General features: G+C 73.0%; 92 protein-coding genes and 1 riboswitch (1 of these 93 running past the window's edge). Of the genes, 47 read left to right on the top strand and 45 right to left on the bottom strand.

What is annotated here, in order from left to right; translation table 11 throughout:
- Positions 1 to 92: 92 nt before the first annotated feature.
- The 4 genes from AB0N17_RS24155 to AB0N17_RS24140 form a co-directional block, all read right to left on the bottom strand.
- Positions 93 to 611 carry a histidine phosphatase family protein gene (locus tag AB0N17_RS24155; RefSeq protein ID WP_366013524.1) on the bottom strand — a complete coding sequence of 173 codons (519 nt, stop codon included), beginning with the start codon at positions 609 to 611 and terminating at the stop codon, positions 93 to 95.
- Between the two features lie 78 nt (positions 612 to 689).
- The gene (locus AB0N17_RS24150) at positions 690 to 896 is read right to left on the bottom strand and encodes a hypothetical protein (protein WP_366013527.1); all 207 of its coding nucleotides are present in this window, start codon (positions 894 to 896) and stop codon (positions 690 to 692) included.
- A gap of 182 nt (positions 897 to 1,078) precedes the next feature.
- Complete coding sequence (locus tag AB0N17_RS24145; RefSeq protein WP_366013523.1) at positions 1,079 to 1,198, bottom strand: SGM_5486 family transporter-associated protein; 120 nt, start codon at positions 1,196 to 1,198, stop codon at positions 1,079 to 1,081.
- A gap of 107 nt (positions 1,199 to 1,305) precedes the next feature.
- Positions 1,306 to 2,649, bottom strand: a complete 1,344-nt coding sequence (locus tag AB0N17_RS24140; RefSeq protein ID WP_366013522.1) for a CynX/NimT family MFS transporter — start codon at positions 2,647 to 2,649, stop codon at positions 1,306 to 1,308.
- A 70-nt stretch (positions 2,650 to 2,719) separates the two neighbouring features.
- Here AB0N17_RS24140 and AB0N17_RS24135 point away from each other — a divergent pair, with 70 nt between their 5' ends.
- The gene (locus tag AB0N17_RS24135; RefSeq protein ID WP_366013521.1) at positions 2,720 to 3,403 is read left to right on the top strand and encodes a FadR/GntR family transcriptional regulator; all 684 of its coding nucleotides are present in this window, start codon (positions 2,720 to 2,722) and stop codon (positions 3,401 to 3,403) included.
- Here AB0N17_RS24135 and AB0N17_RS24130 read toward each other — a convergent pair.
- The 3 genes from AB0N17_RS24130 to fabG form a co-directional block, all read right to left on the bottom strand.
- On the bottom strand, positions 3,381 to 3,737 hold the full coding sequence (locus AB0N17_RS24130) for a hypothetical protein (RefSeq protein ID WP_366013520.1): 357 nt from the start codon (positions 3,735 to 3,737) through the stop codon (positions 3,381 to 3,383). The two genes, AB0N17_RS24135 and AB0N17_RS24130, sit on opposite strands and share 23 nt — an antisense overlap.
- Before the next feature lie 299 nt (positions 3,738 to 4,036).
- Positions 4,037 to 4,804 (bottom strand): enoyl-ACP reductase FabI, encoded by a 768-nt coding sequence (gene fabI / locus AB0N17_RS24125; protein WP_366013519.1) that lies wholly within the window; start codon positions 4,802 to 4,804, stop codon positions 4,037 to 4,039.
- 5 nt (positions 4,805 to 4,809) lie between these two features.
- Positions 4,810 to 5,514: a 3-oxoacyl-[acyl-carrier-protein] reductase gene (fabG, locus tag AB0N17_RS24120; RefSeq protein WP_366013518.1), complete on the bottom strand. Its 705-nt coding sequence runs from the start codon at positions 5,512 to 5,514 to the stop codon at positions 4,810 to 4,812.
- Between the two features lie 260 nt (positions 5,515 to 5,774).
- On the opposite strand from fabG, the gene AB0N17_RS24115 reads away from it, so the two are divergent.
- The 3 genes from AB0N17_RS24115 to tyrS all read left to right on the top strand — a co-directional run bounded on the left by AB0N17_RS24115 (position 5,775) and on the right by tyrS (position 10,024).
- Positions 5,775 to 7,298: a TldD/PmbA family protein gene (locus AB0N17_RS24115; protein WP_366013517.1), complete on the top strand. Its 1,524-nt coding sequence runs from the start codon at positions 5,775 to 5,777 to the stop codon at positions 7,296 to 7,298.
- Positions 7,295 to 8,689 carry a metallopeptidase TldD-related protein gene (locus AB0N17_RS24110; RefSeq protein WP_366013516.1) on the top strand — a complete coding sequence of 465 codons (1,395 nt, stop codon included), beginning with the start codon at positions 7,295 to 7,297 and terminating at the stop codon, positions 8,687 to 8,689. Before AB0N17_RS24115 ends, AB0N17_RS24110 begins: the two co-directional genes overlap by 4 nt.
- Before the next feature lie 66 nt (positions 8,690 to 8,755).
- Positions 8,756 to 10,024, top strand: coding sequence for a tyrosine--tRNA ligase (gene tyrS, locus AB0N17_RS24105; protein ID WP_366013515.1), 1,269 nt, complete (start codon positions 8,756 to 8,758; stop codon positions 10,022 to 10,024).
- Positions 10,025 to 10,121: 97 nt separating this feature from the next.
- Here tyrS and AB0N17_RS24100 read toward each other — a convergent pair whose 3' ends face one another.
- Positions 10,122 to 10,409, bottom strand: a complete 288-nt coding sequence (locus tag AB0N17_RS24100) for a GlsB/YeaQ/YmgE family stress response membrane protein (RefSeq protein WP_366013514.1) — start codon at positions 10,407 to 10,409, stop codon at positions 10,122 to 10,124.
- 244 nt (positions 10,410 to 10,653) lie between these two features.
- Between AB0N17_RS24100 and AB0N17_RS24095 the strand changes: the two genes are divergently transcribed.
- Positions 10,654 to 11,046, top strand: a complete 393-nt coding sequence (locus AB0N17_RS24095) for a DUF3099 domain-containing protein (RefSeq protein WP_366013513.1) — start codon at positions 10,654 to 10,656, stop codon at positions 11,044 to 11,046.
- A 222-nt stretch (positions 11,047 to 11,268) separates the two neighbouring features.
- Positions 11,269 to 11,487: a hypothetical protein gene (locus AB0N17_RS24090; protein ID WP_366013512.1), complete on the top strand. Its 219-nt coding sequence runs from the start codon at positions 11,269 to 11,271 to the stop codon at positions 11,485 to 11,487.
- On the opposite strand, the gene moaA is transcribed toward AB0N17_RS24090, so the two are convergent.
- The 3 genes from moaA to AB0N17_RS24075 form a co-directional block, all read right to left on the bottom strand.
- On the bottom strand, positions 11,484 to 12,473 hold the full coding sequence (moaA, locus tag AB0N17_RS24085) for a GTP 3',8-cyclase MoaA (protein WP_366013511.1): 990 nt from the start codon (positions 12,471 to 12,473) through the stop codon (positions 11,484 to 11,486). The two genes, AB0N17_RS24090 and moaA, sit on opposite strands and share 4 nt — an antisense overlap.
- A 166-nt stretch (positions 12,474 to 12,639) precedes the next feature.
- Positions 12,640 to 14,295, bottom strand: coding sequence for a cation acetate symporter (locus AB0N17_RS24080; RefSeq protein WP_366013510.1), 1,656 nt, complete (start codon positions 14,293 to 14,295; stop codon positions 12,640 to 12,642).
- The gene (locus tag AB0N17_RS24075) at positions 14,292 to 14,648 is read right to left on the bottom strand and encodes a DUF485 domain-containing protein (RefSeq protein ID WP_366013509.1); all 357 of its coding nucleotides are present in this window, start codon (positions 14,646 to 14,648) and stop codon (positions 14,292 to 14,294) included. Before AB0N17_RS24075 ends, AB0N17_RS24080 begins: the two co-directional genes overlap by 4 nt.
- Before the next feature lie 259 nt (positions 14,649 to 14,907).
- Between AB0N17_RS24075 and AB0N17_RS24070 the strand changes: the two genes are divergently transcribed.
- The 3 genes from AB0N17_RS24070 (at position 14,908) to AB0N17_RS24060 (ending at position 19,044) form a co-directional block, all read left to right on the top strand.
- Positions 14,908 to 16,434: a S8 family serine peptidase gene (locus AB0N17_RS24070; protein WP_366013508.1), complete on the top strand. Its 1,527-nt coding sequence runs from the start codon at positions 14,908 to 14,910 to the stop codon at positions 16,432 to 16,434.
- Positions 16,435 to 16,539: 105 nt separating this feature from the next.
- Entirely contained in the window at positions 16,540 to 17,916 is a 1,377-nt protein-coding gene (locus AB0N17_RS24065) for a CoA transferase (protein WP_366013507.1), read from the top strand.
- A 117-nt stretch (positions 17,917 to 18,033) separates the two neighbouring features.
- Entirely contained in the window at positions 18,034 to 19,044 is a 1,011-nt protein-coding gene (locus tag AB0N17_RS24060; protein ID WP_366013506.1) for a CopD family protein, read from the top strand.
- A gap of 14 nt (positions 19,045 to 19,058) precedes the next feature.
- Here AB0N17_RS24060 and AB0N17_RS24055 read toward each other — a convergent pair whose 3' ends face one another.
- From AB0N17_RS24055 to AB0N17_RS24030, 6 genes are all read right to left on the bottom strand, one after another.
- Positions 19,059 to 20,108, bottom strand: coding sequence for a zinc-dependent alcohol dehydrogenase family protein (locus tag AB0N17_RS24055; protein WP_366013505.1), 1,050 nt, complete (start codon positions 20,106 to 20,108; stop codon positions 19,059 to 19,061).
- Between the two features lie 219 nt (positions 20,109 to 20,327).
- Positions 20,328 to 21,038, bottom strand: coding sequence for a VIT family protein (locus AB0N17_RS24050; protein ID WP_366013504.1), 711 nt, complete (start codon positions 21,036 to 21,038; stop codon positions 20,328 to 20,330).
- 101 nt (positions 21,039 to 21,139) lie between these two features.
- Positions 21,140 to 22,396 (bottom strand): amidohydrolase family protein, encoded by a 1,257-nt coding sequence (locus AB0N17_RS24045; RefSeq protein ID WP_366013503.1) that lies wholly within the window; start codon positions 22,394 to 22,396, stop codon positions 21,140 to 21,142.
- Complete coding sequence (locus tag AB0N17_RS24040; protein ID WP_366013502.1) at positions 22,393 to 23,688, bottom strand: amidohydrolase family protein; 1,296 nt, start codon at positions 23,686 to 23,688, stop codon at positions 22,393 to 22,395. The genes AB0N17_RS24045 and AB0N17_RS24040 overlap by 4 nt, the downstream gene beginning before the upstream one ends.
- Before the next feature lie 13 nt (positions 23,689 to 23,701).
- Positions 23,702 to 24,586 (bottom strand): SDR family NAD(P)-dependent oxidoreductase, encoded by an 885-nt coding sequence (locus AB0N17_RS24035; RefSeq protein ID WP_366013501.1) that lies wholly within the window; start codon positions 24,584 to 24,586, stop codon positions 23,702 to 23,704.
- Positions 24,586 to 25,383, bottom strand: a complete 798-nt coding sequence (locus AB0N17_RS24030; RefSeq protein WP_366013500.1) for an acetoacetate decarboxylase family protein — start codon at positions 25,381 to 25,383, stop codon at positions 24,586 to 24,588. Before AB0N17_RS24030 ends, AB0N17_RS24035 begins: the two co-directional genes overlap by 1 nt.
- A gap of 103 nt (positions 25,384 to 25,486) precedes the next feature.
- Here AB0N17_RS24030 and AB0N17_RS24025 point away from each other — a divergent pair, with 103 nt between their 5' ends.
- From AB0N17_RS24025 to AB0N17_RS24000, 6 genes are all read left to right on the top strand, one after another.
- Positions 25,487 to 26,122: a TetR/AcrR family transcriptional regulator gene (locus AB0N17_RS24025; protein WP_366013499.1), complete on the top strand. Its 636-nt coding sequence runs from the start codon at positions 25,487 to 25,489 to the stop codon at positions 26,120 to 26,122.
- A gap of 93 nt (positions 26,123 to 26,215) precedes the next feature.
- Positions 26,216 to 27,199: a DEDDh family exonuclease gene (locus AB0N17_RS24020; protein WP_366013498.1), complete on the top strand. Its 984-nt coding sequence runs from the start codon at positions 26,216 to 26,218 to the stop codon at positions 27,197 to 27,199.
- Positions 27,200 to 27,330: 131 nt separating this feature from the next.
- A complete protein-coding gene (locus tag AB0N17_RS24015; RefSeq protein WP_366013497.1) occupies positions 27,331 to 27,564 on the top strand; it encodes a hypothetical protein in 234 nt (77 codons plus the stop codon).
- A gap of 16 nt (positions 27,565 to 27,580) precedes the next feature.
- Positions 27,581 to 28,411 (top strand): SURF1 family protein, encoded by an 831-nt coding sequence (locus tag AB0N17_RS24010; protein ID WP_366013496.1) that lies wholly within the window; start codon positions 27,581 to 27,583, stop codon positions 28,409 to 28,411.
- A gap of 46 nt (positions 28,412 to 28,457) precedes the next feature.
- Positions 28,458 to 30,260, top strand: a complete 1,803-nt coding sequence (locus AB0N17_RS24005) for a glycoside hydrolase family 15 protein (RefSeq protein ID WP_366013495.1) — start codon at positions 28,458 to 28,460, stop codon at positions 30,258 to 30,260.
- A 5-nt stretch (positions 30,261 to 30,265) separates the two neighbouring features.
- Positions 30,266 to 31,021 (top strand): SDR family oxidoreductase, encoded by a 756-nt coding sequence (locus AB0N17_RS24000; protein WP_366013494.1) that lies wholly within the window; start codon positions 30,266 to 30,268, stop codon positions 31,019 to 31,021.
- 31 nt (positions 31,022 to 31,052) lie between these two features.
- Here the strand turns inward: AB0N17_RS24000 and amaP are convergent, their stop codons facing one another.
- Genes amaP through AB0N17_RS23975 form a run of 5 tightly spaced genes read right to left on the bottom strand, consistent with a single transcriptional unit; the run spans position 31,053 to position 33,328 of the window.
- Positions 31,053 to 31,637: an alkaline shock response membrane anchor protein AmaP gene (gene amaP / locus AB0N17_RS23995; protein WP_366013493.1), complete on the bottom strand. Its 585-nt coding sequence runs from the start codon at positions 31,635 to 31,637 to the stop codon at positions 31,053 to 31,055.
- A 5-nt stretch (positions 31,638 to 31,642) separates the two neighbouring features.
- Positions 31,643 to 32,260, bottom strand: coding sequence for a DUF6286 domain-containing protein (locus AB0N17_RS23990; protein ID WP_366013492.1), 618 nt, complete (start codon positions 32,258 to 32,260; stop codon positions 31,643 to 31,645).
- On the bottom strand, positions 32,260 to 32,616 hold the full coding sequence (locus tag AB0N17_RS23985) for a hypothetical protein (protein ID WP_366013491.1): 357 nt from the start codon (positions 32,614 to 32,616) through the stop codon (positions 32,260 to 32,262). The genes AB0N17_RS23990 and AB0N17_RS23985 overlap by 1 nt, the downstream gene beginning before the upstream one ends.
- Positions 32,617 to 32,622: 6 nt before the next feature.
- A complete protein-coding gene (locus tag AB0N17_RS23980; RefSeq protein WP_366013490.1) occupies positions 32,623 to 32,814 on the bottom strand; it encodes a hypothetical protein in 192 nt (63 codons plus the stop codon).
- A gap of 46 nt (positions 32,815 to 32,860) precedes the next feature.
- Positions 32,861 to 33,328: an Asp23/Gls24 family envelope stress response protein gene (locus AB0N17_RS23975; RefSeq protein WP_366013489.1), complete on the bottom strand. Its 468-nt coding sequence runs from the start codon at positions 33,326 to 33,328 to the stop codon at positions 32,861 to 32,863.
- 88 nt (positions 33,329 to 33,416) lie between these two features.
- Here AB0N17_RS23975 and AB0N17_RS23970 point away from each other — a divergent pair, with 88 nt between their 5' ends.
- Positions 33,417 to 34,139: a nucleopolyhedrovirus P10 family protein gene (locus AB0N17_RS23970; protein WP_366013488.1), complete on the top strand. Its 723-nt coding sequence runs from the start codon at positions 33,417 to 33,419 to the stop codon at positions 34,137 to 34,139.
- A 338-nt stretch (positions 34,140 to 34,477) separates the two neighbouring features.
- On the opposite strand, the gene AB0N17_RS23965 is transcribed toward AB0N17_RS23970, so the two are convergent.
- The 3 genes from AB0N17_RS23965 to AB0N17_RS23955 all read right to left on the bottom strand — a co-directional run bounded on the left by AB0N17_RS23965 (position 34,478) and on the right by AB0N17_RS23955 (position 37,607).
- Positions 34,478 to 35,281, bottom strand: a complete 804-nt coding sequence (locus AB0N17_RS23965) for an enoyl-CoA hydratase/isomerase family protein (protein ID WP_366013487.1) — start codon at positions 35,279 to 35,281, stop codon at positions 34,478 to 34,480.
- 128 nt (positions 35,282 to 35,409) lie between these two features.
- Complete coding sequence (locus AB0N17_RS23960; RefSeq protein ID WP_010355597.1) at positions 35,410 to 35,631, bottom strand: helix-turn-helix domain-containing protein; 222 nt, start codon at positions 35,629 to 35,631, stop codon at positions 35,410 to 35,412.
- Between the two features lie 377 nt (positions 35,632 to 36,008).
- The gene (locus tag AB0N17_RS23955) at positions 36,009 to 37,607 is read right to left on the bottom strand and encodes an ABC-F family ATP-binding cassette domain-containing protein (protein WP_366013486.1); all 1,599 of its coding nucleotides are present in this window, start codon (positions 37,605 to 37,607) and stop codon (positions 36,009 to 36,011) included.
- A 220-nt stretch (positions 37,608 to 37,827) separates the two neighbouring features.
- Here AB0N17_RS23955 and AB0N17_RS23950 point away from each other — a divergent pair, with 220 nt between their 5' ends.
- Entirely contained in the window at positions 37,828 to 38,241 is a 414-nt protein-coding gene (locus tag AB0N17_RS23950) for a VOC family protein (RefSeq protein WP_366013485.1), read from the top strand.
- A gap of 16 nt (positions 38,242 to 38,257) precedes the next feature.
- On the opposite strand, the gene AB0N17_RS23945 is transcribed toward AB0N17_RS23950, so the two are convergent.
- From AB0N17_RS23945 to AB0N17_RS23935, 3 genes are all read right to left on the bottom strand, one after another.
- On the bottom strand, positions 38,258 to 39,520 hold the full coding sequence (locus AB0N17_RS23945) for a hypothetical protein (RefSeq protein WP_366013484.1): 1,263 nt from the start codon (positions 39,518 to 39,520) through the stop codon (positions 38,258 to 38,260).
- Between the two features lie 346 nt (positions 39,521 to 39,866).
- Positions 39,867 to 40,994, bottom strand: coding sequence for an alpha/beta fold hydrolase (locus AB0N17_RS23940; RefSeq protein ID WP_366013483.1), 1,128 nt, complete (start codon positions 40,992 to 40,994; stop codon positions 39,867 to 39,869).
- A 214-nt stretch (positions 40,995 to 41,208) separates the two neighbouring features.
- Positions 41,209 to 41,877 carry a class II aldolase/adducin family protein gene (locus tag AB0N17_RS23935; RefSeq protein WP_366013482.1) on the bottom strand — a complete coding sequence of 223 codons (669 nt, stop codon included), beginning with the start codon at positions 41,875 to 41,877 and terminating at the stop codon, positions 41,209 to 41,211.
- A 189-nt stretch (positions 41,878 to 42,066) separates the two neighbouring features.
- Here AB0N17_RS23935 and AB0N17_RS23930 point away from each other — a divergent pair, with 189 nt between their 5' ends.
- The 10 genes from AB0N17_RS23930 to cobI all read left to right on the top strand — a co-directional run bounded on the left by AB0N17_RS23930 (position 42,067) and on the right by cobI (position 55,774).
- Entirely contained in the window at positions 42,067 to 42,942 is an 876-nt protein-coding gene (locus AB0N17_RS23930) for a lysozyme (RefSeq protein WP_366013481.1), read from the top strand.
- 144 nt (positions 42,943 to 43,086) lie between these two features.
- Positions 43,087 to 44,337, top strand: a complete 1,251-nt coding sequence (locus tag AB0N17_RS23925) for an inorganic phosphate transporter (RefSeq protein ID WP_366013480.1) — start codon at positions 43,087 to 43,089, stop codon at positions 44,335 to 44,337.
- 35 nt (positions 44,338 to 44,372) lie between these two features.
- The gene (locus tag AB0N17_RS23920; protein WP_366013479.1) at positions 44,373 to 44,600 is read left to right on the top strand and encodes a hypothetical protein; all 228 of its coding nucleotides are present in this window, start codon (positions 44,373 to 44,375) and stop codon (positions 44,598 to 44,600) included.
- Positions 44,601 to 44,727: 127 nt separating this feature from the next.
- Positions 44,728 to 44,871, top strand: a riboswitch (cobalamin riboswitch).
- Positions 44,872 to 44,971: 100 nt separating this feature from the next.
- Positions 44,972 to 45,916, top strand: a complete 945-nt coding sequence (locus AB0N17_RS23915) for a cobalamin biosynthesis protein (protein WP_366013478.1) — start codon at positions 44,972 to 44,974, stop codon at positions 45,914 to 45,916.
- Positions 45,913 to 47,445 (top strand): cobyric acid synthase, encoded by a 1,533-nt coding sequence (locus AB0N17_RS23910; protein ID WP_366013477.1) that lies wholly within the window; start codon positions 45,913 to 45,915, stop codon positions 47,443 to 47,445. The genes AB0N17_RS23915 and AB0N17_RS23910 overlap by 4 nt, the downstream gene beginning before the upstream one ends.
- On the top strand, positions 47,442 to 51,095 hold the full coding sequence (gene cobN / locus AB0N17_RS23905; protein WP_366013476.1) for a cobaltochelatase subunit CobN: 3,654 nt from the start codon (positions 47,442 to 47,444) through the stop codon (positions 51,093 to 51,095). Before AB0N17_RS23910 ends, cobN begins: the two co-directional genes overlap by 4 nt.
- A complete protein-coding gene (locus AB0N17_RS23900; protein ID WP_366013475.1) occupies positions 51,092 to 53,083 on the top strand; it encodes a putative cobaltochelatase in 1,992 nt (663 codons plus the stop codon). The genes cobN and AB0N17_RS23900 overlap by 4 nt, the downstream gene beginning before the upstream one ends.
- Positions 53,083 to 53,682 carry a cob(I)yrinic acid a,c-diamide adenosyltransferase gene (cobO, locus tag AB0N17_RS23895; protein WP_366013474.1) on the top strand — a complete coding sequence of 200 codons (600 nt, stop codon included), beginning with the start codon at positions 53,083 to 53,085 and terminating at the stop codon, positions 53,680 to 53,682. The genes AB0N17_RS23900 and cobO overlap by 1 nt, the downstream gene beginning before the upstream one ends.
- Positions 53,679 to 55,028: a cobyrinate a,c-diamide synthase gene (locus AB0N17_RS23890; protein WP_366013473.1), complete on the top strand. Its 1,350-nt coding sequence runs from the start codon at positions 53,679 to 53,681 to the stop codon at positions 55,026 to 55,028. Before cobO ends, AB0N17_RS23890 begins: the two co-directional genes overlap by 4 nt.
- Positions 55,025 to 55,774 (top strand): precorrin-2 C(20)-methyltransferase, encoded by a 750-nt coding sequence (gene cobI / locus AB0N17_RS23885; protein ID WP_366013472.1) that lies wholly within the window; start codon positions 55,025 to 55,027, stop codon positions 55,772 to 55,774. The genes AB0N17_RS23890 and cobI overlap by 4 nt, the downstream gene beginning before the upstream one ends.
- A gap of 14 nt (positions 55,775 to 55,788) precedes the next feature.
- Here the strand turns inward: cobI and AB0N17_RS23880 are convergent, their stop codons facing one another.
- Positions 55,789 to 56,520, bottom strand: a complete 732-nt coding sequence (locus tag AB0N17_RS23880) for a ZIP family metal transporter (RefSeq protein WP_366013471.1) — start codon at positions 56,518 to 56,520, stop codon at positions 55,789 to 55,791.
- Between the two features lie 116 nt (positions 56,521 to 56,636).
- Between AB0N17_RS23880 and cobM the strand changes: the two genes are divergently transcribed.
- Genes cobM through cobC form a run of 6 tightly spaced genes read left to right on the top strand, consistent with a single transcriptional unit; the run spans position 56,637 to position 62,951 of the window.
- Positions 56,637 to 57,455 carry a precorrin-4 C(11)-methyltransferase gene (cobM, locus tag AB0N17_RS23875; protein WP_366013470.1) on the top strand — a complete coding sequence of 273 codons (819 nt, stop codon included), beginning with the start codon at positions 56,637 to 56,639 and terminating at the stop codon, positions 57,453 to 57,455.
- Positions 57,452 to 58,687 carry a precorrin-6y C5,15-methyltransferase (decarboxylating) subunit CbiE gene (gene cbiE, locus AB0N17_RS23870; RefSeq protein WP_366013469.1) on the top strand — a complete coding sequence of 412 codons (1,236 nt, stop codon included), beginning with the start codon at positions 57,452 to 57,454 and terminating at the stop codon, positions 58,685 to 58,687. Before cobM ends, cbiE begins: the two co-directional genes overlap by 4 nt.
- A complete protein-coding gene (cobJ, locus tag AB0N17_RS23865; protein WP_366013468.1) occupies positions 58,684 to 60,375 on the top strand; it encodes a precorrin-3B C(17)-methyltransferase in 1,692 nt (563 codons plus the stop codon). Before cbiE ends, cobJ begins: the two co-directional genes overlap by 4 nt.
- Positions 60,372 to 60,968: a precorrin-8X methylmutase gene (locus AB0N17_RS23860; protein WP_366013467.1), complete on the top strand. Its 597-nt coding sequence runs from the start codon at positions 60,372 to 60,374 to the stop codon at positions 60,966 to 60,968. The genes cobJ and AB0N17_RS23860 overlap by 4 nt, the downstream gene beginning before the upstream one ends.
- Entirely contained in the window at positions 60,965 to 61,882 is a 918-nt protein-coding gene (locus tag AB0N17_RS23855; RefSeq protein WP_366013466.1) for a sirohydrochlorin chelatase, read from the top strand. The genes AB0N17_RS23860 and AB0N17_RS23855 overlap by 4 nt, the downstream gene beginning before the upstream one ends.
- Positions 61,872 to 62,951, top strand: a complete 1,080-nt coding sequence (gene cobC, locus AB0N17_RS23850) for an Rv2231c family pyridoxal phosphate-dependent protein CobC (protein WP_366013465.1) — start codon at positions 61,872 to 61,874, stop codon at positions 62,949 to 62,951. Before AB0N17_RS23855 ends, cobC begins: the two co-directional genes overlap by 11 nt.
- Positions 62,952 to 62,986: 35 nt before the next feature.
- On the opposite strand, the gene AB0N17_RS23845 is transcribed toward cobC, so the two are convergent.
- The 5 genes from AB0N17_RS23845 to AB0N17_RS23825 all read right to left on the bottom strand — a co-directional run bounded on the left by AB0N17_RS23845 (position 62,987) and on the right by AB0N17_RS23825 (position 67,709).
- Positions 62,987 to 63,937: an SCO1860 family LAETG-anchored protein gene (locus AB0N17_RS23845; protein WP_366013464.1), complete on the bottom strand. Its 951-nt coding sequence runs from the start codon at positions 63,935 to 63,937 to the stop codon at positions 62,987 to 62,989.
- A gap of 181 nt (positions 63,938 to 64,118) precedes the next feature.
- Positions 64,119 to 65,210, bottom strand: a complete 1,092-nt coding sequence (locus AB0N17_RS23840; RefSeq protein ID WP_366013463.1) for an amidohydrolase family protein — start codon at positions 65,208 to 65,210, stop codon at positions 64,119 to 64,121.
- Between the two features lie 18 nt (positions 65,211 to 65,228).
- Positions 65,229 to 66,023, bottom strand: coding sequence for an amino acid ABC transporter ATP-binding protein (locus AB0N17_RS23835; RefSeq protein WP_366013462.1), 795 nt, complete (start codon positions 66,021 to 66,023; stop codon positions 65,229 to 65,231).
- Entirely contained in the window at positions 66,020 to 66,853 is an 834-nt protein-coding gene (locus AB0N17_RS23830) for an amino acid ABC transporter permease (RefSeq protein ID WP_366013461.1), read from the bottom strand. The genes AB0N17_RS23835 and AB0N17_RS23830 overlap by 4 nt, the downstream gene beginning before the upstream one ends.
- Before the next feature lie 4 nt (positions 66,854 to 66,857).
- Positions 66,858 to 67,709 (bottom strand): transporter substrate-binding domain-containing protein, encoded by an 852-nt coding sequence (locus AB0N17_RS23825; protein ID WP_366013460.1) that lies wholly within the window; start codon positions 67,707 to 67,709, stop codon positions 66,858 to 66,860.
- 157 nt (positions 67,710 to 67,866) lie between these two features.
- Between AB0N17_RS23825 and AB0N17_RS23820 the strand changes: the two genes are divergently transcribed.
- From AB0N17_RS23820 to thpD, 6 genes are all read left to right on the top strand, one after another.
- Positions 67,867 to 68,967 carry an aminotransferase class V-fold PLP-dependent enzyme gene (locus tag AB0N17_RS23820; protein ID WP_366013459.1) on the top strand — a complete coding sequence of 367 codons (1,101 nt, stop codon included), beginning with the start codon at positions 67,867 to 67,869 and terminating at the stop codon, positions 68,965 to 68,967.
- A 75-nt stretch (positions 68,968 to 69,042) separates the two neighbouring features.
- A complete protein-coding gene (locus AB0N17_RS23815) occupies positions 69,043 to 69,573 on the top strand; it encodes a DinB family protein (protein ID WP_366013457.1) in 531 nt (176 codons plus the stop codon).
- Positions 69,574 to 69,828: 255 nt separating this feature from the next.
- The gene (gene ectA / locus AB0N17_RS23810; RefSeq protein ID WP_366013456.1) at positions 69,829 to 70,347 is read left to right on the top strand and encodes a diaminobutyrate acetyltransferase; all 519 of its coding nucleotides are present in this window, start codon (positions 69,829 to 69,831) and stop codon (positions 70,345 to 70,347) included.
- A 13-nt stretch (positions 70,348 to 70,360) separates the two neighbouring features.
- Positions 70,361 to 71,632, top strand: coding sequence for a diaminobutyrate--2-oxoglutarate transaminase (gene ectB / locus AB0N17_RS23805; protein WP_366013455.1), 1,272 nt, complete (start codon positions 70,361 to 70,363; stop codon positions 71,630 to 71,632).
- A gap of 51 nt (positions 71,633 to 71,683) precedes the next feature.
- Entirely contained in the window at positions 71,684 to 72,088 is a 405-nt protein-coding gene (locus AB0N17_RS23800; protein WP_366013454.1) for an ectoine synthase, read from the top strand.
- A 6-nt stretch (positions 72,089 to 72,094) separates the two neighbouring features.
- The gene (gene thpD / locus AB0N17_RS23795) at positions 72,095 to 72,988 is read left to right on the top strand and encodes an ectoine hydroxylase (protein ID WP_366013453.1); all 894 of its coding nucleotides are present in this window, start codon (positions 72,095 to 72,097) and stop codon (positions 72,986 to 72,988) included.
- 62 nt (positions 72,989 to 73,050) lie between these two features.
- On the opposite strand, the gene AB0N17_RS23790 is transcribed toward thpD, so the two are convergent.
- From AB0N17_RS23790 to AB0N17_RS23770, 5 genes are all read right to left on the bottom strand, one after another.
- On the bottom strand, positions 73,051 to 74,061 hold the full coding sequence (locus tag AB0N17_RS23790; protein ID WP_366013452.1) for an aminotransferase class V-fold PLP-dependent enzyme: 1,011 nt from the start codon (positions 74,059 to 74,061) through the stop codon (positions 73,051 to 73,053).
- Positions 74,062 to 74,155: 94 nt separating this feature from the next.
- A complete protein-coding gene (locus AB0N17_RS23785) occupies positions 74,156 to 74,899 on the bottom strand; it encodes a DsbA family oxidoreductase (RefSeq protein WP_366013451.1) in 744 nt (247 codons plus the stop codon).
- Between the two features lie 78 nt (positions 74,900 to 74,977).
- Positions 74,978 to 75,484: a GNAT family N-acetyltransferase gene (locus tag AB0N17_RS23780; RefSeq protein ID WP_366013450.1), complete on the bottom strand. Its 507-nt coding sequence runs from the start codon at positions 75,482 to 75,484 to the stop codon at positions 74,978 to 74,980.
- Positions 75,485 to 75,579: 95 nt separating this feature from the next.
- Complete coding sequence (locus AB0N17_RS23775) at positions 75,580 to 76,188, bottom strand: DUF1349 domain-containing protein (RefSeq protein WP_366013449.1); 609 nt, start codon at positions 76,186 to 76,188, stop codon at positions 75,580 to 75,582.
- A 38-nt stretch (positions 76,189 to 76,226) separates the two neighbouring features.
- Entirely contained in the window at positions 76,227 to 77,756 is a 1,530-nt protein-coding gene (locus AB0N17_RS23770; RefSeq protein WP_366013447.1) for an aldehyde dehydrogenase (NADP(+)), read from the bottom strand.
- Between the two features lie 141 nt (positions 77,757 to 77,897).
- Between AB0N17_RS23770 and AB0N17_RS23765 the strand changes: the two genes are divergently transcribed.
- The 6 genes from AB0N17_RS23765 (at position 77,898) to AB0N17_RS23740 (ending at position 83,667) form a co-directional block, all read left to right on the top strand.
- Entirely contained in the window at positions 77,898 to 78,671 is a 774-nt protein-coding gene (locus tag AB0N17_RS23765) for an IclR family transcriptional regulator (protein WP_366013446.1), read from the top strand.
- A gap of 26 nt (positions 78,672 to 78,697) precedes the next feature.
- Entirely contained in the window at positions 78,698 to 79,168 is a 471-nt protein-coding gene (locus tag AB0N17_RS23760) for a GNAT family N-acetyltransferase (protein WP_366013445.1), read from the top strand.
- A gap of 85 nt (positions 79,169 to 79,253) precedes the next feature.
- Positions 79,254 to 80,210, top strand: coding sequence for a hypothetical protein (locus tag AB0N17_RS23755; RefSeq protein WP_366013444.1), 957 nt, complete (start codon positions 79,254 to 79,256; stop codon positions 80,208 to 80,210).
- 8 nt (positions 80,211 to 80,218) lie between these two features.
- On the top strand, positions 80,219 to 81,448 hold the full coding sequence (locus AB0N17_RS23750) for a histidine kinase (RefSeq protein WP_366013443.1): 1,230 nt from the start codon (positions 80,219 to 80,221) through the stop codon (positions 81,446 to 81,448).
- 39 nt (positions 81,449 to 81,487) lie between these two features.
- The gene (locus AB0N17_RS23745; RefSeq protein ID WP_366013442.1) at positions 81,488 to 82,147 is read left to right on the top strand and encodes a response regulator transcription factor; all 660 of its coding nucleotides are present in this window, start codon (positions 81,488 to 81,490) and stop codon (positions 82,145 to 82,147) included.
- A 65-nt stretch (positions 82,148 to 82,212) separates the two neighbouring features.
- A complete protein-coding gene (locus AB0N17_RS23740; RefSeq protein WP_366013441.1) occupies positions 82,213 to 83,667 on the top strand; it encodes a penicillin-binding transpeptidase domain-containing protein in 1,455 nt (484 codons plus the stop codon).
- Between the two features lie 22 nt (positions 83,668 to 83,689).
- Here AB0N17_RS23740 and AB0N17_RS23735 read toward each other — a convergent pair whose 3' ends face one another.
- From AB0N17_RS23735 to AB0N17_RS23725, 3 genes are all read right to left on the bottom strand, one after another.
- Complete coding sequence (locus AB0N17_RS23735) at positions 83,690 to 85,141, bottom strand: NCS2 family permease (RefSeq protein WP_366013440.1); 1,452 nt, start codon at positions 85,139 to 85,141, stop codon at positions 83,690 to 83,692.
- 139 nt (positions 85,142 to 85,280) lie between these two features.
- Positions 85,281 to 86,111, bottom strand: a complete 831-nt coding sequence (locus tag AB0N17_RS23730) for a DMT family transporter (RefSeq protein WP_366013439.1) — start codon at positions 86,109 to 86,111, stop codon at positions 85,281 to 85,283.
- 124 nt (positions 86,112 to 86,235) lie between these two features.
- A complete protein-coding gene (locus AB0N17_RS23725; protein ID WP_366013438.1) occupies positions 86,236 to 87,033 on the bottom strand; it encodes an HAD family acid phosphatase in 798 nt (265 codons plus the stop codon).
- Between the two features lie 443 nt (positions 87,034 to 87,476).
- Here AB0N17_RS23725 and AB0N17_RS23720 point away from each other — a divergent pair, with 443 nt between their 5' ends.
- Positions 87,477 to 87,884: a hypothetical protein gene (locus AB0N17_RS23720; protein WP_366013437.1), complete on the top strand. Its 408-nt coding sequence runs from the start codon at positions 87,477 to 87,479 to the stop codon at positions 87,882 to 87,884.
- A gap of 86 nt (positions 87,885 to 87,970) precedes the next feature.
- Positions 87,971 to 88,504: a hypothetical protein gene (locus AB0N17_RS23715; protein ID WP_366013436.1), complete on the top strand. Its 534-nt coding sequence runs from the start codon at positions 87,971 to 87,973 to the stop codon at positions 88,502 to 88,504.
- A gap of 37 nt (positions 88,505 to 88,541) precedes the next feature.
- On the opposite strand, the gene araD is transcribed toward AB0N17_RS23715, so the two are convergent.
- The 3 genes in view from araD to AB0N17_RS23700 are tightly spaced (each overlapping or abutting the next) and all read right to left on the bottom strand, a layout consistent with a single transcriptional unit that may run on beyond the window.
- Complete coding sequence (gene araD / locus AB0N17_RS23710) at positions 88,542 to 90,263, bottom strand: L-arabinonate dehydratase (RefSeq protein ID WP_366013435.1); 1,722 nt, start codon at positions 90,261 to 90,263, stop codon at positions 88,542 to 88,544.
- The gene (locus AB0N17_RS23705; RefSeq protein WP_366013434.1) at positions 90,251 to 91,162 is read right to left on the bottom strand and encodes a dihydrodipicolinate synthase family protein; all 912 of its coding nucleotides are present in this window, start codon (positions 91,160 to 91,162) and stop codon (positions 90,251 to 90,253) included. Before AB0N17_RS23705 ends, araD begins: the two co-directional genes overlap by 13 nt.
- Positions 91,159 to 91,333: the 3' end of a GntR family transcriptional regulator gene (locus AB0N17_RS23700; protein WP_366013433.1), read on the bottom strand. Its footprint extends 482 nt past the window's final position; the window shows 175 of its 657 coding nt (coding positions 483-657); its start codon lies beyond the right edge, outside the window — the gene reads right to left on this strand; it ends in the stop codon at positions 91,159 to 91,161. The genes AB0N17_RS23705 and AB0N17_RS23700 overlap by 4 nt, the downstream gene beginning before the upstream one ends.

Raw genomic sequence — 91,333 nt, 5'->3', positions numbered from 1 at the left:
AAGTACTGGCGGTCGGCGTCGAGGAAGAAGTTGACCCCGGCATAACAGCCACCGGTGGGTCAGGTGCCGGGCCCCCTGCCGTACGGGTGAGGTCACTCGGCGGGCGCCCAGTACTCCGTGAGCGTGGCCGCGCCCGGCTCCAGGCTCTTCCACGGGCCGTCGAAGGTCAGCAGGGCGAAGGCGGCGGCGGGGAAGCCCCGGCGGTTCATCCGCTCGCGCGCGTCACCCTCGGCCGCGCCGGCGAGGACCTCGGCCAGGCCGTGCACGCCCGGGTTGTGGCCGATCAGGATCACCTTGCGGGCGTCGTCCGGGAGCTCGTTGAGCACGGCGACGAGTTCGCCGGGCGAGGCCTCGTAGACCCGCTCCTCGTAGACGGTCTTCGGCCGGTGCGACAGCTCGTGGACGGCGAGCTTCCAGGTCTCGCGGGTCCGGGCCGCGGTGGAGCACAGGGCCAGGTCGAAGGTGATGCCGGTGTCGGCCAGCTTGCGTCCGGCGACCGGGGCGTCCTTGCGGCCCCGCTCGGCGAGCGGGCGCTCATGGTCGGACACCTGGGGCCAGTCGGCTTTCGCATGCCGGAAGAGGGCGATCGTGCGGGGTTCTGCGACGCTCATGGAACCCAGCTTCGCACGAAACAAGCCAGGCGGCGCAGGGAGTTGACATGCGGATTCACCGCGCGAGGGGGCTTCGGGTCAGCGCGCGAGGAGCTGCTGCACGCGCTCGACGAGGTGGCCGATCGCCGGGTCGCCGCTCGCCGCGTGCGCGTCCGACGGGTTCAGTATCAGCAGGAGCAGGGCGATGAAGGCCAGCGTGGGCAGGGCGAGGGCCCACCAGGGGAGCCCGATGTCGACGCCGCCCGTGGTCGCCGGGTGGGGCCGGGAAGGGGTGCGGGCCGGCATGATCGCCTCCGTGAGCGTCGAGCGGGGTGCGTGACCGCCCCGTGCGGTCACCTCTCGAAGCTACGGAATCCGGGGTCGCCAACCCATCCGGAGATCCACCCACTTGACCCTGACCCTTACCCCCTAGGGGATGGGGGGGCCTGCCCCACCATCCGGCCTTCGGGGCGGCCGGGCGACGGCCGTCACGGGGACGCGATGGTCGCGATGACGGCGATGACGACGAAGATGGCGAAGAACGCGCCGAAGACGAGCAGCATCTTCTTCTGGCCGTTCTTGGGGTTCGGGTCGAGCACAGGCTGCATGCCGCCAGTCTCGCACCCTCGCCGCCGATCGCTCGCACGGGGTCGTCCCTGCGTGGCGGCCGCGCGGGCCGGCGGTCAGCCCTGGCTGGTGCTCGCGGGGACGGCTGTCAGCCCCGCGCGGCCTCGTCCTCCACCGTGCGGTTCCGGCCCGCCAGCCAGCCGACCACCATCTGGGGCAGCATCAGGGCCGCCATGAGGGCGATGGGCAGCCCCCAGCCGCCGCTCTGCTGGTAGAGCACGCCGACCAGCAGCGGTCCGGGGATGGAGATGAGGTAGCCGGTGCTCTGCGCGAAGGCGGACAGCTGGACCACGCCCGGACCGCTCCTGGCCCGCATGCCGACCATCGTCAGCGCCAGCGGGAAGGCACAGTTGGAGACGCCGAGCAGCACGGCCCAGACCCAGGAGCCGCCGGCGGGGGCGAAGTACAGACCGGCGTATCCGGCGAGGCCGCAGACGCCCAGGACCAGCACGATCGGGCCCTGGTGGGGCAGTCGCGTGGCGACGCGCGGGATGACGAAGGCCAGCGGTACGCCCATCACCATGGTGACGGCGAGCAGCAGGCCCGCGGTGCCCGCCGGGACCCCGGCGTCCCGGAAGATCTGCGCCATCCAGCCCATGGTGATGTAGGCGGCGGTGGCCTGGAGGCCGAAGAAGACGGCGAGCGCCCAGGCGGTGCGGCTGCGGGTGATGCGCAGCGCGGCGGGCTGTTCCGCCGGCGCGGGCGCCGACGGCTGCCGGTCCTCGCGTCGCGGTGCCGGGGCGGTGCCGCGGTCGCGCACCAGCGGCAGCCAGGGCAGGACCGCGGCGGCGGCGACGGCCGCCCACACGGCGAGGCCGGACCGCCAGCTGCCGCCCATGGCGTCGGTCAGCGGGACGGTCACCGCGGCGGCGAGGGAGGTGCCGAGGGCGAGGGCCATCGAGTACAGGCCGGTCATGGAGCCGACCCGGTCGGGGAACCAGCGCTTGACGATGACCGGCATCAGGACGTTGCTGACGGCGATGCCCATCAGGGCGAGCGCGCTGGCGGCGAGGAAGCCGGCGGTGCCGCCGACGAAGGGCCGTATCAGCAGGCCCGTGGTGATGGCGGCCATGCCGGCGCACACCACGGCGGCGGGGCCGAAGCGGCGGGCCAGACGGGGCGCGGTGACGCCGAAGACCGCGAAGCAGAGCGGGGGCACGGAGGTGAGCAGCCCGGCCACGCTGCCGCTCATGCCGAGTCCGCCGCGGACCTCCTCCAGGAGCGCGCCGAGGCTCGTGATGGCCGGCCGGAGGTTCAGCGCGGAGAGCACGATGCCGACGACGACCAGGCGGGTCGTCCACGCGCGTGCGTGGGCTGCGCCCTTGCTCGTCTCGGGGGTGCGCGCCGTGGCGGCCCCGCCGGGTTCGGTCGGTGCCATCGCCGTACGGGTCTCCACTGTCCGGGTTTCCTCACTAGCCATGAGACACATCATAGAATCATGGGATGATTGGTTGTCCATTCCCGGTGCGGCTCCGCCCCGGTCCGACGTGCGAAGGTGGGCCATGCCACTGAGCCACCCGCGCCGTTCGGCGCTGTCCGAGCAGGTCATCGCCGAGCTGCGGAACCAGATCGCCACCGGCGAGTGGCCCGTCGGCTCACGCATCCCGACGGAGCCGGAACTGGTCGAGCAGCTCGGGGTCGCCCGCAACACCGTCCGCGAGGCCGTCCGCGCGCTCGCGCACAACGGCCTGCTGGACATCCGGCAGGGTTCCGGCACGTACGTCGTGGCGACGAGCGAGCTCGCCGGCGTGATGCACCGCCGGTTCGCCGGCGCCGACCCCCGGCACATCGCGGAGCTGCGCTCGACGCTGGAATCCGCCGCGGCCAAGCTCGCCGCCGAGCGGCGCACCGAGAAGGACCTCAAGCAGCTGGACGCGCTGCTGGCCCGGCGCGAGGAGGCCTGGGAGGCGGGCGAGGCAGAGGCGTTCGTGACCGCTGACGCCACGTTCCACCTGGCCGTCGTCGCCGCCTCGCACAACGACGTCATGACGGCGATGTACGCCGACCTGGGCGAGGTGCTGAGGGACTGGCTGCGCGCGGACGTCGGGGCGGAACTGACTCCGGAGACGCACATGGACCACGCGCGGCTGGTGGACGCGATCCGCACCGGGGACGCGGAGGCGGCGGCGGTGGAGGCGGCGAGCTATCCGTTCCTGTGCCGGTTCAGCGCACCTTCTGGTGACTGATCCACACCGAGCGGACCTCCTTCCAGCACCGCCCGGTGAGCCGCACGGTCAGGGCGGGCGCGGTGTCCGCCGGGGCGCTGTCGGTGTCGATGTCCCACCAGCGGGCGCACTCGATGTGCAGGCGCACCCGGTCGGTGTCGACATAGGGGTTGTGGCAGTACGCCGTCACGTGGGAGCCGTGGACGGTCGTACGGCAGGCGGCGCCGAACGGGTTCGGCGCGGCCGCCCGTCCGTCGCGCACGCGCGCGTGCGCGTGCGGCATCGCGTCGTACGGCAGGGACAGCACGAGGGCGAGGGCCACGGTCACCGGGGCCAGGCTGCGGGACAGGCGCACAAGGGGACCTCCTCGGCCGGGCTGCGGAGGGGCGCGTGAAGGACGCGTAATCCAGGGTGCGCCGTCCGCCCGGCGACGGCCCGGCCGGTGGGCCGAACGGGTGACGTTCCGCGTCCCGGGCCGCCCCGTCCGCCACTGCCGGCCGTTGCCGGCTTCCTGGCCTCGCCGTCGGCCGCTGTCCGCCGTGCCGGCCGCTTTCGGCTTCCCGGCCGCCGTAGAGCCGCTCCCGGGTACGGCGGAGGCCCGCACCCCGTCAGGGGCGCGGGCCTCGGCCGTCGGTCATGCCTCGGCGGCAGCGGTCACGCGCCGATCGCGTGCAGGCCGCCGTCGACGTGGATGATCTCGCCGGTGGTCTTCGGGAACCAGTCGCTCAGCAGGGCGACGATGCCGCGGCCGGCCGGCTCCGGGTCCTTCAGGTCCCACTCCAGCGGGGAGCGGCTGTCCCACACGGAGGCCAGCTCGCCGAAGCCCGGGATGGACTTGGCGGCCATGGAGCCGATGGGGCCCGCGGAGACGAGGTTGCAGCGGATGTTCTGCTTGCCCAGGTCGCGCGCCATGTAGCGGCTGGTGGCCTCCAGGGCGGCCTTGGCGGGGCCCATCCAGTCGTACTGCGGCCAGGCGAACTGGGCGTCGAAGGTGAGGCCGACGACCGAGCCGCCGTTCTGCATCAACGGCAGGCAGGCCATGGTCAGCGACTTCAGGGAGTACGCCGAGACGTGCATGGCGGTGGCCACGGACTCGAACGGCGTGTTGAGGAAGTTGCCGCCGAGCGCGTCCTGCGGCGCGAAGCCGATGGAGTGCACGACGCCGTCGAGGCCGCCCAGCTCCTCGCCGACGATGTCGGCCAGCCGGCCGAGGTGCTCGTCGTTGGTGACGTCCAGCTCGATGACCTTGGTCGGCTTCGGCAGCTTCTTGGCGATGCGCTCGGTCAGCGTGGGCCGCGGGAACGCGGTCAGGATGATCTCCGCGCCCTGCTCCTGGGCCAGCTTGGCCGCGTGGAAGGCGATGGAGGACTCCATCAGCACACCGGTGATCAGGACGCGCTTGCCCTCGAGGATTCCGCTCATGGTGATCAGTGACCCATTCCCAGTCCGCCGTCAACGGGAATGACGGCTCCAGTGATGTACGAGGCGTCGTCCGAGGCGAGGAACCGCACCGTCGCGGCGATCTCCTCCGGCTGCGCGTAACGGGCGAGCGGCACCTGAGACACGATGTTCTCGCGCTGCTCGTCGGTGAGCGCCTTGGTCATGTCGGTGTCCACGAAGCCGGGCGCGACGACGTTGAAGGTGATGTTGCGCGAGCCCAGCTCACGGGCGAGGGAGCGCGCGAAGCCGACCAGCGCGGCCTTGGAGGCGGCGTAGTTGGCCTGTCCCGCCGAGCCGAGCAGGCCGACCACGGACGAGATGAGGATGACGCGGCCCTTCTTGGCGCGCAGCATTCCTCGATTGGCGCGCTTGACGACGCGGAAGGTGCCGGTGAGGTTGGTGTCGATGACCGAGGTGAAGTCCTCCTCGGACATGCGCATCAGGAGCTGGTCCTTGGTGACACCGGCGTTGGCGATCAGTATCTCGACCGGGCCGTGCTGCTCCTCGATCTCCTTGTAGGCCTGCTCCACCTGCTCCGGGTCGGTGATGTCGCACTTGACGGCGAGGAAGCCGGTGGGCGGCTCACCCGAGCGGTACGTGATCGCGACCTTGTCGCCGGCGTCGGCGAAAGCGCGGGCGATGGCGAGGCCGATGCCCCGGTTTCCTCCGGTGACGAGAACCGAGCGGCTCAACGGATCACCCTTTCGATAGCGGTCTGCAGCGGTCCGACAACCCGCCCGAGCACCTCGACACAGGCGGCGATGACAGGCGGCTTCATCGAAAACCTATCGGTACGGCCGCGCCCGCGGGCATTCGGGCACCGACAGTGGCGCGGGGGTGTCGCTGTCGGGTCCCTACAGAATGCGCCGGTCCGGAACCGAAAGGTGTGGTCCGCCGGACCGCTCCCGCGACATGATCGGACCCGACAGGCCACGACAGCAGGGAGACCTCCGTGCCTCATTCCATCGACGAAGCCTTCACGGCGCTTCCCCTACGGGCCCTCGCCGACGCCGCGCTCGCACGCGCGCGTGCGCTCGGAGCCGAGCACGCGGACTTCCGGCTCGAGCGGGTGCGCAGCGCGTCCTGGCGGCTGCGGGACGCCAAGCCGGCCGGTTCGTCCGACACCACCGACCTCGGGTACGCGGTCCGGGTCGTGCACGGCGGTACGTGGGGCTTCGCGTCCGGGGTGGACCTGACGCTCGACGCCGCGGCCAGGGTCGCCTCCCAGGCGGTGGCCATGGCCAAGCTGTCCGCGCAGGTCATCAAGGCCGCGGGGTCCGACGAGCGGGTGGAGCTGGCCGGCGAGCCGGTGCATGCCGACAGGACGTGGGTGTCGTCGTACGAGATCGACCCGTTCTCGGTGCCGGACGAGGAGAAGGCGGGGCTGCTGGCGCAGTGGAGCGCGCGGCTGCTGGCCGCGAACGGCGTCGACCACGTCGACGCATCGCTGCTCACCGTCCACGAGAACAAGTTCTACGCGGACACGGCCGGCACCGTCACGACCCAGCAGCGCGTGCGTCTGCACCCGCAGCTGACGGCCGTGTCGGTGGACGAGTCGAGCGGCGAGTTCGACTCGATGCGCACCATCGCGCCGCCCGTCGGGCGGGGGTGGGAGTACCTCACCGGGACCGGCTGGGACTGGGACGGGGAGCTGGAGCGGATCCCGGAGCTGCTCGCCGAGAAGATGCGCGCGCCGAGCGTGGAGCCGGGACCGTACGACCTGGTCGTCGATCCGTCCAACCTGTGGCTGACCATCCACGAGTCCATCGGGCACGCCACCGAGCTGGACCGCGCCCTCGGCTACGAGGCCGCCTACGCCGGCACCTCGTTCGCCACCTTCGACCAGCTGGGCAAGCTGCGCTACGGCTCGGAGCTGATGAACGTCACCGGTGACCGCACCGCCGAGCACGGCCTCGCGACCGTCGGCTACGACGACGAGGGCGTCGAGGCGCAGTCCTGGGACCTGGTGAAGGACGGCACGCTGGTCGGGTACCAGCTGGACCGGCGGATCGCGCGGCTGACCGGGTTCGAGCGGTCCAACGGCTGCGCGTACGCCGACTCCCCCGCCCATGTGCCGGTGCAGCGCATGGCCAACGTGTCCCTGCTCCCGGACCCGGCCGGGCTGTCGACGGAGGACCTGATCGGCGGGGTCGACCGGGGCATCTACGTCGTCGGCGACCGGTCCTGGTCGATCGACATGCAGCGCTACAACTTCCAGTTCACCGGGCAGCGCTTCTTCAGGATCGAGAACGGGCGGATCACCGGGCAGCTCAAGGACGTCGCCTACCAGGCCACCACGACCGACTTCTGGGGGTCGATGGCCGCCGTCGGCGGTCCGCAGACCTATGTCCTCGGCGGTGCCTTCAACTGCGGCAAGGCCCAGCCCGGGCAGGTGGCCGCCGTGTCCCACGGGTGCCCGTCGGCTCTGTTCAGGGCTGTGAACATCCTCAACACCACTCAGGAGGCCGGTCGATGAGCGCCCGCAGCAACAAGCCGCACGAGACCGTCGAGCAGGCCCTCGCGCTGTCCCGGGCCGACGGGTGCGTCGTCATCGCCGACGAGCACTCGACCGCCAACCTCCGCTGGGCCGGCAACGCGCTGACCACGAACGGTGTGACCCGCGGTCGTACGCTCACCGTGATCGCGACCGTGGACGGCGCGGAGGGCACCGCCTCCGGTGTCGTGTCCCGGTCGGCGGTCACCGCTCAGGAGCTGGAGCCGCTGGTGCGGGCCGCCGAGGCCGCCGCGCGCGGGGCCGGGCCCGCCGAGGACGCGCAGCCGCTGGTCGGCGGGGTGCCTCAGGCCCCCGGCTTCACGGACGCGCCCGCCGAGACCTCCTCGGCCGTGTTCGCGGACTTCGCCCCGGCGCTCGGCGAGGCGTTCGCACGCGCGCGTGCGGGCGGCCGGGAGCTGTACGGCTTCGCCAACCACGAGATGGTGTCCACCTATGTGGGGACGTCCACGGGCCTGCGCCTGAGGCACGACCAGCCCACCGGCACCCTCGAGCTGAACGCGAAGTCACCGGACGGCACCCGCTCGGCGTGGGCCGGCCGGTCCACCCGGGACTTCAAGGACGTCGACCCGGGCGCGCTGGACGCGGAACTGGCCGTACGGCTGGGCTGGGCGGAGCGGCGCGTGGAACTGCCCGCCGGGCGCTACGAGACGCTGCTGCCGCCGACCGCGGTCGCGGACCTGCTGATCTACCAGCTGTGGTCGGCGTCGGGCCGGGACGCGGTCGAAGGGCGGACGGTGTTCTCCAAGCCGGGCGGGGGCACCCGGGTCGGCGAGAAGCTGAGCGCGCTGCCGCTGTCCCTGCGCAGCGACCCCCGCGAACCCGGTCTGGAGTGCCCGCCGTTCGTGGTCGCCCACTCCTCCGGCGGCGACCAGTCGGTCTTCGACAACGGGCTGCCGGCGCACGCCACCGAGTGGATCGGCGACGGGGTGCTGAAGCGCCTGACGACGACCCGGCACACCGCGGGCCTGACCGGGCTGCCGGTCGCCCCGGCGCTCGGCAACCTGATCCTGGACGGCGGGGACGACCGCTCCCTGGAGGAGATGGTCGCGGGCACGGAGCGCGGGCTGCTGCTGACCTGCCTGTGGTACATCCGCGAGGTGGACCCGGCCACCCTGCTGCTCACGGGCCTGACCCGGGACGGGGTCTACCTCGTGGAGAACGGCGAGGTGACCGGGCAGGTGAACAACTTCCGGTTCAACGAGTCGCCGGTGGACCTGCTGGGGCGGGCCACGGAGGCAGGGCGCACCGAGAGGACGCTGCCGCGCGAGTGGAGCGACTGGTTCACCCGGGCCGCGATGCCCGCGCTGCGCATCCCCGATTTCAACATGAGCTCTGTCAGTCAGGGCGTATAACCTCGTAGTCGTTCGTGGTCGGGCGTCACCCGGCCACCCGAAGATCATCGAGGAGACACGAGAACCGTGACGGACATCGTCGACGAGCTGAAGTGGCGGGGGCTGTTCGCCCTGTCCACCGACGAGGACGCTTTGCGCAAGGCGCTCGCGGACGGTCCCGTCACGTTCTATTGCGGCTTCGACCCGACCGCGCCGTCCCTGCACGTGGGGCATCTGGTGCAGGTGCTCACCGTGCGCCGGCTCCAGCAGGCCGGGCACCGGCCGCTGGCGCTGGTCGGCGGCGCCACGGGCCTGATCGGCGACCCGCGCCCGACCGCGGAGCGCACGCTGAACGACCCGGAGACGGTGGCCGGCTGGGTCGGCAGGCTGCGCGCCCAGATCGAGCCGTTCCTGTCCTTCGAGGGTGAGAACGCGGCCGTCATGGTCAACAACCTCGACTGGACCGCGAACCTCTCCGCGATCGAGTTCCTGCGGGACATCGGCAAGCACTTCCGCGTCAACAAGATGCTGACGAAGGACTCGGTGGCCCGCCGCCTGGAGTCGGACCAGGGCATCAGCTACACCGAGTTCAGCTACCAGATCCTGCAGGGCATGGACTTCCTGCAGCTGTACCGGCGGTACGGCTGCACGCTCCAGCAGGGCGGCAGCGACCAGTGGGGCAACCTCACGGCCGGGCTCGACCTGATCCACCGGCTGGAGCCGGGTGCCGAGGCGCACGCCCTGGCCACCCCGCTGATGACCAAGGCGGACGGCACCAAGTTCGGCAAGACCGAGGGCGGCGCCGTCTGGCTCGACCCGGAGATGACGACGCCGTACGCGTTCTACCAGTTCTGGCTGAACGTGGACGACCGGGACATCTCGACGTACATGCGGATCCTGTCCTTCAAGTCCCGCGAGGAGCTGGAGGAGCTGGAGAAGCAGACCGAGGAGCGGCCGCAGGCCCGGGCCGCCCAGCGGGCGCTCGCCGAGGAGCTGACGACGCTGGTGCACGGCGCCGGCCAGACGGCCGCGGTGATCGCCGCGAGCCGTGCCCTCTTCGGGCAGGGAGAGCTGGCGGAGCTGGACGGCGGGACGCTGGCGGCGGCGCTGTCGGAGCTGCCGCGCATCCAGGTCGCCGAGCTCGGTCCGGTGGTCGACCTGTTCGCCGAGGTCGGGCTCGTCGCCAGCAAGTCGGCCGCGCGGCGGACGGTGAAGGAGGGCGGCGCCTACGTGAACAACGTGAAGGTGGCGTCCGAGGACGCCGTGCCGGCGCAGGAGGACCTGCTGGACGGGCGGTGGCTGGTGCTGCGCCGCGGCAAGAAGAACCTGGCCGCGGTGGAGCTCCTCGCCAAGTGACGCCGTGGGGGCGTGGGGGGTCCGCGGAGCACGGCTTCGGCCGTGGCTCGTCACGCGGCCCCGCGCCCCTGACGCGGCGCCGCACCCGGGGTGTCTCTCAGACTCCGGCCCTCTGCTGTTTCCGCTTGCCCAGCGTCGCCATGTAGAGGGCGTCGACCGCGGCGACGATGATGATGGCGGCCACGAGCTGGAAGATGTGCCGGCTCCAGTCGATACCGCGGGTCTCCCCGACGCCGACGGCGCGGGCGACCGCGTTGCCCACGATGGCGCCCAGCATGCCGCAGATCGTGGTCAGCCACAGCGGGCTGTGCTGCTTGCCCGGGATGACCGCCTTGGCGATGACTCCCAGGACGAATCCCACGATGATCGCCCACAACCAGCCCATGGCTGCCTCCTCGTCCGGCTCCACGTGAGCATTACGGCCAGTCTGGGTCGGGGGGCCGTACGGCGCATGTCGGGTTCACCCGTACGCGGCGGGCCGAAGGCGACGGCGCAGGCAGGGGGCGACCCGGTCTCGTGGGCGGCGCGGGTGCGGCGTAACGTGGGAGATGTCCCGGTCCGGTTCCCCGCTGGGTGTGGACCAGGGTGCGGGCCGGGGAGTGTCCGATGCGGGCGGATGGTGGAATGTGATGCGGAAACAGCACGGCGGCAGCGGCCAGGTGTTCCGGATCACCGGAGCCCGGACGGGACTCGCCGAGGACGTACGGGGCCGGCAGCGGCGGTACGTCATCTCGATGTCGATCCGGACCCTGTCGGTCATCCTCGCGGCCTCGCTGTGGAACGTCGAGCGGTACGTCGCGATCGTCGCGCTGGTGCTCGGCGCGGTCCTCCCCTACGTCGCGGTGGTCATCGCGAACGCGGGCCGGGAGCGGCCGCCGTCGCTGCCCTCGACGTTCGTGATCGCGCCCACGCGTCCGATGATCACGCCGCCGCGCGCGGAGGAGGACCGGGCGGAATCGGTTCCCCGGGACGCGGCGGCCCCTCCGGCGGGGGCGACGGGCGAGCGGGCCGATCCGGCCTGATCGCGGGCGGCGCGCGGGACGCGCCCGCGTGGCAAGCTCAAGAAAAGCTCAGATGAATCTGCAGTTCCGGTGCCGGGCGGCGGGTGACCCATGACATACTGCGTACGCGCTCCGCATCCCCCGTCGGAGCGACGGACCGACGCCGGGCAGCTCCCCCCGTGGCTGCTCGGCGTCGCCTTGTCTGCGCCCCTTTTCGAAGACGATCCCGCGTGAGACGAACCTGTGAGTGACGAGACCCCCATCTGCTCCGCCAAGGGCTGCCACGCCGCCGCCGTGTGGGTGCTGGCCTGGAACAATCCGAAGATCCACACGCCGGAGCGGCGCAAGACGTGGCTGGCCTGCGAGGAGCACCGCGAGCATCTGTCGCAGTTCCTCGGGGTCCGGGGGTTCCTGAAGGACGTGGTGAAGTTCGCGGACTGGCAGGAGCCCGAGGGGGCCTAACCGCCGATCGCCGACATCGGCCGGTCCGGCTGGACGAACGACGGGTCGTCCAGGCCCGCCCCCGCCTTCTTGCCCCACATCGCCAGACGCCAGATGCGGGCGATCTCCTCGTCGGGCGCCCCGCTGCGCAGAGCCGCGCGCAGGTCGGTCTCCTCGGTCGCGAACAGGCAGGTGCGTATCTGGCCGTCGGCCGTGAGGCGGGTGCGGTCGCAGGCCGCGCAGAACGGGCGGGTGACCGAGGCGATGACGCCGACCCGGTGGGGGCCGCCGTCCACCAGCCAGCGTTCCGCCGGTGCGGAGCCGCGCTCGTCCTTGCCCTCGGGGGTCAGGTCGAAGCGGGTGCGCAGGGAGGTGAGGATGTCGCCGGCGGTGACCATGCCGTCGCGCTTCCAGCCGTGCTGGGCGTCCAGGGGCATCTGCTCGATGAAGCGCAGTTCGTAGTCGTGCTCGACGGCCCAGGCCAGCAGGTCGGGGGCCTCGTCCTCGTTCAGCCCCGGCATCAGGACCGTGTTGACCTTGACCGGGGTGAGGTCCGCCTCGCGGGCGGCTTCCAGGCCCGCGATGACGTCGTGGTGGCGGTCGCGGCGGGTGAGGGCCTTGAAGACGTCCGGGCGGAGGGTGTCCAGGGAGACGTTGACCCGGTCCAGGCCCGCGGCCTTCAGGGCGGTCGCGGTGCGCTTCAGGCCGATGCCGTTGGTGGTGAGGGACATCTGGGGGCGCGGGGCGAGGGCCGCCACGCGCTCGACGATGCCGACGAGGCCCGGGCGGAGCAGGGGCTCGCCGCCGGTGAAGCGGACCTCTTCTATGCCGAGCATGCGCACGGCGATGTCGATGAGGCGGACGATCTCGTCGTCCGTGAGCAGGTCGGGCTTGGACAGCCACTGCAGGCCTTCCTCGGGCATGCAGTAGGTGCAGCGCAGGTTGCACCGGTCCGTCAGCGAGACCCTCAGGTCGGTGGCCACTCGGCCGTAGGTGTCGATGAGCACGTGGGCCCCCTCCCTCGATCCGGAGCACTCATATTCCGTCACCTGTGAGCCTACGTGAGACCGCTGACAACGACAGCGGCCCGATCCCACGAGGTACGGCGCGGCCGCGTCGTAGGACCGTACAGTCCTGGACGACGCGGCCGTCCGTACGAAGGTCAGTGCGCTCTCAGTGCGCTCCGGTGCCGGTCAGGGACCGCACCTCCAGCTCGGCGTACTTGCCGCTGTCCGGGGTCTCCTTCGACAGCAGGGTGCCCAGGGCGCCGAGCAGGAATCCCACGGGGATCGAGATGATGCCGGGGTTCTCCAGCGGGAACCAGTGGAAGTCCACCTCGGGGAACATCGAGGTCGGCTTGCCGGAGACGACCGGCGAGAACAGCACCAGGCCGACGGCGGTGACCAGGCCGCCGTAGATCGACCACAGGGCGCCGGAGGTGGTGAACCGCTTCCAGAACAGGCTGTAGAGGATCGTCGGCAGGTTCGCCGAGGCCGCGACCGCGAAGGCGAGGGCGACGAGTCCGGCCACGTTCAGGTCGCGGGCGAGGGCGCCGAGGACGATCGAGACCGCGCCGATGCCGACGGTCGCCCAGCGGGCCGCGCCGACCTCCTGCTTCTCGGTGGCCTGTCCCTTCCTGATGACGTTCGCGTAGATGTCGTGGGCGAAGGAGGACGACGAGGCCAGGGTGAGGCCGGCGACGACCGCGAGGATCGTGGCGAAGGCGACCGCGGAGATGGTGGCGAGCAGGACCGCGCCCCAGGTGGAGTCGGTTCCGCCGAGGTGGAGGGCGAGCAGGGGGGCCGCGGTGTTGCCCGCCTTGTTGGAGGCGATGATCTCGTCCGGTTTGATCAGCGCGGCGGCACCGAAACCGAGGGCGAGGGTCATCAGGTAGAAGGCCCCGATCAGGCCGATCGCCCAGATGACCGACTTACGGGCCGCCTTGGCGGTCGGCACCGTGTAGAAGCGGATGAGGATGTGCGGCAGGCCCGCGGTGCCGAGGACCAGGGCGATGCCGAGGGAGATGAAGTCCAGCTTGGTGGTGCCGGTGGCGCCGTACTTCAGGCCCGGCTCCAGGAAGGCGGACCCCTTGCCGCTGTTGTCGGCGGCCTTGCCGAGCAGGTCCGAGATGTTGAAGTGGAACTTCAGCAGGACCAGGAAGGTCAGCAGTACGGCGCCGGCGATCAGCAGGACCGCCTTGACCATCTGGACCCAGGTGGTGCCCTTCATGCCGCCGATGGTGACGTAGACGATCATCAGGAGGCCGACCAGGGCGACGATGCCGATCTTGCCGCCGTCGCTGGTGATGCCCAGCAGGAGCGAGACGAGGACGCCGGCGCCCGCCATCTGGGCCAGCAGGTAGAAGATCGAGACGACGATCGTGGAGGTGCCGGCGGCCGTGCGGACGGGCCGCTGGCGCATCCGGTACGCCAGTACGTCGCCCATGGTGTAGCGGCCGGAGTTGCGCAGCGGCTCGGCGACCAGGAGCAGGGCGACCAGCCAGGCGACCAGGAAGCCGATGGAGTACAGGAAGCCGTCGTAGCCGAAGAGGGCGATGGCGCCGGCGATCCCCAGGAAGGAGGCCGCGGACATATAATCGCCCGAGACGGCGAGGCCGTTCTGGAAGCCGGTGAACTGGCGCCCGCCGGCGTAGAAGTCGGCGGCGTCCTTGGTCTGGCGGCCCGCCCAGATGGTGATGACGAGAGTCGCGGCGACGAACACCGCGAACAAGGTGATGATCAGCGTCCGGTGCTCGCTCGCCTCACCGGCGGCCAGCAGCGTGTGCGACGCCCGGCCCGTGGCCGACAGGGTGTGCTGCGCGGGGCTCATGCGCCGCCCTCCATCCGGGACTTGATGGCCTCGGCCCTGGGGTCGAGCTTGGCGGCCGCGTGCCGCGCGTACCACCAGGCGATGAGGAAGGTGGTGAGGAACTGGGCGAGACCCAGGACGAGCGCCACGTTGATGTTGCCGGCCACCTTGGTGCCCATGAAGCCGCCCGCGTAGTTGGAGAGCAGGACGTACAGCAGGTACCAGGCGGTGAAGGCGACGGTCAGCGGGAAGGCGAAGGAGCGGTGCGCACGGCGCAGTTCACCGAACTCCGCGCTCTGCTGCACCTCGGTGAACTCCTCGGTGGACGGAAGTGGTGGACCAGGTGTCGCGGGGGGCGGTGTCTCGGTGGCCACGAAGTCTCCTCGCGTGTGCGGCTGCCATGACGACGGGGGCTCGATGGTGCTAGCGCTCCCTGCCCAAGGTCCACGGCGCCACGCGAAGACCGGTTCAAGTCCTATGAGCACTTCCGCAAGCGGTCTTGGTGAGTCATTGCCAAGTCATTGCCGAGTGGTGAGCCGGGAGGATAGCTTCGGCCTGCACCACCCGTCATGTACCTGCCCGAACACCACCTGTGTCTCGGGCGGTTCCGTATCCGGATGATGTGGAGATCCCATGGCTCATCTGCGCTCCAGACGTCGGCTCGCGCTCGCGGTGCCGGTCGCGCTGTCCCTGACCGCCTCGCTCGGCTTCCTGCCCGGGGTGGCCTCGGCGGCGCCCACCGCGGCCCCGGCGGTGCGGGCGGCGGACGGCCCGAACCTCGCGTACGTGGTCAACACCCGGACGGACCGTCGCACGATCGAGTCGGTGCAGCGGGAGATCACGCGCAACGGCGGCACGGTCGTGGCCAGTTACGACCGGATCGGCGTGATCGTCGTCCACTCGGCGAACCCGGACTTCGGCGCCCGGATGCGTGCGGTGCGCGGGGTGGAGTCGGCGGGTGCCACGCGGACCGCGCCGCTGAGTGCGGCGGGGACGACGGACGAGGGCGCGGTGCAGGTCCTGTCGAAGGCGGAGGCCTCGAAGCTGGCCAGGAGCGCGTCGGCGGGCAAAGAGCCGCTGGAGGCCGACCAGTGGGACCTGCGGGCGATCGGCGCCGACAAGGCCGCGCGGATCGACCCGGGCAGCAGGAGCGTGACCGTCGGTGTCATCGACACGGGCGTCGACGACACGCACCCGGACATCGCCCCGAACTTCTCCGCCTCCCAGTCGGCGAACTGTGTGAGCGGCAAGGCGGACACGACGTACGGCGCGTGGCGGCCGGTGGACGCCGACCACTATCACGGCACCCATGTGGCCGGCGAGATAGCCGCGGCCCGCAACGGCATAGGTGTGGCGGGTGTGGCGCCCGGGGTGAAGGTCGCGAGCATCACCGTGGCCCAGCCGGACGCGACCTCGCTGTTCTACCCGGAGAGCGTGGTCTGCGCCTTCGTATTCGCCGCGGACCACGGCATAGAGATCACCAACAACAGCTACTACGTTGATCCGTGGCTGTACAACTGCATGGACGACCCCGATCAACGTGCCATCGTGGACGCGGTCAACAGGGCGCAGTCGTACGCCCAGCGCAAGGGCACGCTCAACGTGGCCTCGGCGGGCAACTCCAACGACGACCTGGACGCGGACGCGCTCACCGACGCCTCCAGCCCCGACGACTCGACGGCGGGGACCCGGACGGTCGACCCGCACGCGTGCTTCGACGTGCCGACCCAGCTGCCGGGTGTGGTCACGGTGAGCGCGGTGGGCGTGAAGGGCGCCAAGTCGTACTACTCCAGCTACGGCCAGGGTGTGATCGACGTGGCGGGGCCCGGCGGTGACAAGTACCAGATCCCGGACACCCCGTCGAAGAACGGCCGCATCCTGTCGACGCTGCCGAACGACCAGTACGGCTTCCTGCAGGGCACCTCGATGGCGTCGCCGCACGTGGCGGCCGTGGCCGCGCTGCTGAAGTCGGCGCATCCGCACGCCACTCCGGCCCAGTTGCAGGCCCTGCTGAAGGCGCAGGCGGACAACCCCGGCTGCCCGAGCGGCCCGTACGACGGTGACGGCGACGGAGTCGTGGACGCGACCTGCGCCGGCGGCCGGCACGTCAACGGCTTCTACGGCTTCGGAGTGGTCGACGCCCTGCGCGCGGTCAAGTAGCGCCCCCTGCCGGGCTGCCGGTTCGACCGGGCCGGCAGCCCGCGCACGACGCCCGCGTCACCCGGGGCACATATATTGATTGAATCAATAATGCATAGTGCAGTCATGACGGATATCGCGATCGCGTGGACTGCACTGGGCGGCGATCCCGCCCTCGTCTCCCGGGTGACGACGGTCGAGCGGCCTGACGCCCTCCCGGCGCGCCTTCCCGTACGGCAGCTCGCACGCGCGTGCGTGGGGGCGTGCGCGCTGGCCGCCGCGGAACTGGCGGCCCGCCGGACGGGCCGCTCCGAGGTACCCGGCGTCCTGGTCGACGACGGCGCCGTCGCGGCCGCCTTCCACAGCGAACGCCTGCTGCTGGTCGACGGGCGGGCGCCGGTCTCCTTCGCGCCGCTGTCCCGCTTCTGGCGGACCGCCGACGGCTGGGTGCGCACCCACGCCAACTACCCGCACCACCGGGACCGGCTGCTCGGCGCCCTGGGCCTGCCCGCCGACGCCTCGGCCGATGCGGTGGCCGGCCTGCTCGCCGAGCGCTCCGCGCTCGACGTCGAGGAGACGGTCCAGGACGCCGGCGGCCTCGCCGTGGCCCTGCGCACGCCCGAGGAATGGGCCGGGCACGAGCAGTCCGCCGCGCTGGCCGCCCGGCCACTGGTGGAGCGGGAGCGCCTCGACACCGCTCCCGCGCGCGTGCTCCCCCCGGCGGACCCCGCCGCCACTCCCCTGCTGCCCGCCGCCGGGCTGCGCGTGCTGGACCTGACCCGGGTCCTGGCGGGCCCGGTCGCCACCCGCACCCTGGCCCTGCTCGGCGCGGACGTCCTGCGCCTGGACGCCCCCTGGCTGCCCGAGCTCGCGGACCAGCACGCCGACACCGGCTTCGGCAAGCGGTCCGCCGCGCTCGACCTGGGCGCCGGCCGGGACACCTTCGAGGACCTGCTCGCCTCGGCCGATGTCGTCGTCACCGGGTACCGGCCCGGCACCCTGGACCGGTTCGGGCTCTCCCCGCGGGCACTGGCCGCGCGCCGGCCCGGCCTGGTCGTGGCGCAGGTCTCGGCATGGGGTGCGTACGGGCCCTGGGGCGCCCGGCGCGGCTTCGACAGCCTGGTGCAGGTGGCGACGGGTATCGCGGTGACCGAGGGGTCGGCCGGGCGGCCGGGCGCGCTGCCCGCGCAGGCCCTGGACCACGGCACCGGCTATCTGCTGGCGGCCGCCGTGCTGCGGGCGCTGACCGAGCAGTCGTACGACGGGGGCAGCCGGTGCGTACGGCTGGCCCTCGCCCGGACCGCGCACCGGCTGACGGACGAGATCCGGCCGTCCCCGGCCACGGGGGTGCCGTACGAGGGCCCGGAGCCCTGGCTCGGCGAGACGGACGGCCCGCTCGGGCGGCTGCGGCACGCCCTGCCGCCGGTGACCTTCGACGGCGGCCCGGCCGGCTGGGCGCGGCCTCCGGTGCCGTGGGGCACGGACCCGGCCGCCTGGCGGTGAGGGCGCGGGCGGCGGCGACGCACGCGTGGCCGGAACCAGGCATATGGACGGAATGATGTACCGCCAGTTGTTTTCGCCGACTTGCCCGGTTCTGCGACGGCTGGTGAAGATCATGGGATGACCCTCATACGACCGAGCGCCGACCCGGCCGACGCGTCCGGCCCCCGCCGGCGGCCCGGCATCGGCCGGGCCGTCGCCGTGCTGGCCCTGGTGCCGCTGGGCGTCCTGATCCCGCTGCTCGGGCCGTCGGCGGCGCTGCACGGCACGGGCGAGGCCGCCGCTCCGGGGGTGGGCGGCACGGCCCTGCTGCGCACGGTGCTGTTCGCCGCGCTGTGCGTGCCCCTCGGTGAGCTGTTCGTGCGGCGGCTCGCCCACGGGCTGCCCGGCGTGCCACCCGAACGGCCGCGCAGCTGGGCGCTGCCCGCGACCGCCGCCGGACTCGTCGCCGCGCTGGCGCTCGCCTCGGTGGTGTCCGCCGGCGATCTGGTCCCGCACCGCCTCGGCCAGATCGACGTCGGCGGGCTGTACGGCACCCGTGACGGCAAGCTGGCCCTGCTGGAGGTCAACGCGTTCCTGCTGGCGGCCCTGTGCGCCGTCACGGGACGCACGGCGGCGCGGCTGTGGCCGCCTGCGGCGGTCGTGGTCGCCGAGGCGCTGCGCGCCCATCCTCCGGCCGAGCAGAGCCCGCTGGTCGGTTCGGGGCTGACGCTGGTGCACCTGACCTGCGCGGCGCTGTGGACGGGCGGGCTGCTGCACACCGTGCGGACCCTGCGGCTGTGGCCGGGCTGCCCGGCCGGGACCGCGCTGCTCGGCCGCTACGCGCGCGTGGCGGCCGTGCTGCTCGCCGCCGTCACGGCGACCGGCGTGTGGAGCTCGCTGCGGCGCATGCCGCCGGCGACGATCCTGGACCAGCTGACGACGACGGCGTACGGACGGACCCTGCTGGCCAAGGTGGTCCTGGTGGCCGGCGTCGCCCTGCTCGCCCTGTGGGCGCGGATCCGGCTGGGCCGCGCGGCGGACCCGCTGACCGCGTGCGCGCCCGCGCGGGCCGAGGTGATCGCGCTGGGCGCGGTCGTCGCGGTCTCGGGTCTGCTGAGCGCGCTGCCGCTGCCGGTCCGCTGGTCGTGACCGGCCGGGACGGCCTACCGGTCGTTGGTGACGAGCACCTTGAGGGCGGTGCGCTCGTCCATGGCCTTGTAGCCGTCGGGGACGCCCTCGATGCCGACGGTCATGTCGAACACCGGCGACGGGTCGATCGTGCCGTCGAGGACGTCGGGCAGCAGGTCGGGGATGTAGGCGCGGACCGGCGCCACACCGCCGCGCAGGGCGATGTTCCGGTCGAACATGACGCCGAGGTCCAGGCCGGTGCCGCTGCCGTGGGGCACGCCGACGAAGCCGATCGCGCCGCCGTCCCGGGTGACGTCGACGGCCGTCCGCATGGACTGCTCGGTGCCGACCGCCTCGACGACGGCGTGTGCGCCTTGGCCGCGGGTGAGTTCCCGGACGGCCTCGACGGCCGCGTCGCCGCGCTCGGCGACGACGTCGGTGGCGCCGAAGCGGCGCGCGATGTCGGTTCGGACGGTGTGCCGGCCCAGCGCGATGATCCGCTCCGCGCCGAGCCGCTTGGCGGCCAGCACCGCGCACAGGCCGACCGCGCCGTCCCCGACCACGGCGACCGTGGCACCGGGGCGGGCGCCCGCACCGAGCGCCGCGTGGTGGCCGGTGCCGAGGACGTCGGAGAGGGTCAGCAGGGCCGACAGCAGATGGTCGTCGGAGGCCGCGTCCTTGGGCAGCTGGACGAGGGTGCCGTCGGCGAAGGGCACGCGGACCGCCTCGCCCTGGCCGCCGTCGTGGCCGACGGAGCCCCAGAAGCCGCCGTGCTCGCAGGACGTCGTCAGGCCCTCGCGGCAGTAGTCGCAGACGCCGTCGGACCACATGAAGGGGGCGACCACCAGGTCACCGCGCCGCACCGTGCCCACTTCGGAGCCGGTCTCCTCGACGATGCCGAGGAACTCGTGCCCGATCCGCTGCCCCGGCTGCCGGGCCGCCTCCCCGCGGTACGCCCACAGGTCGCTGCCGCAGATGCAGGCGCGCAGCACCCGCACGACGGCGTCGGTGGGCAGCTGCACCACCGGCTCGGGGACGTCCTCCACGCGCATGTCGAACGGGGCGTGGATGGTGGTGGCGCGCATGGCGGGTCCTTCTCGTGCGGGGGTGGTGCGGAGATGTGCGGTGCGCTCAGGGGGTGGTCGAGCGCAGCGCCCTTCACGGTACGCCGCCGCCGGCCCGGGCCGCGCGCGGAGGGTGCCCCGGCCTGCGGAGAGTGCCCCGGCCTGCGGAGGGTGCCCCGGCCACCCACGGCGCGACCGGCCGCCGGCCCGGCCCGGCACGGGGTGCTCGGGGCCGTCCCGTCAGACTCCCGCCGCGCCCAGGAGCGTGCCCGCCGCGTAGGTGACCCCCATGGCCAGGGCGCCGCCCAGCACGTTCCGCAGCACCGCTCGCTTCGGGGCCGCCGCGCCGAGACGGGCGCTGGTCCAGCCGGTGACGACGAGCGCGGCCAGCACGGAGACGACGGTGACGGCGAGCCGCCGGTCCGCCGGGGGCAGGACGATGGCCAGCAGCGGCAACAGGGCGCCCACCGTGAAGGCGAGGAAGCTCGCCCAGGCCGCGTGCCAGGGGTTGGTCAGCTCGTCGGGGTCGATGCCCAGCTCCACGCGCGCGTGTGCCCGCAGCGCGTCCCGCGCGGTGAGCTGCTCGGCGGCCTCGCGGGCCACCTCGCGGGACAGTCCGCGCTCCTGAAGCAGTGCGGTCAGTTCCCTCAGTTCGGCCTCCGGCTGCTCGCGCAGTTCCCGTTTCTCCACGGCCAGCGCGGCCATCTCGGAGTCGCGCTGGGTGGAGACCGAGACGTACTCGCCGGCCGCCATGGACATCGACCCGGCGAGCAGTCCGGCCAGCCCGGCGGTGATCAGGGCCGCCCGGCTCTGGGTGGCGCCGGCCACGCCGACGACGATGCCCGCGGTGGAGACGATGCCGTCGTTCGCGCCGAGCACGGCGGCCCGCAGCCAGTTCAGCCGCGAGCCGAGCGCGCCCCCGTGGTTCTCGTCGTGGGTGGGTTCCGTCACAGCAGGGAGGATCGCACTCACGCGGCCACCCGCGCCGCACCGACGCTCTCCCGGCCGCGCTCCGGTGACCATCACGGCGATGGTCACCGGAGCACCCGCCGTCACCACACCCGAAGGGACGCGCCCCGCGCGAAGACCGGACTGGTGGCGTCCGCCGGCGGTTCCGGCAGGGGTTCGGCGATCTCGGACACCGTGGGGCCCACCTTCGCCGCGATGGGGTCCAGGAGGCCGAGGTCGAAGCCGTAGACGCGGGCCGCGTTGCCGCCGAGCATGGCCGCGAGCTCCTCGTGCGGCACGCCCGCGCAGGCGAACCGCAGGGCCTCGCGGGTGTAGGGGTGGGTGCCCTCGTCGTGCGGGTAGTCGCTGCCCCACATGATCTTGTCGACGCCGATGCGGTCGCGCAGCGGCACCTCGTGGGGGCGCATGAAGCTGGCGCCGACGAAGCACTGGTCGCGCCAGACCTCGGAGGGGGGCGCGCCCATCCCCTCGGCGAGTCCGGCACCGAACCTGGCCTCGGCCGTCGCGGCCTTCGTGGCCGCCGCGACCAGGCGGCCGTGGTAGTAGTCCAGCATGCCGAGCACCCCGGGGATCCAGCCCGAGCCCTGTTCGGTCAGGACCAGCCTCAGCTCCGGGTGACGGCGGAAGGCGCCGCCGAACACCAGGTGCCACAGGGCGCGGTGGGAGAACCAGGTCGTCTCCACCATGAACACCGCGCGGGCGGCCGGTTCCTCGCCGAGCGGCGGGGAGGCCGAGCCGGCGTGGTGGTTGACGGGGACGCCGAGTTCCGCGCAGGCGGCCCAGATCGGGTCGTACGTCCGCGAGTACAGCTCGGGCAGGCCGGAGCCGGGCGGGGTGCCGGGCAGCATCAGGCCGCCCTTCAGGCCCGCCGAGGCGGCCCGCCCGATCTCCTTGACCGCCTCGTCGACGTCACCCAGGAGGATCTGGAAGACGCCGGCCCGGCGGCCCGGTGCGGCGGCGCAGAAGTCCGCGAGCCAGCGGTTGTGGGCGCGCAGTCCCGCCCAGCGCCGCTCCAGGTCCTCGGCGGTCGAGGGCTGCGTCATCAGCGAACTCGACGGGAAGAAGGGCGGGATGGTGTTCGGGAAGATCACCTCCGCGACGATCCCGTCCGCCTCCAGCTCCGCCAGGCGCCGCTCGGAGTTCCAGTTCCGGTCGGCCGTGTCGGCGAGCAGGTCCTCGTGCGGGTTGACGTAGGTGGCCGCCCAGACGTCGAAGTCGTCGTGGTACCGCTTCTCCAGGTACGGCCTGTAGTCGAGCAGGTCGGCGCCGGCGTGGCAGTCGGCGGAGATCACCGTGTAGCGGTCGTCGTTCGCCGGACCGCTCCTCGCGTCGTCGTTCACCGCGTCACCCCCAGCGCCGGGAAGTCCTCGTCCGTCAGCCAGTGCCGGCCCACCTCGCGCGAGCGCGCCCAGGACGCCTCGACGGCCGCCTGGTCGGCCGGCTGGCCGAGGTCGGCGGGGGCCGGGCCGATGCGCCGGGCCAGCGGCGTGAGCTTTTCCACGTCGAAGCCGAAGACCTCGGCCGCGGCGAGCCCGAGCATGCGGCGGGTCTCGGCGACGGGGATGTCGTGGAACGTGCGGCGCAGCCACGCGCGCGTGTCGGGCCAGGTGCCCTCGGGATGCGGGAAGTCGCTGCCCCACAGGATGTTGTCGACACCGATCTCGTACCGCTGGGCCAGCTCGCGCCGCTTGGTGTTGGTGGCGCAGACGAAGACCTGCCGGTCCAGGTACTCGTGCGGCGGGCGCTTCAGCTCCTGGAAGGGGGAGAGCTTCTTGCCGCCGTGCGCGCCGAGGTAGAGCCGGTCCATGAACCACAGCAGGTTCGGCAGCCACCAGCAGCCGGACTCGGCGATGCCGAAGCGCAGCCCCGGATGGCGTTCGAAGACGCCCGACCAGAGCAGGAACCACAGCGGGCGGGCCGGCCACCAGGTGACCTCGGAGACGTAGATGCCGAGGTGGTCGCCGTACTCCTCGCGCGGGGCGGCTCCGGAGTGGGTGAGCACGGGCATGGCGCACGCGGCCGCCGCCGCCCACACGGGGTCGTAACGGCGGTCGTGGTACGGCTCCTTGCCGGCCCACATGGACGGGATCATCAGGGCGCCGAGGCCGGACTCCCTGGCCCGGTGGATCTCGGCGACGACCTGGTCCACGGGGGCCGTGACCGGCAGCAGGGCGACCCCGCAGTGCCGTTCGGGGTGGGCGGAGACGAAGTCGGCGAGCCAGCGGTTGTGCGCCCGCGCGCCGGCCATGCCCAGCTCCGGGTCGTGGTCGCCGGAGAGGCCGAGGCCCACGCCGAAGGGGGCCGCCGTCCCGCTGTCGACGGCGTCGGCGTCCGGGAAGACGACCTCGGCGGCCACGCCGTCGCCGTCCAGTTCCTTGACGCGCCGGCCCGCGTCCCAGCCGCCGCGCAGCCCCTCCTCGTTGTCCTCGAACCAGCGGGCCGCGAAGGCCTCGTTGCGGATGCCGAGCCGGGTCATCTCCTCGCGGCGCCGGTCACGGCCCGTGAGGAACTCGTCGAAGTCCCGGTGGAAGCGTGACTCCAGATAGGGCCGGTACCGCTCGGTGGGCAGCCCGGCGTGGCAGTCGGAGGAGATGATCAGGTACGGGTCCGCTGCGGAGACGGTGTCGCTCATCACGGCCCCCCTCTCAGTCCAGGACGAAGCGCTCGAGGTACGACGGGTTCGCGCGGTCCAGCATCGACCGCGCCCGCGCGCGGATCTGGGCGTCGCTGTGCTCACCGGCCGGGAGCAGCCAGAAACGGTCCGCGCGGATGCCGGCCACGACGAGGTCGGCGACCTCCTCGACGGGCGTGAAGCGGACCTCCTCGCCGGCCGCGCGCATCGCCGCCTCCCACTGGTCGAGGCTGCGGTACGGGGTCCGGCGCGGACGCTGCTTGGCGTAGCGGGCGGGCCGGTTGCGGTGGGACTCCCACAGGCCGGTGCGCAGCATGTGCGGGCCGGGGAAGAGCACCGAGGCGCCCACGCGCGCGTGCTCGGCCTTCAGATGGGCGTACAGCGACTCGGTCAGGGTGACGACGGCCGCCTTGGTGACCGCGTAGACGGAGGCGGTCGGCAGGGGGGCGATACCGCCGTCGCCGGAGGACGTGTTGACCACATGACCGGGCTGACCCGACGTGAGCATCCGGGGGACGAACGCCTGGACACCGTGGAAGACGCCCCACACGTTGACGGCGAAGGCCCATCGCCAGTCGTTGGGGTCGTGCTCCCACATGCGGCCCTCGGCTCCCGAGCCGACGCCCGCGTTGTTGCACAGGACGTGCACGGCGCCGTAGGTGGCGTAGGCCTCCTCGGCCAGCTCCACGACCTGGTCGCGCTCGCCGACGTCGACCACGCGCGCGTGCACGTCGGCGCCCTCGGCGCGCAGGTCCGCCGCCGCCTTCTCCAGGGCCGCCGCCTCGACGTCGGCGAGGACCACCTTCAGTCCCTCGGCCGCGAACCGCCGGGCCATCGCGAGCCCGATCCCGCTCGCCGCCCCGGTGACGACGGCGACCTGTCCCGTTTCGAGGCGCATCAGCGGCTCCCCTCGGGCGGCGCGTCGAGGACCTGCAGCGGGTCGTCGTAGCGCTGGTGGACGTAGGGCAACAGGGCCTGCGCGTCGACCCGTTCGGCCACCCGGCCGCTCTGGTCGCTGGTCTTCTCGCCGAGGGTGATCTCGCGCAGGCGCAGCACCGGCAGGTCGGCCACCGGGTCGTAGGGCGACTCGCGCAGGACGACGTCCCCGGTGACCCCCTCCAGCCGGCGCACCCGCTCGTGGCGCACGCAGTGCACGAGCAGGGGGCCGGTGTCGAAGCCGGATCCGTCCACGGCGGGGAGGAACTTGAAGTAGAAGTCGGTCTTGCGCGAGGGTTCCGGCGCCGGCAGCTCGCCGGTGACCGTGCCGCGCACCTCGGCGAACGTGATGCCGTGCCGGGCCAGGCGGGCCCGTACGGCGGGTCCCTCGCGCTCGACCGTCACCTCGCCGAGCTTCTTGGGTTCCCCGAAGACCTCCCGGCCGCCGGTGAGGGCGCGCTCGTGGGTCATCGGCATGACCAGCGGGTACCAGCCCTCGACCGTGCCGTGGGCGGCGGCGACCGCGAACGAGCCCGCGCCGAGCGGGTGTCCGGGCAGGTCGACCTTGCTGATGTTCAGCCGGACGAGCGGACTTCCGGTGGGCTTCAGGGGCGGTGGCAGGACCGCGGCGACCGCGTCCGGGTCGGTCTCCCAGACGGCCACCACCCCGGTGGACCAGATGTCGGGGAGCCGCGCGCCCGCGGTGCGCGTGGCGGCGATCTCCCGCTCGGTGCGTGCGCCGTACCGTACGCGTGCCATTCGCCGTACCGCCCTTCTCCTGACGGACCGTCACCTGTAACACTGTTACAGCAGACCGCGGGCGGGGTAAAGACACGTGGACGGACCGACGTTCGGGGGGCGCATGACGACCGGGGCGAAGAGCGCGCTGAGCCGGGACGCGGTGCTGGACGCCGCCGCGGGGCTGGTGAAGCGGCACGGCCCCGGTGCGCTGACCATGCGCGGGCTCGCCGCCGAACTCGGCACCGCCGTGACGTCGATCTACTGGCACGTGGGCGGCCGGGAGGCGCTGCTCGACGCGCTGGTGGAGCGGACGGTCGCCGACCTCGGCGAGATCCGCCCGTCCGGGCGCACACCCGAGCGGCGGGTGGTCTCCGTCGCGCTCGGCCTGCGCCGCCGGCTGCGCGACCGCCCGCACCTGGTCGCCCTGGTGCACGAGCGGGGCCTGACCGAGCGGATGTTCCTGCCGGCGCAGCGCGCCCTGGTGCGCGAGGCGCACGCGGCCGGGCTGCGCGGCGCCCGGGCCGCCGAGTTCGTGCGGGCCGTGCAGTTCCAGGTCGTCGGGCACGTGCTGGTCGAGCGCAACCGCGAGCGGGCCCCGGCGCAGCATCCCGGTGAAGAGGAGCTGTGGGGCGCCGAGACCGCCGGGGACGATCCGGCACTGGCCCGCGCGCTGGCGTGCCCGCCGGACACCGAGCAGCTGTTCCTGACGGCCGTGGGGGCGCTGGTGCGGTCCCTTTTGTCGGCGCCGGGCGCCTGAGGGACGGCGGCGTGCGGTACGGCACCGCCGCACAGGTGTGCGCCGGCACCTGAGGGACGGCGCTGTCGGTCGCGGCCCGTATCCTCAATGACCATGCTCGAAGACCGTGCGACCGCAGTGTCCTCCCCCACCCAGTGGCCGGCCGCGTATCCGAAGGGATACGCGGTCGTTGACGTGGAGACCACCGGCCTGGCCCGGGACGACCGGATCATCTCGGCGGCCGTCTACCGGCTGGACGCCCGCGGCGAGGTCGAGGACCACTGGTACACGCTGGTCAACCCCGAGCGGGATCCGGGCCCGGTGTGGATACACGGTCTGACGAGCGAGGTGCTCGACGGCGCGCCGCTGTTCGCGGACGTCGCCGGGGAGTTCGCGGCCCGGCTGGACGGCCGGGTGCTCGTCGCGCACAACGCCGTCTTCGACTGGCAGATGATCGCGCGGGAGTACGCGCGCGTGCGCGGCGAGGCGCCGGTGCGGCAGCGGCTGTGCACCATCGCGCTGTCGAAGGAGCTGGGGCTGCCGCTGCCCAACTTCAAGCTGGAGTCGCTGGCGGCGCACTACGGGGTCGTCCAGCAGCGGGCGCACCACGCGCTGGACGACGCGCGCGTGCTGGCAGAGGCGTTCCGGCCGAGCCTGCGGGCCGCGGCGGCGAGCGGCGTACGGCTGCCGCTGCTGGAGTGCCGCCCGCTGACGGAGTGGTCGGACCGTCCGGTGCCCCGGCAGTCGTCCGGCGGCTACGGCGGCTACCGGTCCGGCAGTTGGCGTCCGTCCCGCAGGCGCCCCGCCTGCCCCTACCCCAACCCCGGCCGCTACGAAGACGGCAAAAGGCTCAAACAGGGCATGCGGGTGGCGTTCTCCGGCGACACCTCGACCGAGCGGGAGCTGCTGGAGGACCGGGCGACCGAGGCCGGGCTGCACGTGGCCTCCAGCATCTCCCGGCTGACCAGCCTGCTGGTGACCAACGACCCGGACTCGGGCACCTCGAAGACCGTCAAGGCACGGCAGTACGGCACCCCGATCGTGGACGAGGCGGCCTTCGGCCAGCTGCTCCGGGACGTGGACCCCGCCGACGGCTGACGGTCCGCGGCGGGTGAGGTGACCGTACGGCGGTGCGCGACCGGCGGGATGACCGTACGAACGGGTGATTGCCGTACGACTCACCCGGCCGCCGCTCGCCCGCGCCCGGACGACGGCTCACCCTGTGGCCCATGGCGAAATGCGAAGTCTGCGGCAATGACTATGGAATGACCTTCGAGGTCCACGCACAGGGCGCTGTGCACGTGTTCGACTGCTTCTCCTGTGCGATCCACCGCATGGCCCCCATCTGCGAGCACTGCCGCGTGCAGATCATCGGCCAGGGCGTGGAGGCCGAGGGCAAGTGGTACTGCGGCGCCCACTGCGCCCGCGCCGAGGGGAGGACGGGGATCGTCGACCGGGTGTGACCCGGTACCCGCCTGAATGCACCCCACGGCCCGGAGGTACCGTCGTGGGGTGCACCGCTACCGCTTCCTGTTCTCCCTGCAGTGGGTGATCCTCACGATCGTCGCGATCGCGCTGATCCCGACGATGATCAGGCTGGGTTTCTGGCAGCAGCACCGGTACGAGGAGCGCACGGCCCGCAACGACCTGGTCTCCTCGGCCCTGCACGCCGCGCCGGTCCCCGTCGAGCGGCTCACCTCCCCCGGGCACACGGTGACCCGCACGGAGAAGTACCGCACGGTCACCGCGACCGGCACCTTCGACACCGCCCGGGAGGTCGTGGTCCGGCGCCGCACCAACTCCGACGGCGAGGTCGGCTTCCACGTGCTCACCCCGCTCGTCCTGACGGACGGCAAGGTCGTGCTCGTCAACCGCGGCTGGATCCCCGCGAACGGGGTGCAGACCGCCTTCCCGAAGATCCCCGCCCCGCCGGCCGGCCGGACCACCGTCACCGGGCGGCTGATGGCCGACGAGACGACCGCGGCGAGCGGCATCAAGAACGTCAAGGGCCTGCCCGACCGGCAGATCATGCTGATCGACAGCGCGGAGGAGACGCACCGGCTCGGCGCCCAGGTGCTCGGCGGCTACGTCGAGCAGACCGCGCCCACGCCGAAGAGCGGCTCCCCGGAGCAGATCTCCGACCCCGGCAGCGAGGACGCCCCGCTGAACTACGCCTACATGATCCAGTGGTGGCTGTTCGCCGCGGCCGTACCGGTCGGCTGGTGGTTCCTGGTCCGGCGCGAGATCCGCGACCAGGAGGAGGCCGAGGCCAAGGCGGCGCCGGAGGCGACGGAACCGGCCACCGTATAGCGCACCCACCTGATTGGTCCCCCGGCCGGCCGGGAAACCGCATCCCGTGAACGCGCGCATCGAGGACTACGCCCTCATCGGCGACGAGCAGACCGCCGCCCTGGTCGGCAGGGACGGCTCGATCGACTGGCTGTGTCTGCCGCGCTTCGACTCCGGCGCGTGCTTCGCCCGGCTGCTGGGCGACGAGAGCCACGGCCACTGGCGGATCGCCCCCGAGGGCGCGGACACCTGCACCCGCCGCGCCTACCGCCGCGACACCCTCGTCCTCGACACCGAGTGGGAGACGGCCGACGGCACCGTCCGCGTCACCGACCTGATGCCGCAACGCGACCGCGCCCCCGACGTCGTCCGCATCGTCGAGGGTGTCAGCGGCCGGGTCACCGTCCGCAGCACGCTGCGCCTGCGCTTCGACTACGGCTCGGTCATGCCGTGGGTGCGCCGCTCGGACGGCCACCGGGTGGCCGTCGCCGGCCCGGACTCGGTCTGGCTGCGCGCCGAGCCGGCCGTGCGCACCTGGGGCGAGGACTTCGGCACCCATGCGGAGTTCACCGTCGCCGAGGGCGAGCGGGTCGCGTTCGTGCTGACCTGGCACCCCTCGCACGAGCGGCGCCCGCCGCTCGTCGACCCGTACCAGGCGCTGGAGACCAGCGTCACCGACTGGCGGCGCTGGGCCGGTCGTTGCCGCTACGAGGGCCCCCACCGGGACGCCGTGGTCCGCTCCCTCATCACCCTCAAGGCGCTCACCTACGCCCCGACCGGCGGGATCGTCGCCGCCGCGACCACCTCGCTGCCGGAGAAGCCCGGCGGGGTGCGGAACTGGGACTACCGGTACTGCTGGCTGCGCGACTCCACCCTCACCCTCGGCGCGCTGCTCACCGCGGGCTATCACGAGGAGGCCGAGGCCTGGCGCAACTGGCTGCTGCGCGCGGTCGCGGGCAACCCGGCCGACCTGCAGATCATGTACGGGGTGGCGGGCGAGCGGCGGCTGTCGGAGACCGAGCTGCCCTGGCTGCCCGGCTTCGCCGGCTCCGCGCCCGTACGCACCGGCAACGGCGCGGTCGACCAGCTCCAGCTCGACGTGTACGGCGAGGTGATGGACTCGCTGTCGCTGGCCCGCGACTCGGGCCTGTCCGCCCGGCCGCACATGTGGGCCATGCAGCGTTCGCTGATGGAGTTCCTCCGGTCGGCGTGGCGGCAGCCGGACGAGGGGCTGTGGGAGGTGCGCGGCGGCAGACGCCAGTTCGTGCACTCCAAGGTGATGGTGTGGGTGGCCGCCGACCGGGCCGTGCGGACCCTGGAGAGCCACGACGACCTCGGCGGCGATCTGGACGGGTGGCGCCGGCTGCGCGACGAGGTCCGCCGGGAGGTGTGCGAGAAGGGCTTCGACGCGGAACGCAACACCTTCACGCAGTACTACGGCTCCCGGGAGCTCGACGCCGCGCTGCTGCTCATCCCGCGGGTCGGCTTCCTGCCCCCGGACGACCCCCGGGTCGTCGGCACGGTCGACGCGATCCGCGACGACCTCGGCCACGGCGGCTTCCTGCGCCGCTACGACACCGAGGCCCCCGACGGCTCGGTCGTCGACGGGCTGCCGAGCGGCGAGGGCGCGTTCCTCGCCTGCTCGTTCTGGCTCGCCGACGCGCTGCACATGACCGGCCGTAGGAAGGAGGCGCGCGAGCTGTTCGACCGGCTGGTGGGCCTCGGCAACGACGTGGGTCTGCTCGCGGAGGAGTACGACCCCGTCGACGGCCGCCATCTGGGCAACTACCCCCAGGCCTTCAGCCACATCGGCCTGGTGAACAGCGCCCTCACCCTCTTCGGGGGCGACGAGACGGACCGGGCAGGATAGGAACCATGGATCTTGGACTGAAGGACCGGGTGTACGTGGTCACCGGCGCCACGCGCGGGCTGGGCAACGCCGCCGCGCGCGAGCTCGTCGCCGACGGGGCGAAGGTGGTGATCAGCGGCCGGGACGAGAAGCGGGTCGCCGAGGCCGCCGCCGAACTGGGCCCGAACGCGGTGGGCGTGGCCGTCGACAACTCCGCCGCGGACGCGCCCGAGCGGCTCGTCGCGACCGCCCGTGAGCACTTCGGCGGCTTCGACGGGGTGCTGGTGAGCGTGGGCGGACCGCCGCCGGGGTTCGTCGCCGACAACACGGACGACCAGTGGCGCACCGCGTTCGAGTCGGTGTTCCTCGGCGCGGTGCGTCTCGCCCGGGCGGCGGCGGCCGAGCTGGGGCCGGGCGGGGTGATCGGGTTCGTGCTGTCGGGGTCGGTGCACGAGCCGATCCCGGGGCTGACCATCTCCAACGGGCTGCGGCCGGGGCTCGCGGGCTTCGCCAAGTCGCTCGCCGACGAGCTGGGGCCGCGCGGAATCCGCGTGGTGGGGCTGCTGCCGGCGCGCATCGACACCGATCGCGTGCGCGAGCTGGACGGGCTGTCCGCGGACCCGGAGGCCACCCGGGCCGCGAACGAGGCGCGGATCCCGCTGCGGCGGTACGGGGCGCCGGAGGAGTTCGGCCGGGTGGCCGCGTTCCTGCTGTCGCCGGCCGCGTCCTATCTGACGGGGATCATGGTGCCGGTGGACGGGGGCATGCGGCACGGGTTCTAGGGCGGGCCCGGGCCTCGTGGGGCATCGGCGCTCACGTCACCCTCTCCGCGCGGTGCCTGACCGCCCGCAGGCGCACCTCCGCCGGTAGCGCCGCCAGGCCCGCCGACTCGCGCGCATGGGCCAGTGACCCGGCGGTGAACGTCTCCAGGGCCGCCGCCGGGGCCACGTCCGGTTCCAGCTGGAGCCCGGCGCTCACCCCGGGCGCCGTACGGCGGCGGCCCCTCAGGAGGACCTGCGCGTGCGACACGCCGTCCTGGCGGGCCGCCTCCTCGGCCAGGGCCGACTCCAGGGCCCTGCCGCGCAGCAGGGCGCCCTTGCCGTCGCCGGTGTCGACCAGGACCTCGGTCAGCCGGCGGCGGCGCAGCACCGCAGTCAGCCACCACAGGGCGAGCAGGACCACGACGGCCAAGGCCCCCATGACCGCCGGCCACCACCAGTCCGCGCCGCGCCAGTGCGTGCGCTCGGCCCTGGTCAGCAGGACGTCGTGCGGGCCGGTGTGGATCCACCAGGAGGGCGGCCGCGCGCCCAGGGCGACCGCCAGGACCGAGCCGCCGACGGCCAGCAGGACCAGGCCCACGAGGGCGAGCAGGACACGGTTGAGAACGCCCGAGCGCATCGCCGTCACCCCTTCCGTCCGGGCCGGGTCACGCGCACCGAGACTGCGGGCGGCCGGGTCAGACCGAGGTCCCGGGCCGTCGCGGTGAGCGTGGTGTCCAGGTCGGCGCGGACGTCGTCCAGGTCGCGGAAGTGCGAGACGGCGCGGACGCCGGCCTTCTTGCGGCGCATCCGCACGCGTACCGCCCGCACCCCGGAGATGTCCATGGCCCGGTCGCGCAGGAACAGGGCCGCCGCGTCGCGGTGGAGGGCGGCGCGGACGTCGGGATGCGGGCGCCGCATGGGCAGCAGGCCGCGCAGGCCGGGGGTGAGCGCGAGGGCGACCAGCCACAGGCCGAGGGCGGCGGCGACGCCGGCGCCGGTGAGCACCCAGGTGTCGTCCAGCGGCCGGGTCGCCAGCTGCCGGGCGAGTGCGCGGCGCCAGTGCATCGCGGAGCGGTGGGCGCGTACGGCGGCGATGTCGTAGAGCAGGAGGCCGGCACCGGCCGCGAGGAGGACGGCGACGATGCCCGCGGGGACGCGGCGCGGCGACCAGAGCCGGCCGCTGCCGGCCGGTTCGGGACGGGTGCCGCCGGGGTCCTTGCCGAGGTCGAGGGTCGGGCTGGTCGTCCGCGGCTCGCTCATCACGCCCTCCCGTACGGTGCCGGGTGCAGCCGTTCCACCCGGACGGCGACCTCGGACACCTCCATGTCCAGCAACGCGCCTACCCGCTCGGTGACTTGACGACGCACGGCGGCGCAGCGGGCGCCGATGTCGCAGGGGTAGGCGAGGTCGAGACGGACATGGACGCGGGCCGCGCCGTGCCGGACCACGACCGTGGCGTGCGGGGCCGCCGCCTCGCCGGGCAGGGGCGCCAGCGCCTCGCGGGCGGCCTGTGCGGCGATCTTCGTGACGACCCGGTCGGCGATCCGGGTGGCGCCGCGCTCCCCCGCCGGCACGCGGACCGGCGGCGGGCGCAGCGTGCCGGTCTCGGCGCTCACCCCCGGTCACCGCCGCCGGTCACGCCGGTCGCGGATGCGGAAGAAGTCGCCCGGTTCGAGGTCGCCCTCCGCGAACCGGCCGATGACGAAGCCGATCGCGCCCAGCGCCGCCACCAGCAGGAAGGCGCCGAAGCCGCCGAAGTACCCGGCGAAGCCCAGCGCCAGGCCGGCGATCATGCCGGCCACGGCCATGTTCATGCAGCGCTCCTCAGCTCATCCCGTGTGCGGGGTCGGATGCCGGGTCTCACTGGATCCGGGGCTCCGGTTCCTCGTCCTCCTCGTCGGGCAGCTTGACGTCGCTCACCGCGATGTTGACCTCGACCACCTCGAGTCCGGTCATGCGTTCCACCGCGGCGATCACGTTCTCCCGGACGGCATGGGCCACGTCGCCGATCGAGACGCCGTAGTCCACGACGATCTCCAGGTCGAGGGCGGTCTGCACCTCGCCGACCTCGGCCTTCACGCCCCGGGTCACCGACTTGCCGCCGGGCACGCGGTCGCGCACGGCGCCGAGGGTGCGGGAGAATCCGCTGCCCATCGCGTGGACGCCGACCACGTCCCGGGCCGCGAGTCCGGCGATCTTCTCCACCACGCCGTCGGCGATGGTGGTCCGCCCGCGGGTCGCCGGATCGCCGCCGCCGCGCCGGGTGGTCCTGCGGGCCGACAGCTGCGGCTCTGGGCCGTCCTCTGGGGTCGTCGTCATGTCGGTCATAGCCGTTACGTCCCTTTCGGTCGTCGTCCTGCCACCACCGTAAGCAAGGTTGCGCGACCGCGCCCCGGGGATGGGGCAGGCTGGAGGAATGACGGCGGAGCAGTGGACTCGGATGGTGCGGCACCAGGTGGGGCTGGGCAGGCTGGTGCCGCTCGGCGGGCCCGGTGACGGCGCGTGGATCACCGAGGGGGCGGCCGGGGAGGTTCTGGGGCGCGCGGCAGCCGAGGGTGCGCCGGGAGTCCGGCTGGGGACGCTGCGGATCGCTCCGGCCGATCCGGAGGAGGTGCGGGAGTCCGTCGTGCCGGCTCCGCCGAGCGCGCTGCCGCCGGGCGCCCTGCGGGTGACGGCGGACTTCGCGGCGACGGCCGCCGAGCCCCTGCCCACGGCGGCGGCCCGGCTGCGGCGGGTGCTGACGACGGCGGCGACGGAGCGGCTCGGGCTCACGGTCACCGAGGTGGACCTGCGGGTGACGGACCTGCTGGAGACGGACGAGCCGGCTCCCGCGGTACGTGCGCCCCGGCCCGCCCCCGCCCGGGAGGTCACGGACCCGGACGAGGCGCGCGTGGCCGAGGTCGTGCTGGCCGTGCCCGGGGTGACCGGACTGACGGGTTCGCTCGGCGGCCTGGGCCGGGCGGTGCATGTGGAGGAGCGCACGGACGGTGCGGCTCTGCCGCACCGGCACGTGCGCGTGGAGCTGACCACCGGCACCGGCCACCGGGCCCTCGACGTGGCCCGGCAGGTCCGCGCAGCCGTACGCGACGCACTGGCGGACCGGCCGACCGTGGCCGTACTGGTGACTTGGGCCGGCTGACGGCCGAAACGCCCTCCACCGGCCGGCCGAACCCGATCAGCCCGCTCCGTCGCACCGGCACGTGCACGCGCGCGTGGAGCTGACCACCGGCCCCTCGACCTGGCCCGGCGCGCCCGCGCAGCCGCGCGCGACGCACTGGCGGACCGGTCGGCCGTGGCCCTACTGGTGACGCGGGCCGGCTGACGGCCGAAACGCCCTCCACCGGCCGGCCGAACCCGATCAGCCCGCCGTCGCACCGGCACGTGCGCGTGGAGCTGGACGCTATTCGCCGAGACCGGTCGGAACCAGGCAACCCGCGCCACCGCACCCGCACCCGCACGCGCGCGTGGAGCTGGACGCTATTCGCCGAGACCGGCGAGGTCCCGCAGCCGCCGGGCCTGAGCGGCTCGCTCGGCCGCACGCTGCTCGTCGTAGGTGCGGTCGACGGCACCACGGAGCAACGCCTTGGTCTCGACGACCGCGTCGCGCGGCGCGGCCAGCAGCGCCGCGGCCAGGTCCCGTGCGGCCTCGTCCAACTGGTCGCCGGGCACGGCGAGGTTGGCCAGGCCCGACGCCACGGACTCCTCGGCCCCGACGAACCGCCCGGTCGCGCAGATCTCGAGCGCGCGGGCGTATCCGACGAGCCCGACCAGCGGGTGAGTGCCGGTCAGGTCGGGGACGAGGCCGAGGCTGGTCTCGCGCATGGCGAACTGCACGTCGTCCGCGACGACCCTGAGGTCGCAGGCGAGCGCGAGCTGGAACCCGGCTCCGATGGCATGCCCCTGGACGGCGGCGACGGACACGATGTCGCTGCGCCGCCACCAGGTGAACGCCTCCTGGAATTCGGCGATGGTCGCGTCGAGCCCGGCGTCGTCACGACGTGCCAGGTCGATGAAGGTCGGCTCGCCCGCAATCCCCTCCGGGCTGAACATCTGACGGTCCAGCCCGGCGGAGAAGGACTTGCCCTCGCCGCGCAGCACGACGACCCGGACGGAGCCCGGCAGCAGCCGGCCGGCCTCGGTGAGCGCCCGCCACAGGGCGGGGCTCTGCGCGTTGCGCTTGGCCGGATTGGTCAGCGTCACCGTGGCGAGCGCGTCGTCGACGGTGAGCCGTACGCCGTCCTTGTCGAGTACAGGAGCGAGGTCCTGGTCGGGCGTGGCCATGGGGCGCCTCCGATGGGTGCGGTCATCACGCAGTGCCGTACGGCATGCTAAGTGACTGCACAGTAACCACCCGGCCGATCACGGTGCCGACCGGGTGGCCACCATCGAAGACGATGGGCCGCCCGGAGTCAGGACGTAGCGGCCTTCTTGCCCCGGGTCGCTCCGCCACGCCCACGCAGCGTGACGCCCGACTCGCTGAGCATCCGGTGTACGAAGCCATACGAGCGGCCGGTCTCCTCGGCCAGCGCCCGGATGCTCGCACCGGAGTCGTACTTCTTCTTCAGGTCTGCCGCGAGCTTGTCGCGCGCGGCGCCGGTCACCCGGCTGCCCTTCTTCAGAGTCTCGGCCACCCGTGCCTCCTCATGGGAAGTGCGCTCTGGTCTCCTCATGATCACCCCTCCGGGGCGTGATGGCCACCCATTCGGCAAGGTCCGTGAGACATCGTTGTGACGACAGGAGCGCATCCCCACAAGCGGAACAAGGGATTCCAGCGGTTCGCGTCCGCAGGGCCGAACGGGTGGATTCACGAAGTGCCAGGTCAGCGACGCGAACCGGCCGATCCCTTGGCGCGCAAGGGATTGGCCGCGAGATCGGTGTAGGACACACCTCGATACGAGGAGATCTCACACAGATGATGGATCACGACTCGGCCGAATGATCCATACGCAGTGGATCACTGCTCCGCGGATCACACGTGCGGATCGCACTTCGCGGATCGCTCTTCCGCTCAGGCCAGGGCGACGAGATCCGCGTAGTCGGAGCCCCACAGGTCCTCGACACCGTCCGGCAGCAGGATGATCCGCTCCGGCTGGAGCGCCTCGACGGCGCCCTCGTCGTGCGTGACGAGGACCACCGCGCCCTTGTAGGTGCGCAGGGCGCCGAGGATCTCCTCGCGGCTGGCGGGGTCGAGGTTGTTGGTCGGCTCGTCCAGGAGCAGCACGTTCGCCGAGGAGACGACCAGGGTGGCGAGGGCGAGACGGGTCTTCTCGCCACCGGAGAGCACTCCGGCCGGCTTGTCGACGTCGTCACCGGAGAACAGGAACGAACCGAGCACCTTGCGGACCTCGACCAGGTCCATGTCGGGCGCGGCGGAGCGCATGTTCTCCAGGACCGTGCGGTCGGGGTCCAGGGTCTCGTGCTCCTGGGCGTAGTAGCCGAGCTTGAGGCCGTGGCCGGGGACGACCTCGCCGGTGTCGGGCTGCTCCACGCCGCCGAGCAGTCGCAGCAGGGTGGTCTTGCCGGCGCCGTTGAGCCCGAGGATGACGACCCGGGAGCCCTTGTCGATGGCCAGGTCGACGTCGGTGAAGATCTCCAGTGAGCCGTACGACTTCGACAGGCCCTCGGCCATCAGCGGGGTCTTGCCGCAGGGCGCGGGCTCCGGGAAGCGGAGCTTGGCGACCTTGTCGGACTGGCGGACCGCCTCAAGACCGGAGAGCAGCTTGTCGGCGCGGCGGGCCATGTTCTGCGCGGCGACCGTCTTGGTGGCCTTGGCGCGCATCTTGTCGGCCTGCGAGTGCAGGGCGGCGGCCTTCTTCTCGGCGTTGGCGCGCTCGCGCTTGCGGCGCTTCTCGTCGGCCTCGCGCTGCTGCTGGTAGAGCTTCCAGCCCATGTTGTAGACGTCGATCATGGACCGGTTGGCGTCCAGGTAGAACACCTTGTTGACGACCGTTTCGACCAGGTCGACGTCGTGGGAGATCACGATGAAGCCGCCGCGGTAGGTCTTCAGGTAGTCCCGCAGCCAGATGATCGAGTCCGCGTCGAGGTGGTTGGTCGGCTCGTCCAGGAGCAGGGTGTCCGCGTCCGAGAACAGGATCCGGGCCAGCTCGATACGGCGGCGCTGACCACCGGAGAGGGTGTGCAGCGGCTGGCCGAGCACCCGGTCGGGCAGGTTCAGCGCGGCGGCGATGGTGGCGGCCTCGGCCTCGGCCGCGTACCCGCCCTTGGTGAGGAACTCCGTCTCCTGGCGCTCGTACTGCTTGAGCGCCTTCTCGCGGGTGCCGCCCTTGCCGTTCGCGATGCGCTCCTCGTTCTCGCGCATCTTGCGGATCAGCACGTCGAGTCCGCGCGCGGACAGGATGCGGTCCCGGGCGAGGACGTCCAGGTCGCCGGTGCGGGGGTCCTGCGGAAGGTAGCCGACCTCGCCGGAGCGGGTGATCTGGCCGCCGGCGGGGATGCCCTCGCCGGCCAGGCACTTCGTCAGGGTGGTCTTGCCTGCGCCGTTGCGGCCGACGAGGCCGATGCGGTCGCCCTTGGCGACGCGGAAGGTGGCGTTCTCGATGAGGACGCGCGCGCCGGCGCGCAGCTCGATACCGGAGGCGGAGATCACGGACAGACTCCAGGGCGTACAGGGATTGGCGGGTGGGCGGCTGAGGACGTTCCCGCCGTCTAATGCGCGAGGAGAATGGCCATGGGGCCAAGTCTAACGGGGTCGTGCAAGCAGTTTTTCTGCGTCCAGGTGTTCGGGCCGCTCGCGCGGGGGCGTTGTCGGTGGTGGCTGCGAGACTGAGCGGAACGCCACAGCACCGACGCACGAAGGAGTGATCGGCATGGCAGGCACGGGCGCCGGACGGCCGAGTCTCTACCCCACGCTGCTGTACACGGACGCGAAGGCGGCGATACGGCAGCTCACCGAGGGGCTCGGCTTCACCGAGCTGTCGCTGTACGAGACGGAGGACGGCAAGGTGATGCACGCCGAGCTGGTCCAGGGCAACGGCGCGGTGATGATCGGCTCCAAGGGCCGTGGCGGCCGCTTCGACACCCTGATGAAGGACGCCGGGCCCACCGGGGTGTACGTCGTCGTGGACGACGTGGACGCCCACCACCAGCGGGCCGTGGAGCACGGTGTGGAGATCCTCATGCCGCCGACGGACCAGGACTACGGCTCGCGGGACTACCTGGCACGGGACGTCGAGGGCAACATCTGGAGCTTCGGGACGTACGCCCCGGAGGTCGGTGTCTGATCCGCCCCGGCGCCGCTCATCCCCCGGTGTGCACCTGGAAGGCGGCCCGGCGCACGGCCTTGGCGAGGGCCGGGTCGGGGTGTGCGGCGGCGAGCGCGACCAGCACCTGCACGGTGCGCGGGTGGCCGACGGCGCGGACCTCGTCGAGCAGCTGGGGGACGGTGGCCTGCACCGCGGCCTCCAGATGCCGGACCAGCATCGGCGCCTCGCCGTGGTCGGCGACGGCGGCGGCCGTGTCCACCCACAGCCAGGTCGCCTCGTCGCGGGTGAGGACCTCGTGGGCGTCCTCCGGGTCGACGCCGTCGTGCTCGGCGATCCACAGCAGGGCGTAGGGCCGCAGGGCGGGCTCGGAGACGACGGCGCGTACGTCGGGCTCGGCGGGGGCGCCGACGACGCGCAGCGCCTCGAAGGCCAGGCCGCGCAGCAGGGCGTCCTCGCCGCGGGCGGCGTGGATCAGCTCGGTGACGGCGCTGCCGACGGGGCGGGCGGCGAGCCAGGCGCGGTACTCGGCGCGGGCGGCGTTGGGGCGGAGCTGGGCGCAGCCGCGCAGCATGTCCTCGGCGGACTGCTCGATGTTGCCTGCGGGGCTCTGCGCGGCGACGCAGATCTGCTCCAGTTTGACCCACACCGCCCAGCTGCCGAGCGGGGTGAGGGTGGCCTGGGCGTCGTCGTAGGTGAGGGCGCCGACGGAGGCGAGGGCGCGCAGTGCCCAGTCGAGGAGGGGGGCCAGCGGGGTGTCCGGGGCGGGCTCCGCCGGGGCCGGGGAGCCGGCGGGCTGCTCGGTGCCGGGCCCGTAGGGGACCTCGCAGCGCTCGGTGCGCAGTTCGGTGACCCGCTGCTGGAGCAGGTCCAGCAGCTGCTCGACCGGGACGGGGCCGGCGGAGAGCTGGAGGAAGGAGAGCACCTGGGGCATGGCCGAGACGACCTCGGCGACGGCGGCGGCCTCGGGCTCGTCGGGCTCGTGGAAGGCGAGCGACCAGGCGTCGAAGAGGGCGACCCAGCCGCGCAGGACGGCACTGTCGTCACGGTCCCAGGCACGCAGGCGCCAGCCGGGGCGCGCGCTGTCGCCGTGCACCTCGACCAGTCCGGCGAGGCGGGCGGTGTCCCAGTCGGCGCGGACCTGAGCGCTGCTCAGCCCGAGGTCGGCGGCGGCGCGTTCGGCGGTCTCCGTGGAGAGGGTGGCCTTGCCGTCGGCGGTGGCGCCGTCGCGGCCGGGGCCGAGAGCGGCATCGGCCCAGCGGGCGACGCGGACCGCGCCGGCCAGGCCGGTGCGTGCCATTCCGGCCAGTTCGGCCGGGGCGGGGGTGCCCTCCGGCGGCCGGGGTGCGGGGCGGCGGGGACGCCGCTGGTTCACAGCTCTGGGGGCGGCGGCCAGGGGTCGCGGTCGGACGAGTCGGAGCCTGGAGTCGCGCGGGATACGGGACGTCACGGGTGCAGTCTTCCGGTTGACGGTCCGAAAACCCAAACGGAATGTCACGGGGGGCGACGGGGCTGGCCAAGGGACGGTGTCCGGTGCGGGGTGAGGAGGCGTGATCGAGCCAGCGGTCCAGCCTTAAACGGAATGCCCGGCACCGCCCCGGCGGGCGCCCCGCGCCGGGGCGCCCCGCGGTCCGGTCGGCGCCCCCTCACATCAGCGGGGTCAGGAAGCGGCGCAGCCGCTCCTCGTACTCCTTGGGGTCCGCGTTCCACATGGCCCCGTGCGGGGCGTGGTCCACCGTGTGCAGGGCGACGAGGTCGGGACGGCGGCGGGCGAGCCGGCGGGAGGACTCCCACGGGGCCACCCGGTCGTCGGGGCCGTGGATGATCAGGGTGGGTACGGCGAGCTCGTCCGGGTCGGCGGCCTCGGCGACCCGGTCGGGGTGCAGCCCGGCCCGGCCCTGGGCGGCCCGCACCGCGAGCGGCAGCAGGGGTTGCGGGGTGTGGCGGGCCTGGGCGAGGGCGCGCAGCGTGGCCTCCCAGCTGAGCACGGGCGAGTCGAGGACCAGGCCGCTGATGCGGTCGCGCACCGGCGAGTGCTCGGCGGCGCGCAGGGCCATGGTGGCGCCGGTGGACCAGCCGAGCAGGACGACGCGGCGGGCGCCGTAGCGGACGGCGTAGCGGATCGCGGCGTCCACGTCCCGCCACTCGGTCTCGCCGAGGTGGTTCAGCCCGTCCGGCGGTCGGGGCGCGCCGAGGTCGCCGCGGTAGGCGAGGGCGAGCACCGGCAGGCGGCGGCCGTGCAGGAAGGCGAGGACGTTCAGCGCGTGTTCGCGGGTGGTGCCGAGCCCGTGCACCGCGATCACCCAGGTGTCCCGGTGACCGGGCACGAACCAGGCGGGCAGGGCGCCCAGCTCGCCGGGCACGTCGACGTCGGCGTGCTCGAGGCCGAGGGCGGTGCCCGGGTTGCCGACGAACAGGTTGGGGGTGAGCCAGGCCGCGTCGCCCGGGGCGAAGCTGCCGTGCGTGACGCGTACCAGGCGGCGCACGACGGTGTCGGCCGTGTGCGGGGCCGTCTCCAGGACGGAGCCGACGACCGCGTGGGAGCCGTCCCCGGCGAGGCCGTAGCTGCCGGGGCGCAGGGAGGCCAGATCGCGGGTGAGCGTGATCCGGTCGGCGTCCGTGCCGTGCACGGTGAGACGGGGCTCGGTGGGCAGTGGCCGGCCGGCGGGCGCCTTCAGCGCGGCGTCGCTGGCGAGCCGGCCGGCGGCCACGGACGCCACACCGGCGGCGAGAACCGCGGTGAGCGCGGTGGCGGTCGCTTTGACGGTGCGCACGGGTCCAGTGTCCTGGTGGTTCCCGCCACCGGCCAGCGGAAGGGCGGGGCGGGGCGACCGGGGCGGGGGTGCGAGACGGTGCGGCTGCGCCGGCCGGGCGCCTCGTGGCGGGGCGCCGTCGCGGCGGACCGCGGGCAGTCTGCTCAGGAAGGAGCGGCGGGCCGAAGCGAGCCGGGCGGCAAGGGGGCGGGGCGCGGGACTGGGCAGCAAGGGGTCACCTCCGTTGGCCGTACCCCTTCAAGCGTTCCCCGACCTCGGCCAGTTGTGCCTCGGTCAGCAGGGACGGGTTCAGACCGGGCACGGAGGACGCCGTCAGCCACAGGCGGCACATCCACTCCAGCTGGGCGGTGCGGTCGTAGGCCTGGTCGAGGCCGGCGCCGTAGGTGATCGTGCCGTGGTTCTGCAGGAGGCAGGCGGAGCGGCCGGTGAGGGCGCGGAGCATGTTCCCGGCCAGCTCGTCACTGCCGTAGGTCGCGTAGGGGGCGACCCGTACGGGACCGCCGAGGGCCGCCGCCATGTAGTGGACCAGCGGAAGCTCCGGCACGAGCGTGGAGACCGCGGTCGCGTGCACGGCGTGGGTGTGGACGACCGCGCGGGCGTCGGTGGTGCGGTAGACGGCGAGGTGCATGGGCAGCTCGCTGGTCGGCACCAGCGTGCCGAGCACCTGGCGTCCGTCGAGGTCGACGCCGGTGAGGTCGCCGGGGGTGAGCCGGTCGTAGGGGACGCCCGACGGGGTGACGAGCACGAGGTCCCCGACGCGCGCGGAGACGTTGCCCGAGGTGCCGACGACCAGTCCGTCGGCGACCGTACGGCGCGCCGTCGCGACCACGTCCGCCCAGACGCGTGCGTGCTCCGCGTCCCCGTCCCACCGTTGTTCAGCCATGCCCGCGATCCTGCCAGCCGGCGGGTGCGGGGGCGGGCCGGTCCTGCGCATCGGGCCGGAAGCGGTGCCCCCGAACGGGCGGATGTCGGGCGAATCACCACGCGTCTGCGTCGATCCGGTGATCGCCGGACCTTCAATGGTCCCTCTTGCCCGCCGACCGCGCCGCCGTCCGTCACCCCGGGGAGACCCATGGCCCGTGTACGCACCTTCGCCCGTCGCCGCGCCGGTGTCCTCGCCGCGGCCACGGCGGCGCTGGCCCTGACCGGCACCGCGACCCTCCAGACCGGCACCGCGACCGCCCGCACCGGCAGCGCGACGGACCGGCCCGGCACCGCGACCGCCCCGGCCGGCCCCGGCACCGACCGGGCCGGCCTGCCCGTCCGGACCGACCTGCCCGCCCGGACCGACCTGCCGGCCCGGGCCGCACGCCCGCCCCGGGGGCCCGACGTGTCGTCCCACCAGAAGCACGTCGACTGGCCGGCGGCGCGCACCGAGGGAGCACGGTTCGTCTACGTCAAGGCGACCGAGTCCACGGACTACACCAATCCCTACTTCCCCCGGCAGTACGCCGGCGCGCGCGAGGCCGGCCTGATCCGGGGCGCGTACCACTTCGCGCTTCCGGACCGCTCCTCGGGCGCCCGGCAGGCCGCCTACTTCGTGCGGCACGGCGGCGACTGGCGGGCGGACGGCTGGACCCTGCCGCCCGCGCTCGACATCGAGGACAACCCGTACAGCCGGGAGCTCAAGTGCTACGGGCTGGGCCAGGGCAGGATGGTCCGCTGGATCCGCTCCTTCAGCGACGAGGTCGAGCGGGAGACCGGCCGCCGCCCGGTGATCTACACGTCGACCCGGTGGTGGCGGCTGTGCACCGGCGACAGCCACGCCTTCGCCACGACCCACCCCCTGTGGATCGCCCGGCACGGCACCTCGCGGCCGGGGAAGCTGCCCGGCGGCTGGCGGCACTGGACGTTCTGGCAGTACGACACCGACGGCGGCCTGCCGGGTGACCAGAATCTCTTCCGCGGGTCGGCGAGCCGGCTGCGCGCCTTCGCGCGCGGCCGGTAACCCAAGGGGCGCTTGGGCCGCCCGGGACAAGCGGAACCTCACCCACGCGTTGCCGACACCACGATGCCCGTCCCAGTTCATCTTCCGTTCACCCAGGTTGCCTACGTTCAACCAGCCAACGACCTCGAACGATTGCCTGGGTAAATGGAAAGCTTCTCGCTGATCCTCGCGATTGTGGTGGTAACCGCACTCGCGTTTGATTTCACGAACGGTTTCCACGACACCGCCAACGCGATGGCCACCACCATCTCGACGGGCGCCCTGAAGCCCAAGATCGCGGTGGTCATGTCCGCCGCTCTCAATCTGGTGGGCGCCTTCCTCTCCGTGGAGGTCGCCAACACGATCTCCAAGGGTCTCGTCGACGAGACCGGCATCCGTCCCGAGGTCATCTTCGCCGCCCTGGTCGGCGCGATCCTCTGGAACCTGCTGACCTGGCTGGTGGGCCTGCCCTCCAGCTCCTCGCACGCCCTGATGGGCGGTCTGATCGGCGCCACCGTCGCCTCGGCCGGCTTCGGTGCCGTGCACGGCGACGTGCTGGTCACCAAGGTGCTGCTGCCGGCGGTCGCCGCGCCGGTCGTGGCGGGCGTCGCCTCGATGCTGGCCACCCGCTTCTCCTACGGCATCGGCGGCAAGGCCGAGGGCGAGGCCACCCGCAAGGGCTACCGCGCCGGCCAGATCGCCTCCGCCGGACTGGTCTCCCTGGCCCACGGCACCAACGACGCCCAGAAGACGATGGGCATCATCACCCTCGCGCTGATCGCGGGCGGCGCCATCGCCCCGGGCTCCAACCCTCCCACCTGGGTGATCCTCTCCGCCGGCCTGGCCATCGCGCTCGGCACCTACATCGGCGGCTGGCGCATCATCCGCACGATGGGCACGGGCCTGACCGAGCTGGAGCCGCGCCAGGGCTTCGCCGCCCAGACCAGCGCCGCGACCGCCATCCTCGCCTCCTCCCACCTCGGCTTCTCCCTCTCCACCACGCACGTCGTCTCCGGCTCGGTGATGGGCGCGGGCCTCGGCCGCAAGGGCGGGGTGGTCCGCTGGTCCACCGCGACCCGCATGGCCGTCGCCTGGGTGCTCACCCTCCCGGCCGCCGCGCTGGTCGGCGCGGGCGCCGAGTCGGTCACCGACCTCGGTGACTGGGGCACCGCCGTCGTCGCCGTCTTCCTGGTCGCCGCGAGCGCCGCGATCTGGAAGATCTCCCGGCGCGAGGTCGTCGACCACACCAACGTCGTCGCCGGCTCCGAGGAGCCGGCCGGCGTGGTGACCACCGCCATCGCCGCGGTGACCCCGCCCCCCGCGGGCCAGATCACCGAGGACCTGAAGGCCACGATCGCGGCTCCGGCCCCCGCCGAGCCCGCGGCCCCGGCCGTCCCGCCGGCCGCCACCGTATGACCCCGGTCACCCCGGTTACTGAAGGAAGCATCCCCATGAAGATCGACTGGGCGGCCCTCGGCTCCGTCTTCGGCGTCAGCCTCGCCTTCACGGTGGGCCTGGTGGCGCTGTTCACCCTCGGCATCAACGGTCTGGCGAGGCGTGAGAAGGCCGCCGCCCAGGGCGACTCCGCCGCCCTCGCCGTCACCGGCGCCTACGTCTGCTTCGCGGCCTGCGCGGCTGCGGTGGCGTACGGCATGTACCTGATCGTGGCCAAGGCCTGATCCGGAATCACCAAGGCTCCCCTCCGTCGCCGCGGAGGGGAGCCTTTGCCATGCCCAAGGGCCCCGGGAGCCCCACTGTGTGGGGATCGGCACACTCTCCCCGTCCAGGTCAACGGCAAGTTGACGACCCTTCCGGGGGCGTGGTGGACTGCCCACGCCATGTACGGCGGCAGAAGAGGAAGCCGGTGCGAATCCGGCGCGGTCCCGCCACTGTCACCGGGGAAGAACCCCCCGGGAGCCAGGAACTCTCACCGCCGAATCTCGTCGAACCAGGGCGCGGACACCCTGAGTGAGGACCTGTATCGCCATGCTCGGCTGCCGTTCGAGGACCACCACCAGGCACGTTCCTGTTCCCACGGCCGGCTGAGCCGATGGGTGCCGATCGCTCCTACGCGTACGGCGCCGCCGCCGGCCTTCTCGGTGACCTGCTCCTCGGCGATCCGCGCCGCGGGCATCCGGTGGCCGTGTTCGGACGGGCGGCCGCGGCCGTGGAACGCGCGTTGTGGCACGACCACCGCGGCTGGGGTGCGCTGCACACCGCCGTGTGCGCCGGTGGCGCCGTCGCCCTCGGCGCGGTGGCCGCACGCGTCGTACGCCCCTCCCCCGCCGCCTCCGCCGCGCTGACCGCCGCGGCCACCTGGGCCGTCGTCGGCGGCACCTCGCTGGCCCGCGAGGCCCGCACGATCGGCCGCGCCCTGGAGGCCGGGGACGTCGAGGCCGCCCGGGCCCGGCTGCCGCACCTGTGCGGCCGGGACCCGCAGGCACTGGACGCCGACGGCATCGCCCGGGCCGTGGTCGAGTCCGTCGCCGAGAACACCTCCGACGCCGTCGTGGGCGCCCTGGTGTGGGGTGCCGTGGCGGGGGTGCCCGGGCTGCTCGGGTTCCGCGCCGTCAACACCCTGGACGCGATGGTCGGTCACAAGTCGCCCCGCCACCGGCGCTACGGCTGGGCCTCCGCGCGCCTGGACGACGTCGCCGGCTGGCCGGGGGCCCGGCTGACCGCCGTGCTCGCCGTCCTCGCCGGTCCCGATCCGCGCGGTGCCGTGCGGGCCTGGCGGGACGACGCGGCCCGGCACCCGAGCCCCAACGCCGGGCCCGTCGAGGCGTCGTTCGCGGGGGCGCTCGGGGTGCGGCTGGGCGGCACGTTGTCGTACGGCGGCCGGGTCGAGCACCGCCCGGTCCTGGGCGGGGCGGCCGGACGCGCCGTCCGGGCCACCGACATCGACCGGGCCGTACGGCTCTCCCGCCGCGTCGGCCTGCTCGCGCTCGGCGTCACCGTCGCCGCGCGCCGACTCGTGAAGGGACGTGGGAAGTGAACGGGGGTCTCCTCGTCGCCGGCACCACCTCCGACGCCGGCAAGAGCGTCGTGACGGCCGGGATCTGCCGGTGGCTGGTGCGCCAGGGCGTGAAGGTCGCGCCGTTCAAGGCGCAGAACATGTCGCTGAACTCCTTCGTGACCCGGGAGGGCGCGGAGATCGGGCGGGCCCAGGCCATGCAGGCCCAGGCGTGCCGGATCGAGCCGACCGCGCTGATGAACCCGGTGCTGCTCAAGCCGGGCGGCGAGCAGAGCAGCCAGGTGGTGCTGCTGGGCAGGCCGGTGGGCGAGATGAGCGCGCGTGGTTACCACGGCGGGGGCCAACAGCGGCTGCTGAGCACGGTGCTGGACTGCCTGGCCGAGTTGCGGGGCACGTATGACGCGGTGATCTGTGAGGGGGCGGGCTCGCCGGCGGAGATCAATCTGCGCCGGACGGACATCGTGAACATGGGGATCGCGCGGAACGCGCGGCTGCCCGTGCTGGTGGTGGGGGACATCGACCGCGGGGGCGTCTTCGCGTCCTTCTTCGGCACGGTCGCCCTGCTCTCCCCCGAGGACCAGGAGCTGATCGCCGGATTCCTGGTGAACAAGTTCCGCGGCGACGTCTCCCTGCTGGAGCCGGGCCTGGAGATGCTGCACGGCCTCACCGGGCGGCGCGCCTACGGCGTCCTGCCGTTCCGGCACGGCCTCGGCATCGACGAGGAGGACGGGCTGCGTGTCTCGCTGCGCGGCACGGTCCGCGAGTCCACCGTGGCTCCCCCGGTCGGCGCGGACGTGCTGCGGGTGGCCGTGTGCGCGATCCCGCTGATGTCCAACTTCACCGACGTGGACGCGCTGGCCGCCGAACCCGGGGTCGTGGTGCGGTTCGTGGACCGCCCGGAGGAGCTGGCGGACGCCGACCTGGCCGTCGTACCGGGCACCCGCGGCACCGTACGGGCGCTCCAGTGGCTGCGCGAGCGGGGCCTCGCCGACGCGCTCGTGCGGCGGGCCGCCGAAGGGCGGCCGGTCCTCGGCATCTGCGGTGGTTTCCAGATCCTCGGCGAGCACATCGAGGACGAGGTCGAGTCCCGCGCCGGCGCGGTCGACGGGCTCGGGGTGCTGCCCGTGCGGGTGCGGTTCGCCCGTGAGAAGACCCTCACCCGGCCGGTGGGCGAGGCCCTCGGCGAGCCGGTCGAGGGGTACGAGATCCACCACGGGGTCGCCGAAGTGACGGGCGGCGACGGGTTCATCTCCGATGACAAAGGACACAGCCTGGACGGCTGCCGGGTGGGCCAGACCTGGGGCACCCACTGGCACGGTTCGCTGGAGTCGGACGGCTTCCGGCGGGCCTTCCTGCGCGAGGTGGCCGCCGCCGCGGGCCGCCGCTTCGTGCCCGCGCCGGACACCTCCTTCGCCGCGCTGCGCGAGGAGCAGCTCGACCGGCTCGGCGACCTGATCGAACAGCACGCGGACACGGACGCGCTCTGGCGGCTCATCGAGTCGGGCGCGCCGCAAGGACTGCCTTTCATCCCACCGGGAGCGCCCGCATGAGCACAGTGTTGTTGTTGTCGACCGCCGACACGGATCTGCTGGCGGCCCGGGCCTCCGGCGCGGACTACCGGATCGGCAACCCGACCCGGGTGGACGTCGCCGGGGAGCTGCCGGGCCTGCTCGACGGCGCGGACCTCGCCGTCGTACGGCTGCTGGGCGGCAAGCGCGCCTGGGAGGAGGGGCTGGCCGCGCTGAAGGCCGCCGGGATCCCCACCGTGCTGCTGGGCGGCGAGGCCGTGCCGGACGCCGAGCTGATGGCCGAGTCGTCCGTGCCGGCCGGTGTGGTGGCGGAGGCGCTGAAGTACCTGGTCGAGGGCGGTCCCGCCAACCTGCTGGAGCTGTCCCGGTTCCTGTCGGACACCGTGCTGCTGACCGGCGAGGGGTTCGAGGAGCCGCGGAAGATGCCGGAGTTCGGCGTCCACGGCTCGTACGAGGTCCGGGACGGCCGGCCGACCGTGGGCGTGCTCTTCTACCGGGCGCACGAGCTGAGCGGCAACACCGCGTTCGTGGACACCCTGTGCGCGGCGGTCGAGGCGAAGGGCGCCAACGCCCTGCCCGTGTACTGCGGTTCGCTGCGCGGCGCGGACGCCGGGCTGTACGAGCTGCTGGGGAAGGCCGACGTGCTGGTCGCCACCGTGCTCGCGGCCGGCGGCACCCACGCCTCGCAGGCCTCGGCGGGCGGTGACGAGGAGTCCTGGGACATCGGCGCGCTGGCCGACCTGAACGTCCCGGTGCTGCAGGGGCTCTGTCTCACCTCCTCACGGGCCGCCTGGGAGGAGTCGGACGCCGCCCTCTCCCCCATGGACGCGGCGATGCAGGTCGCGATCCCGGAGTTCGACGGCCGGCTGATCACCGTGCCGTTCTCCTTCAAGGAGCAGGGCCCGGACGAGGTCCCGGTGTACGTGGCCGATCCGGAGCGGGCCGCGCGGGTGGCCGGGATCGCCCTCGGGCACGCCCGGCTGAAGCACAAGCCGAACGCCGAGAAACGGGTCGCGCTGGTCTTCACCGCGTACCCGACGAAGCACTCCCGGGTCGGCAACGCGGTCGGCCTGGACACGCCCGCGTCGGCGGTGCGGGTGCTGGACGCGCTCCGGGACGCCGGGTACGCGCTCACGCAATACCCGTCCGGCGGCGACGAGTTGATCCACCGGCTGATCGAGGCCGGCGGCCACGACGTCGAGTGGCTCACCGAGGACCAGCTGGCCGCCGCGTCCGCGCGGGTGCCGCTGGCGGACTACCGGGCCTGGTTCGACGAGCTCGACCCGGAGCTGCGGCACGCGATGACCGAGGCATGGGGCGAGCCGCCGGGCGGCCTGTACGTCGACGGCGAGGACATCGTGCTCGCCTCCCTGCGGTTCGGGAACGTCGTCGTGATGATCCAGCCGCCGCGCGGCTTCGGCGAGAACCCGATCGCGATCTACCACGACCCCGACATGCCGCCCTCGCACCACTACATGGCGGCCTACCGCTGGCTGGAGAACAGTTTCGGCGCGGACGCCGTCGTGCACATGGGCAAGCACGGCACGATGGAGTGGCTGCCGGGCAAGGGCCTGGGCCTGAGCGCCGGTTGCGCCCCGGACGCCGTCCTCGGCGACCTGCCGCTGATCTACCCGTTCATCGTGAACGACCCCGGCGAGGGCACCCAGGCCAAGCGGCGCGGGCACGCCACGGTGGTCGACCACCTGGTGCCGCCGATGGCCCGCGCCGACACCTACGGCGACCTGGCCAAGCTGGAGCAGCTGCTCGACGAGTACGCGCTCGTCTCCGACCTGGACCCGACGAAGGCCCCGGCCGTGCGCGCCCAGATCTGGACCCTGGTCAAGGCGGCCGAGCTGCACCACGACCTGCATGTGGCCGAGCAGCCGGACGACGACGAGTTCGACGAGTTCGTCATGCACATCGACGGCTACCTCTGCGAGATCAAGGACGTGCAGATCCGCGACGGCCTGCACATCCTGGGCGGCGGTCCGGTCGGCGAGCCGCGCGTGAACCTGGTGCTGGCCGTGCTGCGGGCGTCCCAGGTCTGGGGCGGCCAGGCGAACGCCCTGCCGGGGCTGCGGTCCTCGCTGGCGGCCCACTTCGGGCTGGACGAGAAGGAGCTGCTGGGCGAGCCCGGCGCCCCGGTGAAGGTGCCGGTGGAGCTGACCGACCTGGTGGCGGGGCCGGCGCGTACGGCCTCGGACGCGATCGACCTGCTGGAGCAGCTGTGCCGGCGGATCGCTGAGGGCATGGAGGAGCGGGCCTGGGACCGCGCGGCCGCCGCGGCCGTCCTGTCGGACGCGCTCGGCACCGGACTCCCGGACGCGCTCGCGGTGCTGGAGTTCGCCTGCGACGAGGTCGTCCCGCGGCTGGCGCGGACCACGGACGAGATCGGGCACATCCTGCGGGCCCTGGACGGCGGTTACGTCCCGGCCGGCCCGTCGGGGTCCCCGACGCGCGGCCTGGTGAACGTCCTGCCGACCGGCCGGAACTTCTACTCCGTCGACCCCAAGGCCATTCCGTCCCGGCTGAGCTGGGAGGTCGGGCAGTCGCTGGCCGACTCGCTCGTGCAGCGGTACCTGCAGGACACCGGCGAGTACCCGCGGTCCGTCGGCCTCACCGTGTGGGGCACGTCCGCGATGCGCACCCAGGGCGACGACATCGCCGAGATCCTGGCGCTGCTGGGCTGCCGTCCGGTGTGGGACGACGCCTCGCGCCGGGTCACCGGCTTCGAGGTGGTCCCGCTCCAGGAGCTGGGGCGGCCGCGCATCGACGTCACGGTCCGTATCTCCGGGTTCTTCCGGGACGCGTTCCCGCACGTGGTCGGGCTGATCGACGACGCGGTGCGGGCGGTGGCCGAGCTGGACGAGCCGGCGGAGGGCAACTTCGTGCGGGCGCACGCCGACGCGGACACCGCCGAGCACGGCGACCGGCGCCGCGCCACGGCCCGGATCTTCGGCTCGAAGCCCGGCGCGTACGGCGCCGGACTGCTGCCGCTGATCGACGCCCGCAACTGGCGCTCCGACGCGGACCTGGCCGAGGTGTACGCCGTCTGGGGCGGCTACGCCTACGGGCGCGGGCTCGACGGGCGGGCGGCGCGCGGCGACATGGAGACCGCGTTCCGGCGGATCGCGGTCGCGGCGAAGAACGTCGACACCCGCGAGCACGACCTGGTCGACGCCGACGACTACTTCCAGTACCACGGCGGCATGGTCGCCATGGTCCGGCACCTGACCGGCGCCAACCCCGAGGCGTACGTGGGTGACTCGGCCGTGCCCGACCAGGTCAGGACGCGCACGCTCGGCGAGGAGACGCACCGGGTCTTCCGGGCCCGCGTGGTCAACCCCCGCTGGATGGCGGCCATGCGCCGGCACGGCTACAAGGGCGCCTTCGAGATGGCGGCGACCGTGGACTACCTGTTCGGCTACGACGCCACGGCGGGCGTGGTCGACGACTGGATGTACGAGAAGCTCAGCGCGGAGTACGTCTTCGATCCGGAGAACCGGGACTTCATGAAGAAGTCCAACCCGTGGGCGCTGCGCGGTATCACCGAGCGGCTCCTGGAGGCCGCCGACCGCGGCCTGTGGGCGGAGCCGGACGCGGACACGCTGGAGCGGCTGCGCGCCACCTACCTGGAACTGGAAGGCGACTTGGAGGGCGACGACCAGTGAACACCCCCTTCCCCTTCACGGCCGTCGTCGGCCAGGACGACCTGCGGCTCGCGCTGCTGCTGAACGCCGTCTCCCCGGCGGTCGGCGGTGTGCTGGTGCGCGGCGAGAAGGGCACCGCCAAGTCGACGGCCGTACGCGCCCTGTCGGCGCTGCTGCCGGCGGTGGCCGTGGTCCCCGGCTGCCGGTTCTCCTGCGACCCGGCGGCACCGGACCCGTCCTGTCCCGACGGCCCGCACGAGCCGGGTCCGGGCGCCGGGCGGCCCGCCCGGATGGTCGAGCTGCCCGTCGGCGCCTCCGAGGACCGGCTGGTCGGCGCCCTGGACATCGAGCGGGCGCTCGCCGAGGGCGTGAAGGCGTTCGAGCCGGGCCTGCTGGCCGACGCGCACCGCGGGATCCTGTACGTCGACGAGGTCAACCTGCTCCACGACCACCTGGTCGACCTGCTGCTGGACGCGGCGGCGATGGGCGCCTCGTACGTGGAGCGCGAGGGCGTCTCCGTACGGCACGCCTCGAAGTTCCTGCTGGTCGGCACCATGAACCCCGAGGAGGGCGAGCTGCGTCCGCAGCTGCTGGACCGGTTCGGGCTGACCGTGGAGGTCGCCGCCTCGCGGGAGCCGGACCAGCGGGTCGAGGTGGTGCGGCGCCGGCTGGCGTACGACGACGATCCGGCCGGCTTCGCCGCGCGGTGGGCCGGGGAGGAGACGGCCGTACGGCAACGGATCGTGGCGGCGCGGGAGTTGCTGCCGCAGGTGCGGCTGGGCGACGGCGCGCTCAGGCAGATCGCGGCGACCTGCGCGGCCTTCGAGGTGGACGGCATGCGCGCCGACATCGTGATGGCGCGTACGGCGACCGCGCTCGCCGCGTGGGCCGGGCGGACCGATGTCCTCGCCGAGGACGTGCGGCAGGCCGCGCTGCTCGCGCTGCCGCACCGCAGGCGCCGTAACCCGTTCGACGCGCCGGGGCTGGACGAGGACAAGCTGGACGAGACCCTGGAGCAGTTCTCCGGGGAGGACGAGGGCGACGACGATCCCGGTCCGGACGGCCCCGGTGGGGGCGGCGGGCAGCCGGCGCCCGACGACGGTCCCCAGGGCGGCGGGGACACGTCCGCGCGCCCGGAGGCCGGTGAGGACGGCGAGCCGCAGGCGTCCGGCGGCCGGGAGCAGTCCGCCGTGCGGGCCGCCGAGCCCTTCCGCACCAAGGTGCTGAGCGTCCCCGGCATCGGCGAGGGCGCCGCCGGGCGGCGGTCGCGGGCGCGCACCGAGCACGGGCGGACGACGGGTGCCCGGCGGCCCCGGGGCGCGCTGACCAAGCTGCACCTGGCGGCCACCGTGCAGGCCGCCGCCCCGCACCAGCGGGCGCGCGGCCGCTCCGGGCCGGGGCTGGTGATCCGCCGGGACGATCTGCGGCAGGCCGGCCGGGAGGGGCGCGAGGGCAACCTGGTGCTGTTCGTGGTGGACGCCTCCGGATCGATGGCGGCGCGGCAGCGGATGAGCGCCGTGAAGGGTGCCGTGCTGTCGCTGCTCCTCGACGCCTACCAGCGGCGGGACAAGGTGGGGCTGGTGACGTTCCGCGGGTCCGCCGCGGAGGTGGCGCTGCCGCCGACCTCGTCCGTGGACGCGGCGGCGGCCCGGCTGGAGTCGCTGCCGACCGGTGGCCGTACGCCGCTGGCGGCCGGGCTGCTCAAGGCGCACGAGGTGCTGCGCGTGGAGCGGCTGCGGGACCCGGCGCGGCGGGCGCTGGTCGTGGTGGTGACGGACGGGCGGGCCACCGGTGGCCCGGAGCCGGTCGCGCTGGCCGGCCGTGCGGCCCGGCTGTTCGCGGCCGAGCAGGTCGCCTCGGTCGTCGTGGACTGCGAGTCGGGGCCGGTGCGGCTGGGGCTCGCCGGGCAGCTCGCGGGTGAGCTGGGCGGGACGGCGGTGACGCTCGACGAGTTGCGGGCGGACGCGATCGCCGGACTGGTGAAGGACGTACAGAGGAGGGCCGCGTAATGCCGCAGGGACAGCCGAGTGCCGTGCCGGACGACGGTCTGACGACCCGGCAGCGCCGGAACCGGCCGCTGGTCGTGGTGCACACGGGCGTCGGCAAGGGCAAGTCCACCGCCGCGTTCGGGCTCGCGCTGCGCGCCTGGAACCAGGGGTGGCCGATCGGGGTGTTCCAGTTCGTCAAGTCGGCGAAGTGGAAGGTCGGCGAGGAGAACGCTCTGCGGGTGCTCGGCGCCTCCGGCGAGGGCGGGGCCGTCGACTGGCACAAGATGGGCGAGGGCTGGTCGTGGGTCCAGCGGGACGCCCAGATGGACAACGAGGAGAAGGCCCGGGAGGGCTGGGAGCAGGTCAAGCGTGACCTGGCGGCCGAGACGTACCGGCTGTACGTGCTGGACGAGTTCGCCTACCCCATGCACTGGGGGTGGGTGGACACGGACGAGGTCGTGGACGTGCTGCGGAACCGGCCCGGTACCCAGCATGTGGTGATCACCGGGCGCAACGCCCCGGAGAAGCTGGTGGAGTTCGCCGACCTCGTGACCGACATGTCCAAGGTCAAGCACCCCATGGACGCGGGGCAGAAGGGCCAGAAGGGCATCGAGTGGTGACGTCGTCGGTGCCTCGGCTGGTCGTCGCCGCGCCCTCCTCGGGCAGCGGCAAGACCACCGTCGCCACGGGGCTGATGGCCGCGTTCGCCGCGCGGGGGCTCGCCGTGTCCCCGCACAAGGTCGGGCCGGACTACATCGACCCCGGGTATCACGCGCTCGCGACCGGGCGGGCGGGGCGCAACCTGGACGCGTACCTGTGCGGTCCCGGGCTGGTCGCCCCGCTGTTCCTGCACGGGGCGCGGGGCTGCGGCCTCGCCGTCGTCGAGGGCGTGATGGGGCTGTACGACGGGGCGGCGGGCGAGGGCGAACTCGCGTCCACCGCCCACGTGGCCAAGCTGCTGCGGGCGCCGGTGGTGCTGGTCGTGGACGCGTCGTCGCAGTCGCGGTCGGTGGCGGCGCTGGTGCACGGGTTCGCCTCCTGGGATCCGCAAGTCCGGGTCGGGGGCGTCATTCTGAACAAGGTGGGGTCCGACCGGCACGAGTCGCTGCTGCGGGAGGCCCTGGACTCGGCGGGGGTGCCCGTTCTGGGCGTGCTGCGGCGGGTCGATCAGGTGGACACGCCGTCCCGCCATCTGGGGCTGGTGCCGGTCGCCGAGCGGCGCTCCGACGCGGTCGACGCCGTCGGGGCGATGGCCGCGCAGGTGGAGCGCGGGTGCGACCTCGACGCTCTGCTGGGGCTGGCTCGGAGTGCGGGGGACCTGTCGTGCGCCGCGTGGGAACCTCCTGTCACCACGACGGGGGAACGTGCGGTGGTCGCCGTCGCCGGCGGGTCCGCGTTCACCTTCTCCTACGCCGAGCACGCCGAGCTGCTCACCGCCGCCGGTGCCGAGGTCGTGACCTTCGATCCGCTGCGGGACGAGCGACTGCCCGAGGGAACGGCCGGGCTGGTCATCGGGGGCGGTTTCCCCGAGGTGTACGCCGGTGAGCTGTCCGCCAATGAGCCCCTGCGCAAGGCCGTCGCCGAACTGGCCCTGAGCGGCGCCCCGGTGGCCGCCGAGTGCGCCGGCCTGCTCTACCTGTGCCGCGAGCTGGACGGGCGGCCCATGTGCGGGGTGCTGGACGCCACCGCGCGAATGACGGAACGGCTGACCCTGGGCTACCGGGACGCCGTGGCCGTCGGGGACAGTGTGCTGGCCGTCGCCGGGACGCGGATGCGGGGGCACGAGTTCCACCGCACGGTCGTCGAGCCGGGTGCCGGGGCCGCCCCCGCCTGGGGGGTGCGGGCTCCCGCACGGCGGGTCGAAGGATTCGTACAGCAGGGCGTGCACGCGAGTTATCTGCACACGCACTGGGCGTCCGAGCCCGGTGTCGCCCGTCGGTTCGTCGAGAGGTGCCGGACGTCATGAGCAGCAGGCTGGTCGGAGTCGGGGTCGGTCCCGGGGATCCGGAGCTGGTGACCGTCAAGGGGGTCAACGCCCTGCGGGCCGCCGAGGTCGTCGTCGTACCCGTCATGGCCGCGCCCGACGGAAAGGACGGCGGCGAGCCGGGCCGGGCCGAGGCGACCGTGTTGCACTACGTGCCCGAGGACAAGGTCGTCCGGGTGGTGTTCGCGCTGAACGAGCGGACCGACCGGACGCGCCGGGAGGCCGCGTGGGACGCGGCGGGCGAGCGGGTCGCCGGGCTGCTGCGGCGGCACGGGTCCGTCGCCTTCGCCACCATCGGCGACCCCAACGTGTACTCGACGTTCACCTATCTCGCGCAGACGATCGCCGAGCTGGTGCCGGGGGTCGTGGTGGAGACCGTGCCCGGGATCACCGCCATGCAGGATCTCGCGGCGCGCTCCGGTGCCGTGCTGACCGAGGGCACCGAGCCGCTGACGCTGGTGCCGGTCACCGCGGGGTCGGCCGTGCTGAAGGACGCGCTGGCCGGGCCCGGAACCGTGGTCGCGTACAAGTTCGGGCGGCAGGCCGCCGAGGTCGCCGAGGCGCTGGCGGAGACCGGGCGGCTCGGGGAGGCGGTGTGGGGGTCGGCGCTGGGTCTGCCGGAGGAGTCGGTGCGGCCGGCCGCCGAGCTGGACGGGACGCCGCTGCCGTACCTGTCGACGCTGATCGCCCCGCCCCGGCGCGACGGCGGGCGGGGCGGGAAGCTGTGACAGGGCGGACCCGGTCAGGCGGAGAGGCCCACGACCAGCCAGATGAACGCGGCGCCCGCCACCGTGCACAGCAGGGTGGAGCGCGCCGGGTGCTCGTGATGGGCCTCGGGCAGGATCTCGGCGGCGGCGAGGTAGAGCAGGACGCCGCCGAAGAGGCCCAGATAGCCGCCGAGCACCGGTTCGGGGATGTGGAAGAAGACGGTCGACAGCGCGCCCAGCAGGGGTGCGCAGGCGTCGGCCACCAGCATGCCTATCGCCCGGCGGCGCGCGTTGCCGTACAGGCTCGTGATGGTGAACGTGTTGAACCCGTCGGCGAAGTCGTGGGCGATCACGGCGAGCGCGACGGCCGTGGCCATGCCGCTTCCCACCTGGAAGGCCGCGCCGATCGCCACGCCGTCCATGGCGCTGTGCCCCACCATCGCCCCGGCCGCCGTCAGGCCCACCTCGGGCGCCCGGTGGTCATGTCCCTCTGCGCCGCCGTGCGCGGCCTGCCGGGCGGCCAGCGTGCGCTCCACCAGATGGGCCACGAGGAAGCCGGTCACGAACAGCAGCAGGGCGGCGGGTACGCCGAAGATCTTGCGGTCGGCCGCGGCGAGCGCCTCCGGCAGCAGGTCCAGGCCGACCACGCCCAGCATCAGACCGCCGGCCAGGCCCAGGACCAGGTGCCGACGGTCGGTCACGCGCTGAGCCGTCCAGCCGCCGGCCAGCGTCATCAGGAACGCGCCGAGCGCGACGAAGACCGCCATAGGCCCTTGCTATCCGATGGAGGCGGCTTCGCGCACATCCGGCGCCTCCCGCACTCCCCCACATCCTGACATTTCGCCCGTTGCTGACGTGTTCCCGTACGAGAGGACCCCTTCCCATGGCCGATGCCCCCACCGGCAAGGTGACGTTCGTCGGTGCCGGCCCCGGCGCCGCCGATCTGCTGACGTTCCGTGCCGCGCGCGCGATCGCCGAGGCGGACGTGGTGATCTGGGCGGCGAGCCTGGTCCAGGCCGAGGTTCTCGAGCACGCGCGCGAGGACGCGGAGATCCTGGACTCGGCGACCATGTCCCTGGAGGACGTCGTCGCCGTCTACCGGCGCGCCCGCGCCGAGGGCCTGAAGGTCGCGCGCATCCACTCCGGCGACCCGGCGCTGTGGGGCGGGACGCAGGAGCAGCTGGACCGGTGCGCGGAGGTGGGGATCGCGACCGAGGTCGTGCCGGGCGTCTCCTCGTTCTCCGCCGTGGCCGCGCTCGCGCAGCGCGAGCTGACCATCCCCGAGGTCGCGCAGTCCGTGGTGCTCACCCGGCTGGGCGGCGGCAAGACGCCGATGCCGCCCGGCGAGGAGGTGCGCGAGTTCGCCCGGCACGGCACCACCATGGCCGTCTTCCTGTCGGCGGCGCGCAGCGGGCAGCTGGTGCGCGAGCTGCTGGAGGGCGGCTACCCGACCGACACCCCGGTCGTCGTCGCCTACCAGGCCACCTGGCCGGAGGAGCTGGTCGTGAAGTGCACGATCGGCACCCTGGAGGAGACGGTCAAGGAGCACAAGCTCTGGAAGCACACGCTGTTCCTGGTCGGCCCGGCGCTCGACGCGCACGGCACCCGTTCGCACCTGTACCACCCGGGGCACTTCCACGGCTACCGCAAGGCCGACCCGGAGGCCCGGCGGGCGCTGCGTGAGCGCGGGGCGAGCAGTTGATCACGGTCGTCGGCACGGGCACCGGAGCACCGGTCCCGCGGGGCGTCACGGACGGGGCCGCCCTCGTCGTCGGCGGGCGGCGGCACCTGGACGCCGTAGGGCTGCCCGAGGGCGCCGAGCGGATCGTGCTCGGAGCGCTGGCGCCCGCCCTGGACCGGATCGCGGAGTACGTCGGCAAGGAGCTGCCGGTTGTCGTCCTGGCCTCCGGGGATCCCGGGTTCTTCGGGATCGTGCGGGCGCTGGCGGAGCGGTTCGGGCCGGGGCTGCTGGACGTGCGGCCGGGGGTGTCCTCCGTGGCCACCGCCTTCGCGCGGACCGGGCTGCCCTGGGACGACGCGGTCGTCGTCAGCGCGCACGGCCGGGATCTGCGTACGGCCGTCCACGCGTGCCGGGCCCACCCCAAGGTGGCCGTCCTCACCGGCCCCGGAGCCGGGCCCGCCGAGCTGGGCGCGGCGCTCGACGGCGGTGACCGGGTCCTCGTCGTGGGGAGCGCCCTCGGCGATCCGCTGCGGGAGCGCGTGGAGCGGGTGACGCCGGCCGAGGCGGCGGCCCGGGACTGGGGCACGGCGGTGAGCGTGGTGCTGTGCCTGGACGAGGCGCGGGCGCTCGGCGCGGTGCGCACGGTCGCCGGAGCGGCGGCCCGGCCCGCCCGGTGGGCGCTCGACGAGAGCGAGTTCGCGCACCGGGACTCGATGATCACCAAGTTCGAGGTGCGGGCGCTGGCCCTGGCCCGGCTCGGGCCGCGCCTGGGCGACCTGGTGTGGGACGTGGGGGCCGGGTCGGGCTCGGTGGCGGTGGAGTGCGCGCGGCTCGGCGCCGCCGTCGTCGCCGTCGAGCGGACCGCGGACGGGGTGGAGCGCATCCACGCCAACGCGCGCGCCCACGGCGTCGACGTGCGGGTGGTGCACGGCCCGGCGCCCGCCGCCCTGGAGGGGCTGGCCGATCCCGACGCGGTGTTCGTCGGCGGCGGGGGGCGCGAGCTGCCCGGCATCGTCACCGCGTGCGCCCGGCGGGCCCGGCGGACGGTCGTCGTCGCCATGGCCGCCCTGGACCGGGTGCCCGCGGCGCGTGAGGCGCTCACGGCCGCCGGGTTCACCTGCGACGGGGTGCTGCTGCAGTCGTCGCGGCTGGCGCCGCTGCCGGGCGACGTCACCCGGCTCGCGGCGACCAATCCTGTGTTCCTGCTCTGGGGCGTGAGAACCCCGGCGCCTACCGAAGGAGTTGACCAGTGATCGGCCTCATTTCCGCCACCGCGGCGGGGGCGGCGGCGCGGGACCGGCTGGCCGCGGCCTGGCCGGACCGGACGCGGGTGTACGAGGGTCCCGTCGGTCAGGCCGTACGGGCCGCGTTCGCCGAGTGCGAGCAGCTGGTCTGCTTCCTGGCGACCGGCGCGGTGGTCCGGCTGCTCGCCCCGCTGCTCGGCGACAAGACGGCCGACCCGGGCGTGGTGTGCGTGGACGAGGGCGGCCGGTTCGCGGTGTCGCTGCTCGGCGGCCACGGCGGCGGCGCCAACGAACTCGCCCGTGAGGTCGGGGAGTCGCTGGGGGCCGAGCCGGTGGTGACGACCGCGACGGACGCCGTCGGGCTGCCGGGCCTGGACACGCTGGGCCTGTCCTGGGAGGGCTCGGTCGCGGTGGTCTCCCGGGCGCTGCTGGACGGCGAACCGGTGGCCCTGGAGACCGAGGTGGCGTGGCCGCTGCCCGCGCTGCCGACCGCGCCGCGGGGGTCGTACACCATCCGGCTCACCGACCGGGACGTCGCACCGGGCGAGCGGGAGGTGCTGCTCAGGCCGCCGTCCCTGGTGGCCGGCGTCGGCGCGTCGAAGGGTGCGCCGGCCGAGGAGGTGCTCGGGCTGGTCGAGCGGGCACTGGCCGAGGCCGGACTGTCGGCCAGGTCGCTCGCCGAACTCGCCACCGTGGACGCCAAGGCGGAGGAGCCCGGCATCGTGGCCGCCGCCGAGCGGCTCGGAGTGCCCCTGGTGACGTACTCCGCCGAGGAGCTGGCCGCCGTCGCGGTGCCCAACCCGTCCGACGCGCCCCTCGCGGCCGTCGGCACGCCGTCCGTGGCGGAGGCCGCCGCCCTGGTCCGGGGCGGTGAACTCGTCGTCCCCAAGCGGAAGTCCGAGCGCGCCGACGGCCGGCCGGCGATGGCGACCTGTGCCGTGGCGCGGCGGCCGGGGCGCGGGCGGCTCGCGGTGGTCGGGCTCGGGCCGGGCGCCCGGGACCTGCTCACCCCGCGCGCGGCGGACGAGCTGCGGCGGGCCTCGGTGCTCGTCGGGCTCGACCAGTACGTCGACCAGATCCGCGATCTGCTGCGGCCCGGCACCCGGGTGCTGGAGTCGGGGCTCGGCGCCGAGGAGGAGCGGGCGCGCACGGCGGTCGCGGAGGCCCGCAAGGGGCACGCGGTGGCGCTGATCGGCAGCGGGGACGCGGGCGTGTACGCCATGGCCTCCCCCGCGCTCGCCGAGGCGTCCGACGACATCGACGTGGTCGGGGTGCCCGGGGTGACGGCCGCATTGGCCGCCGGGGCGATCCTCGGCGCGCCGCTCGGCCACGACCATGTGTCGATCTCGCTGTCCGACCTGCACACGCCGTGGGAGGTCATCGAGCGCCGGGTGCGCGCGGCGGCCGAGGCGGACATCGTGGTCACCTTCTACAACCCGCGCTCCCGGGGCCGCGACTGGCAGCTGCCCAAGGCGCTCGCGATCCTCGCCGGGCACCGGGAGCCGGCGACCCCCGTGGGCGTCGTCCGCAACGCGTCCCGGCCGGACGGGTCGAGCCGGGTGACCACGCTCGCCGAACTCGACCCGGCGACGGTCGACATGATGACGGTCGTGACCGTGGGCAACACCGCGACCCGGATCATCGCGGGCCGCATGGTGACCCCGCGCGGCTACCGCTGGCAGGAGGAGCCGAAGTGAACGGTGCGGCCCGTGTGGTCCATCCCATCGAGGAGGAGTCCTACCGGCGGCTGCGCGCCCGCCTGGACACCTCGCACTTCCCGCCGCTGACCCGGGCGGTGGTGGAGCGCGTCATCCACTCCGCCGCCGACCTGGAGTACGCCTCCGACCTGGTCATGGACGAGGAGGACCTGGTGAAGGCGCACGCGGCGCTGCACGCCGGGGCGCCGGTCGTCGTGGACGTCGAGATGGTCGGGGCCGGCATCACGCGCCGGGAGACCGTCTGCCGGCTGAAGGACGCCACGGCCGGCCCCGGACTGACCCGTTCGGCGCACGGGATCCGGCTCGCCTACGAACAGGTCGGGCCCGGCGCCCTCTGGGTGATCGGCAACGCCCCGACCGCCCTGGAGGAGCTGCTCACCCTGGACGCCTCCCCCGCGCTCGTCATCGGCCTGCCCGTCGGTTTCGTCGGAGCGGTCGAGTCCAAGGCCGCGTTGCGCGAGAGCGGGCTGCCCGCCGTGAGCAACGTGTCCGAGAAGGGCGGGTCGGCGGTCGCCTCCGCCGCGCTCAACGCCCTGCTGTACCACCCCGTTTCGTCTGAGGAGATCTCGTGACCACCCCGCCCGCCCTGCTCATCGCCGGACACGGCACCCGTGACGACGCCGGCGCCGAGGCGTTCCGCGACTTCGTCCGGGAGCTGGGCCGCCGCCACCCCGAGCTGCCCGTCGCGGGCGGCTTCATCGAACTGTCCCCGCCGCCGCTGGGCGAGGCCGTCACCGAGCTGGTGGAGCGGGGTGTGCGCCGGTTCGCGGCCGTGCCGCTGATGCTGGTGTCCGCCGGGCACGCCAAGGGGGACATCCCGGCCGCGCTGGCCCGCGAGAAGGAACGGCACCCGGGGATCTCGTACACCTACGGCCGTCCGCTGGGCCCGCACCCGGCGCTGCTGAACGTGCTGGAGCGGCGGCTGGACGAGGTGCTGGGCGACACGGACCGCTCGGAGGTGACCGTGCTGCTGGTCGGGCGCGGCTCGACCGACCCCGACGCCAACGCCGAGGTGCACAAGGCCGCCCGGCTGCTGTGGGAGGGGCGCGGGTACGCCGGTGTGGAGACGGCGTTCGTGTCGCTGGCGGCGCCGGACGTGCCGAGCGGACTGGACCGTTGCGCGAGGCTGGGCGCCCGGCGGATCGCCGTCCTCCCCTACTTCCTGTTCACCGGGATCCTGCCGGACCGGGTACGGCGGCAGACCGAGGAGTGGGCGGCCGCGCACCCGGAGACCGAGGTGCGGTCGGCCGACGTCATCGGGCCCGAGCCGGAGCTGCTGGACCTGGTGATGGAGCGGTACGCGGAGGCCGTCAAGGGTGATCTGCGCATGAACTGCGACTCGTGCGTGTACCGGATCGCGCTGCCGGGCTTCGAGGACAAGGTGGGGCTGCCGCAGCAGCCGCACTTCCACCCGGACGACGACGACCACCACCACGGGCACGGGCACCACCATCACGGGGGGCACTCGCACAGTCATGCGCACTGACGACACGGGGCCGGATCTGCGTCATCACGGGGACGCCGAGGTGCGCGACGACGGGGCGCGGCTGGTCGACCTCGCCGTCAACGTCCGCGCGGACACCCCTCCGCAGTGGCTGCGGCAGGAGATCGCCGGCTCGCTGTCGTCCCTCGCGGCCTACCCCGACGGGCGGGCCGCGCGGGCGGCGGTGGCGGCGCGGCACGGGCTGCCGGCGGAGCGGGTGCTGCTGACGGCGGGGGCGGCGGAGGCGTTCGTGCTGCTCGCCCGGGCCCTGAAGGTGCGGCGGCCGGTGGTCGTGCACCCGCAGTTCACCGAGCCGGAGGCGGCGCTGCGGGACGCGGGGCACTCCGTGGACCGGGTGCTGCTGCGGGAGGAGGACGGGTTCCGGCTGGATCCGGCGGCCGTGCCGGAGGACGCCGACCTGATCGTGATCGGCAACCCGACCAACCCGACGTCGGTCCTGCATCCGGCCGCTTCGATCGCCCGGCTGGCCCGGCCCGGGCGGACGCTGGTCGTCGACGAGGCGTTCATGGACGCGGTGCCGGGCGAGCGGGAGGCGCTGGCCGGACGGACCGACGTGCCGGGTCTCGTGGTGCTGCGCAGCCTCACCAAGACGTGGGGGCTGGCCGGGCTGCGCATCGGGTACGTGCTGGCTCCCGCGGAGATCGTCGCCGAGCTGGAGCGGGTCCAGCCGCTGTGGCCGGTGTCGACGCCGGCGCTGACCGCGGCCGCGGCGTGCGTGGCGCCGCGGGCGCTGGCGGAGGCCGGACACGCGGCGCACCGGATCGCGGCGGACCGGGCCCATCTGGTGGCGGGGCTCGCCGAGTTCGCCCAGTGGGGCGTACGGGTGGCGGGGCCGGCGGAGGGACCGTTCGTGCTGGTCCGTATGGCGGGGGCCGCCGCGGTACGGCACCGGTTGCGTGAGCTGGGCTACGCCGTGCGGCGGGGGGACACGTTTCCGGGGCTCGGTGAGGACTGGATCCGGATCGCCGTCCGCGACCGGGCCACGGTGAACGGGTTCCTGGAAGCACTGCGGGGTTCTCTCGGCCGGGAAGCCGCCCCCCACCCGGCGTGACGGCGCCCGGGCGGGGAGCGGCCGGGGGCGTACCGTCAGCCCCTGCGGCGGCGGGCCACCGTCACCGCTCCCCCGCCCACCAGCAGCAGGGCGAGCGCACCGCCGGCGATGTACGGGGTCGCCGAGCTGCCGCCGGTCTCCGCGAGGTCGGACTTCGACGCGCCGCCCTGGGGCTTCACCTCCGTGGTGCCGGCTTTCCCGGGAGCGTCCTGGGACTGGGTGCCGGCGGCCGGGTCGTGGCTCGGCAGCGGGTGTCCGGCCGGCGGGGCCTTCGGGGACTCGCAGGTGGCCTCGGCGAGCGTGACCGTGCCCTCGACGTCGGCCACGCCCAGTCTCAACGGGTTGACGGACACCTTGAGTTGCAGCGCGGTGGCGGCGGCCGTGCGGGTGGTGGTGCGCCGCTGGACGAGGTCGAGGCGGACCTCGCCGACGCCGGGCACCCTCACCTCGGTCGGGCCGCCGGCGGTCAGCGTGACGCGCTTGCCGAGGACGGTCACGGCGCCGAGGACGTTCGCGGCGGCGACCGGTGCCTCGCCGGCCTCGCAGGTCGCTCTGGCGGTGACCGTGTCGGCCTCGATCAGGGACAGCAGGGGCAGTCCGGGGACGTGCAGCCGGGCGTGGACGAGCCGGACCGAGCCCTCGGCGCGCTTCGCGGTGACGGTGGCCCGGGACTGGGCCACGTCCGCGCCGAACACGCTGAACGGCTTGCCGCCGGCCACCCCGTCGAGCCGGGCGGACAGGGCCGTCCGGTCCGCGCTCCGCGGTGCCTGGACCTGGTTGAGGGAGACCGCGAGCGGGACGTCGACGGTCTTGTTGAGCAGGGACACGTCGAGCCCGGCGCGCAGGACGACGGCGGAGGCGCGACCGTGGTCACCGGTCGCGTGCGCGGCGCCCGCGCCCAGGGCCGCGGGCGCGGCGGCGAGGGCGGTGACCGTCGCCACGGCGGCGAGACGGCGTGCGGGCATACGGAAGTTTTTGCTGTTCAAGGCGGTGGGACCCCCAGACGGGACTTGCTTGGGACCCGTCAACCTTGTACGCACTGTGGGTGAACGTTCAGTGATCCTGGGTTACTTCACTCAAACGTGGATATTCCGCACGCGCCTTCGAATCACCGGGCACAGGTGTTCCCCCGCGTCCCCGCTCCACCCCCGGCCGTCGCGACCGTGACTACTCGACGACGAGCCCGTTCAGCACCACCCGACGCGGCGCCGCCAGCACCCGTACGTCCGCCCGCGGATCGCCCTCGTAGACCACCAGGTCCGCGGGAGCGCCCTCCTGGAGGCCGGGGCGGCCGAGCCAGGCGCGGGCGGCCCAGCTCGTCGCGGCGACGGCGTCCACGGCCGGGATGCCGGCGGTGACCAGCTCGGCCACCTCCGCCGCGACCAGACCGTGGGCGAGCGAACCCCCGGCGTCCGTGCCGACGTAGACCGGGATCCCGGCGTCGAAGGCGCCGCGCACGGTGTCGTAGCGGCGCTCGTGCAGCTGGCGCATATGGGCCGACCAGCGCGGATACCTGATGTCGCCGCCGGCCGCGAGGTGCGGGAAGGTGGCGATGTTCACGAGGGTGGGGACGATCGCGACGCCCCGCTCGGCGAACAGCGGGATCAGGTCCTCGGTCAGGCCGGTGGCGTGCTCGATGCAGTCGATGCCCGCCTCGACCAGGTCGCGCAGGGAGTTCTCGGCGAAGCAGTGCGCGGTGACCCGGGCGCCGAGCCGGTGGGCCTCGGCGATGGCCGCCTCCACCGCCTCACGCGGCCAGCACGGCGCGAGGTCGCCGAGGTCGCGGTCGATCCAGTCGCCGACCAGCTTGACCCAGCCGTCGCCGCGCCGGGCCTCCCGGGCGACGTACGCGACGAGGTCGTCCGGCTCGACCTCCCAGGCGAAGTTGCGGATGTAGCGGCGGGTGCGGGCGATGTGCCGGCCGGCCCGGATGATCTTCGGCAGGTCCGCGCGGTCGTCGACCCACCGGGTGTCGGAGGGCGAGCCCGCGTCCCTGATCAGCAGGGTGCCCGCCTCCCGGTCGGTGAGCGCCTGCTTCTCGGCCGTCGCGGCGTCGACCGGGCCGTCCGCGCCGAGGCCGACGTGGCAGTGCGCGTCGACCAGGCCGGGCAGCGCCCAGCCCTCGACGGTGGTGACGTCCCGGGCGCCGGCGGGGCGGTCGTAGGAGACGCGGCCCCCGACCACCCACAGCTCGTCGCGAACGTCCTCGGGTCCCACGAGGACCCGCCCCTTCACATGCAGCACCGCGCCATCGCTCATGCACCGCACCCTAACGAGCTACGGCCGGTCCTTCCCCACCCGGTCGGAGCTCTCCTCCTCGACCTGGGCCATCGCCGGGTCGAGCAGGCGGGACAGGAAGTGGCGGGTGCGCTCGTGCTGCGGGTCGCCGATGACCTGCTCGGGGCTGCCGTCCTCGACGATCCGGCCGCCGTCCATGAAGACGACCCGGTCGGCGACCTCGCGGGCGAAGGTCATCTCGTGGGTGACGACCATCATCGTCATGCCCTCGGTGGCCAGCATGCGCATGACGGCGAGGACGTCGCCGACCAGCTCCGGGTCGAGCGCCGAGGTCGGCTCGTCGAACAGCATGACCTCCGGGCCCATCGCCAGCGCCCGGGCGATGGCCACGCGCTGCTGCTGGCCGCCGGAGAGGGAGGACGGGTAGGCGTCCGCCTTCTCGGACAGACCGACCCGGGCGAGGTTCTCGGCGGCGATCTTCCCGGCCGTGGCCCTGTCCCGCTTGAGGACGCGGCGCTGGGGCAGCGTGAGGTTCTCGGTCACGCTCAGATGCGGGAAGAGGTTGAACTGCTGGAAGACCATGCCGATCCGGCGGCGCACGGCGTCGATGTCGACGTCGGGATCGGTCAGCTCGGTGCCGCCGACGAAGACCTGGCCCCCGGTCGGCTCCTCCAGCAGGTTCACACAGCGCAGCAGCGTCGACTTGCCCGAGCCGGACGGGCCGATGACGCAGACGACCTCGCCCTGGTTGATCTCCAGGTCGATGCCGCGCAGGACGTGGTTGTCGCCGAAGGACTTGTGCAGGTCCTGGACGCGGATCTCGGGGCGGGTCACCGGATCTCCCTTAGGGCCTTGGACTCCATCCGGCGCACGACGAGGCTGAGCGGGATCGTGATCAGCAGGTAGCACAGGCCCGCCACCAGGATCGGCGTGGAGTTGGCGGTCGTGCTGGCCAGGTCGTTGCCGAACTTGGACAGTTCGCGCTGCTCCAGGGTGACACCGAGGAACAGCACCAGCGAGGAGTCCTTGAAGAGCAGGACGAGTTCGTTGGTCAGCGGCGGCAGGATGATCCGGAAGGCCTGCGGCAGGATGATGGAGACCATGGCCCGCGCGGGCGAGAAGCCGAGGGAACGGGCCGCCTCCATCTGCCCCTTGGGCACGGCCTGGATGCCCGCGCGGATCGTCTCGGCCATGTAGGCGGCGGAGACCAGTCCGAGCGCGACGGCGACCTTGCCGTAGATGCCGCCCGGGTACTGCACGCTCGGGAAGGCCAGCGGCACGCCGGTGCCGACGAAGATGAAGATCAGCAGCGCGGGCAGGCCGCGGAAGATCTCGATGTAGACGCCGGCGAGCCAGCGGTACGGCCCCACGGACGACAGGCGCATCAGGGCGATGACCATGCCGAGGACCAGGCCCACGACGAACCCGGACAGCGTGTACAGCACGGTGTTCTTCAGGGCCACCGTGATGAGTTCCGGGAACAGCTGCTTGGCGATCTCGGGCTGCGCGAACTGGTTCTGCAGCCGGCCCCAGTCGGCGGTGACCGCGAACGCGATCACCGCGGCGACGAAGACGGCGTACTGCGCCCCGCGCGACAGCCGACGCTTCTGACGGAGCGTCAGCCCCGGTTTCCTGGGCTGGATACGTGTGTCCGTGTCGGCCATGGGGTCAGGAGGCGGACGGGGCCGGGGAGGCGACGGAGGCGTTGTACGGGCCGATCCACTTCTCGTAGATCTTCTTGTACGTGCCGTCGGCCTTGGCGTCCCGCAGGGCCTTGTTGATGGCGTCGAGCAGGGCCTTGTTGCCCTTCTTGACCGTGAAGCCGTACTGCTCGCCGGTCTTGAGGTTGTCGACGACCTTGAAGGCGTCCGCGTTGGCCTTGTCCTTCAGCCAGCCCTGGACCACCGGGTAGTCGATGACGACGGCCTGGACCTGACCGGTGCGCAGGCCGTTGAGGACCGCGTCGGAGGAGGCGAAGGAGACCGGGTCGTAGCCCTTGCTCCTGGCGTAGTCCTCGCCCGTGGTCTGCGCCTGGGCGCCGAGCTTCTTGCCCTTGGCCTTGACGTCCGCGAGGGAGGTGATGCCGGCGCTCTTGTTCACGAGCACGGCCTGGGTGGCCTCGAAGTACGGGTCGGAGAAGTCGACGTTCTTCTTGCGCTCGGCGGTGATCGTCATACCGGCGGCGGCGAGGTCGCACTGGCCGGAGTTCAGGAAGGCGCCGGTCTTGAAGTTCTCGAACGGCGTGTCGAGGATCTGCTGCTTGACCCCGAGGTTCCCCGCGACGAGGTCGATGAGGGAGACGTCGAAGCCCTGCACCTTGCCGTCGATCTCCGACTGGAACGGCGGGTACGGCAGGTGGGTGCAGGTGGTGAGCTGACCGGCCTTGGCGAGGTGGACTCCCTTGACCGTGGTCTTGCCGCTCCCCGATCCGCCGGAGGAGCAGCCGGCCACGAGCACGAGCCCGGCCGTCAGGGTGGTGGCGGCCAGGAGGCGGGTCCGGCGCCCGAGGAGCGTTTTCATGGGGGAATCTCCCTGTGGGGGAACTGTGGGTTCCGATTATAAGGAAACGTTTGGGTCTCTCAAACCAAACTGATGGTCACCGCGGTGTTCGACCTAAGATCGGGGGACTCGGCCCGAGCCTTTGGACCTGAACCCCGAGAACGAAGAGAGCACCGCCGTGACGCACCCCTTCCTGGACCTGCCCCCGCTGACCGCCGAGGGCTTCGCCGCCGTCGAGGACGGGGTGGCCCGGCTGCTGGACACCCGGCAGGACGTGCTGATCACCCAGGGTGAGGCGCTGCTGCCGCTGGAGGGCGCGATCCGCGCGGCGGCCGGGCCGGGCACGGTCGCCCTGAACGTGGTGACGGGCCCCTACGGGCAGACCTTCGGAGACTGGCTGCGGGACTCCGGCGCGACCGTGCACGACATCTCCGTGCCCTTCCACACGGCGGTGACCGCGGCGCAGATCCGGGAGGCGTTCGCCGAGCACCCGGAGATCGACTTCGTCTCGCTGGTGCACGCGGAGGCGGCGACCGGCAACACCAACCCGGTCGCGGAGATCGGCGAGGCCGTACGGGAGCAGGGCGCCCTGTTCTACCTGGACGCGGTGGCCTCCGTGGGCGCGGAGCCGGTGCTGCCGGACGCGTGGGGCGTGGACCTGTGCGTGATCGGGGCGCAGAAGGCGATGGGCGGCCCCGCCGGGGTGTCGGCGATCTCGGTGAGCGAGCGGGCCTGGGCGCGGATGGCGGCCAACCCGCACGCGCCGCGCCGCTCGTACCTGTCGCTGCTGGACTGGAAGGAGCGCTGGATCGACGCCGGCCGCCGGGCGCTGCCGCACGCTCCGGCCCAGCTGGAGATGCTGGCGCTCGAGGCCTGCCTGGAGCGGATCGAGTCGGCCGGTCTGGACGAGGTCATGGCCCGGCACCGGCGCGCCGCGCTGGCCACCCGGGCCGGTGCGGTGGCCCTGGGCGGGGGGCTCGAGCCGTACGTGTACGAGGAGCGGGACGCGGCGCCGGTCGCCACGACCCTGCGGGTGCCGTCGGGCGCCGTCGCCTCGGAGCTGGTGGCGCGGGCTCTGGCGAGCGACCCCGCGCTGCCGCTGGCGGCGGGCGGGGGCGCGCTGGCCAAGGAGATGATCCGGGTCAACCACTACGGGGCCGACGCCGCTCCGGGCGCGGTGCGGGGTTCCCTGGCGGCGCTGGGGGCGGCCCTCGGCGAGCAGGGACTCACCGTGGACCTGGAGGCGGCCCACCGTGCCGTGGAGAACGCCTGGCGCTAGGCACACCCGGACGACGACGGCCCGCGGCGCTGCGCGCGCGGGCCGTTGTCGTACCCGCGTGCCATGCTGCCCCGCATGACCACTGCAGACGCGCCCCGCACCCTCCCCGACGGCCGGCCCGTCCCGCCGATGACCGGTTCCGAGCGCACCGTGCTGGAGGGCTGGCTGGACTTCCACCGGGCCACGCTGGAGCTGAAGTGCCGGGGGCTGGACGACGCGCAGGTACGGCTGGCCGCCGCCGAGCCGTCCGAGCTGACGCTGCTCGGGCTCGTCCAGCACCTGGCCGAGGTCGAGCGGAACTGGTTCCAGCGGGTGCTGGCCGGGCGGGCGGTGCCACCGGTGTTCGAGGAGGGGACGGGGTACGCCCTCGACTCCGGCCGGGGACTGGAGGAGGCGCTGGCCGCGTGGCGGCGCGAGATCGCGTGCGGCCGGGAACTGCTCGCCGGCAGGGACCTGGAGGACACGGGCCGGATCGTCGACGAGCCGATGGCCGGCTTGGAGGTCAGTGTGCGCTGGGTGCTGATCCACCTCATCGAGGAGTACGCCCGCCACAACGGGCACGCCGACATTCTGCGTGAACGCATCGACGGAACCACCGGCGCGTGAATTCAATTTAGTTTCACAATTCCCGCTAATTCTCTGGACGATAGCTTCCCGTCTTCTTCTGCCCGCTTTTTGCAACCCTAAACAGGAGAGTTTCCCGAGGGTTTTCGGACGGTTTCCGCTCTGTGACACACTCCACAGGGCGGCACTTTTGTCCTGATTTGATGCGGGTTATTTCGGGCATTTCGCCGACACCTCCCTCCAGCCCGGTCGCACGGCCCGTGCATTTTCTAATTCGCCTCGCTAAATTCGTGCCGCATGACTGCCGCACCCGCAGACCTGCTCATCGACCGACCGGCGGTGACGGACGGAGCCGCGCTCTGGCGTCTCGCCAAGGACTCGAAAACACTCGACCTGAACTCTTCGTACAGCTATCTGCTGTGGTGCCGGGACTTCGCCGGCACCTCGGCGGTGGCGCGCGGTGCGGACGGGGAGCCGGTCGGCTTCGTCACCGGCTACGTGCGGCCGGACCGCCCCGGCACCCTGCTCGTCTGGCAGGTGGCGGTCGACTCGGCCCACCGGGGCCACGGCATCGCCGCCGCTCTGCTGGACGGGCTGACCGCACGGCTCGCCGCCGAGCGGGGCATCACCGACGTCGAGACCACCATCACCCCCGGCAACACCGCCTCCGAGCGTCTGTTCACGTCGTTCGCCGCCCGGCACGGAGCGCAGGTCGGCCGCGAGGTGCTGTTCTCCGCCGACCTGTTCCCGGACGGCCCGCACGACCCCGAAGTGCTTTACCGCATAGGCCCGTTGACCTCTGCCGCAGCCCATTGAGGAGCGAATCACCGTGACCATCACCCAGCCCGACCTCAGTGTCTTCGAGACCCTCGAGTCCGAGGTGCGCAGCTACTGCCGCGGCTGGCCCACCGTGTTCGACCGCGCGCAGGGCAGCCGGATGTACGACGAGGACGGTCATGCGTACCTCGACTTCTTCGCCGGTGCCGGCTCACTCAACTACGGCCACAACAATCCCGTACTCAAACGGGCGTTGATCGACTATCTGTCCCGGGACGGGGTCACCCACGGCCTGGACATGTCGACCACGGCCAAGCGGTCCTTCCTGCAGACCTTCCAGGACCTGGTGCTGCGCCCGCGCGACCTGCCGTACAAGGTCATGTTCCCGGGCCCGACCGGCACCAACGCCGTCGAGTCGGCGCTGAAGCTGGCCCGGAAGGTGAAGGGGCGCGAGGCGATCGTGTCGTTCACCAACGCCTTCCACGGGATGTCCCTGGGCTCGCTCGCCGTCACCGGCAACGCCTTCAAGCGGGCCGGCGCCGGCATACCGCTGGTGCACGGCACGCCGATGCCGTTCGACAACTACTTCGACGGCACGGTCCCGGACTTCCTGTGGTTCGAGCGGCTGCTCGAGGACCAGGGCTCCGGCCTGAACAAGCCCGCCGCGGTGATCGTGGAGACCGTGCAGGGCGAGGGCGGCATCAACGTCGCCCGGCCCGAATGGCTCCGCGCGCTCAAGGAGCTGTGCGAGCGGCAGGACATGCTGCTGATCGTCGACGACATCCAGATGGGCTGCGGCCGTACCGGTGCCTTCTTCTCCTTCGAGGAGGCGGGCATCACCCCGGACATCGTCACCGTCTCGAAGTCCATCAGCGGCTACGGCCTGCCGATGTCGCTGTGCCTGTTCAAGCCCGAGCTGGACGTCTGGGAGCCGGGCGAGCACAACGGCACCTTCCGCGGCAACAACCCCGCGTTCGTCACCGCGACCGCCGCCCTGGAGGCGTACTGGACCGACGGCTCGGCCATGGAGAAGCAGACCCGCACCCGCGGCGAGCAGGTCGAGCAGGCGCTGATCTCCATCACCGAGGAGAACCTCGCCGATGTACGGGAGTACCGCGGGCGGGGTCTGGTCTGGGGCCTGGAGTTCCGCGACAAGGAGCGCGCCTCGCGGGTGGCCCGGCGCGCCTTCGAGCTGGGGCTGCTGATCGAGACGTCCGGCCCCGAGGGCGAGGTCGTCAAACTGCTGCCCGCTCTCACCATCACCCCGGAGGAGCTGGACGAGGGCCTGAGCATCCTCGCCCGCGCCGTCCGCGAGACCGTCTGACCCGGTCTCGCCCGTCCAGCCAGTCGTACAGCTAGGAGGAAGTACAGCACCGTGATCGTCCGATCGTTCAAGGACATCGAAGGCACCGACCGGCACGTCAAGTCGAAGTCCGGCACCTGGGAGAGCAAGCGGATCGTCCTCGCCAAGGAGCGGGTCGGCTTCTCCGTGCACGAGACCATCCTGTACGCCGGCACCGAGACGGACATGTGGTACGCCAACCACATCGAGGCCGTCGTCTGCACCCGGGGCGAGGCCGAACTGACCGACCGCGAGACCGGGCAGACGTACACCATCACGCCCGGCACCATGTACCTCCTGAACGGGCACGAGCGGCACACGCTGCGCGTCAAGGAGGACTTCCACTGCATCTGCGTGTTCAACCCGCCCGTGACCGGACGGGAGGACCACGACGAGAACGGCGTCTACCCGCTGCTCACCGAGCCCGAGGAGGTGTGAGGAACCATGACCACTGCACCCGTCAAGGATCTCTACCCGACCCGCGGCACCACCGAGGTGGCCGTCCCGCGCCAGGACCCGGTCGTCTGGGGCGCCCCGGACACGCCGGGACCGATCGCGACGGCCGATCTCCAGTCGTTCGAGCGTGACGGCTTCCTCGCCATCGAGGAGCTGATCACGCCGAGCGAGGTGGAGGTCTACAAGCGCGAGCTGGACCGGCTGGTCACCGACCCGGCGATCCGCGCCGACGAGCGCTCCATCGTGGAGCCGCAGTCGAAGGAGATCCGCTCGGTCTTCGAGGTGCACCGGATCAGCGAGGTGTTCGCGAAGCTGGTGCGCGACCCCCGGGTGGTGGGCCGCGCCCGGCAGATCCTCGGCTCGGACGTGTACGTCCACCAGTCCCGGATCAACGTCAAGCCCGGTTTCGGCGCGAGCGGCTTCTACTGGCACTCGGACTTCGAGACCTGGCACGCCGAGGACGGCCTGCCGAACATGCGCACGGTGTCCGTCTCGATCGCGCTGACCGAGAACCACGACACCAACGGCGGCCTGATGATCATGCCGGGCTCGCACCGGACGTTCCTGGGCTGCGCCGGCGCCACGCCCAAGGACAACTACAAGAAGTCGCTGCAGATGCAGGACGCGGGCACCCCGTCCGACGAGGCGCTGACCTCGCTGGCGAGCGAGCACGGCATCCGGCTGTTCACCGGCAGGGCCGGGTCGGCGACCTGGTTCGACTGCAACTGCATGCACGGCTCCGGCGACAACATCACGCCGTTCCCGCGCAGCAACGTCTTCATCGTGTTCAACAGCGTGGAGAACACGGCCGTGGAGCCGTTCGCGGCGCCGATCCGCCGGCCGGAGTTCATCGGAGCGCGCGACTTCACCCCGGTGAAGTAACCCCCCGAGCACCGGGCCGGGGCCTCCTCGTGTGGGACGGGAGGCCCCGGCCCGGTCGTGTCTCAGCCGGACAGGGCGTCCAGCAGGCGGTCCACGTCCGTGGCGGTGTTGTACAGGTGGAAGGCCGCGCGCAGGTTGCCCGCGCGGTCGGAGACCTCGATGCCCGCCTCGCTCAACTCGGGCTGCCGGGCGCCGAGTCCGGGCACCGAGACGATCGCCGAGCCGGGCGCGGCCACGGGCTCGTGCCCCAGGTCGGCGAGGCCGGCCCGGAACCGGTCGGCGAGCGCCGTGTCGTGGGCGTGGATCGCCGCCACGCCGAGTTCCCCGACGAGGTCCAGGGACCGGCGCAGGCCGGCGAAGGTGAACAGGGCGTGGCTGAGGTCGAACCGCCGTGCGGAGTGCGCGAGTTCCGCGATCGGGCCGTAGCAGCTGTCCCACGGCTTCTCGGCCGCCGCCCAGCCCGCGAGCAGCGGCGTCAGCCCGCCGAGGTCCTCGGGGACGGTGAGGAAGGCCGCCCCGTGCGGGCCCAGCAGCCACTTGAAGGTGACGGAGGCGGTGAAGTCGTAGGCGTCCGCGTCCATGGGGAGCCAGCCGGCGGCCTGGGAGAAGTCGACGTAGGTGCGCGCGCCGTGCTCGCGGGCGGCCTCGCGCAGGGCGGGCAGGTCGGCGACGCGTCCGTCGGCGGACTGGGCGGCGCTGACCGCGACGAGCGCGGTGCCGGGACGGACGGACTCGGCGATCCGCTCCAGCGGGACCGTGCGGACCTTGAGGTCGCCGCGGACGTGGAACGGGTTGAGCACGGAGGTGAAGTCGTCCTCGGCGGTGAGGACTTCGGCGCCCGCCGCGACCCGGCCGGCCGGGACCCCGGCGAGCCGGGCGAACGCGGCCCGGCAGGCCTCGACGTCCTCGTACAGCGGCGTCAGCGGCCGGCCCTCGGCCCGCAGCAGCGCCGCTTCGTGCAGGGCGGCGACGGTGCGGGCCGGCAGCAGACCGTTGCTCGCGGTGTTGAGGTAGATGCGCTTCGGGGTGAACTCGGCGCGGACGAGGCTCTCGAACGTCTCCGTGGTCTCCATGGGACCACTCTGCGGCCACGGGAAGTCGCCGTCCATTGCGATTTTTCGCGTGGATCCGCTTAGGAGTCCTTATACATACGCCCCGACCTGCGGTTCAGCCCTGCTGCGGCACCGCGCAGCCGTCCGGGCCGCAGGCCGCCCCGTCCTCCTGGTCCCGCTGGTCGTGGTCCCCGCGGCCGACCGGCTTCAGCGGGGAGCGCTCGCCCCAGGCCTGCGTCAGCGCCTGGGTGAAGACCTCGGCCGGCTGGGCGCCGGAGACGCCGTAGGTCCGGTCCAGCACGAAGAACGGCACGCCGGTCGCGCCGAGCCGGGCGGCCTCGCGCTCGTCGGCGCGGACGTCGTCGGCGTAGGCGTCCGGGTCGGCGAGCACCGCGCGGGCCGCCCCGGCGTCCAGACCCGCCGCGGCGGCCAGCTCCACCAGCCGCTCGTCGCCCTCGGTGAAGACGGACCGCTCCTCGGCGAAGTTCGCCCGGTACAGGGCCTGGATCAGCTCGTCCTGCCGGCCCTGCTCCTTGGCGAAGTGCAGCAGGCGGTGCATGTCGAAGGTGTTGCCGTGGTCGCGGTCCCGGGTGCGGTAGTCCAGGCCCTCGGCGGCGGCCTGGGCGCCCAGGTGGTCCTCGCCGGCCTGGGCCTGCGCCGCGCTCATGCCGTACTTCCTGGTCAGCATGGTGAGCACGGGCTGGACGTCGCCCTTGGCACGGTCCGGATCCAGCTCGAAGGAGCGGTGCACCACCTCGACCTCGTCACGGTGCGGGAAGTCGGCCAGCGCCTTGTCGAAACGGGCCTTGCCGACGTAGCACCAGGGACAGGCGATATCGGTCCAGATCTCGACGCGCATGCTCTCGGCTCTTCTCCAGGTCGTACGGGCACGGAGGATCTCCCCGCAGCCGGTACATGAACGTTCAAGCAGCGCGTTTCATTCCCGGGGCGGCACGGCGTACCGCAGGAACAGGTGGTGGTCCCCCTCGGCGGGCGGGTTCTCCGGGTCCGGGACCCAGCCCTGGCGGGCGTAGAAGGCCTGGGCGCGCCGGTTGTCCGCGTGGACGTCGAGGACGGCGGTCCGCCTGCCGTCGGCCCGCCACTGCTCCAGGCAGTCCGCGTGCAGGGCCGTACCGATGCCGGAGCGCCAGTGGCCGGGGTCGACGTGGAACTGGAACAGCTTGACCGTGTCGGCGGCCGCGCCGTCCGGGGTGCGGAAGGAGGCGATCCCGACGATCCGGCCCTGTTCGACGGCGCACAGCACATGGCCGTCGGGCCGCTCGATGGAGCCGCGCCAGGCCTCGTCCCAGTCGACGTCGCCCTGCGGGACGCCGTCCGGGTAGTACGTCGAGCGGGCCCGGAGGTGCAGTTCGGCGATGACCTCGGCCTCGGCGGGCAGGGCGGTGCGGATCACCAGGGCGCTGTTGACACGTGCTCGGATCATGCAACGGAGGACGTGCCGGCGCCGGCGCCGGTTCCGCGGTGGCCGGCCCGGCCGCCGTCCCGCTCGGCCGCCGTTCCGCTCAGCTGCCGTCCCGCTCAGCTGCCGTCCCGCAGGTCGGCCGGCCAGGCGTCCCGGAACTCGACGTGGTCGTAGGTGACCACGCAGCCCTCCCCCAGCGGCGACTGGGTCATGAACCCCACCAGCGCGGCGTCCGTCTCCTTCTCGTCGCCCAGGGTGAACAGCCGCACGAAGGTCCAGCGCTCCCCGTCCCGGGAGGCGTGGAAGGCGAACGCCCGCCCGGTCCGGCTGATCCGGAGCCACACCGAACTCCCGTGCACGGTGAAGGAGTTGGCGTCGTCGGAGTGTCCCCGGGTGACCACCGTGCAGACGGTGGGCACGTCCGGGGAGTACTCCAGGCAGAGCTTGGCCCAGGCCCGCTCGCCGACGTGGACGTACAGCACGCCGGCGTCGAAGGACGCGTTGAACCCCACGGTGACCCGGGCTATCAGCTGGAAGTCCCCGACGGGCGCCCCGAGCAGCCGGGGCGCGTCGGTCGCGGGATCCAGCGCCTCCCCGGTGGGCGTGACGAACCGGTCCTGCCGGGGCCCGGCCCATCCGGTGAGTACGCCGTCCTCGTAGGACCAGTTGCCGTCGGGGCCGTAGGTGCGAAGCGGGAAAGGCAGTTCGGGAAGTTCCACGTCCATGGGCCGATTCTCGCAAGAGTCCGGGTGCGCCCGCGGTGCTACCGCTCCAGAACCCCGTCGAACCGCCGGGGAAGCCCGAGGGGATTGTCGTCGCGCAACTCCTGCGGCAGCAGGGCCGACGGCGCGTTCTGGTAGACGACCGGCCGCAGCCACCGCTCGATGGCCGTGCCGCCCACGGACGTGGACGTGGAGGTCGTCGCGGGGTACGGCCCGCCGTGGTGCTGGGCCGGGGCCACGGCGACACCGGTGGGCCACGCGTTCACCACCACGCGCCCGGCCAACGGGGTGACCTCGGCGAGGAGTTCCGCGCCCCGCCCCTCGCCGGCCGCCTCCTCCGCGGACAGCTGCACGGTGGCCGTCAGGTTGCCCGGAAGCCGGGACAGGACCGCCGCGGCCTCGCCCTCCTCCTCGTAGCGGGCCACGACGGTGACCGGCCCGAAGCACTCCTCCAGCAGCACGTCGTACGCCCCCTGCGCCACCAGCCTGCTCGCCGGCACCGTGAGGAACCCCGCGCTGACGGTGTGCGCGCCGCCCGCGCCCGGGGTCACCGGGGACTCGACCTCCGCCAGCCGGGCCCGCTCCTCGACCCCGGCGATGAAGGCGTCCCGCATGCGGTGGTCGAGCAGGACCCCGGCCGCGGTGTCGCCGACCGCGTCGGTCAGGGCCTTCACCAGCCGGTCGCCCGCCGCGCCGGACGGCACCAGCACCAGACCCGGCTTGACGCAGAACTGCCCGACGCCGAGGGTCATCGACCCGGCGAGGCCGCCGCCGATCTCCTCGGCCCGCTCGGCCGCCGCGGCCTCCGTGACGAGGACCGGGTTCAGCGAGCCCAGCTCGCCGTGGAACGGGATCGGCACCGGGCGCGCGGCGGCGGCGTCGAACAGGGCCCGCCCGCCCCGCACCGAGCCGGTGAACCCGGCGGCGGCGACCAGCGGGTGCCCGATCAGCCCGACGCCCGCCTCGAAGCCGTGCACCAGGCCGACCACGCCCTCCGGGATGCCGTGCTCGGCGGCGGCCCGGCGCAGCACCTTCGCGACCAGCTCGGACAGGGCCGGGTGGTCGGGGTGTGCCTTGACGACGACCGGACAGCCCGCGGCGAGCGCGCTCGCGGTGTCACCGCCGGCGACGGAGAAGGCGAAGGGGAAGTTGGAGGCGGAGTAGACGGCGACGACGCCGAGGGGGACCTTGTAGCGGCGCAGGTCCGGGACGGGCGGGGTCGCGGTGTCGTCGGGGTGGTCGATCACGACGTCGAGGAAGGCGCCCTCGTCGACGATGTCCGCGAAGGCCCGCAGCTGGTAGGCGGTGCGGGCGAGTTCGCCGGTCAGCCGGACCGGGCCGAGCGCGGTCTCGGCGTCGGCGGTCCCGACCAGGCCGTCCCGGGCCGCCTCCAGGCCCGCCGCCGCGGTGCGCAGGAAGGCGGAACGGACCGACCGGCCGGCGAGAGCGCCGCGCGCGGCGCGGGCGGCCCGGACGGCCGCGTCCACCTCCTGGGCTGTGGCTTCCACCGCAACCCGTTCACGCTGCTTCCCGGTGCGCGGGTCGACACTCCAGACTGGTGCTGCTGCCACCGCGGATCCCTCCCAGTAAAAGGCCGCACTACCTAGGTCACCATCAGCCGCGTTCGATATACTGAACACCGTCTCTGATGATGAATTCGCTGTTCGGAGACTATATATCTCGGTCCGCGTCGAACGAAGGGGTCAAGGGCGATGACGGCAGGCGACGCAGGGGGCGGGGCGCAGGTCAAGTCCGCGGTACGGACCGTTGAGCTGCTGGAGTACTTCGCCGGCCGGCCCGGTATGCACTCCCTCGCGGCCGTGCAGGAGGCGGTGGGGTACCCGAAGTCCAGCCTGTACATGCTGCTGCGCACACTCGTGGAGCTGGGCTGGGTGGAGACGGACGCGACGGGCACGCGCTACGGCATCGGGGTGCGGGCGCTGCTGGTGGGCACCTCGTACATCGACGGCGACGAGGTGGTGGCGGCGGCCCGGCCGACCCTGGACCGGCTCTCGGACGACACCACGGAGACCATCCACCTGGCCCGGCTCGACGGCACCAACGTGGTCTATCTGGCGACCCGCCAGTCCCAGCACTACCTGCGCCCCTTCACCCGGGTCGGGCGCCGGCTGCCGGCCCACTCCACCTCGCTCGGCAAGGCGATCCTCGCCACGTACACCGACGAACAGGTGCGCAAGCTGCTGCCGGAGACCCTGCCCGCGCTCACCGAGAACACCCTCACCGACCGGGAGAAGCTCATCGAGGAGCTGCACCAGGTCCGGGAGCAGGGCTTCGCAGTGGACCGCGAGGAGAACACGCTGGGCCTGCGCTGCTTCGGCGTGGCGATCCCGTACCGCACGCCCGCGCGTGACGCCATCAGCTGCTCGGTGCCGGTGGCCCGGCTCACCCCCGCCCACGAGCAGATGATCAAGGACGCGCTGTTCGACGCGCGGGACCGGCTGACGCTCGCCACCCGCAGGCTCTGAGCCCCCGGGCCGTAGGCTCGGTTGCCATGAAGATCGCGCTGCGTGCCGTACAGGACAGTGACCTGCCGGCGTTCTTCCGGCAGATGACCGACCCGGAGGCCGTCCGGATGGCCGCGTTCGGCCCGGAGAACCCGTACGACCGGGACTCCTTCGCGGTCCACTGGCGGCGGCTCGAGGACTGCTCCGAGGTGCTGCGCACGGTCGTGGCCGACGGCGCCGTGGCCGGCAGCGCGGCCGTGTACGGAACGGCCGGCGAGCGCGAGGTGACGTACTGGATCGACCGTGCGTACTGGGGCCGGGGCGTGGCGACGGCCGCGCTGCGGGCCCTGCTCACCGAGGTGCCCGAACGTCCGCTGTACGCCCGGGCCGCCGCCGACAACGCCGGCTCGCTGCGGGTGCTGGAGAAGTGCGGCTTCCGGGAGAGCGCGCGGGCGCGGGGGTACGCCGGCGGGCGGGGCGAGGAGATCGCCGAGGTGGTCCTCATCCTGGAGGAGTGAGCCGGGCGTCCCTCCCCCGGGCGGCGGAGCGGGTTCGCCGGGGCGCAGGAGGCGCGGAGCCCCTGTGACGCGGGAGCCTCGGGGCATGACCTCCTCTACCGCCCTTCCCCCGACGGCCGTTGCCGTCTCCTCGGCCCGCCGGACGCTGCGGCTCGTCGCGATCGCCGCCTGTCTGCCGTACCTCTGCCTGAAGGCCGCCTGGATCGCCGGGAGCCACCTCGGCATCCCGGACGGCAGTCCGCTGTTGGAGCACCGGCTGACCATGGCCCTCGCCAACGGGCTCACCGTGCTGATGGACGCGGCCGTCGTGGTGCTGGCCCTGCTGCTGACCCGCCCGTGGGGGCTGCGCGTGCCCGCCTGGCTGCTCGCGGTGCCGATGTGGATCGCCACCGGGCTGCTCGCGCCGATCATGGCCGGGTTCCCGCTGCAGCTGCTCCTTCACCGGGGCGGAGGCGGCGGGGGCGACAAGCCCTTCCTGGACGGCTGGGTGTTCGCGGTGGTGTACGGCGGATTCATCGTGCAGGGGCTGGCGCTGGGCACGCTGTTCGCCGGGTACGCCCGCACGCGCTGGGGGCGGCTGTGGCGGGGGCGGGTGCGGGAACTGCCCGCGCGGGACGGGGCGTCCGCGCAGCGCCTGACGGCCGTGACGGTGCTGTGCCTCGGGCTGGTCGCGGGCGCGGTGCGGCTGCTGTGGGCCTGCGGGGTCTCGGCCGGCCGGAGCGGGGGCGGAGACCGGCTGATGGAGGCCGTGTACGTCCTCTTCCTCGCCGCCGCCGTCACCGGCGCCGGGCAGCTCGCCTTCCACCGGGGCCGCTCCCTGCCGGTCGCCGTGCCGCTCGCGCTGGCCTGGGTCGGCTCCGGCGCCGCGGCCTGCTGGGGCGGCTGGACGGCGCTGGCCACGCTGGTGACGGCCCACACCCCCGCCGACCGGCCGACACCGCTGCTGAGTCTCACCTACGCTGTGCAGATGATCGTCGGCTTCCTGGTGGCGAGTCTCACGGCCCACTTCCTCGCGGAGCGGTCCGCCAAGGCACCGCGGTGAGACGGGCGTTGAGCCCGCTGATCGGCGGGCGGGCGCGGCGCCGCTGGGTCCACCTCGTCCTCGGCGGCGCGCTCGCCATGCCGTACGTGCTGGTCGGCTCGGTGGTCGTCGGTCCGTTGACCGGGGTGGACGACGTCTTCACCTCGTTCCCCCTGCAACTGGGCTCGTTCGCCGTGGGACTGCCGATCGCCGCCGTCACCTCGGTGTTCCCGCTGACCCGGCCGCTGGAGTCCGCCGCCGTGCGCGCCCTGTGCGGGGTGGACGGGGACGCCCTGTCCCACCGCCCGGCCCGCACCGGTGCCGAACGCGCCCGTACGGCCGCCTGGTTCACGCTCCACCTGGGGCTCGGCGGGATCGTCTCGGGGATGTCGCTGGCCGTGCCGCCGTTCGCGACGGTGCTGGTGGTGCTGCCCGTGTTCGCCGGGCTGCGTCACACCTCGCTCCATCTGCCCCAGGTGCTCGACCACGGCTGGGCGTTGGCCCTGACTCCCGTGGCCGGACTGGCGATGCTGCTCGCGCTCGCCGCGTGCGCCGCGGGCTGCGGGGCGCTGCTGGCCCACTGGGCGCCCGCCCTGCTCGGGCCCACCCCGCAGGACCGGCTGGCCGCCGCCGAGTCCCGCGCCGCCGACCTCGCGGTCCGCAACCGGCTCGCCCGCGAACTGCACGACTCCGTCGGCCACGCCCTCAGCGCGGTCACCCTGCAGGCGGGCGCCGCCCGCCGGCTGTTCGACACCGACCCGGAGTTCGTCCGCGAGGCGCTGGCCGCCATCGAGGACACCACCCGGCGCACGGTCGGCGAACTCGACGCCGTCCTCGGGGTGTTGCGGGACGGCGACGCCCCCGGCACCGCGCCCGCGCCGACCCTCGCGGCCGACCTGGAGGGGCTGCTGCGCCGTACCCGGGCCGCCGGACAGCCGGTGACGGCCACGGTCGACGCCGACCCGGACGCGCTGCCCCCGCTGCTCTCCCGGGAGGCGTACCGGATCGTGCAGGAGGGGCTCAGCAACGCCCTCAAGCACGCCGGCGAACCGGTCAGCGTCCGTATCGCCGCCGCCTGCGGCCACCTGGAGATCACCGTCGAGAACCCCCTGGGCACCGCCCCGGCGACCCGCCCCGGCGGCGGCCACGGCCTGCGGGGCATCGCCGACCGGGTGCGGCTGCTGGGCGGCTGCGCACAGGCCGGGGCCACCGGGGCGACCTGGCGGCTGCACGTACGACTGCCGTTGACCGCCCGCTGAGCCACTGCCGCCCACCGCCCGCAGAGCCGAGGAACCCGCATGTCCCACCCCGCACCGATCCGGATCGTCCTCGCCGACGACGAGCGTATGGTCCGCACCGCCCTGCGCGCCATCCTCTCCGCCGAGCCCGGGCTGGAGGTGGTCGGCGAGGCGGCGACCGGCGCCGAGGCGGTGTCCGTGGTCCGTGAACTGCGACCCGACGTCGTCCTCATGGACGTCCGCATGCCCGAGGTCGACGGCATCCGGGCCACCGAGCAGATCCTCGCCCACGCGCAGCGGCCGCCACGGGTGGTCGTCGTGACCACCTTCGAGAACGACTCCTACGTGTACGACGCCCTGCGCGCCGGGGCCGCCGGCTTCCTGCTCAAGCGGTCCGACGCGGACACCCTCGTACAGGCGGTGCGGCTGGTCGCGCGCACCGACAGCCTGCTGTTCCCGTCGGCCGTACGGGCCCTCGCGGCCCGGCACGCCCGCGCCGCACCGTCCGCGCCCTGGGTGAGCAGGCTCACGGGGCGCGAACGCGACGTGCTGCGGCACATGGCCGCCGGACTGACCAACGCGGAGATCGCCCGGCGCCTGGACGTGGGCCCCGCCACCGTGAAGTCGCACGTCGCGGCCGTCCTCGCCAAGACCGGCGCGCGGGACCGCACCCAGGCGGTGATCGCCGCGTACGAGGCCGGGTTCCTGAGCGCGGGATGAACGCCCGATGAGAAATCAGGGCGTACGGGAACGATCCTCCCCCGTTCGCTCGTCTTCCGAGCGGGATGAACAAGACGATCAGGCGGGCGTCCGTCTTCGCGCTGCTGCTCGTGCTCGCTCTGCTGGTCAGGGCGACCTGGGTGCAGTACTACGACGGCAAGGCCCTCGCGGACGACAACGACAACCGGCGGAACGTGATCGAGACGTACTCACGCCCGCTCGGGAACATCATCGTGGCCGGGAACGCGATCACCGGCTCCGCCCGGACGAAAGGCAGCGATCTCGCCTACAAGCGCACGTACAAGAACGGCAAGCTGTACGCGGCGGTGACGGGCTACGCCTCGCAGGCCTACGCCCCGACCCAGCTGGAGGGCATCTACCAGGACCTGCTGAACGGCACGGACAACCGCCTGAAGACGGTGATGGACACCGTCACCGGCGAGCGTGCCGAACCGGGGAACGTGCTCACCACCATCGACCCGGACGTGCAGAAGGCGGCGTACGACGCGCTCGGTGGCAACAAGGGCGCGGCCGTCGCGATCGACCCGAAGACCGGCAGGATCCTCGCGGTGGTGTCGACGCCCTCGTACGACCCCGCCTCGCTCACCGACGCGAACACGGCCGGCGGCGCCTGGAAGCAGCTCAACGCGGACAAGGACAAGCCGCTCACCAACCGCGCGCTGCGCCAGCCGCTGCCGCCGGGCTCGACGTTCAAGCTGGTCGTGGCGGCGGCCGCGCTGGAGGACGGGCTGTACAAGGACGTGGACGAGCACACCGACAGCCCGGACCCCTACACCCCGCCGGGCACGTCGCACGTGCTGGAGAACGAGAACAAGTCCGCGCCGTGCAGGAACGCCTCGATCCGGGTCGCCCTGCAGTACTCCTGCAACAACGTCTTCGGCCACATGGCCGTCCAGCTCGGCCAGGACAAGGTGCGGGCCATGGCCGAGAAGTTCGGGTTCGACGACGACGAGCAGGACGTGCCCGTCCGGTCCTACGCCAGCGTGTACCCCTCCCACATGGACGAGGCGCAGACCGCGCTGTCCGGCATCGGCCAGTTCGACGTCACCGCGACCCCGCTGCAGATGGCCATGGTGTCGGCGACCATCGCCAACGGCGGCAAGCTGGTCTCGCCGCACATGGTGTCGCAGATCACCGACAGTGGCGGTGACACGTTGCGGGACTACGACTCCGACGCCGGGACCAAGGAGATCATCAGCTCCGCCACCGCCGGGCAGCTCCGGTCGGCGATGGAGACGGTGGTGAAGCAGGGTACGGGCACCAACGCGCTGATCGACGGCGTGACCGTCGGCGGCAAGACCGGTACCGCCCAGCACGGCGAGAACAACAGCAAGACGCCGTACGCCTGGTTCACGTCGTACGGGAAGTCCGACAGCAGCGGCAAGGAGGTCGCGGTCGCCGTGATGGTGGAGCAGTCGGACGCGGCGCGCTCCGAGGTCAGCGGCAACGGGCTGGCGGCACCGGTGGCCAAGGCGATGATGAAGGCGGCGCTGAAGTGACGCGGCCCGCCTCAGGCGTCCCTCACTTGGCCCCGAGGATCTGCTCCACCGGGTCGATCGCGAAGTACACCAGGAACAGCGCCGACACCCCCCACAGCAGCCAGTTGACCTCCTTCGCCTTGCCCAGCACCGTCTTGATGACGACGTAGGACAGGAACCCGGCGCCGATCCCGTCGGTGATGGAGTAGGTGAACGGCATCGCGGCGATGGTGAGGAACGCCGGTACGGCGATGTCGTAGCGGTCCCACTCGATGTGCTTGACCTGGGTCATCATCAGGAAGCCCACCGCGATCAGCGCCGGTGCCGCCGCCTGCAGCGGGACGATGGTGAGCAGCGGGGTCAGGAAGAGGGCGAGGCCGAACAGGCCGCCGGTGATCAGGTTGGCGAAGCCGGTGCGGGCGCCCTCGCCCACCCCGGCCGCCGACTCGATGTAGGCGGTGTTGGACGAGGCGGAGCCGATACCGCCCGCGACGGCGGCGGCTCCGTCGATGAACAGGACGCGGCCGATGCCCGGCACCCGCCCCTGTTCGTCCAGCAGCCCGGCCTCGGCGCTGATGCCGACGATCGTGCCCATGGCGTCGAAGAAGTCCGACAGGATGAGGGTGAAGACCAGCAGGACGGCGGTGACGGCACCGGCCTTGGCGAAGCCGCCGAACAGGCTGAAGTGACCGATCAGCCCGAAGTCCGGGGTGGCGACGATCGTGTCGGGGACCTTGGGCGTGGTCAGGCCCCAGCTCTTGATGTCGGCGACGGAGTCGATGACGATCGCGACGAGGGTCATCGTCACGATGCTGAGGAGGATCGCGCCCTTCACCTTCCGGGCCAGCAGCGCGACGGTGAGCAGCACACCGAGACAGAAGACGAGCACGGGCCAGCCGGTGAGCCGGCCGACGGCGCCGAGCTGGACCGGCACGGTGGTGCCGGCGGCGTCCGGGATCCGGCTGACGAACCCGGCGTCCACGAACCCGATGAAGGCGATGAACAGGCCGATGCCGACGCCGATGGCCTGCTTCAGCTGGTGCGGGATCGCGTTCATGATCGCCTGACGGAGTCCGGTGAGCACCAGGAGGCAGATCACGAGGCCTTCGAGGACGACCAGGCCCATCGCGTCGGACCAGCTCATCAGCGGGGCGAGCTGGAAGGCGACGACGGCGTTGAGGCCGAGGCCGGCGGCGATCGCGAGCGGGAGGTTGCCGCCGACGCCCATGACGACGGTCATCACGCAGGCCACCAGCGCGGTGGCGGTGACGAGTTGGCCGGTGTCGAGGGAGTGGCCGAACTTGTCCTTGGCGCTGCCCAGGATGATCGGATTCAGGACAAGGATGTAGGCCATGGTGAAGAACGTGGCGAAGCCGCCGCGTATCTCCCGGCCGAACGTCGATCCGCGTTCGGAGATCCTGAAGTACCGGTCGAGGCGGTTGCGGGCAGGTGGCGCGGCGTACGGCCGCTCGTCCACCGTCTGCGTCTCGGGCATGGTCCAACTCCTCAGAGCCTGTCGGGGGTGTGCGGATGTTGGCCGGAATGCTGCTCTGTTAAACCCGACTTCAGGTTTTCACCGTGTTACGGATCCGAGTTCGGCGGGACATACAGCGTCCGGCCCCCGCACAACCGGCTCACCCCAGGCTGAGCAGCACGACCGCGACGGCCGCACCCGCGAGCCCGGCCGCCTGGGTCCGGGTCACCTTCTCCCGCAGGGCGACGAGCCCGAGGACGGTGGGGACGGCCGGGTACAGGGAGGCCAGGACGACGGCGACGGCCAGGAGCTGCCGCCGGGTGGCCCACAGATAGAGGATGAGACCGAGCGCCGCGCCCGCCCCGGTCAGGGCCGCCAGAGCGAGCCGCCCGGCGGGCTGCCGCAGGTCGGCCCGGTACCGCCGGGCGCTCGGCAGCAGCAGGAGGACGGCGGCGACGCGCCCCGCCACCACGGGCCACAGCCCGCTCGCCGGTCCGGCCTGGGCGAGTCCGAGGTACTGCACGGCCACTCCGACGCTGGCCGTCAGCCCGTCGGCCGGCAGCCGCCCCGTGGGAGCCGTGCCACCACCCCCGGCGACCATCCACAGCGCGGGCACGGTGACGCAGATGCCGAACCAGGCCAGGAGGGTGGGCCGGTCGCCCAGGAACAGCACCCCGCACACCACGGACAGCGCCACTCCGGTGACGGCACTCACCGGCACGACGACGCTCATCGCGCCACGGCTCAGACCGCGGTTGAGGAAGTGCATCGCGACGGCGCTGCCGGCACCGGAGAGCGCGCCCCACAGCAGGTCGGCGGCCCGCACCGACTGCGCGGGCACCAGCAGCGCGACCGCCACCGCGCAGAACAGCCCGCCCAGCTGCCCGAGAAGGGTGACCACGGCGAAGTGCACCCGGCGGGAGAGCAGCCCGCCGGCGAAGTCGACGAGGCCGTAGCAGGCGGCGGAGGCCAACGCGAGGACAACACCCATCCGCTCCAGGTGCCCCGCTGCGGGCCCCCGTCACGGCGCGGTGCCGCCGGTGACGGGGGCCGGGCACGAGCGGCTGCTCAGGACCTACGGCCGAACGTCGGGGACGTCGGAGACGTCGGAGACGTCAGGAGACGAAGTAGGTCGGGTTCGGCAGCTTGTACGTGCGGTCGGCGTGACCGCCGTCGAGGTCCGAGTACTGGTCGCCGAAGTTGGCGATGATCTCGTAACCGAGGTCGTCCTCGATGTGCTGCCGCGTTCCGGCCTTGTACTGCACGGTCGTGCAGTTCCAGGTGCCCGGCGTGGCGCAGTCGCCCAGGTAGGCCGGCGGGTTGGCCTTGTCCTTGAGGAACATGTGGCCGGCGTCGAGGTTCACGTCGGCGCCGACCTTCTTCAGGTTGGCGACGGCGGCGGCGCGCTGCGCCTCGGTCAGGCCGGAGTTGTAGAAGACCTCGACGCCGCGGGACTCGGCGTACCGGACCAGCTCGGGGCTGCCGAAGACGGCCGGGCGGTCGGCGCGGTTCACGTAGTCGTTCCACGTGGTGGAGTTGTACGTGTAGTTGTAGCGCTTCTCGTAGTCGAGGCTGAGCAGCAGCGTGTCGTCGATGTCGAAGACGACGGCCGGCTTCTCGCCGTGACGGTGCGCCTTGCGGGCCGCCTTGTCGATGTAACGCTTGGCGTCGGCGTCGATGCCCGCCAGGTCCTCGGCGTACGGGCTGTCCGGGGACGCCTGGTAGACGCCGTTGCCGTCGGCGGCGGTGCCGTAGTAGGTGTCGATGTCCTTCACCAACTGCCCGATGTTGTAGGGCTCGTGGGTGGAGTTCGCCGTCGACTGACCGGCGGTGGCCGCGCCCGCGCCGTACAGCGCGGCACCGGCGACGACACAGGCGGCGCCGGCGGCGGCCGCTCTGAGGGACTTCCGCATGGGTTCTCCGGATCTGGTGATTGAGTGTGATGTACCAGGTCACGCCCTGTCTACGCGCATAACACCCCACTCTGCGAGGGCTGTTACCCGATCGATACGCACGAATCGCGCCGGGTTCCATCAGGGCGCCATGGATCTGAGCCAAGACGCTGACCACCCTCATCGAGCCCCTGTATGGCCTGGGTGAGCCCTGGGGTCACGACGAGCGGCGGCGTGGTTTACGTTCTCGGCATCAAGAACGGCCATATCGGCCAGTTCCATCCCGGATCTCTCCCCAGCGCACGGTCTCCGTCGACGAGCAAGAACTCGTGGCGGCCCTCCGGTACGGACTTCTTCACCACAATGAAGAACCTCCTCCCAGAGAACGCTGCGGGATATGACGACGCTTTGGTACGGCTCACACAGTGAAAACTTTCCATCACAGAGTCTGGAACGTGAGAGATGTGACGCAGGAGGTCGGCGACGACGCTGATTACCTAGACTTTCTGTCGCAACAGGTGGGGCTGGGTGAATGGGCCGCCTTCGCACGCGTTTTCCTGCCTCGCTTCGTGGAGGTGGAGGACTGCGTCCTGTGGGACCGCGTCTACGAACCCGGCAACTTCCGGACGTGGCACGATCGGTTGCAGGGCGACGCCACCTCGATCGAGGCCACGCTGAACCAGTTCCGTCTGGCGCTCCACATCGACATCCCCGAGGACCCTGACTCCGAGGCCGCCGCCCATGCCCTGGCCGAGGAGATCGCACTGTCCTGGCGCAGGTGCCTGCACGACGCTTTCCCGGACCGCTCGTTCGAAGTGGCCGCGAGCAGGACGGAGGACGGGCCGGTCGTCAGCTTTGTGACAGTCCGTTGAGGAGGATGGCATCCTCGGATCTTCTTGGTCGAGCTGCCGGATCCGGGGCTCGTCACGGTGACCGTCGAGCGGGGAGGAGCAGGGGCGTGAGGTTCGTCGACGTCCACTGGCAGGAGCACGGATTCTTCCTCGACCCACGCGGCTATCTGGCCGAGCTTCCCCGCCTGCGTGGTCTTCTTCCGCCGGGTGCCTGGGCCTTCGTCTCCGAGCCGGGGCACTACGACATCCCCGGTGCCGTCCGGTGCGTGAAGGACCTGGAGCTGGCCGGGATCCGTCCGGCGGCCGACAAGAGCGGGCGGCTGGTCCTGGAGTTCGCGCCGAACCGGTTCAAGCACGACGAGGGGCTGCGCATCAGCTACTCGGGGGTGCGGCACTTCTCCATCGACCATCACCACGCGCTCGACTGGCTGCGCGTCGACACCGTGCTGCTCGACGAGATCCTCCCGGACGAGGGCGGCAGCGAGGGTGCCGGGTGCGTGCACGAGATCGCGCTCACCGACGCCTCGATCACCGTCCGCTGCCAGGATCTACGGGCGGAGTGGGTGGAATGGACGGACCCCGGCGAGGCCGGGTCCGCCGTGGCCCGGCCGATGACGAAGTCGACGTCCCCCGCGACGTAGCACTCCCGGAAGCGCTCCCCCTCTCTCGATGCGCGGGTCAGCCGGCGTACGGGTCCGGCACCGTGCCCGGCCGGGCCAGGAACTCGAAGTCGCAGCCGGTGTCGGCCTGCGTGATCTGCTCGTTGTAGAGGGCGCCGTAGCCGCGCTCGTACCGGGCGGGCGGCGGGGTCCACGCGGCCCTGCGGCGCTCCAGCTCGGCGTCGTCCACGTGGAGACGCAGGGTGCGGGCCTCGACGTCCAGGGTGATGAGGTCCCCGCCGCGGACCAGGGCCAGCGGGCCGCCGACGTACGACTCGGGTGCCACGTGCAGCACGCAGGCGCCGTAACTGGTGCCGCTCATCCGGGCGTCGGAGATCCGGACCATGTCCCGCACGCCCTGCTTGAGCAGGTGGCTCGGGAGGGGCAGCATGCCGTACTCGGGCATGCCGGGGCCGCCCTTGGGCCCGGTGTTGCGCAGCACCAGCACGCTGTCCGCGGTGATGCCGAGCGACGGGTCGTCGATGGTGCGCTGCATGGTCCGGTAGTCGTCGAAGACGACCGCGGGCCCGGTGTGCCGGAGCAGCCGGGGTTCGGCGGCGATGTGCTTGATGACGGCGCCGTCGGGACACAGGTTGCCGCGCAGGACGGCGACCCCGCCCTCGCGCGCGACCGGGTTGCCGCGGGGCCGGATGACGTCGTCGTCGTGCACCCGGGCGCCGTCGATCTGCTCGCGCAGGGTGTCGTGCGACACCGTCGGCCGGTCCAGGTGGAGCAGGTCCGGGATGCGGGAGAGGAAGCCGGGCAGGCCGCCCGCGAAGTGGAAGTCCTCCATCAGGTACCGCTGTCCGCCGGGGCGCACGTCGGCGAGGACGGGCACGGTGCGGGCGATGCGGTCGAAGTCGTCCAGGGTGAGCCGCACCCCGGCGCGGCCCGCCATGGCGATCAGATGGATCACGGCGTTGGTGGAGCCGCCGAGCCCGAGGACGGTGGTGACGGCGTCCTCGAAGGCGTCCCGGGTGAGGATGTGCGACAGCCTCCGGTCCTCGCGCACCAGCTCCACGGCCGTCATCCCGGCCCTGGCGGCCATCCGGTCGTGCCCGGAGTCGACGGCCGGGATGCTCGACGCGCCCGGCACGGTCACCCCGAGGGCCTCGGCGGCGGCGGTCAGTGTGGACGCCGTGCCCATGGTCATGCAGTGCCCCGGGGAGCGCGCGAGCCCGCTCTCCAGCTCGCCCATCTCACAGTCGCCGATCAGACCCGCGCGCCGGTCGTCCCAGTACTTCCACATGTCCGTACCGGATCCCAGCACCTCGCCTCGCCAGTGTCCGGGCAGCATGGGCCCGGCCGGCACGAAGACCGCGGGCAGGTCGACGCTGGCCGCGCCCATCAGCAGCGCGGGCGTCGACTTGTCACAGCCGCCCATCAGCACGGCCCCGTCGACCGGATAGGAGCGCAGCAGCTCCTCGGTCTCCATCGCCAGCAGATTGCGGTAGAGCATCGGCGTCGGCTTCTGGAAGGTCTCGCTCAGTGTCGAGACCGGGAACTCGAGCGGAAACCCGCCGGACTGCCACACCCCCCGCTTCACGGCCTGTGCGCGCTCCCGCAGGTGCACATGGCAGGGGTTGATGTCCGACCAGGTGTTGAGGATCGCGATGACCGGCTTGCCGAGATGCTCCTCGGGCAGGTACCCGAGCTGCCGGGTCCGGGCCCGGTGGCTGAACGACCGCAGGCCGTCGGTCCGGTACCACTGATCGCTTCTCAGTTTCCTCACACGGACCACCCGGCGGCGATGGCGGCGACCTCGGCCCGCTCGTCCTCGGGCAGGGGCCTGCTGGGCGGGCGGACGTCCCTGCGGCACAGGCCGAGCGCGGCGAGGGCCTCCTTGACGACGGTGACGTTGTTGGCGGAGCCGTGCGCGGCGCGCAGCTCCTCGAAGCGGCGGATCCGTTCCCAGACCTTCATGGCGGCCGGGTGGTCACCGGATCGAAGGGCTTCGATCATGCTCAGGGAGACGGCCGGGGCGACGTTCACGAGTCCCGAGGTGAACCCGGTGGCGCCCGCGGAGAAGTAGGAGGGCGCGTACGGCTCGGCGAGACCGGCGACCCAGACGAAACGGTCCAGGCCGGCGTCACGGGCGAAGGCGGCGAAGCGGGCCGCGTCGGGTACGGCGTACTTGACGCCGATGACGTTCGGGCAGTGGCCGGCGAGTTCGGCGAGGCGCGCGCCGGGCAAGCGGTCGTCGCGGAGGTACGGCACCACGCCCAGCTCGGGTACGGCCTCGGCGATGGCGCGGTGGTAGTCGACCCAGCCGGCCGCCGAGACGTACGGGTGCACGGGCTGGTGGACCATGACCATCCGGGCGCCGAGTTCGCGGGCGTGCCGCGCGGAGGCGACGGCGGTGGGCAGGTCGTGGCCGACGCCCACCAGGATCACGGCGCGGTCGCCGGCCTCGTCGACCGTCAGCTCGGTGACGAGGCGGCGCTCCTCGGGGGTGAGGGCGTAGAACTCGCCGGTGTTGCCGTTGGGTGTGAGGGTGCGGATCCCGCCGTCGAGCAGGCGGCGCAGCAGGGCCCGGTGGGTGTCCTGCGCGACGGAGCCGTCCTGGGCGAAGGGGGTCACCGTGATGGCCACCACGTCGGCCAGGGCCGCCCGTTGGGTCTCGAACGTCGGGCTGCTCACTCCTGGCCTTCCTCTGCCCGGGCTTCGGGGTACGCGCGCTCGACGAAGGACGCGATGTGGGCGTGCAGGGCACGGGCGGCACCGTCGGCGTCGCCCTCCAGGGCGAGCCGGAGGATCTCGCGGTGTTCGCCGGCCTCACGCTCCCAGGACGCGGACGCGGCCCACGCGACG

The organism is Streptomyces sp. NPDC051133 (assembly GCF_040682635.1).
Classification (GTDB): Bacteria; Actinomycetota; Actinomycetes; order Streptomycetales; family Streptomycetaceae; genus Streptomyces.
Note: the sequence above shows the minus strand (reverse complement) of the source record. Positions and strands in the feature narration are given on the sequence as shown.

Coding starts and splice junctions, on each gene's coding strand:
- AB0N17_RS24155 (WP_366013524.1), bottom strand. CDS start 611: ATGAGCGTCGCAGAACCCCGCACGATCGCCCTCTTCCGGCATGCGAAA.
- AB0N17_RS24150 (WP_366013527.1), bottom strand. CDS start 896: ATGCCGGCCCGCACCCCTTCCCGGCCCCACCCGGCGACCACGGGCGGC.
- AB0N17_RS24145 (WP_366013523.1), bottom strand. CDS start 1,198: ATGCAGCCTGTGCTCGACCCGAACCCCAAGAACGGCCAGAAGAAGATG.
- AB0N17_RS24140 (WP_366013522.1), bottom strand. CDS start 2,649: ATGATGTGTCTCATGGCTAGTGAGGAAACCCGGACAGTGGAGACCCGT.
- AB0N17_RS24135 (WP_366013521.1), top strand. CDS start 2,720: ATGCCACTGAGCCACCCGCGCCGTTCGGCGCTGTCCGAGCAGGTCATC.
- fabI (WP_366013519.1), bottom strand. CDS start 4,804: ATGAGCGGAATCCTCGAGGGCAAGCGCGTCCTGATCACCGGTGTGCTG.
- AB0N17_RS24110 (WP_366013516.1), top strand. CDS start 7,295: ATGAGCGCCCGCAGCAACAAGCCGCACGAGACCGTCGAGCAGGCCCTC.
- AB0N17_RS24100 (WP_366013514.1), bottom strand. CDS start 10,409: ATGGGCTGGTTGTGGGCGATCATCGTGGGATTCGTCCTGGGAGTCATC.
- AB0N17_RS24095 (WP_366013513.1), top strand. CDS start 10,654: ATGCGGAAACAGCACGGCGGCAGCGGCCAGGTGTTCCGGATCACCGGA.
- AB0N17_RS24080 (WP_366013510.1), bottom strand. CDS start 14,295: ATGAGCCCCGCGCAGCACACCCTGTCGGCCACGGGCCGGGCGTCGCAC.
- AB0N17_RS24070 (WP_366013508.1), top strand. CDS start 14,908: ATGGCTCATCTGCGCTCCAGACGTCGGCTCGCGCTCGCGGTGCCGGTC.
- AB0N17_RS24065 (WP_366013507.1), top strand. CDS start 16,540: ATGACGGATATCGCGATCGCGTGGACTGCACTGGGCGGCGATCCCGCC.
- AB0N17_RS24060 (WP_366013506.1), top strand. CDS start 18,034: ATGACCCTCATACGACCGAGCGCCGACCCGGCCGACGCGTCCGGCCCC.
- AB0N17_RS24055 (WP_366013505.1), bottom strand. CDS start 20,108: ATGCGCGCCACCACCATCCACGCCCCGTTCGACATGCGCGTGGAGGAC.
- AB0N17_RS24040 (WP_366013502.1), bottom strand. CDS start 23,688: ATGAGCGACACCGTCTCCGCAGCGGACCCGTACCTGATCATCTCCTCC.
- AB0N17_RS24035 (WP_366013501.1), bottom strand. CDS start 24,586: ATGCGCCTCGAAACGGGACAGGTCGCCGTCGTCACCGGGGCGGCGAGC.
- AB0N17_RS24030 (WP_366013500.1), bottom strand. CDS start 25,383: ATGGCACGCGTACGGTACGGCGCACGCACCGAGCGGGAGATCGCCGCC.
- AB0N17_RS24025 (WP_366013499.1), top strand. CDS start 25,487: ATGACGACCGGGGCGAAGAGCGCGCTGAGCCGGGACGCGGTGCTGGAC.
- AB0N17_RS24020 (WP_366013498.1), top strand. CDS start 26,216: ATGCTCGAAGACCGTGCGACCGCAGTGTCCTCCCCCACCCAGTGGCCG.
- AB0N17_RS24015 (WP_366013497.1), top strand. CDS start 27,331: ATGGCGAAATGCGAAGTCTGCGGCAATGACTATGGAATGACCTTCGAG.
- AB0N17_RS24010 (WP_366013496.1), top strand. CDS start 27,581: ATGCACCCCACGGCCCGGAGGTACCGTCGTGGGGTGCACCGCTACCGC.
- AB0N17_RS24000 (WP_366013494.1), top strand. CDS start 30,266: ATGGATCTTGGACTGAAGGACCGGGTGTACGTGGTCACCGGCGCCACG.
- amaP (WP_366013493.1), bottom strand. CDS start 31,637: ATGCGCTCGGGCGTTCTCAACCGTGTCCTGCTCGCCCTCGTGGGCCTG.
- AB0N17_RS23990 (WP_366013492.1), bottom strand. CDS start 32,260: ATGAGCGAGCCGCGGACGACCAGCCCGACCCTCGACCTCGGCAAGGAC.
- AB0N17_RS23980 (WP_366013490.1), bottom strand. CDS start 32,814: ATGAACATGGCCGTGGCCGGCATGATCGCCGGCCTGGCGCTGGGCTTC.
- AB0N17_RS23975 (WP_366013489.1), bottom strand. CDS start 33,328: ATGACCGACATGACGACGACCCCAGAGGACGGCCCAGAGCCGCAGCTG.
- AB0N17_RS23970 (WP_366013488.1), top strand. CDS start 33,417: ATGACGGCGGAGCAGTGGACTCGGATGGTGCGGCACCAGGTGGGGCTG.
- AB0N17_RS23965 (WP_366013487.1), bottom strand. CDS start 35,281: ATGGCCACGCCCGACCAGGACCTCGCTCCTGTACTCGACAAGGACGGC.
- AB0N17_RS23950 (WP_366013485.1), top strand. CDS start 37,828: ATGGCAGGCACGGGCGCCGGACGGCCGAGTCTCTACCCCACGCTGCTG.
- AB0N17_RS23945 (WP_366013484.1), bottom strand. CDS start 39,520: ATGGCACGCACCGGCCTGGCCGGCGCGGTCCGCGTCGCCCGCTGGGCC.
- AB0N17_RS23935 (WP_366013482.1), bottom strand. CDS start 41,877: ATGGCTGAACAACGGTGGGACGGGGACGCGGAGCACGCACGCGTCTGG.
- AB0N17_RS23930 (WP_366013481.1), top strand. CDS start 42,067: ATGGCCCGTGTACGCACCTTCGCCCGTCGCCGCGCCGGTGTCCTCGCC.
- AB0N17_RS23925 (WP_366013480.1), top strand. CDS start 43,087: ATGGAAAGCTTCTCGCTGATCCTCGCGATTGTGGTGGTAACCGCACTC.
- AB0N17_RS23920 (WP_366013479.1), top strand. CDS start 44,373: ATGAAGATCGACTGGGCGGCCCTCGGCTCCGTCTTCGGCGTCAGCCTC.
- AB0N17_RS23915 (WP_366013478.1), top strand. CDS start 44,972: ATGGGTGCCGATCGCTCCTACGCGTACGGCGCCGCCGCCGGCCTTCTC.
- cobN (WP_366013476.1), top strand. CDS start 47,442: ATGAGCACAGTGTTGTTGTTGTCGACCGCCGACACGGATCTGCTGGCG.
- cobO (WP_366013474.1), top strand. CDS start 53,083: ATGCCGCAGGGACAGCCGAGTGCCGTGCCGGACGACGGTCTGACGACC.
- cobI (WP_366013472.1), top strand. CDS start 55,025: ATGAGCAGCAGGCTGGTCGGAGTCGGGGTCGGTCCCGGGGATCCGGAG.
- AB0N17_RS23880 (WP_366013471.1), bottom strand. CDS start 56,520: ATGGCGGTCTTCGTCGCGCTCGGCGCGTTCCTGATGACGCTGGCCGGC.
- cobM (WP_366013470.1), top strand. CDS start 56,637: ATGGCCGATGCCCCCACCGGCAAGGTGACGTTCGTCGGTGCCGGCCCC.
- cobC (WP_366013465.1), top strand. CDS start 61,872: ATGCGCACTGACGACACGGGGCCGGATCTGCGTCATCACGGGGACGCC.
- AB0N17_RS23840 (WP_366013463.1), bottom strand. CDS start 65,210: ATGAGCGATGGCGCGGTGCTGCATGTGAAGGGGCGGGTCCTCGTGGGA.
- AB0N17_RS23830 (WP_366013461.1), bottom strand. CDS start 66,853: ATGGCCGACACGGACACACGTATCCAGCCCAGGAAACCGGGGCTGACG.
- AB0N17_RS23825 (WP_366013460.1), bottom strand. CDS start 67,709: ATGAAAACGCTCCTCGGGCGCCGGACCCGCCTCCTGGCCGCCACCACC.
- AB0N17_RS23815 (WP_366013457.1), top strand. CDS start 69,043: ATGACCACTGCAGACGCGCCCCGCACCCTCCCCGACGGCCGGCCCGTC.
- ectA (WP_366013456.1), top strand. CDS start 69,829: ATGACTGCCGCACCCGCAGACCTGCTCATCGACCGACCGGCGGTGACG.
- thpD (WP_366013453.1), top strand. CDS start 72,095: ATGACCACTGCACCCGTCAAGGATCTCTACCCGACCCGCGGCACCACC.
- AB0N17_RS23790 (WP_366013452.1), bottom strand. CDS start 74,061: ATGGAGACCACGGAGACGTTCGAGAGCCTCGTCCGCGCCGAGTTCACC.
- AB0N17_RS23785 (WP_366013451.1), bottom strand. CDS start 74,899: ATGCGCGTCGAGATCTGGACCGATATCGCCTGTCCCTGGTGCTACGTC.
- AB0N17_RS23780 (WP_366013450.1), bottom strand. CDS start 75,484: ATGATCCGAGCACGTGTCAACAGCGCCCTGGTGATCCGCACCGCCCTG.
- AB0N17_RS23775 (WP_366013449.1), bottom strand. CDS start 76,188: ATGGACGTGGAACTTCCCGAACTGCCTTTCCCGCTTCGCACCTACGGC.
- AB0N17_RS23765 (WP_366013446.1), top strand. CDS start 77,898: ATGACGGCAGGCGACGCAGGGGGCGGGGCGCAGGTCAAGTCCGCGGTA.
- AB0N17_RS23760 (WP_366013445.1), top strand. CDS start 78,698: ATGAAGATCGCGCTGCGTGCCGTACAGGACAGTGACCTGCCGGCGTTC.
- AB0N17_RS23755 (WP_366013444.1), top strand. CDS start 79,254: ATGACCTCCTCTACCGCCCTTCCCCCGACGGCCGTTGCCGTCTCCTCG.
- AB0N17_RS23745 (WP_366013442.1), top strand. CDS start 81,488: ATGTCCCACCCCGCACCGATCCGGATCGTCCTCGCCGACGACGAGCGT.
- AB0N17_RS23740 (WP_366013441.1), top strand. CDS start 82,213: ATGAACAAGACGATCAGGCGGGCGTCCGTCTTCGCGCTGCTGCTCGTG.
- AB0N17_RS23735 (WP_366013440.1), bottom strand. CDS start 85,141: ATGCCCGAGACGCAGACGGTGGACGAGCGGCCGTACGCCGCGCCACCT.
- AB0N17_RS23730 (WP_366013439.1), bottom strand. CDS start 86,111: ATGGGTGTTGTCCTCGCGTTGGCCTCCGCCGCCTGCTACGGCCTCGTC.
- AB0N17_RS23725 (WP_366013438.1), bottom strand. CDS start 87,033: ATGCGGAAGTCCCTCAGAGCGGCCGCCGCCGGCGCCGCCTGTGTCGTC.